The sequence below is a fragment of the Psychrobacter muriicola 2pS genome (assembly GCF_904846535.1).
In the GTDB taxonomy this organism is placed as follows: domain Bacteria; phylum Pseudomonadota; class Gammaproteobacteria; order Pseudomonadales; family Moraxellaceae; genus Psychrobacter; species Psychrobacter aquimaris.
In genome coordinates, this window is the sequence record NZ_CAJHBC010000002.1 from 230,686 (window position 1) to 346,028 (window position 115,343).

Here is a 115,343-nt window from a genome sequence, read left to right on the forward strand (position 1 = left end):
AAGCTGAACAGTAAGGTGCGTTGATAACCTTTAGTGTCTCGCGGGGCTGTTGTTTGCTCTAAGTGCCTATTATGACCGTGATTTTGAGTGGCTTGATGGTCATGAATGTGGCTGCTTTCATCATTTTTATGCAGATGATTAGACACATTAACAGTATCACTCTGATGAGAATGATTGTCTTGTTTAGGGTTTGAATTTTTTTGATTCATAACAACAATACTCAAGCTTGCTTTGATTTAGATTAAGTAACGAATATAATTTTAGGATTTGTGCGAATAGACTTTATAAAAAGTAAATAATAAATTCTTGCAAGATACATCAAGCGATCATTTATGAATCTAACATAGTCCGATATTAGAAACTGTAACGACGAGGTACAATAATGCAGGTCAGATACTATTTATCGAAAACAGCAGGCTGTGATTTGTATAAATGCAAGACGCTGAGGTTACCAACCGACAGGGTCGATATCCAAAGTTAGTTTAAGGTACTTGGCACTGGGCAAAGTTAATACGGGCTGCCACCACTGGCTTAATACATGGTGTAATTGCTGTCGATTTTTGCCTAAAAGTAGCAGTTGTACGTGGTAACGGCTGTTCTTTTTGCTCATTGGTGCATCGATAGGACCCAGTACGACCAGATTATGTCCATTTGGTAGAATAGCAATCGCATCTTTAAGTGCTTGCGTCGTGGCGGTAAGGGTTTTGCCTTCACAGCGTATCAGGGCAGCATGACTGTGTGGCGGTAAACCCATCATTTTACGCTCTTGCAATAGCTCGCGAGCAAAGGATAAATAACCATCTTTTACCAGTTTTAATAGTAACTCATTATCTGGTTGCAGCGTCTGAATGAGCACACGACCAGATTTATCACCGCGACCAGCACGTCCTGCGACCTGAATCATGAGCTGTGCGGTATGTTCCGGCGAGCGAAAGTCAGCGGATAAGAAACCACGATCAGCATTGGGCAAGCAGACGAGCGTAACATTGGGAAAATGATGACCTTTGGCGACCATTTGTGTGCCAACCAAGATGGCAGGATTGCCTTGATTAATACGTTGATAAATATTCTCCCAGCTGTCTTTACGTCTGGTCGTATCGCGATCGATTTGAATAATGGGATAAAGCACTTTACTGGTTTGTGGATTGGCAAAAATCGCATGCAGGTTTTCGCTGAGCCTTGTTGTTCCCATACCTTTGGCATCCAAATTTTGACTGCCACAGTCCGGGCAAACTGTCGGAATATAAGCTTGCCAGTCGCAGTGGTGGCATTTTAAATAGGAGCTACTATAAGCGTTGTGTTGGGATTGGCTATTATAATGAACGGTTAAATGCGCGTCGCAGCGCGGACAATCTGCCTGCCAACCGCAAGCTTCGCATAGCAAAACTGGCGCATAGCCGCGACGATTTAAAAATATTAATACTTGATCGCCCGCTTCTAGCGTTTGCCGTATCGCCCCAATAAGCGCATCGGTCAGCCCAGTATCATAGCGCGCGCCGTCGTCCGTCGTTTGCTGATGAGTACTTTGCAGGCGCGCATCAATCAGCTGCATGGTTGCAGGCTTCGCATTACCTGGACGAGTTTGTAGTAGGCACTCCACCAGCTTACCATCATCGACCAGTTTTAGATGCTCAAGAGAAGGGGTAGCAGTACCCAATACAACGGGAATATTGGCTTGTAGCCCGCGATAAAGCGCCACATCGGCAGCATGATAGCGCAACGTATCTTGCTGCTTATAAGAGCCATCATGCGCTTCATCAACGACAATTAAGCCCAAATCTGCAAAAGGATATAGCACCGCTGAGCGCGTGCCGATGATGATTTGAGCGTGACCAGTACGGCAATCTTGCCAGCCTTGTAAGCGATGAGTATTGTTCATACCTGAATGTAGCAGGACAATGTGAGCGGCAAAGCGACTGGCAAAACGCGCGCGCGTTTGCGGTGTCAATCCAATCTCTGGTACCAAAATCAACACCTGCTTGCCAGCTTCCAATACGGCTTGCATCGCTTGTAGGTAGACTTCTGTCTTGCCACTGCCAGTGATGCCATTTAATAAAAACCCCGTGTAGAGATTGGCTTCATGAGCAGCAATAATAGCGGTAACGGCGAGTTGTTGCTCGTCATTGAGATCAAGGGGCAATTTTGCTAATTTAACAGGAGCAGGTGATTGTTTGGGCTGAATATAGCGCTCGATTAAACCTTTGTCTTCCAGCGCTTTTAAAAAACTCCTCTCCATGCCTTCTAGCAATAAAACATCTTCACTCGCGCCGCGCTCGCCATGCAGCTTAAGCATATCAAATTGTTGTTTTTGTTTTTTGGCATTGGCACGAAAGTCATCGTCGCTTACCTGCGGCAAAATTCGCCAATGGGTAATCAGTAAATCCAGTGGCTTACCTTGACGAACGAGAGTTGGCAACATGACTGCTAAAACGTCACCAAGAGGGTAGTGATAATAATGCGCCAGCCAGTGTGCCAGCTTTAGCATACTGGTCTCTAAAATAGGTTCAGCATCTAAGCATTTATTGATAGGTTTTAGCTTATTGAGTGGCACGCTGCTATTTGCTTCTGGAATATGAGCGACGACGATACCGATTAAAGTTTGACGACCAAAGGATACTTCGACACGGCAGCCAATATGTGGCAAAGAGGGGCTTGATAAGGCGTTTATATCTACTGGTACGCTATAGTCAAATACCCGATAAAGGGGCACGGGTAGAGCAACTTGTACCAACATAGCATGCACCCCAGTTTTAGGTAGATAGTTTTAAAATAAATAGCCGTTAGATAAGCAGCTTGTAGATATCTAGATCGTAATCTTGATGAGAATAATAGCAGTAAGCCCAAATAGTGATATTTGGGCTTACTCTGGCATTACTTTTTAGCAGTGGCTTTTTTGAGGTAACGGTTTGAGAATTAAGTACATTGATGTATTAAGCCTTAGCATTTACATGATGATATAGCTTAAGTTACTCAATATATAAAATTGACTCAATCTCGACCACACCGCCTTTAGGTAGGGCAGCTACTTGGACGGCTGCACGGGCAGGATATGGCTCGCTTAGATTGGCAACGAACACTTCGTTTAGTGCCGCAAAATCATTCAAGTCTGTTAGTGACACGTTAAATTTAACCACGTCATTTAAGCTGCCGCCTGCCGCTTCACAGATGGCTTTGATATTTTCAAAAACCTGCTTTGCTTGTGCTTCAAAGCCTTCTTTTAGCTCCATGGTATCAGGATCAAAACCCAACTGTCCTGAAATATAGACAGTATTACCGACTTTGACGGCTTGCGAATACGTGCCAACGGCAGCAGGGGCTTTATCAGTTTGAATGGTTTGACGAGTCATATTATATCCTTTTTGTCTTTTTCTGGTTTGGTAGGTAAAGGCGTATCATTCATCATTTACATTTTGGTTTTCATCATGCAAATGATGACACGCTCTACGTTTATTTGCTAAAAATCAAAAAATACAGTTTATCATTGTTTCAGGTCTTTCTAAATCCATCATCCAGCGTTTTATTGAGTGAGTGTTGGTGGCAGTTTATTACGCGCACTACAGCCTATTACGCACACTACAGCTGATATAGCCTGATGATGTTTGGGAAACCCAGTAAGGAGCGTAGCTCACGGATGCCTTGTGCTAGATGATTGCGGCTACGAACGATGATATGAATAATGGTATCACTGCTACGCACATCTACTTTTTCTACCCCTATATTTAATTGGCGCAAATGATAGATTACTTCAGTAATTTGTTCGTCGCTGAGGGCAATAGATAGCTTCAAATAAGCCGGAAAGCGAATCTTTCCAGTATTTTTTATGTCATGCTCGCCAGCTTCACCTTGCTTTACCGCATTATCATTGCGCCAGCGCAGTTGAATGACTTGGTAAGGATTGTCTTTACGAATATCATCAAGTGAGAAGCATTTGTGTCGATGAACAACCAGACCATGACGGGACAAATGACCGACGATAGGGTCCCCATAAATAGGGTGGCAACAATTGGCAAAATCAAGCTCAACCCCAGAAGCATTGACTATCAGCTGTTGCGGTTGGGTCATATCATCGCTGTGTTCTTGTGCTTGTAAATCATTGACTTCATCGCTAAACAAGCGAGTCACTACCAGCTGTGGTAGTAACGTGCCAGAGCTTATCTGCTCAAATAGCTCGGATTTTTCGGTCAAGCCACGCCATTCAGTGAGGTTCTTCCAGTCACTATCAGTCAAATCATCGAGACTTTTTTGATAGGTTTTTAGCGCCCGATCTAAGGCCTGCTGACCATGGTGTTGCTTATCAGCAGGGGATAAGTCTTTAAACCAGCGCAAAATTTCTTCACGCGCTTTATTGGTCACGACAAATCCTAGCCATTCTGCTTTTGGTTCTGAGTGGCTATTGACTTCTATCTCAACCAGCTGACCATTCTTAACGACGGTGCCAAGCTTGGCTTTTTTACCATCGATATTGGCTCCGACGGCCACATTGCCGACCATAGGTCCAACAGCGTAAGCAAAGTCTAGTGCAGTTGCGCCTTGCGGTAGCTCATAGGCACGACCCTTTGGACTATAACAGATGATTTTACTGGAGTGTAGGTAATCCATCAGCTCATTAATCGTAGAGACCGCCGCTGAAAAGTCTGGGCTATTTTCATCTAGGTTGTCTTCATCGACTAAGTCTTTCATATTGCGTAATGAGGCTTGGATAACCGATTGGCTAACGTCTGAGGCATGCTCTGCACCGATGACACCAAGACGAGCTGCGCTTTGCATCTGTTTGGTCAAAATAGTCACTTTGACGACATCGTTATCACGCTCATAGATAAGCGTGAGCGATTGATTGCCGCCCGGTAGCGGACGACGAATATTATCAGCGATATGAGTATCATCGATTTGATATTTTTTAATCAGATAATAAGCCAGTTTGTCACACGCTTCGATATTATCTAGGACAATCTCGAAGGCATAATGACGGAGTAGGGCATTGATTTCACCGCGATTGCGGAAAAACTGACGGTAGATAACCACGCGATTGTCTAAAACTTTGACCAGACCATTCAACCCCAAATTATTGAGGACAATACTCAAATAGCGATGAATGGCCTCTCTTTGGAAGTTACGCCCAAGCCCGTGTTGTAGCAGCTTATCAGACAGTTTGTTGTACATGTCAGAATCAAGGTTACGGTAACAGAGCACTTCGATATAATCGGCAATATCGTTAAGACCCATCAGCCGTGCAAACGGTACATAAAAATCCAATGTTTCTTGTGCTGTGGTGCGTTGTTTTTCGGGGCGTACTGCATCCAGTGTGGACATATTATGTAAGCGGTCAGCAAGCTTGATAATTAATACGCGTGGGTCAGCAAGGGTGGCTGTCAAAATTTTATGAAAGGTGGCTGCTTTGTTTTGCTGTTTATTGTGTGAGGACGACTTTAGCTTAGTCACACCGTCGACCAGTCTCGCCACTATTTTGCCATAGCGCTGCTCAATCTGCTCATCGCTCACCTCGGTGTCTTCGACCGTATCATGCAAAATCGCTGCAATAATCGTATCTCGATCCAAACGAAAACCTGCCAGTATCTCAGCGACCGCAATCGGGTGCGTGATATAAGGCTCTCCTGATTTACGCTTATCTTTGATGTGCGCAATATCACCGAACTCACAGGCATCAATAATATCACGGCGTTCAGCAGCAGTGAGATAACCTACTGAGCGCAGCAAATTATATTGAGCTTCATCGACTAGATGATGACTGAGTTTGGGTAAGGTTTGACTCATAAAGTAACGATCCTATTTTCCATTACCTATTTGCCTGACTGTCTATCGAGGTAAATGGTGACTGAATGAATGCTGACCTATGAAAAAATAGGTAGGCCATCCTCTAATTAATCGTAAATCGCATTCAATGTCAACTGCTAAGCGAGCAGGCGCTATAAAAGTTTAGAAATTCTAACTCAATGGTAGGTTTTTAGGTATAAATGGTGACTAAAACAGCCAAAACAATATCACAGCCAACTGCCATTACAACCAAAAAACCACAGCCTATGCTGTGGTCTCTCGTCAATACGTCATCACTGTGTGTATTTATCTTATAAAGCAGTTGTCAGCTTTATAGTTTTCATACGATAAACCTTCAATGCTGTATCTTAATAATACAGTGTCTTAAAAACTATGATCGCCTGACAGTGCCAAATCTAATGAACTGGTGGCAAAGTTGTGCTCTGGCTGATTTAGGATATCGCGAGTGATTTTACCAGCGGCAATTTCACGTAATGCCAATACCGTAGGCTTGTCATTATCAACATCAACCAATGGTTCTGCGATACCTTTGGCCAATTGACGTGCGCGTTTGCTTGCCACTAAAATCAGTTCAAAGCGATTATCAACATTATCCAAACAATCTTCAATCGTCACTCGTGCCATATATAGCTACCTCGGTTGTTTTTATTAGTCACGGAGCTTGCCCGCCACTCAATAAAAATAATATCAAAATATAAAGGGGGATAGCGAGACATTATAGCATTTTTTGCCCAGTCGCGTAGTTGCTTTTTGCGTGTCTATTAATAAGTGCTTATCGATTGAGCTGATAGCGACGTTCTACCCTTGGTTTACTCTTCTACATTATTGCTGAGTAAATTGCTGATGGTGCGATGATAACGCTGCTGTTGACGCTTAAGTGTCTGCCTGTCCGCCACAATAATGGCTTTTAGCTCAGTCAAAGCGACTTCAAAACTATCGTTGATAATGACATAATCAAAATTGACATACTGTGCCATTTCAGTCACTGCGCCGGCTAGGCGTTGTTCTATCACTTCCATAGTATCTTGCCCACGCGTCGATAGGCGTTGACGTAAGGTTGAAAGGCTTGGCGGTAAAATAAAAATCATAATCGCTTCAGTAAAGATTTTTTTGACTTGCAGTGCGCCCTGCCAATCAATCTCTAAGATAACATCGACCCCTGCTTCTAACTGCGTCCGCACGCTTTGCTCTGAGGTGCCATAGTAATTACCAAAGACCTCAGCATGTTCTAAAAACTTGTTTTCACCGATGGCAGTCACAAATTTGTCGACGTCGGTAAAATGATAATGATGACCATCAATCTCGCCAGGACGCGGCTCGCGTGTGGTATGTGACACACTGACGGTTAAGTCATTAGTTGTGGCAAGTAGCTGCTTTACCAATGAGGTTTTGCCCGTACCTGAGGCGGCGGTAATAATAAATAATGAACCTGTCATACAATTTGTCCTAATGGAATGTGTCTTAGTAAAATCTGTGCGAGTAAAAGAGCAAAAGCTGTTTTAGTAAACGGCTAAAAACTGGTAAAAAGAAAAATCGCCATCATGTATGGCGATAGAAGTTGTCATTGATGCACTATTATAAATGCTTTTTTGGCTTTTATTTTAATTAAAGCTGCTATTGGCCAGTCGTTATGATCGAAGCAGCATAAAGGTGGCATAGGACGACTTAGCATAAATCACGTTTTTGGTGCATTAAGTGCAGTTAACGATGCCACTATGGATAAATACTTTGAACGTATGAATATGTGTGTGCTTCTAGTTAAAACAGGCTCTAGTACCGTGCTATTTTCAAAGGCAATAAAAGCAAATTATGCTAAAGTAGCGTAATGAATTCATCCCAATTTTTGAATTAAAGCTTTTGACATTAATGTTGTGTATTTAAGCTTTAATAATAAATTATCTAATGATAGGCCCTCTTATGCAAATTTATCTTGCCAATCCACGTGGATTTTGTGCTGGTGTGGATCGCGCGATTGCGATTGTGAACGAAGCACTGACACGTTTTGAGCCGCCCATTTATGTCCGTCACGAGGTGGTACATAATAAATTTGTCGTCTCTGATTTGGCCAATCGCGGTGCGGTCTTTGTTGAAGAACTTCATGAAGTGCCAGATGGCTCTATCGTTATTTTTTCCGCTCATGGTGTGTCAAAAGCCGTCGAAGATGAGGCTGAGCGCCGCGATTTGACCGTATTTGACGCCACCTGTCCGCTAGTCACTAAAGTACATATCGAAGTTGCTAAATTTGCGCAAGAGGGTATGGACGCAATATTGATTGGGCATGCTGGACATCCTGAAGTGGAAGGGACTATGGGGCGCTTTAACCGTCGCCATGGCGGCCACATTCATTTGGTTGAAAACGAAGCCGATGTTGCAGCATTGAGCGTACAAAATGCTGAACGTTTGGCATTTGTTACCCAAACCACCTTATCTATGGATGACACAGCGCGCGTCATCGATGCGCTGCGTGAAAAATTCCCTAGTATTCAAGGTCCGCGTAAAGACGATATCTGTTATGCCACTCAAAACCGCCAAGATGCGGTGAAAGACTTAGCCAGCCGCTGTGAGGTGGTCTTGGTAGTCGGCTCGCCCAATTCATCAAACTCTAATCGTCTGCGTGAGCTGGCTGAGCGGATGAATTGCCGTGCATATTTAATCGACAATGCCAGTGAGATGGATAAAAGTTGGTTGGATGGTGTGCAGAGTATCGGCGTCACCGCTGGAGCATCAGCACCTGAAGTACTGATTCAAGAAGTGCTACAGCAGCTGCAAGATTGGGGTGGTGATTTACCGAGTGAGCTGTCAGGCATTGAAGAAAATGTCATCTTCAGTCTGCCTAAAGCCTTGCGTATTCCAGTCACCCAAGTGGGTAAATAGATAAGGCTTTGTACAAGGCATCTAATAGGTAACGTAAAATGAAAAAGCAAAAAAAAGGATTTGTATTGGCAGAAGCCACTCTCGCTGAGGTTAACAAACAATTGAAAGTGAATCTGTTTGTCATCGTCGTGGTGGGATTCGTGCTAGGCAGTAATATTGTGCATTTTATGCAAGAAAAGAATGTTTTTTATGCCGTATTAATTGCCGCGATGGTCATTGCATTATTTTTTGTCATTAAGAGTCGTCAGGTTCTTAAATTAAAACAACAAGAGCTTATTAAATAAACCATAGGACAGTCATGTCAGCTTATTATAAATTTATCAAATGCGAACAGCGAGAAGACGGCGTCAATGTTGCACATTATCAGCCTACTAAACATGCCCAAGGCGCTTGGAATGAGCATGAACAGCATATGGCACCAGCGACAGGATTGCTCACAGCTGAGCTCAATGGTTATGAGCCGCAAGAAAACATGCGTATTGCGCGCATTAGTCTTGATATTTTAGGATTGATTCCACTGGATGATTTTACTATTACCACGCGTTGTATTCGTCCGGGCAAGACTATTGAGCTTATTGAAGCAGTCATGAGCAGTCGCGGCCGTGATGCGATTATTGCGCGGGCATGGCGTCTAATGACCCAAGATACCAGCGAGATTGCAGGCATTGAAGACCAAAAAGCGGCACATAAACCTGAAGAGTTGCCCATTTGGGAAGATATGAAAGGCTGGCCAGGCGGTTTTATTGAGAGCGTGCGCTTGGTCGCTGATGATACGCAGCGTCGCCCTGGCCGCGGTATGGTCTGGATCACCAATGATGTGGAGATGATCGAGGGCGAGCCAACTGATGACTTGGTGCATCTATTGGGCATGGTCGATACGGCCAATGGCGTTGTGCCGCGGCTTGGGCTTGGCTTGTCAGAATTAGAATGGATGTTCCCCAATACAGATTTGCAAATTCATATGCATCGCGCGCCGCAAGGTCGCTGGCTTGGCATCGAAGCGGTGCAACAGTATGGCGCTGATGGCATAGGGCTGACCAGTGCTGTGTTGCATGATCTCCATGGCCCTTTTGGTCGTAGTGAGCAAATTTTGACGATTCGTCCGATGCCGCGTTAACTGCTCAGCGGTATTTGATTTGATATCGTTGATTGGCTTCAAAAAAGTGATGGTAAGGCTGATCGAAAGTGCTTGCGCTGTGAATATTTATCGTTCTTAATAACAGCCATCCTAATAACAACCATTCCAAGAAATAAAACATTTGGATGATTCAAAAGCAAATTAGGTTGTTCTGAAAAAAACCAAAGAATTTAATCAATTAATGATACAAATCAATGGTAATGGGTTGTAATCGTATCTAACCACAAAATATGACTGCCATTAGACATTGCTAACCTATTATCGCAATGACGACACCGCCTTAGGAAACTAGGGCGGTGTTTTTGTTGAATTATGCTTTTTAGCTTGAAATATTCTGCTACGCCCCTATTAGTATAAACAGCTCAGCGATATTCGAAACTGAACTGCTTAATTTGCATCTGAGTAGAGACAGTCGAATGATTGCTATTTTATAATAAGTTTTTGACATAAATTAAAGGAGTTTTTTATGAGTGAACAGACCCCAGCAGACAATAAAAATGTTGATGATATTAATGTTAATAAAGACACTGCTCATGACAGTGCCGCTAATGAAAGCACCCCTGAATTAAAAAAACATACCTTTGAAGCAGAAGTGGCGCAACTGCTACACTTAGTCACGCATTCGCTTTACTCTAATTCGGATATCTTTGTGCGTGAGCTAGTCTCAAATGCCTCTGATGCTTGTGATAAATTGCGCTTTGAAGCGACCAATGATGACAGCCTTTATGAAGACGATGGTGAGCTAAAAATTCGCATTGCTGTCGATGAAGATGCTAAAACCATTACCTTTACCGACAACGGTATCGGGATGAATGAAGCCGACGCCATCGAAAACTTAGGCACGATTGCCAAGTCTGGTACTAAAGCATTTTTAGACAACCTATCTGAATCTCAGAAACAAGATGGTCAATTAATCGGACAGTTCGGTGTTGGTTTCTACTCAGGTTTTATCGTTGCCGATACTATCAGTGTTGAATCGCGCAAAGCTGGCGAGCCTGCGGATAAAGGCGTGCGCTGGGTATCAGATGGTACGGGTAGCTTTACGGTTGAGCCGATCAATAAAGCGACACGCGGCACCGCCATTACTTTGCATTTAAAAGAACAATATAGTGAGGGCGAAGACAGCTATTTAGACCGTGGAAAAATTAAGCAGTTGGTTAATAAATACTCAGACCATATCAGTCTGCCGATTCAGATGCGTAAAGAAGTTTGGCAAGAAGATGTCAAGGAAGATGAGAATGACGACGCACCTGCTAGTGGCGAGATGGTATTGACCGATGAGTGGGAAACCATTAATAAAGCCAGCGCGCTATGGACACGTTCAGCTTCTGAGATTGAAGATGAAGAGTATATCGATTTTTATAAAAATATTACCTATGACATGGACGCGCCACTAGCATGGACGCATAACCGTGTCGAAGGACGTGTTCAGTATACGCAGCTATTGTATATTCCTAAAAAAGCCCCTGTAGATTTGTATACTCGTGAGCAGCAGCATGGTCTAAAGCTTTATGTTAAACGCGTATTCATCATGGATGAAGCTGAGCAATTATTGCCGATGTACCTGCGGTTTGTCAAAGGGGTCATTGATTCAGCTGACTTGCCATTGAACGTTAGCCGCGAGCTATTACAAGAGTCGCGTGATGTGAAATCTATCCGTGATGGTAACGCGCGTCGTATTTTGACTTTGCTTGCCAGTCTAGCCAACAGTGAAGACAGTGATAAGCAAGAAAAATTCGCGCAGTTCTACGCTGAATTTGGTGATGTCATTAAAGAAGGTCTGGGCGAAGACATGGGCAATCAAGAACGTATTGCCAAATTGCTGCGTTATGCAACCAGTACTCAAGATAGTGTGACGACCAGCTTTGAAGACTATAAAGCGCGTATGAAAGACGGTCAAAAAGCCATCTATTATCTAACAGCTGACAATTTAGCGGCAGCAAAGAACAGCCCTCAACTTGAGCTGTTCAAAAAGAAAGGCATCGAAGTTATTTTGATGACTAGCCGTGTTGATGAGTGGGCAATGAACTTCTTGACCTCATTTGATGAGACATCGCTACAAAACATCGCCAAAGGTGCGGTTGATTTGGGCGACTTGCAAGACGATGCCGAAAAAGCTGAAGCTGAAAAAGCTCAAGAAACCATGAAGCCTGTCGTTGATAAGCTAAAAACAGCATTAGGTGAACGTGCCAAAGACGTTAAAGTATCGACGCGTTTGGTTGATAGTCCTGCTTGCTTGGTCGTTGGTGAAGGTGAGTTATCACCACAAATGATTCAAATGCTTAAGCAAATGGGTCAAGATGTGCCAGAAAGCAAGCCGACGCTTGAAGTTAATCCTGATCATCCATTGATTAAAAAGCTTGAAAGTAGTGAGCAATCTGATGTCGATTTTGATAAGCTTGCGCAAGTTATTTTTGACCAAGCATTACTAGCAGATGGCGGTCAGTTAGATGATCCAGCCGCTTATTTAAAACGTGTTAACGAGCTTTTAATGAGATAGCATTGGGTCTTTAATATAGTCATTATTGAAGTAAAAGGAGGTCTTGGATTCAAGACCTCTTTTTTATATGTTCTCAACCCAATTTAAGCGAATTTTACAAATCAGCCTTATCCTCTTGACCGACAATCCGTTACAATCTCGTTAGATTAGCGAGCTAAACTATTTAGTCATATTTTTGGTCTGTGCTATTCGTTTCTTATGATCATCTCATTGTGAATTGAATGTCATATTGATGTCCATACGCTATATAAAAAAATGTGAATTAACGACATTTAGTAGCTGCCACACCAAAAGTCATCATCAACTCACTTTCTTTTCTCGGCTGGCTAGAGGTTTAAGTCTTTGTCACTTGCGTCGTTAAAAACCATATCGCTTCAGCGTTTTTCACTCAATTTCGCTGCCAATATTATTGCAACCTTGTGGATGCTAGTAGGGTCGACGCGCGCGTTTTCTTGGGTAAAACCGACCTTTATTCAATTTGCTGTCTTTGCCCTCTTAGCGCTTGGTAGCAACGTGCTTTTTTCGTGGTTGGCCGCGGAAAATGGCAGTATCTTTAATGAGCAAGGGTTGGTCAGCTACTTGATTTGGCCGATGATAATTTTATTGGGCGGCATCATTTTGGCACGGCGCGCTGGCAATCAAACGCTGATGTTTGTGCCCGTGGTATTGTGGTTAGTGGCTGATACCTTATCTGCACTATTACAAAGCTTGGTGCAGTTTGTGGGCAGTTATGGTTGGTTGCCAGATTGGAGCTATGCGCTTTTACCCATACTGTTTTTAGTGCTGTTTTTATGGCAGACATTAGCATTATTATGGATTTTTTTTCGTCGTCTACGTATACCGTGGTGGGAGCGGGTCATTGTATTGGTAGGTGCAGTCGCACTATTGACGATTTGGCAGCGTAATGTCGCAGACCAACCGATATTTAAGCAGATTCCTGTCGAGCCTGTTTTAGCAGAAGCAGCATTATATGAGCAGCCTCGTTTGCTACAGCAAGCATTAAATAGTATCGATCCTAGCATTTTAGGCAAGACCGACTGGTATTTTATGGGAGTGGCAGGATTCTCTGGTCAAGACGTTTTTCGCTCTGAGATTAATAAAGTGCGTGAGCTGTTCGATGTGCGTTTTGGCACCAGTGGACATTCACTCTCGTTGATCAATAATACCTATAGTTGGCTAGATGAGCCCATCGCCACCAAAACCAGCATTTTGCGTGGATTAAAGAAAATTGGTCAGCAGATGAATGCCGATGAGGATGTGTTATTTCTGACTTTGTCTTCACACGGTAACGAAAATATCATTCAATTAGCAAATCCACCATTGGCAATGGAAAATCTAGACGCCGCATGGTTACGGGAGGCGCTGGACGCTTCAGGTATTCGCTGGCGGGTGATTGTGGTATCCGCCTGCTATTCAGGCTCATTTATCGAAGAATTGGCCTCTCCAACCACGGTGGTGATTACCGCGTCAGCGGCGGATAAGGCATCATTTGGCTGTACCAATACTGCTGAGATGACCTATTTTGGGCAAGCATTTTTCGCTGAAAGCCTGCGTGGCAATACCAGTTTTGAATCTGCCTTTAAGGATGCTCGTTTGCGTGTGAATGAGCGCGAGAGTGCGATGGGTTTTGAACCATCAGAGCCACAGATGGTGATAGGTAGTCTGATGGAGACCGCTTTGCCAGCGTTTGAACAAGTATTGTTTGATAAAACCCGACCACCAGTTGCCAGCATTATCAATGATAGCGATTCTATCGCCATTAATATCGCAGAGGATAGTGCTTCTGATCAGCCAGCGGCTAGTACTGCAATCACTGCCAACTAACAGTAAACCCCAAACCCAAAAATTACGATGAGCCGTATTAAACTTATTTAGTCTAGAATCTGTAATACTGATACTCGCTTTCCTTACTACTCTAATTTTTGTGAATGGTATAATGACTGAGTACTAAGTGCTTTTGGAAAAGTACTAATATTACTTTATCAATGCTTTTTATAAGTCATCGTGTACTTTACTTTGGATAAAAAGGATATCGCTCATGAATAATTCTTATAAACACAGTTTATCTACCAACTCAAAGATCACACAGATCAGCGTCAATCGCTGTTTCGATGGTGAGCAGCATTACTATAGCCATGAGTCGTCATCGACTAAAACGCCGATGACCTTTAGCATTTATATGCCAGATGAAGCGCTTGCTGGTCGACGTTGTCCGGCAATTCTATACTTATCAGGTCTCACTTGTAATGCTGATAACGTCACCCATAAAGCACATTTTCAGCAAAAATGTAGTGAGCTTGGCATCATTTTTATTGCACCTGACACCTCTCCTAGAAGTAGTGAAGGCAGTGATAGCAATGAAGTGCCCAATGATGAGCGTTATTTTGTCGGTCAGGGTGCAAGCTATTATGTTGATGCGACGCAATCGCCTTGGTCAAAGCATTTTAATATGCAAAGCTATATCGTTGATGAGTTATACGACTTGTTACGCTCTGAGTTTCCTATCCATAGCATCGGTGTCACAGGTCACTCGATGGGCGGTCACGGAGCATTACTATTGGGCTTTAAGTTTCCAGGAAAATTCGTCAGTGTCTCAGCATTATCGCCTGTCTGTGCGGCCAGTGAGTCGGCATGGGGACAAGCCGCTTATACGGAGTACTTCGGCGATGATAAATCACGATGGGCGCAGGCAGATGCCGCGCAGATGATTGAAAGATCGGGGCAGCAGTATGCAAGTATCTTGGTGGATCAAGGCGCAGCTGATAATTTTTTAGCAGAGGGTCAACTACAAACCGCTAAATTACAACGCGCTTGTGACAAAGCCAATCAGCCCTTAACCTTGCGTTATCAGGCGGGTCACGATCATAGCTACTATTTTATCCAAACGGTGATTAACGATCATATTGAACATCACTGGCGTATGGCACAAATGAGCTAAGCCCATTATTAAACTGACAGTCTGATAGATAAAATTGACAGTCAGTTAAGCTGATTATTTAGTCAAGCTCACTTATTGATATAAAATAGAAGTTGGCTGAATATCTGCTAAGCATCTTTAAAGGTAAGGTTTTATGGTAAATAATCTGACAGCATCAGTGAGTAGTGGTTTAACTCACACATCGCAAACCGTTCAATCATCGCTTGCGATCATGCAAGCCGATATGGCGGCGGCTCTAAAAAATAATCAGCATGTTGATATTCATACTGGCTCAAATGACAGACAGGTAAGTTCAGATGAGCTTATCGCGACAGCGGTCAATGAAGCGGGTGATAAAGTGCTAGATGACGCGCAAGTCTCACGAGTGATAGAAATGGCATGGGAGGACAGAACGCCGTTTGGCGCGATAGAGCATAGCTATGGTCTCAATGAAGCAGGCGTGATTAAGCTGATGCGCCAATCGCTAAAGCCATCATCTTTTCGCTTATGGCGTCAGCGCGTGAGCAACCGAGCCACCAAGCATCAGGCGAAACGAGGCTTTGATGTCAGTCGCGCTTATTGTAAAACCCAGTATAAGCCGCGCTAGTCATTTAAATACTCAGTGTTATTATTATAGATACGTAGCAGTTATGAACACTGCTAGCAACTCTTTTCTATTTTTATCGAACTTTTATACAAACATACATTAGGTAGCTCAATTATGATTATTCCTTCTAAACCTTATCTTATCGCCCCATCAATACTCTCAGCTGATTTTGCACGTTTAGGTGAAGAAGTTGAAAGGGTGTTGGAATCAGGTGCTGATGTGATTCATTTTGATGTGATGGACAACCATTATGTGCCCAATCTGACTTTTGGCAGTATGATTTGTAAGGCGCTGCGTGATTATGGTATTGATGCACCTATCGATGTTCATCTCATGGTATCACCAGTTGACGGCATGATTGAGCAGTTTTTGGAAGCAGGTGCGAGTGTTATCACTTTTCATCCAGAAGCCAGTGGGCATATTGATCGTTCTTTACAGCTGATCAAAGATGGCGGTGCCGAATGTGGTTTAGTATTGAACCCAGCAACGCCATTACATTATTTAGATTACGTCATGGACAAGGTAGATCAAATCTTACTGATGAGCGTCAACCCAGGTTTTGGCGGTCAGTCATTTATCGAAAGCACTTTAGACAAGGTTCGCCAAGTCCGTCAGCGTATCATCACCAGTGGTCGTGATATCAGATTAGAAGTAGATGGCGGTATCAAAGCCAGTAATATCCGAGCCATTGCCGAAGCGGGCGCTGATATGTTTGTTGCAGGCTCTGCAATATTTAACCAAAAAGACTATAAAGCGGCTATTGATGCTATGCGTGAAGAGTTGGCTTTGGCTAATGGTAACGGATAACAACAGTGTTATGTGATCGATAAATGCGTGCATAAGTCATTTTGGTCATAAAATAATAGTAGTAAAATGTGCTGTATAACAGATAACTATGCATAACGGCAAGTTACGTAAAGGTGAAATATGGACACAAAAAACTCAATCAATTCGTCAGAGTTACCTGAGTCAGAGCAAAGCACTCAGCAGCCAATTCAGGGCGAGACACAGCAACGCAGCTTGGTGCCAAAGGGCATTACCATTGGCTTAGCTGTATTTGCCTTGGTTCTAAGTCTGGCGGGTTATGGCTTTCGGCTAATGGTCGGCGATGACATTGGTGAAGTATTACGTCATGCTGCGGTCATTGTGCCGGCATTTATGCTGGGTATTCCCCTGTTTTTTTGGGTAGGTTCGCGGATACTTAACAAAGTTAAAGGCATGCATATAGAGAGCTGGAATGCTATTAGCTTGGGCTATTTGACGTCTTGTATATCGATGCTATGGTTGATGGGTACTTACAGTTAGCGTTTTATTAGTAGAGATAAAGCTGTTTAATAAGTAGTGCATTGCAATATTTATGATAGGCTGTTTTCTACACAATTTTCAATCATTAAGTCACGCGCTACAAGCGTGACTGGAATTTTACATGAGAATCATACCGACCAATATTGCCAATATTATTTATCCAAAAGACTTACCAAATGGTTTATTTACCAGCTTAATTATCGCCTGTTTGCTGTTAGGACTGGCGTCATTGCGTCATGGTACAGATTTACAAGGTTGGCTCAATGTTATCGAAAACTGGCTGCTTATGCTGTTGATATTTCCGACCGCCACCGCTACTGTAGCCTTACCATTTAAATATCGAGATCCGACATTAGAGTTAAAGCTCATGTATTATCTCGGTATGTTTGTCGCCTTCTTATTTACTGTGGCAAAACTACGCTACTGGCGCTAATACTATCAGCGATAGCACGCCTAAAAAGCTTTTATGTAGAAGACTTATGTGACAAGCCTTGAATTTCAGGACCAAAGCGTCCATTGTATGACTAAGATAGTTTTACCCGTATTACTGTAAAACAATAATGTTGCGACGCGCGATTTTTCTTGCCAGTATTAGACGGGACAATGAGGAAGCAATTCATGCCATATGATATCGATAATGATATAGAAGTAGATAACGACAGTACGGATCAATTTGCAGGATTTGCCAAAGAGACTACCCTTGAGTTGGTAGAGGCAGAGGATGGTCGCTTATTGTTACGTGACACCGAGCAAGATGAAGCGCCGCTGATGACCATTGATTTTTCTGTAAAGCTTAAAGAGCTGCTCGGTAGTGACACGCAAGCGATAGGTCAGCATATGATTCATGCAGCGATTCAGGTCATTATGCAAAAGCAGATGAGCCAATGGCATGCGCATGTCTATGACAAAGAGCCGACACACTATAGCTGATTTTAATTTTCCGGATTTAAATAGCTAAAAATTTAGCCATAAAAAAAGGGTTTATCAATTGATAAACCCTTTTTTTGTTCAAATAACACCATTTATAAAAATGGAAGTTATTTGATTTTAGCTTCTTTAAAGATCACATGCTGGCGTACTTTTGGATCAAACTTTTTGATCTCCATTTTGCCAGGCATAGTGCGCTTATTTTTAGTAGTGGTGTAGTAATACCCAGTACCAGCTGTTGATACTAATTTAATTTTATCTCTCATGATAGCTTTCCTGTAAATGAGGGGTCTTCAAACGATAGGTACGGATCTAAAATATTAAGTAGCTACAAATGTAATGATGTAGCAGAAAAGCAGCTTAAATGACGAAAATTATCGAGCTATTAAGCTGCCAGTCTCAACTTATACTTTTTGACCTTGTGCGCGCATATCTGCTAGCACTTTATCGATACCCAGTTTGTCAATGATGCGCATACCTTTGGTAGACACACGTAGACGTACAAAACGATTTTCAGACTCTACCCAAAAACGATGGTTGTGTAGGTTTGGTAGAAAGCGACGACGGGTTTTGTTGTTTGCGTGCGAAACATTATTACCCACCATAGGGCGCTTTCCAGTCACTTGGCAAACTCGAGACATGGCGAACTCCTAATCTATGAGGTATGAGTTTTTCTCATACCAGTCTGGGCAAGTTGCACGTTTTTGCGGCATGGACACAGCAAGCGGCAGCTTTGCACCAAACAAAACTATATGAAGGTTGAGCTGGTAAAACTGCTATCTAAAGGCAAATAACAGGCTGACCAATTCAGAAAATTTTAAAGCCGACATTTATACCATAAAAGAGATGAATACTCAAATATTTTTATGATTATTGTCGATCTAAAGGATGGCTATTATACCCTGAAATTCACTGGCTATGTTGTTGATTATTTAATAGTAAAGATTAATTTTTAGTTGTAAGTTATAACAAAAGTCAGTAAAGTTGCTGTTATATATTTAATACAATCTGTTAATACAACTGGTATTAATGTAAATCTATGTATCATTACCAATCTACTATGATTCTGTGTAATGATTTTCGCTTATTTGCTCGAATAAATTACTGCTGACGCGGAGTCCAAAACATGTCATATAGCTCATTACCTTTTACCTCTAAATTATTTCAGCTTACGGCGTTATCAATATCACTAACTCTAGCTGGATGCGGTGGTGGTGGCGGTGATACTGTAGATTCTATTGCACCCACTCCTGATACAGGCTTAGTGCAGGTAACCCCTGATGGTCAGACTCCAGGTGATTCTGCTACTAAAGCGAGTGAAATATATATATCTTCTAATTATAGTGGGATTAAAATGACTAAGGGAGCTTCTATAGAAGTGACTGCCTTAGTGTTAGATGCAAATAATGGTAACCTAGCAGAGCAACCTGTAACTTTTAAAATTACTGACCCTAAAGCTACAGGTGTGTTTAGTAACTCCCAATCCAAGATTACCACGGATGAAAACGGCAAAGCAGTAATTAGATTAGAGGTGCTGAATCAATTATCTAAAGAGCAAAGTGATTATCTTATAAACAATGGATTGACAGTAGAAGCTAGTATTGGCAATGTCAAAAAATCTATTAAACTATATGGCTCGAATGACAACGCTGATATTGAAAAACAAAATGTATATGATGTTTTTATCTCCTCTGATAAAAATCAGCTATTGACAGGCCAAGATAAGACAACAGTTAGTATTAGAGTAACTGATAAAAAAGGCGGTATTATTGCAGGAGTACCTGTCATCGTCAGTATTGCTGATGCTGCATTATATGGTTTGTCATTGAATGGCACTTCTCGGCAGCTTACAGATAATGAAGGGCTAATCGAAATTGAGTTGATACAAAGTAGAGTAAGTGTTGATGCTCAACTGAACCACGAGAGTGTATTGAACGTTGTCGTTGATGATGGTAAAAACAGTATTGTTGAACAAAACTTACCAATCATAGCTTCAGGTACCCGTGTAAGTAACGTGATATCTTCTAAGAATGCAGTAAATGCAGGAGATAATTTTAGAGTATCTGGTCAACTCTTAGATGGCGCAGCAAAACCAGTTGCGAATGCTGATTTTATTATTTATAGCAACGATACGGAAGCTGGGGTTGGGAAGTCTGACAACAATGGTAACTTTGTAGTTGACTTAAATGCTTCGAGTTTAAAACCAGTAAATGATAACTATTTATTTAGTCTTGAGGTGAAAGGCGTTGAAGTTAGCCAGCGTATTCCTGATATTTTAACGGTAGTATCTACGAGTAGCTCAAATATAGGATTTTCTCCAACTACAGATATTATTGTCGGTGATCGACAGAAAGTCATCTTGAGTGTGCCAGATGCTATCGATGGAGATAGCGTTAATGTCTCAACAAATAAGGGCAAAATATTTGCATCATTGAATGATGTTCAAGGAAGCTCGCGTCGCACATTGACTGTTACAGGTAAAAAGGTTGAGTTTTATGTAGAATCTAATGTACCTGGAACTGCAACTGTAAGAGCAGAGTATGGCAATGATAGTAAAGAGACAGTATTAAGTTTTGTCTCTATCGAGCCGAAAAAATTAATTCTACAAATTGAGCGTGCAGTCTTAAGTGTGGGCGGTTCTACATCTGTAATGGCTAGAGTTTTGGACAAGGATGATGCTCCTGTCAAAAATGCTATCGTACAGTTTACGACGACCAGAGATGCATCTGGTGGAAGTTTAAGCCAAGCGGTGGCGTATACTGATGATAACGGCCGAGCTGTAACGACTTATAATGCAGGCCAAAACTCAACAAGTACAGATGGTGTTGTCATTGAAGCACAGGTTCAGTCAATTAGATTGCCAGACGGTAAGGAAAAAGCAGTAAACACACTCTTAGATAGTTCAGCAATTACAGTCCAAACAAAGTCGACCTATATTAGTTTTGCATTTGCAGACAAAGTTTCTGCAGGTAGCAACCAAGTATATTACTTCCAGAAAGGGTCAATCAGCGTGCTTAATAGTGCTGGTAAGCCAGCTATTAATCAGCCAGTCTCTATTAATTTGATTCCTGATAGTTATTTAAAAGGTGAGTTTAGTATTATTAAAGATATGTTTGGCAGGACTGTCTGGTTCCAAGATTCGGTTTCTTGTGGCAAAGAAGATAAAAATAACAACGGTATTTTAGATCCTAATGAAGATTTCAATAATAACGGTCAATTAGATCCTGTTAACGTAGCGGCAGTTATCAATGAGAATGGTCAAGAAGTAACTTCTAGCCAGAATTTTAATTTTATAACAGATGATACTGGTAGAGTAGATTTCTCTATACGTTACCCTAAAGAGTATGCAAACTGGTACAAAGCTAGCGTTACAGTCAATACCAGTGTAGATGGTAGTGAGTCACAGCAATCTCGCGTGATAGGCTTCCCGACTCTAGTAACTGACGTGAATATTGCCACACCAATTCGACCAAACTGGACAAGTCCATTTGGTACTGATTTAAGTTGCTCTAGCTCTAAATAGAATCAATTATAAATACAAAAACCCCCAACCCTGTGTTGGGGGTTTTTGTATTTATAACCTCAATAACGAAATACAACCAACTCAATCAGCAAAGTTATGTAAAAGCGATTAGAATAGTCGGTTTCCTATGCTAATGACCGTATTGAAAGTCAGTAGCAAGTTTAATTTTTTGATTGGGCGCACTATGTCAGACACTGCAACGATTACTTCACCGAAAACTTCATCTCATAAACTATCTAGTAACCTGTCTAACAAGACGGCAATTGATACTGCCACGCTATTGATTAAATGCCGTGATCAAGCCGGTATCGTGCAAGCGGTATCTGAGTTTATTCATCGCTATGGCGCTAATATCATCACGCTAGATCAGTATTCAACTGCTCATGAGGGCGGTCAATACTTTATGCGTTTAGAATTTGCTTTGGCAGGGTTGAGCGAGATTATTGATAATTTTGAAGCCAGTTTTGCACATACGGTAGCCAAGCGTCATAACATGGCGTGGCGTTTACATGATAATGCGATTAAGACGAAAGTTGGTATTTTAGTATCAAAGTTTGATCATGCATTGTTGGATTTGTTATGGCGGCATCAGCGAGGTTTACTTGATTGCGAGATTACCTCTGTCGTCAGTAACCATGAAGACCTGCGACAATCGGTAGAAAACTTCGGTATTGTTTTCCATCATGTGCCAGTGACCAAAGACAATAAATCAGAGGCAGAAGAGCAGATTCATATGCTGATGGCAGGCAATGATTTGCTAGTGTTGGCGCGTTATATGCAGATATTGTCGTCTGATTTTGTCAAGCGCTGGCCGATGCAAGTCATTAATATTCATCATTCATTTTTGCCTGCGTTTGTGGGGGCAGACCCTTATCGCCAAGCTTATGACAAAGGCGTCAAACTGATCGGAGCGACCGCGCATTATGTCACCGCTGAGCTCGATCAAGGGCCTATCATTGAGCAAGATGTCCACCGTGTGACTCATCGCCAAGGCGTGACAGAATTACGAGCTATTGGCCGTGATATCGAGCGCAACGTATTGGCACGCGCTGTGAACTGGCATGTACAAAACCGCGTGATTGTAGCGGGTAATAAAACCGTGGTTTTTAATTAGCCTTTAATTAGAGCGATTTCAAATTGGGAAGGACTCGTTAAAAGAAGGTTAAAAAAAGCCGCGAGTATTATTCATTAATACTCGCGGCTTTTTTCTAAACCTATTGCAAAGCGGATTTTATAGCAGCATCTCTAACACAAACTTGCTGCCCACAAAGCCAATGGCTAATAGGATAAAAGCATAAATAGTAATGTTGGCGGCACGTTTGCCACGCCATCCAGCACGCCAGTTACCGACTAGAAGTGCCCCAAACAATAACCAAGACAGCAGGCTAAATACGGTTTTATGCACAATATGCTGTGCCATCAAGTCTTCCACATAGATAAAGCCAATGCCCAATGCGATACTCAGCAGGACAAAACCGACCAACAGCATATCGAATAATAGACTTTCCATACTTTGCAGTGACGGTAGTTTGTTGACCCAAAACCGATGAATAGAATGGTGCTTGAGTTCCCGTATTTGTAAGCGCAAAAATAGCGCTTGCACCGCTGCCATCAGCAGCACACAATAGGCGGCAAGTGATAGTAATATATGAGCTTCAAGCCCAATACTGATATTCGTAATGGGTTGATAAGGAGCACGGCCAATATAGCCAACTGTCAACCCTACCAATGCTGTTGGCGCTGCCAGTATGCCTAGACTAACAATAGGGCGATATAAACAAAATAAAAAATAGAAGAACAAAAAGAATAAGCTGATTAAGCTAATGATATTAAAAAGATTGAAATTTAGCCCGTAAAGCGTAACAACATAAGGGTAAAGTAGCGCCGCATGCGCGAGCATGCCGACCATCAGTAATCCCAAACTGACGCCTTTATGGATAGGCTTATCCCGAGTCAGCGCCCAACTGAGGTAAACGCTGACTAAGATATAAGCTAGGCTAGCAAGTAAGAATGCAAGGTGCACAGATATAATGCCTCATCTCATACTGAGCGCAAAATAGCCGCTCAATTTAATGCTAAAGTGGTATTATCGGAATGATTAGAATAATCGTCCAATTTATCATAAAATGGGTGCCAATTGAGCACCATCTTGCTTATTACTTATAAATGCTTGGCTGAGTTTGTTTGAATAAGCGCTAATATGCATAGATCATAAAGCGATTATTTATAAGTCATAAAGCGATGCGTCAAGCTTAGGTAATGCTATATTTGCAAAACCATTATAATTTTGACGTCGTATTGATGCTATAGTATTGATAATATAGTGTTTTTTTATAATTGCTTTTATCAAGATACGATTGGATACTTTGCAGTATTCCCTAATAATATTTATCAGCCATTTGAGCTGAAGCCAGTTTAACTAAGTATTGTTTTAAGTAAGCATTATTTTAAGTAAGTATTGTTTTCACCAAGAATTATTTTAACTGAGAGTTATTTATGTTTGATACCTTAACAGAACGCTTATCGTCGAGCCTGCGCAATATCGTCGGTACTGGGCAGTTGACCGAAGACAACATCAAAGACACCCTGCGTGAAGTGCGTATGGCGCTACTAGAAGCCGACGTCGCGCTACCCGTCACCCGTGACTTTGTAAAGCGCGTCAAAGAGCAAGCGCTTGGTGCAGAAGTACTCAAAGAGTTAGCACCGGGGCAAGCCTTTGTCAAAATCGTCCATGACGAGCTGACTGAAATGATGGGCAGTGCTAATCAGCAGCTTGAGATGACGGGTAAGCCACCAGTTGTTTATCTATTGGCTGGTTTGCAAGGGGCGGGTAAAACCACAACGGCTGGTAAATTGGCGAAGTTTTTACAAGAGCGTCATAAGAAAAAGGTCATGCTAGTATCTGCTGACGTTTACCGTCCAGCGGCGATTGCCCAGCTTGAGCAAGTGGCAGGTCAAGTGAATGCCAAGTTTGTCAACTCAAGCACTGATGAAAACCCGATAGATATCGCGTTGCGTGCTATCGAGGAAGCCAAAATTCAATATCAAGATATTCTGATTATTGATACTGCTGGTCGTTTGCATATTGACGATAGCATGATGGATGAAATTAAGGCGCTAACTGCAGCGGTCAATCCGTCTGAAACGTTGTTTGTCGTCGATGCGATGACGGGTCAGGATGCGGCCAATACCGCCAAAGCCTTTAACGATGCACTGCCATTAACGGGTGTGATTTTAACCAAGACTGACGGTGATGCTCGCGGCGGTGCGGCACTTTCTGTACGTGCGATTACTGGCAAACCGATTAAGTTTTTAGGTCGCGGTGAAAAATTAGATGCATTAGAGCTGTTCCATCCTGAACGTATCGCCCAGCGTATTCTTGGTATGGGTGACGTACTGAGTTTGGTCGAAGAAGTTGAACAAAAAATCGACCGTGATAAAGCCGAAAAAATGGCGAAAAAGATGCAAAAGGGCGGTGATTTCGACCTTGAGGATCTATTGACCCAGTTTCAGCAAATGAAAAGCATGGGCGGCATGGCAGGCTTCTTAGATAAGATGCCAGGTATGGGCGGCTCGGATATGCAAAAAGCGGTCGAAGATGCTAAGCCAGAAGAAAAAGTACGTGAGATGGAAGCGTTGATTAATTCGATGACGCCATTTGAGCGCAAAAACCCTGATAAGATTAATCCGAGCCGTAAGCGCCGTATTGCTGCAGGTTCTGGACGTGAGATTCAAGACGTCAATCGTTTGCTCAAACAACACAAGCAAATGGCAAAAATGATGAAAATGATCTCTAAGCCTGAAGGCATCAGTAAAATGATGAAGTCGATGCAAGGGCTAATGGGTGGTGGCGGTGCTGGCGGCAGCGGTGGCGGTCCTTTATTTGGCGGCGGCGGTCAGCAAGGCGGCGTCAAGGACGTGAACCCACAACAAATGGCCAAGCAGATGGGTCTGGATCCAAACAATATGCCAAGCACTGAAGAGATGCAAAAACAAATGCAGAATCAAGCGCCAAAGAAGTTTAAAACCCGTTTTTAAATGGTCGTTGATTCAATGAGCAGCTAGGGCGTGCCCTCATTTTGAAAATGGTGATAAAAACGAGATAAATTGTAGTCAAACAAGGAAAATAGCGCAGATAATATCGAGATATTACCTAGTTGTTTGACGACATTTGGCAAAATTTAGCCCATTTAGATAACAATCGATTGCATTGAGGACACGCCCTAGTATTAATAAGAAGTTGTTAATAAAAACCCCGAGGCGCAAGTCGCTTTGGGGTTTTTCACGTCTGTCGTGTTCTAATAAATATTGATGGATTAAGTATGAAAATTTAGAAATTAATAAAATTTGCCTATCCTAAATGCTATGATAGGCGCTGTTTTATAATGCTAAGCGAATAGGCCGAGTTTATGATGTTTTTAGCAATGGATACCGTGTTTGATCAGTGTTCGATCGCGATTTTAGATGCTAGTGGTCAAGTGCTATCGAGTCATACGGAGACGGGTAAACGCCAGCAAACCCAGCAAATTCTGCCAATGATTGACGCCGCTTTGTTTGAGGCTAAGCTCAACCTCGCTGATTTACAAGCTTTGATATTTAACCGCGGCCCTGGTGCATTTAGCGGCATAAGGATTAATACGGCAGTGGTACAAGCGTTGTCTGTCGCCCATGATATTCCTTGTGTGGGGGTCTCAAGCCTACAAGCGATTGCGCAAGCAGCGTATCAAAAATATGGTTTGACCGAAGTGTATAGCGCCCTTGATGCGCGTATGCAGCAAGTTTATTTTGGGCAATATGTGCTAATAGATAGCCTTATGCAGGCAGTTAATCAAGAAAATGGCGAAGATACCGAGCAGTTGCTCGATTATGACAGCCAGACGGTGCTTAATATTCCTATCGCTGGTAATGGTGCGCCGCTATTAACATTACATGACGGTCAGATAATTCAGGCATATATTCACCCTGACGCTACTGTGATAGGGCAGCTTGGTGTTGCTCAATTTATGGCGATAGGCGGCACAGAAGCCTCGCAAGCTTTACCAAAGTATCTTCGCAATCAAGCGTGGAAAACACTGAAAGAGCAAGGTAAAGCGTAGCCATCGTCAGCGATATATAAAATAAAAAAATACTCTAAAAACGGTATTAACCAACAGGTTCATATTTAGGAAAGCCATCGTGGATATCATTTTATTAATTCAAGCTGTCATCATGGGTATCGTTGAAGGTATCACTGAATTTTTACCCATCTCTAGCACTGGCTACTTGATTTTATCAGCGGATTTGATGGACTTTTGGACCAAAGAAAAAGTTGATTTGTTTGTGGTGGTGGTGCAGCTTGGTGCTATTTTAGCGGTCATTTATGATTATTGGGGCAGACTATGGCAAGCGCTTATGGGTCTGCTGACAGGCAAAGCTGAAGGCATGAGTAATCCAAGACAGCTTGGACTTAGCTTAATTGTGGCGACTATTCCAGTGATGATCGTTGGTTTTACCTTCGCTGATGAGATTAAATCATATTTATTTAATCCCATCGTCGTGGCAATTATGCTAATTATCGGTGGTTTATTGATATTCTATGTAGAAAATCGCCCTAAAACGATTATTGCGCAAGAAGCTGAGGATGTGGGTCTAAAAACAGCCTTGATGATAGGTCTGTTCCAATGTCTGGCATTGATACCGGGAACATCGCGCTCAGGCGCGACGATTATTGGTGCGCTATGGCTCGGCGTCTCACGTAAAGCTTCCGCTGAATTTTCCTTCTTTTTGGGTATTCCAGTCATCATGGGCGCGGCATTATTGGATTTGCTGAAGCATCATGATGTATTGACCAATAGCGAGGATTGGCTGGTATTAGGTATAGGTACGGTGGTGTCATTTATCGTCGCCTTGCTCTGTATCCGTTTGCTAGTAGAATGGGTCAGTCGTCGTGATTTTAAAATATTTGCGTGGTTACGCATTATTACTGGCGTTATTGTGTTAATAGCGGCTTGGGGCTTTGGTTATCAAATGGCAGGCTAGAGCCGATTGTAGGAATGGGTCTATAAGCCGCGAATAGGAAAGTAGAGATGACCGCTTCACGCCAAGGGTTCAAAGAGAGTAGTAATATGATGCACTGCCAACTACGCTATGTCAGCCAGTCGCAGCATAGTCAGGTTGCAGGTATACAAGCGTTGATAGCTGCCCATCAACTGCCCATCATTTTAGACACTGAGCTGTTTACCGATAAGCTCAGTCAAAAACGTCGCCAGCAATTAAGCCAGACAGCTACCCAACCTATATTGCTGTTGGATGAAAAAAACACGCTATCATGGCTGAGCGATGGGTTAAGCGTTGCACCAGAATGGGATAAGCTGCAACGCCGTGTGGTGAGTGCGGGGCGCAAGTCTGAATTATTATTACAAGCTGCTAAAATCACGTCGGATAGTCATGTTATCGATGCCACAGCAGGCTTTGGTCATGACAGTTTGATATTAGCCAGTACGGGTGCACAGGTCATTATGCTCGAGCAGCAGCCCTTGATGGCATTGTTATTGTTAGTAGAGCAGCAGCGTATGAGTGGGCTAGCAAATTGGCAAAAGCTGATGAGCCGTCTGCATATTATCAATACTGATGCGCTTGGTTATTTTGCAACTCTAGCAGCTGATACAATAGATGACACTAAAGAAGTAGATACGAAAACAATTGATGTGGTGTATCTGGACCCTATGTTTCCGGAAGACAGTTACCAAGATAGCAAAACGGGTAAAGGTGCTAAAGTGGGCAAGCATATGCAAGCATTACACCAATTGGCTAGCCCTCCAACGCTAGAACAAGAAAAACAGTTGCTACAAAGTGCGCAAGCAGTAGTCCGTCAAAACGGACAAAACACACAAACACAGGGGCGTGTGGTCGTTAAGCGTCCGCAATTTGCGCCGTTACTTGCGCATCAACAACCAAGTGAGAGCTGGCATAATGAAGCCGTACGCTTTGATGGTTATTTTGTTTGATGTCTGTTTTTTATACTAATGAGTGCGCTGAGTTAGCATATGCAGTTAGCAAATTTATGTTTGCAAAATTGAGAATGATTGGATTTAGGAGCAGGGAATGTCGACGCTAATTATTTGGATCATGGGTGCAGGGTTATTATTAATAAATATCATTTTGCGCACCCGAATATTAAGGCTGGAAGCCCGTTTAAAAGAGTTCAGTCGTCCTGAAGATTATTTGGCCTTTTTGCGTCAACAAGCCACACAAAAAGACAAAATTCCTGCCATTAAAGCCTTACGCAAGCAATATCCTGAGCTGTCGCTCATCGAAGCAAATAAATTGTGGCAACAAATCCATTAGTTCGTCAATTTATTAATGCAATCTAGTAGTTTTCAGACATTTATGAAAATACGCATACAGAATATTCTATCAGTGATAATTAAAATACCATGACATTCGATGACAAACTACACGCCTACCTGCAGCTGACGCGCTTTGATAAGCCAGTAGGTATTGAGCTATTGCTATGGCCAACGCTATGGGGCGTAATGCTGGCGGCGATGGGTCAAGCGCAGCAGCAAGGTGCAAGTGCAGGTCTACCCAGCCTTAAAGTGTGGGTAATATTTGCCCTTGGCGCGATTTTTATGCGGGCGGCAGGTTGCGCGATCAATGATTTTGCCGATCGTAAGGTCGATGGTCATGTGACTCGCACGAAAGGACGTCCATTAGCTGATGGACGTCTGTCTGCCAAAGAAGCAATCGCTGCTTTTTTAATATTGGTATTACTCAGTGCCAGCTTGCTGTTCTTTTTGCCAATTGCGGTATTTTACTGGTCGCTTGGCGCAGTACTATTGGCGTTCATCTATCCATTTATGAAGCGTTTTACCCATTTGCCGCAAGTGTTTTTAGCCGCCGCTTTTGGTTGGGCAATACCGATGGCGTATGTAGCGATACAAGGCGCGCCTGATATTTGGTGTTGGCTATTATTTGTCGCTTATATGTGTTGGACCGTGGCTTATGATACCCAGTACGCTATGGCTGACCGTGAGGATGATTTAAAAATTGGGGTCAAATCAACGGCGATATTATTTGGTCGCTATGATGTGATTATTATCTCGCTGCTACAAACAGTGTTTTTGCTTATTATGGGTGCGGTCATTTGGCATTACTTTGCACCGACAAGCTTAGGCGTGACGCCAGTATTTGGCTTGGCGTTAGTTGCGATGATGTTTGCTAAACAGAACAGCGCTTGTGCTACTCGTAATGCTAGAGCCTGTTTTCAGGCGTTTTTAGCCAATATATGGGTAGGGCGTTATATCTTTGCTCTCATCGCAATCGCTTGTCTATGGACGACTTTTAATGGATAACTTCAAAAAGCTTTCAAAGTCAAAAGCGAAAAGGAATTCTGATGCCAATGCATCTGTCATAGATTACCAAGCAAAGCTGACTGAGCATGGGCTAACACGCGAACAAGTGATTGCCACCGAGCGTAAATTGGCTAAGTTTGCTAATACGATGGATTCGCTGGTACGTGTGCCTTTTACCAAACAAGGCATGGGTGCTGATGCGGCGCTTTCGACGATTCCGCTGGCAGGAGATTTAGCAGGACTGGCTTTAACCAGCTATGCTTTTATATTAGGGCGTCAGCTTGGTGTGCCAGCGCATAAAATGACGCCTGCTGTCAGACTGGCACTCATTGACATGGTTGTTGGTATCGTACCGGGTATTGGGACGCTGCTCGATATTTTTATTCGCCCCAGTCGTAAGACCTTAGGTATCGTGCATGAGCATCTACACGATGAATATGGCATTACTGAAACGATGCATATGGATCGGCCGTTTTTGCATCAATCGCTAGAAGACAAACAGCAGCAAAGTCGCTTTTGGCGTCACCCTCTCGTTGCGTGGTTGTATTTGCACATTCCTGATCTGTTGGGATTAATCGTTATTGTGGTGATTGGTTGGGGACTATGGGCAGTAATCAGTTGGCTGGTCAGTCTGTTTGGAAAAGTAACTGGTTTTGGCTAGAGATAAGTTAATAGGACCAAAAGGCGGCAAATACCATAAATATTTGCCGCCTTTTTAATGCTTAAGAGATTTCTATTACGTAACTTTTTAAAGGTTCTAAGCTGTATTTTTTAATCAATTACTCAGTGATGACCTCTGCTTCCGCACTGACTGCATCAAAGCTAGTGACTTTATTATTTTTAATAAAATCAATACTGCCACCGCCCGCATGACTGACCAGTTGGATACTGCCATCGATTGATCGATAAGTCGGGTTGTTACCTTGACCTTCTGGTGCGCTTAGTGTCATTTTTGGTTTGTTGGGTAGGGTAACGATCGCATTGAGCACGCCTGCTGCTGAGGTTTCAAAAACGACCGAGAGTGATTCACCAGCCGCATTTTTATAACGGACATCAGTAATTTGCGCGCCTTTAATGGCTTGTTCTGGATTTGGTGTTGGGGCAGTATTGTTTGCTGCCGAGTCTGTCGCATCAAGGTCATTTTCTAGCTCAGTTAAGCTCACATCTTGTTCTGGGCTAGTAGTTTCAGCGGTATTTCCTGCTTCATCAGCAACGTCAGGCGTATTGATGTTAGAGGTCACAGGTGTTGATTGTAGTGTTACTTCTGGAGGTCTCTCATTGTCTGTCTCAGGCTCTGGTGTTTTTTGGCAAGCACTCAATAGTGAGATACTCAAAAAAATAGCAGTAACAACCTGAAAATACGGTTTTGATTTTGCAACTGTAAGAGCATAGACTTTCATAATAATACGGCTATCCATTGGTAGAGCTTTTATTTAAACATAGTAAATCACGTAAAACCATCTACAATTAAGATCAATAATTTCCCATTCAGCGTCAAACGACTCTGACACTGGAAAATCAATTTTTGGTGCGATTTTAGCGAGCAGCAGCTCTAATGTTTGAATGTTCGACAGACCCTAAACCTTTGACTAAAATTTGTTAAGTAAGCGGTGTCTGCAAGCGTGTGCGATTTGGTGACAGGCGCACAAGCATCGCTGTTGATAAGGGGGCAAATGCTCCTAACATCATGTCTGTTAACGCTTCGGCACATATTGGCGCAATGGCATACCCTTTAGCACCCATGGCACTCATCACCCAAATTCGTTTACTGTCTGCTAGTACGCCAACGATGGGATGATAATCAGGCGTTTGAGTGCGAATACCCGCCCGTCCTTGCCACAAACTGAGATCTGATGGAATGACCGAGTCCATCTCGGGAATAGCAGTCACTAGTTTTTCGCGGCTAATCTGATGCTCTTCTTTGCGGATATCTATGTCGGTATCATTACGTATAAAGCTTGCGCCTAGTAAAAACTGAGGTTGCTCTTCTACAACAGTGTTCAATTGTCCATCGCCTGCTTGTGCGGTAAATAATGCACAGTAGCCACTGTATTTAAGCGGTATTTTGGGTAAAATTTTGAGCTGCTCGGTTGTGGGCGTAAACCAAGAAAGCTGACCGCGAATTTTACGACAATCAAAAATACGCTTGTCCAGCTGATGACTCTCAAAAGCCGCACAAATTACCACATTATCAGCGTTAATGGATATCGCCTGCTTATCCTGATTATTGCCTTCAATACAAACACTTGCTTCTGTTTCGCTAATACTCTTAACGTCTACTTGCTGAAAGTAGATGAGCGAATGCGTCAGGATAGTAGCTTTTAATGCTTGTGGATTGACCAAGCCAGACTTTGGTAAATATAAATTCTCTGATAAATCCTGTGTTTTTAACCCGCTGACATTTTGCGCCTGCTCATAGGATAATGTCGTGGCCATCTCATCGGGATAATCAGCAATTTGCTCTGTGCCAATGTTGGCTTTCATAAGCAGATCAAGAGCGCCTGTTGGTTCAAGTATTGGCACTAATCCTGATTTTTCAGCGTCTATATTTAAGCGTCGATATAGCCGACTGCTATAGAGATAGCCTATGGTATGCAAATGTTCGTCGACATGATGAATGGGCGTCATCTTGGGCGCAAGTAGGGCGCGAGGGTTACCTGATGCGCCCGTCAAAGGCGCTGATTTATCTAGCAAAGTGACTTGAATACCACGATTGGCCAGCGACCAAGCGGTTAGCAGTCCTGAAACGCCAGCACCAATGACAATGCTATGGGCATTATGGGCAGGTTGATTGTAAGTGTGGTCAGTAGAGTCGCTATTGCTCTCTTCTAGCTTTGCAGCGTCAGTCATGATCGCCGTTAGCATTTCTCGCTTTCGTCCAAAGCCTTTCACTTTTTTAATCTGAAAGCCGCAATCTTGTAGCGCACGCTTGACGATACCGGCACAGCTATAGGTGGCAGCAGTCGTATTGGGGCATGATAAGCGCTGCATTTGTGCAAAAATACTATCCGCCCACAAGGTACTATTGCAAGAGGGCGCAAAACCATCTAAAAACCAAGCGTCAACATAAGGTGCATGCGAGCTAGAAGGGTTATTTGCCAGTTTGGCTAAGCTCTCAGCAGCATCACCCAACCATATATCAACGGTCAAATTATCATCAAAGAAATTCAAACGATGGCAACCCGCGATAAGAGGCGGATAGGCCTCCAGCAATAGCTCAATCAGTGTTGTCAATTCAGGCGCGCGCTGTCCCCATAATGCGAGTATTTGGGTAAGGTCGGCAAGGGGTATCGGGAACTTTTCAGTGCTAATAAAATGCAGTTTTGCAGTTGCTAACTTTGAATTTTGTGCGCGTAACTGCTGCCATAGCTGCCACGTAGCAAGAAAATTCAGTCCAGTACCGAAGCCCAGTTCAGCAATCGTAAAGCATTGCTTTGGCGCAAGATTGGCCAGTCGTTCAGGCAGTTGGTTATGTGCCAAAAAAACATGACGCGACTCTGCTAAGCCATCAGCGTGCGAGAAATATACATCACCAAACTCTCCAGAGACCGGCACCATATTACCAGTATCATCCATCTGCCAATCAATCTTGGCAGGGGTGATATTTGATGAGTGGGTGCTTAGTAACTGAGTGTTTTTAGAGGGCGTAGAAGAAGATGTATAAATATCTTTTGATTCGAACGTGGATTTAGACATAGACAGTCACATAAGATAAATCAATAAAAAGTGCGTGGTACTAGCTACCAGCGTTCACGGCGGACAAACACCAGCCAAGAAACAAAAATACCGACCAATAAACTGATCAAGACCGTGAATGCACCGTATAAAAAAATCTGACCTTTGCTCTCGTAGACCAAAACATTCACTTGAGTTTGCAAGTCATTCAACTCGCGTTGCAACTGTGCATTACGGCTTAAAAGTTGCTGATTGGCATCAGATAATGCCTTCTCAGATGGTTGTAATTGCGCCGCTAATGTATCGCTGATATTCATCACTGAGCTTTTTGTTGGTTGAGCGTTCGGTATGGGTTGCGCTGGCACGGGTGTCGTGATGGCTGGATCAGCCACATCGATAGTCGTCACTGTTAGCGCAGCCTGTACTGAAACAGCCGCCATAAAAATCACGCTAACAATGCTACGCTGATAAGAGCGACTCTTTAACAAAGATAGGCACTGATTCACGATTTTGCTACTTTAACTGATGCGTTGTCATCAGCTTTCGGCAATGTATGGATAAAGGGTCTAATATCTACGTGACTGTACACGCCATCACGTAAGTAAGGCTCATCGTTTGCCCATGCTTGCGCTGCTTCTGCAGAGTCAAAGTCAGCAATAATCAAGCTGCCTGACATCTCGCCTTTGCCATGCTCGATGGGTGTTGGGCCAGCGATGATCAGTCGATTGTCATGATCTAAAGCTTGCAAGCGTTCGACATGTTCAGCGCGGGTAATATGACGTTGTGCGCTGCTATTAGCCACGTCATGACCAATAATGGCAAATAAGGACATGAGACTTCCTCGGTTAATAAAAATTATGATTAATTTAAAGTTTGTTGCTCAATGCGCCCTAGCTAATTGCGATTAATGATTGTCACTATTGGCATTTAGAAATAGCATTGGCTATATTATAAAATGATGAACTGAGTATTATTTGCTGGTTTTATCTGTTAGCGCAGGGTTGAGGTGCTTTTTTAATACGGCAAACTGGGCGATGACGAATACCAACATAATCGGAATCCAGCCATAAGTTTTAAAGTTAATCCATGCCTCATCTGACATCGTAAACGCTGTGATATAATGAAGTATGCCCATAAAGGCAAAAAACAGTGCCCAAGCGAGAGTGAGTTTTTTCCAGCCACTCATCGTAAGCAAAAAAACATCTTTCATCGCTAGCTGCATCAGTGGCTTATTAATCGCAGCACTCACCAAAAGTGTTAGTGCAAAGATACCGTTGATAATAGGTGACTTCCAACGCAGATAGATATCATCACGCAACAATAAAGTACCACCACAAAACAAAATGGTTAATAGTAAGACAACCCATTGCTGTTTATCAAACGTGCCTTTTTGGCGAATAAAATGAATGGCATAAACGATGATGGTGGCGATGAGCAACGCACCAGCCCCCGCTAGGATACCACTGTAGCGAGCAGCAATAAAAAAGGCAATTAAGGGAATAAAGTCTAATAAAGCTTTCATAGCAAAGGGGATGTCCGACAAAAACGTATGGGGTAGTTTACACGTCTACTGCACCAAAAAAAAGCAATCAACACGATAATCATGCTATATCACGGGCCTGGGTAGCAATACCTGATTATTATGACTCATAATCGTGACGACTACCAAATATAACGGCTCATTACCAATGCGCTCATTTTTTATTTTCTACACTTTGAATTTTTAATGCTAAGGCTTCTCTTATGAAAATCGATTTACATTGTCACAGTACTTGCTCCGATGGTACTTATGCACCAACGGAAGTAGTACAGCGTGCCCATGCGGCTGGCGTCAATGTATTGGCATTGACCGATCACGATACGCTGGCAGGGATTGATGAGGCGCGTGCGGCTGCCATTGCCTGCGATATGCAGCTGATTAATGGGGTTGAGATAAGCTGTGAGCACACGCTCAGTGGTGGTTATGGCAAAAATAAATCAACCAATAAAATCATCCATGTGCTGGGGCTAGATTTCACCGATCGCGAAAAAATGCATGCAACGCTGCAGCAATTGCAGGATAGCCGCGCCACTCGTGGTCAACGAATCACTGAAAAGCTCAGCGAGCTATTAGATATTAACTATGATGAGCTGTGGCAAGCCGTACTTGATAAAGCTGGCGGCAATCCGCAAGCAGTCGGGCGTGCCCATATTGGTCAAGTATTGTTTGAGCGCGGTGAAGTCAAGACGGTACAAAAAGCCTTTGATAAGTATTTGGCAGATAATAAGCCCGCTTATGTAGCAATCGAAGCGCTCACGATGCAGCATGGGATTGAGCTGATTCAGGCTTGTGGTGGCAAGGCAGTGTTGGCGCACCCTACGCGCTATCAGCTTTCAGCCACCCGTGTGCGTAAGCTGATTGAGGAGTTTGCTAATCTTGGTGGTGATGCCTGTGAGCTGCCAGCGACCAGTGAACCAATCAGCACGCGTAGAATGGTTGATCGCAGTATCGCTGAGCACAATCTTGTCACCTCGATCGGCAGTGACTTTCATGGTAGTAATATGCCGTGGCGTCGTTTGGGCGATGTACCGGCATTGAACCCTGAGCAGCAAGGGGTTTGGCAGTCTTTTGCGATATTGTCTTAGTCTAACGTCAATTGCTGGCTAAGGTGTTAAAAGTCGCCTAACCTGAAGTATCAATTGATAGGCTAGTCAAAAACAAGGCGTCATATGTTGACGTACAAAGCCATTAAATAGGTTGATAACTGCGACAAAAATCGCCACACTAGATGTGTGGTATTCATTTTTATAAATAGAGTTGTCGGTGTTAAATCTCACCTAGTTTACAAAGTGTAGTATTGATACTCGCTTTCTTATCTACTCCAGTTTTTGGAAATGGTAATAAGGTAAAAGCTTATACCATTTATTATTATTGTTGATTTAGGCTTTTGATTTTTACTTAATTGTTTTCATTTCGACTTAATAACCTTCACTATTGCGGTAGCCCTATTATGGCTGTATCGATATCCCATCTAGGCTACAACAAGCTTTCTCAAGCAATTTTTGAGTGGCAAGCTGCTGATAGAACCTCATTATTAGCTTCATTTATGGTGATGGAAGTGTCTTTACACTGGCTGTGGTGTTTGTTCGTTTGGTGGCGCCGCGATGTTTATGATACCTATGTCGATATAGGGCTGCTTTATCCACTATGGTTTGGCGTGACACTGGTGGCTTTATTTTTATTATGGATGACAACTCACTTTTCACCTATCAAAAAAAACAATCGTAATTTGTATAAATGGCAAGGCATACTAATCACTGTCTATAGTGTCTATATCGCAATTGTTATTTTAGTGTTAGGGCATAGTAGTTTGGTAGCAGGCGTTTCCTTAGTCGGCGGTGCAATGCTAGGGATGATGCTTATACGTCGGCGCTATGTATGGCGAGCGTTTTTAGGGCACGTAGCCATTATTTTAGCAGTCACATTTATTCCTTATTTTGGCGTCACTTTGCCCAATCTGCGTCAAATGACCCTTACAGTTGTTCCTCTCGATACTTATAGTTATATCAACTATAGTGAAATGACGATGATCGAAAACGCCATCTCTGCCTCTATTTTTAAAAATGGCACGCTACATTGGGACAGTGTTAATCAATTGCGTCGATCTTCCGCTTTTTTTTGGCGTTCGACACATATTTATATGGCGCTACCAAAAGCTATTTTTATCATCTATATGTTTCGTATCTTGTTACTAATACTAGATGACAGTAAAAAAGAAATTTTGCAGCATGCCAATCAAGATGAGTTAACCCAGCTAAAAAGCCGCCGTTATGGTCTGACGCAAATGCAGCAGGTGCTGAAGTCAGTAGAAGATCATCAAGACATCAGTATTATTTTATTGGATTTGGATTGGTTTAAGGATGTCAATGATAGCTACGGTCATGAGGTAGGGGACCGAGTTTTGGTAGAGGTTGCGCAGACGCTCCTGCAGTCTTTAACTGATGAAACAATCGTGAGTCGCTATGGCGGTGAAGAGTTTTTGATTGTATTGCCAGATACGAATCACGACACAGCTATGATAATTGCTGAACAATTACGGCGCGTTATTGCTAAACATATCATCACGGTCGATGATAGTATTATCTTTAGTGTGACCGCCAGCTTGGGACTATATACACTGACCCATGACGAGCGTACTTGCATAAAACAAGCCTGCGAAACTCTGAACAAAAAAGAAGCAGCGCAGTCGCTTGCTAAACCGCAAAGAATTAGATCATACAGCAGTAAACACGGGAGTCGCCAAACGCCTACAGCGCAGCTACCTCACGATATTTGCCAGCGCTTAATTTGTATGGCGGACAAGGCTTTATACGAAGCCAAAGACTGTGGACGTGATCAAGTGGTGAGTGCCAACGAGATGTTGGCAGAAAATAATAATATTGCGGCGCTCTACGGCACATAACTAGCTGCCATAGTTCAAGGATCGAATACGCTTTAGTATATTAATTGTTTTGTTACGCTTGCCAAGACACTCGTCGCAAAACTACCTGTCGTTAAAGTAAAGCTGAGTACCAATGTTTGCGCCTCATCTTTATCCTGCCATTCCCAAGACAGCGCTTCAATAGGTAGGCGCAGCGCGCGTCGCTGTGCTTTTATATCACGCTGCTCTAAGCCATTTGCTAAGCGAGCTAGTAGCGGATTTTGCTGAATCACGTTTTTTTCAATATTTGCCGCCACGCCGCTGACTTTATCATTATCCTTGCCCCATAACGCAGCAGTGGGATGAATATCACCCGTCTCAAGGCGTGTACGTAACGTGTCGTCTATGGCTTCGCTAGTAAATATTGATCCTGAACCCTCTAAGTTAAACACTTCACCTGCCAGCCCAGTATTCCAGCTACCATCACGCACTCGTGTGGCCAAAATCTCATTAAAAATCAAGCTACGTGCGGCAGACAATTCCATCGTGTTTTGCTCACGTGGTGCGTGCTTGCGTTTGCTCTTTTTGGGTTGTGGTCGACTTTGTTGCGGTGGGCGCGCAAACAGTGATAATGCTTCTCTGACATTATTGCCATTTCGTCCAAAGCGCTGAGGACCAAAATAATTGGGTACGCCAGTTGTAGCGATATTTTCTAAATGCCGCTCGACATCTTGCTTTGCCGATAATAGTTGCTCAGGCACTGGCAATGTTGTATCAAAATCAGCAAAGCGGATATCACGCAAGGTGATGATAAATTGATTGGCGCGATGCGTGCCGCGATTGAGCTTTTTATTATGCCATTGCTGGTCGAGGATAGTGACCGATTCATCAGCTCCGATATCGACTGGTGCAAATTCAGATGTTGGTAATTGCTTTTTTGGTATTCTTAAACTAAACCACTGCGTTGTCAATGCATGGCGATCTTTCAGACCTGAATAACCGACATCGCGCAGAGGAATCTCTGCCCACTCTGACAGCAGTTTGGCAAGATAAGCGGTATTCATCCCTGATTTTTGGATATGCAGCCATAAATGCTCACCTTCGCCTGTGAATTCGAGCGGCAATAGCTCGTTAACGATAAAGTCTGTTGCGTGGGCTTTATAGGTTGCTTGCTGTACAGGCGGTTGAATAGGCTGCGGTAACTGCGCAGTATCCGTCGCTGCGGTAATATCGATACTTGCCATATCAAACTGCTCATTATTAAACGACCCATTAGCAGGTAACTCGTTATCAGGTTGAGTGCTTTCAAGAGCAGATTGAGGGCTGGCGTTCATATCGGTCATGTCATCACGAGAAGTCATAAGGTCGTCTTTTATGTTGAGGATAAGAGTTAAAAAGAATGGGTAAGCATAGGGATTAACAGTTAAAGATTACGTTTTGCAACGCAGGAAACATACAAAAAAACAGCGTGTGTGAAAGTGTCTTGCTACTATCAATGCGTAGCGTTTTAAAAAAGCATTTAAATAAACACATCGAGAACAACATTTTTCGTTGAAACTGGCTGATGCGATATGCTTATTTTCAACACGTTTGATTCAGGAAACCATTATAACTGTTAAGGAAGACTTATGACCAATGCAACGATTCACACAGTGACTATTAATAAGGCCGATATTGCCAGTGGCGGCATGAAATCGTACAAGCAAGATGATGATAGTATCCTTTTAATTACCCGTGACGACGATGAGTTTCAGGCGTTTGATGGTAAATGCCCGCACGCAGGCGCAGATTTAGGCACAGGCTTACGTTGTGGCAATCGCGTGGTCTGTCCTTGGCATCATGCGACTTTTGATAGCCGCGATGGGACGCTATTAGAGCCAGTAGCGACAGTAGGCTTGACTCAATACGAAGTGATCGATAATGGCGACAGCTTGACGGTGAATACCTCAGCCAAGATAGATAAACAGATTGCAAATGATAAGCTTATCGATACGCATACGCTCATCGTGGGTGGTGGCGCAGCAGGTTTTATGACGGCGCATCAGCTGCGTAACAATGGCTATGGTGGCAAAATTACCTTGATTAGTGCTGATGACAAGGCTCCTTATAACCGTCCATTATTGTCCAAAGCATTTTTAGCGGGCAATATGCCTGAAGAAAAGCTTCTACTGGGCGGTGCAGATTGGGCGAGCAAACACGATATTCATTTGCGCTTGAATCAAACCGTCAGCGAAGTATTGCCCAATGAACGTACGATTGTCATTAAAGATAAAACTGGTCATAGTGACAGACAAACCGCTGATTTCTTAGTGGTCGCAACAGGCGCTGAGCCAAAGATTCCTCCCTTTAAAGGGGCTGAGCTTGATGGCGTTTATACCTTACGTAGTATGAATGATGCCAAATTGATCAAAGCGGCCAGTCACGATCAGCGTGTGGTGATTGTCGGTACTGGCTTTATCGGTATGGAGGTCGCTTCCGCATTGGCACAAGCAGGCACGACGGCTTCTATTACGGTCATCGGACAAAACCATCGCGTGATGGGAAATATCGTCTCTGAAACCGTCAGTAATGCGCTGATCAAGCTGCATGAAGAAAATGGGATTCAGTTTGTTTTTGATGCCAGCGTGACCGAAATCGTTGAGGTCGAAAAAGCGAATGAGAATAGCGGTAGCAATTTCTCACAAGTTGGTGCTATTAAATTAGCAAATGGTGAGCAAGTCGATGCAGACATCGTCATTTTAGGGACTGGCGTAGCACCACGTACAGAATTGTTCGAGGGAGTAAACGCGCCAGATGGTGTGCAAGTGGATGAGCATTTGCAGCTGCGTGAGGGTGTTCATGCATTGGGCGATATTGCGAAAGCTTCTGGACAAATGGGGCGCATGCGCATTGAACATTGGCGCGTGGCCTTGCAACATGGCTTAGTGACTGCGGCTGCGATATTAAATGATGATAGTATCAACTCGCTCGACGCACGTATCCCTTTCTTTTGGACGATGCAATATGGTAAGAGCCTACGCTATAGTGGACATGCGAAGACACCCGATAATAATATCTTGTTTGGTTCACCAGATACGTTAGATTATATCGAATACTACTTTGATGATGATGGGGAAGACACACGTGCTAGTGCGGCTAGCACTTTAGGGCGTGATAAAGAATTGGTTGCCTTTTCTGAACTACTCCGCCGTGGTCATGCACCAACGCGTGCACAGCTCAATGCAGGATTTAATATTATCGACCAAGCACAGGCGTTATCGCCCTAGTACTCAAGATGGATACATATTACTATTAAGGCTGACCTATCGATTTGGGTCAGTTTTTTTAATATAAACAAGGAAAGGAAAAACTATAATATGAATAAAAACCATATAGATAAAGACCACTTGGATAGAGAGTCGGTATTTTTACGACAAGCGCAAGCCGATGATATTAATGCACTTGAGCAATTGTTAAATCGCTGTTATCGCGAGACATCAGGCTGGACCAATGAGGCGGATTTAATTGGTGGTATTCGAACCACGCCAGCCGAGCTCGCTGCCGTAATCAATGACCCTAATCACTATTACTTCGTTTATCCAAAAACGACAACGGGCGACCGTGATGGAGAGGAAACGGGTGAGATACTCGGTTGTATCGCTGTCGATATCAAAACCGATACTGACTCAAACCACAAAGCCTATATCGGTATGTTTGCGGTGCATCCTGTGTTGCAAGGGAAGGGTGTTGGCAATGTGATTTTACAAGCCGCAGAAACCTTCGCTACTCGTCATCTACAGTCAGATGGGCAAGCAGCTGATAAAAAAACAGCGCATTTGACTATGTCTATTTTAAGCCATCGTCCTGAGTTGTTGGCTTACTATCAGCGCCGTGGTTATCAATTGAATGGCAATAAAATGCCGTTTCCAAACGATGGTAATAATGGCGAGCCAAAGCGTGAAGATTTAGAACTATTAGAACTAGAAAAAATGGTTATTTAATACAGTCGATCTGCTTGAATCAACCCCAAAAATGACCAAAGGTCATAAATAGCCCAACACTGAGCAGTATAAATGCCACGATAATTAAGCGCTTGAACCAGTTAAAAGCAGGCAAGCGCGTGGCATTGTCATCAGACATCAGATACGCAAACAAAAATAACAAGCTTGCTGCCAAGGTCATAATTCCCAGACCAATTGGTAATATAAAAAAGTACACCTGCCACACAGTCATCTCTCAGCGGTCATTGTTAAGCGCATCATAGCAGTATCGTGAATGTGCTGTCAGTATGAGCCGCACTTTAATTCTTTCATCTCACTTGCATTATAAGAGCTATTCATCATAAATCTGAACTTATATTCTAAAATTAAGTTGGGCATTTCGAGGTAGTTCTGTATAGTGAAGTAATATTACAGATACATTGAGATTGACATGACTAATCTAAAGAAACTGGCAGTCATCGCATTACTGACACCGCTATTTGCCGCATGCTCTAATGCACCTTCTGAAAGCACAGTTGAAGGCCTAATCGAAGCACAATACGAGCAAGCCAATAGCATGATGAACGATGCGATGGCGAACGCAGGCAATGATGAGATGGCAAAAGCCATGAGCGGCATGATGGAAGGTATGATGCCAAAGCTTGAACGCGTCGAGAATATCAACTGTGACACTGTCGAGGGTGACAATACTTATATGTGTACCGCTGATATCACCCAGACGATCGCGGGGGAGAGCCGCACTAATAAGACCAATTTTAAGGTCTATCAAGTGAATGATGAATGGGTGTTGGGTAATTAACACTTCGATATACAGGCTGCTTTAATAACTTAAAATAAAAAGGACGCCTAATAAGCATCCTTTTTTTTAATTGCTAAAATTGTGGGTGATCTCGCCCAGTCTGTCCAGCAGCTAATGACTAACGCATTTGACTAACGCATTGTCACAAACTCTTCTGAACCAGTTGGATGAATGGCAACCGTATTGTCAAAGTCGGCTTTAGTCGCGCCCATTTTGATAGCGACCGCAAAGCCTTGAATCATCTCATCGACGCCAAAGCCAAGGCCGTGTAGACCAATGACTTTTTCATCATCGCCCAAGCACACCAGTTTCATCATACATTTCTGACGATGCTGGGTCACCGCGCTATACATAGAGGTAAATGTTGAGTTATAGCATTTGATATTGTCTTTGCCATAGCGCTCAACTGCATCGATTTCAGACAAGCCAATCGTACCAATAGCTGGGTGGGTAAAGATAACCGTCGGTATTAATGTATAGTCTAAATGCTCGTTAGGCTTATTGTTAAACAAGCGCTCTGAAAGCCGTCGACCTGCTGCAATCGCCACTGGTGTCAAATCAACACTATTTTCGATAATATCGCCGACCGCATAGATGTTCTTAACATTGGTATTTTGGAACTTATCGACTTTGATTTTGCCCGTTTCGGTCGTTTCTACCCCTGTCACTTGCAGGTTGATATTGTCTGTCGATGGCGCACGACCAATCGCCCAAATCAAGCAATCTGTCGTGTCTAGGCTACCATTTTCGGTACACAAAGTCAGGCTACCATCTTCGTTTTTATTGACTTCCGTGAGCGTAGTATTGGTATGCAATTGAATACCGTCTTGCTCCATCTCTATGAGCAATGCTTCTACTACACTGTGGTCAAATGAGCGTAGCGGTGAGTGCTGGCGTACGTATAAATGTACTTCAGCGCCCAAACTGTTCAACACACCTGCGATTTCGACAGCGATATATCCAGCTCCCACAATTGCCACGCGTTTTGGCAAATGGTTCAAGGCGAAAAAGCCGTCAGAATCGATACCGTATTCTGCGCCTTTAATATCTGGCTGAATCGGATGACCGCCTGTGGCAATCAAAATATGGTCGGCAGTAATAAGTTCGCCATTCACTTCTACGGTATTGGTATCGACAAACTTAGCAAAGCCTTTGATTACTTCTACGCCATTTTTTGCCAAGTTATTGTCGTAAGAACGATGAATATTTTCGATATATTGTTGACGGCTTTGCACCAGTTTTTGGAAGTCAAAACCTTTAACATCTACATCGAACCCATAGTCTGGCGCATATTTATGAATGGCTTCGGCAATTTGCGCGCCATACCACATCACTTTTTTGGGAACGCAGCCCAAATTCACACAAGTGCCGCCCAGTTTGTTGGCTTCGATAATGGCGCATTTTTTGCCATAACTAGCTGCACGGTTGATTGAAGCAATGCCACCGCTGCCGCCGCCAATGGCGATATAATCATAATGTTTGGTCATAATGAGGTCTCTTTATTAAGTTATTATTGGTACTATTTTGGACTCTACTATAATGGGTCTTACCATCCATCCTACAAGTTTTTTATGGTTAGGGTATGTTGAATGACTTGGGTACAACCAGTATTCAACTAGGCATAGACTCGCATTTAGATATTTCAGCCTGTCTAACTGACCCAAACCCACCTAAACAATGGGACGACGTCTATAAAATAACAGCCCCGGAATGGATAAACCCAGTACCAATCCTGAGGTCACAAACAACGCTTCAAACAAATACACCATCATTTGGCTAAATAATTCGTCCGAATAGCCAAAGTAACCAATCTGTACCATACTCACCATCGCCTTATAAGCGGCGATACCGGGCATCATACAAATGACACTTGGTGAGATTAAGGCTTTGGGTGGCAGGGTATATTTCTTAGAAAAATACACGCCAAAAAAACTGGCGAGCATCGCGCCAAAAAAGCTGGCGATCACAAGATGGACATGCTGATACACCAGTGCAGTTTTTAGCCCAAATCCCAACGCCGTCATTAGCAGACATGGCAAGATATAGCGTTTGGGTACGCTAAACATCAGCGTCCAACCAAGGGTAATGATGCAAGACAGCAAAACGGTCTCAATAAACCACATCTAAAACCCCCAGTGCTGTATGCGTAGTAACACCAGCGCCATCACGATGCCAACACACGCGGACAAAGTGAGCATATAGGTAAAGACTGCACGACCAACGCCAATATTGACATAGCCTTTTAAGATATCGGATAAAGAATTAATCAGCGGAAAGCTGGGAATCAGTAGCAACACGCTAGAGGCCACCGCAATATCGGCATTATTGCCAATATCAAAATAATACGTCGTCGCGCCAATGAGTGAGGCAATAAAAGCCGTCACAATGACGGTGATAAAAGGGTTAAAGTGGTGTTTGGATAGATAAATACGGGTAAACATCGCTACCATACCTGCGATAAATGTCACCGCCGTAATCGACCAGCTGCCGCCATTCAGGTAAGCAAACGCCGCACAAGAAGCGCCGACAAATATACTGACTAGCCATGTCGGATATACCGTTTTATCCAACTCATCAAACGCAAGCGTCGTGCGGTCAATCAACTCATTGCGATCAACAGTTGCTTCCGTCTTATTGACGATTTGCTGGATTTGTACCAATAAATTGACATTAATACTCTGATTGATCGTGTCTCGGGTGGTGGTGATACAGCGTTCATCACAAATGGTGGTCAGGGTAATGGCATTGAAGTTCAGCGAACATTCGACGCTGTTCATTCCCAAGGCAAGCCCCAAGCGTTTGGATAAGTCCACCACCACGGCAGACTCAGCGCCATACTGCATAAGGAGTAAGCCGCAGCGTACGCATAGTCGAGTTATACGCTGCTGCTTGACGTAGCTGATAGAGGTCATGGGTGAGATACGCAGGTTGGTTGGCGATTGATACGCTATTATAAAGGGTATGCATGCTGAAGCGCAGACATTATCGGATATTATATTTGATGCTACTATAAAATATAAAATTTTTGGCAAGGAGAATAAAATGCATATCGCGATTTTGACATTGACGTTTTCATTGCCCGGATGCGGCTCATTAAAAGAAAAGCGCCAACGTATGGGCGGCTTGCACGCACGCTTTGGTAATACACCAAGCGTCGCGGTCTGTGAGAGTGGCGGCCGCGCGCGCCATGATGCTAGCGAGTGGACGTTTGTGATTGTAGGACTGTCTAAACGTGAGATCGAGTCGCAATGTAGTCAAATCGAGGAAAAGATAGAACGTACAGTAGATGCGCGGGTAATGAATGTTGAGCGGGAGTTTGTTTAGGTTGGCTTTATACCTGTAGAGACCTTTTTTTTCTAGGCAACTATTTTAGTCAAAAGCTATAATAGCTATGACTAGAACAGGTTTTTTGTTAAATTATCAGTACTACTTAACCACATTTTGATAGGCGCTTCACTCTCTGGACTTACACTTGTTTTTTCATTCAAAAGCTCTATTATCCACTGTCTTACTTCTTCTCTTTTTCCTTCAATCTCATTTAGTACTGGATGCAAAAGGATTGAGTGAATAAAATGCTTTCGATATTTTTTATCATCAAGATCTGCCCAAACTAGTTCTTTTAAAATGTCCTTATCTATCATTGATATGATATCTTTATCACTAGAATTCCACCCATTACGATTATTGTCATGAAATTTTAAGAATATGGTAGAAATAAGACTAGATTTGATATTTGATATCCTATAATTTTTAATTTCATTTTTGATAAAATCATAGAAGCGGTCTTGGGGCTGCCTGTCGAACCGATACCAGTTATCAATAGAAGGTTTTGATTGTGATGATTTTATTTCATTTTTGATAAACTGCTTAGTGTGACTCTCTAACTGTTGCGCTAAATCTGCCCTATTACAGTTTTCAAGTATGTCGCAATAAAAGCTAATATTATTCATCTCAGATTTTTGAATTTTAGTACAGGCCGAATAATATAGGCGTTCACAGAAATCAGGCTGAAGTTCAAGGCTATGAAATTCACCTATAACTTGTTCATGAGCTAATTCATCTTGAAGTTTTGTCTCTGATAAGACGTCTCTTTTCAGTAAATTTCCTATAGACTCTTCTGAGATATCATGGCTAGTAAGCATACTTATGATATGCGTAGTCCAATTATCAAACAAAAATAAAGGATAAAACGCATCTAGGTAACGCCTAAAAGCCTTGAGCTTATCACTCTGATTTAAAAAATCATCATCCGACATTATGATGAAATTTCTATTACTATCATGAAATAAGTCTAAGGTAGCTTTGAAAGAACTCTTATCGTCATCTAGCGGTATTTCTGGTTGAAATTCATCTATCCATCGGATAATTAGAAGGTTTTTCAGTATATATTCTTTACTGGTTTTGCTAAGGGAGTCTATGTTTTCGATGATTTGTTGATAATTATTGAATACCTTATTATAAAACCTTAAGTTTTTGACCCTTATTGTACGATAGAATAATTGCATGACATCTAACGCAAGCTCATCTGTAATAAAAGTTTCTAGTATGTCTAGGTTATCATCAAGAATAAGAACTTCATCAAGTACCTTTTCCTTGTATTCTTGAAATTGCTCACTCGCTTTAGCTTCATGTAGAATTATAATAACTTGGCAGTTTTTCTCTAGTTTTAGATCGTTGACTAAACCCATAACATCTTTAAGTGATAGACTATCTGAAATTCTTTCAACATCATCAATGCAGATAACAGTATTAGATACTAAGCTAGAAAGAGCACTAGTTATGAGGCTCTTACCTATATTTAGACTTAGGCCTTTTCCTTGTATGCTAGATAGATCCACAGTATCTAAGGCTTTATTAAATAGTGATTTAGCTCCTTGCATTCTGTCTTCTGACTGATCAACTTTATGAGTTTTAACTGCTATTTCATATTTTAAAGACTCTAAAGAGTCAATGCCGAACAGAGATACATAAGCATATTTTCTTAGTTTAAATTGGTCATGATATTTTTTCTTAAAACTATTCCAAAATTGCGTTTTACCAATACCCCATTCGCCAGTCAGTGCAATAACAAATGAGCTTTTTTTATCAAGTAAATCTAAAAGTCGTTTCTCAAGATTTTCTACATTTGCCATCGCCGGTTACCTACACATGTTCTTAAATTGATAATGATATTAACACCAAAATCAAACCTCTACCCAACAAAAAAAGGCCACCCTATAAAGAGTAGCCTTTTATCAATAACTAACCAACTTGTCTTAGCTTACGTCTTTTAACCCTTGCTCAAGCATGGGCTTTAAGAATTCACCCGTATATGAGCCTTTTACTTCTGCCACTTCCTCAGGCGTGCCTTCAGCGATGATGAGTCCGCCACCTTTACCACCTTCAGGGCCAAGATCGATTACCCAATCCGCGGTTTTGATGACATCTAAGTTATGCTCGATGACCACGATGGTATTGCCCTTATCGCGTAGGGTATGCAGGATATGGAGCAGCTTATAGATATCATGGAAATGCAAGCCAGTGGTTGGCTCATCCAAGATATAAAGCGTCTGTCCCGTATCGCGTTTGGCAAGCTCACGTGCCAGTTTGACACGCTGCGCTTCACCGCCAGAGAGCGTTGGTGCAGACTGACCCAAACGAATATAGCCAAGACCGACATCCATCAACGCTTGCAGACGACGATAAATCGCTGGAATCGCTGAGAAGAACTCAACCGCATCTTCAACGGTCATATCGAGTACTTCGGCGATGCTTTTGCCTTTATAGTGAATCTCTAGGGTTTCGCGGTTATAGCGTTTGCCTTCACAGGTATCGCATGGCACGTACATATCCGGCAAGAAATGCATTTCAACTTTGATAAGACCATCACCTTGACACATCTCACAGCGTCCGCCTTTGACATTGAAGCTAAAGCGACCTGGCTTATAACCACGAGCGCGCGCTTCTTGCGTTTGAGCAAACATCTCACGTACAGGGGTAAATACGCCAGTATACGTCGCTGGGTTTGAGCGCGGTGTACGACCGATGGGGCTTTGATCGATATCGACCATTTTGTCCAAATGCTCAAGACCACTAATGCTTTCAAACTTATCGGCAATCAGGGTTGAGGCGTTATTTAACTGTGTCGCTGCCAATGGCATAAGGGTACGGTTAATCAAAGTTGATTTGCCCGAACCAGATACGCCAGTCACACAAGTCATGACGCCAACAGGGATGGTCAAATCCACATCGTGCAAGTTATTGCCTGATGCGCCTTTTAGCTCGATGGTCATCGGTACTTTTTGGGGTTTGGCCTTACCTTTGACTTCGACGTCCATGGTTTTGGCTTTGTGACGAACGGCTGGAATCTCGATGCGCTTTTTGCCAGACATATATTGTCCAGTCAGCGATTCTTTGTTTGCCATGATGTCATCGACCGTACCCTGAGCGATCACATGACCGCCATGTACACCCGCGCCGATACCGATATCGATTACATGATCTGCTTGGCGAATGGCATCTTCATCATGCTCAACGACCAGTACGGTATTGCCCAAATCACGCAAGCGCGTGAGGGTTTTTAGTAGACGATCATTGTCACGCTGATGCAGACCGATTGATGGCTCATCAAGTACATACATGACACCCATCAGACCTGCACCGATTTGGCTAGCCAGACGAATACGCTGTGCTTCACCGCCCGATAGTGTCTCGGCAGAGCGGGCAAGAGTGAGATAATCCAGTCCAACGCTGACGAGGAAGTTTAGACGCTCATTAATCTCTTTAAAGATTTTTTCTGCGACTTCACCTTTGTGACCGCCAATTTTTAGCGTTTTATAATAGTCAGCCGCATCACCAATAGAGAGCTTAACGATGTCGGCGATGGTCTGGTCATCGACACGCACGTTGCGTGAGATTTCGTTCAAACGCGCACCATCACAGACATTACAAGTGGTATCAGCCAGATACTTGGCCAGCTCATCACGGACGAGATTACTTTGCGTCTTAGCATAACGACGCTCTAAGTAAGGAAGCACGCCTTCAAATGGTACGGTCTTATTCGTCTTACGACCGCGTTCATCGGTAAAGTTAAAGGTCAGCTTTTCTTTACCAGAGCCATTCATGATAAGGTTTTGCTGCTCTTTAGACAGATCCTGCCATGGGGCATCCATATCAATTTTGAAATGATTGCAGACCGTGCTAAGCAAGCCAAAATAGTACGCATGACGTTTATCCCAACCATTGATTGCGCCTTGATTGAGCGATTTTTCATGATGGGTAATGAGTTTTTCAGCGGCAAAGTATTGGCGTTTGCCAAGACCATCACAGCTAGGGCATGCGCCATATGGATTGTTAAAACTAAACATACGTGGCTCAAGTTCAGGCACCGCACGATCACAGACAGGGCATGAATGCTTGGCTGACATGACTTGGTTTTCGTCGCCACCTTCTTTTGGATTGCCATCCATAAAGTGTAGCGTCACCAGCCCTTGACCCAAGCGTAGCGCAGTCTCTAAGCTCTCAGCGACGCGGTTGCCCAAGTCGTCACGAACTTTAAAGCGATCGACCACCACTTCGATGGTATGTTTTTTCTTTTTATCCAGAGTCGGTAGCTCATCAGTGTCATAGACGTCGCCATCGACACGCACACGGACAAAACCTTGTCCAATCAGTTGTTCCAGTAGAACAGTATGCTCACCTTTGCGCTCACGAATCACCGGTGCCAAGATCATGAGTTTGGTATCTTCTGGCAATGCCATGACTTGATCGACCATTTCGGTGACCGACTGCGCGACCATTGGCTCGCCATGCTCAGGGCAGTACGGCGTACCGATACGCGCATAGAGCAGACGCAGGTAGTCATAAATCTCGGTAATCGTACCGACGGTTGAGCGCGGGTTATGGTTGGTCGATTTTTGCTCGATAGCAATCGCAGGGGATAGACCTTCGATGCTATCAACTTCCGGTTTTTCCATTTGCGAGAGGAACTGACGAGCGTATGCTGATAAGCTCTCGACATACCGACGTTGCCCTTCAGCATAAAGCGTATCGAATGCTAATGAAGATTTACCAGAGCCAGATAGGCCAGTGATTACCACAAATTTATCTCGTGGAATGTCTAAATCGATGTTTTTTAAATTATGAGTACGTGCGCCGCGTATTGCGATATGGTCATGTGCCATCGTTTATGGGTTTCCTATTTGCTAAAAGAGTATTGGGAAATATCTCAAATGAAAAGGTAAATACAGATCAGTAAAATTATTGGTTAAAAACGCGAATGATTTCTAAATTTATAATGTTGTTATAAAGAGCTCGGCTATAAAAAATAGTTATAAATAGTGCTTTTATAAAGTGTTCACACATTCATAGAGTAAGGGCTATAAATGTTCATTTACTGTTTTCTTATTTTGCAGTCTTTGATGCGATTGATTTCTGTTCGACTAAGCAAATCTAAATCAAATCAGTGTTAAGTAACAGGCATCGTTTGTTATGGTTTTGACCAAAAATGTCATTTTGTAGAGGAGTTTGTCGTTTAAACTGTCGTTCGAGCTAATGAGTAATAATGTTTACAACGCCTTACTTTATTGTTATGGCGACCGCATTATTCAAGGTGTGATTGCGCATCTGACGCAGTTGGTAACAAAATAATCACGTAATATGAATGGCTTGAGCTAAGGGTGCGTTCGATACTGTACGCGTAAGACAAAAGTCTCGGCAACCAAACGGCGAATGTCTTATACTAGGGGGCTTGATTTATAGGCCAGCGCCTTGATAAACCAGTAGTGATAAATCATGGTGCAGCATGAGAGCCAGCAGTGAAAAACAGCAATGATCAACCAGTGAGGCAAGTATGAATAGCGTAGAGAAACGGGCAATCCTCGGAGTGGGTGGCATCTTTGCCTTGCGTATGATTGGCTTGTTTATGATTGTGCCAGTGTTTTCTGTTTATGGTGACAATTATGCACACGCGACGCCGTTTTTGATTGGTCTGGCTGTTGGCGTTTATGGCTTAGGACAGGCAATCTTCCAAATACCGATGAGCCTTGCCGCTGACAAGTTCCCTCGTAAGCCAATTATCTTTTTGGGATTGATACTGTTTGCCATCGGCGGCATGATTGCGGCAAATGCGACGGATATCTATGAAGTGATCATTGGTCGAGCGCTGGCGGGTAGTGGCGCGGTCTCTGCTGTATTGATGGCATTACTGGCTGATGTGACTCGTGAGGAGATGCGTACCAAAGCGATGGCGACGATGGGCTTGACCATTGCGACCTCTATCATGCTTGCCTTTGCTTTTGGTCCATTATTAGTCGGCTCGCTCGGTATCTCTGGGCTATTTTGGTTGACATCAGGATTCGCTATTTTGGCGATGCTGCTGTTGGTTGTTGTACCAACGCCTATGCGCGTGCTCAAACACAACTTAGATAATAAAACCATCGGTCAGCAGTTGGCGACTGTCCTCAAGATTGGCGATCTGAATCGTTTACATATCGGCATCTTTGCGCTGCATCTGACGATGACTGCGATATTTGTGATATTGCCACACCAGCTCAGTGAAGTGTTGGGCTTGTCGGTACGTCAGCAGGGATTGGTTTATCTGCCGCTACTGTTTATCGGCTTTGCAATCGCGATACCATTTATCATCATCGCTGAAAAGAAACGTAAAATGCGCCAAGTATTTTTGGGCGCGATTGCCTTGATGACTGCTGCCTTAGCAATACTTGCGCTGGGTAGTCAGGTCGGCGTTGGTATCATATTTGGCTTGCTGCTGTACTTTATGGGTTTTAATTTACTTGAGGCGACAATTCCCTCGTGGATATCTAAGCGTGCACCAGTTGCCAATAAAGCGACCGCGATGGGGCTTAACTCCTCCAGTCAGTTCTTTGGCGCGTTCGTTGGCGGTGCGATGGGTGGTCTACTATTGAATCAGCCTAATCTGCTAGCATGGGGTATCTTGGCGATTATCATGGGCGCTGCGTTACTGATTATTATTCCAATTGCTCAGCCGCCTTATCTATCAAGCACGACAGTGACGATTCCCAAAAACATTAATATTCAAGATTGGTCAAGGCAGATGCTGGCAGTAGATGGCGTTGATGAACTGGTCGTGATGGCAAAAGAGCAAGTCGCTTATTTGAAACTTGATAAGACACAATTGACGGATGATTCACGACAAACACTATCGCATTTGGCGCAAAGTCCGTTAGACATTTAGTACGCTATATAAGTAATATTTTCAGATTTTTAAAAATAAATAGGCAGAACTGAGTAGACAATAACCGTATAGACAGCCATTATTAATAAGTGACCGCTAAGTATTCATCTCAATTTAAAAGGAATTAATATGAGTAAGTTTAATAAGCTAGCGATAGGTTTTGGACTGTCAGCCACGCTACTGATCTCTGGCTGTGCCACGCAAAATATTCAAGCCTATCAGAACACCACACCGACGCTTGATATGCATGAGTTTTTCTCAGGTCAAATCGAAGGTTGGGGCATGTTTCAAGGGCGTAATGGTGAGGTCAAAAAACGCTTTTATGTCGATATCGATGCGACTCACGAAGGCGATGATGTTATCGTTTTAAACGAAAAATTTTCGTGGGCAGATGGGTCAAAATCGCAGCGCATATGGCGATTAACCAAGCAAGCTGATGGTAGCTGGACAGGCACGGCTGGTGACGTCATTGGTGAGGCAACAGGGGAAGTGGTTGGCAACACATTGCATTGGAATTACTTGCTAGAGTTACCCGTGGACGATAAAACCTACAAAGTAAAATTTGATGATTGGATGTATCTTATCAATGAAAATGTCATGCTCAATCGTTCAGTGATGAAAAAATTTGGCGTAGAGCTGGGCAGTGTCACCTTAAGCATGCACCGCAATAATGAGAGCAATGATTCTAAATAAACTTATAAGAGACAGAGTTAATTTATAAGTCAGTAACTTGTAATAGTATTAATCCGCTTAATAAAATGGCAAAATAGCACTATCATGGTTTTTAAACCCCAAAATTATAATATATATCTAGGCGACATAGATTGTCGTCTCTAATAGATAGTCTGTAGATATTTAAATAAAAATTGATTAAAGTAAAATCATTAATGAATGCGCTTACTTGCACAGTCATTAAAGCGATTCATAAAATTATTCATAAGTAAAAGGACGGTATCATGCGCGGAGTTAATAAAGTTATCATCATCGGTAACCTTGGAGCAGACCCTGAGGCACGTCAATTTAATAACGGCGGTAGCGTGACCAATATCTCGGTTGCAACGTCAGAGCAGTGGACTGACAAGCAAAGTGGCGAAAAAAGAGAAGCGACTGAATGGCATCGCATCTCCCTATTTAATCGTTTGGGTGAAATTGCCGCGCAGTATTTGCGTAAAGGCAGCAAAGTCTATATCGAAGGCAGCTTGCGTACCCGTAAATATCAAGATCCCAATGGTCAAGACCGTTATATTACCGAGATTCGTGCTGAGCAAATGCAAATGCTAGATGGTGCGACTGGTGGTCAAGGTGATAATAGCTTTGGCGGTCAGAATCAAGGTCAAGGTGGTGGCTATGGCAATCAAGGTGGTCAAAGCAATCAAAACAACTTTGGTCAGCAAGCAAACAATCAGTCAGCACAGCAAGGCGGTTATAACCAGCCAGCTGCTCAAGGTGGTCAGAGCAGCTTTACTAATCAAGGTGCACCTGCTCAGCAGAATCAGTTTAATCAACCTGCTCAAAAGCCTGCGCAATCAAAGCCGACAGCAATGCCAGACGGTCCTGTCGATGATGACATTCCTTTTTAATTTATACAATAACAAGATGTTGTATTTATAATCCCGTAGCTCATAGTTATCTGTTAAGAATAATCTATAGAACCCTGCAATTGCAGGGTTTTTTTATGCCTGGTGATAAATGATCTAAAAAAATAAAGCTTCTATAGTGTGCATAAAAGTCATATGAGAGTTAAGGAAGATAGATTTTGCTTATCTCTATGCTGTGCTTTTAAGTAAAACGTTTGTTTGTTTTTATGGTTATGCCATTGCGATTATTTGAAAAATAAAAAATTAATTATTGGTTAGTAAACTATTTAGTAAGAATACAAAGCAAAGAAATATTAGCTTGCTTCATAGAGTTTATAGGTTTTTCTATTCTCATTATTTTATCAAATTTTATATTGAAATTTACGAAAACTACCTTTCATATCCTATATCGACCGTCTGTTCTATTGGATTTAATTAATACTAACGGTCTATTAGACGGGTTGATATAATCCAATCGAATCAACGATTCACACAATATTAAATGTGGGGCTTTTATTTAAAGTGATTTTTATTAATTAATAAAAATTCATCTGGTCGACCGCTTACGATAGGGTTGATGCAATGTAAAAGGTTAAAGCTATCACGCTTTTATAATGAATTGACTATAAGAGTGCCCACCTTACTGCTAGTGCTGAGTACAAACAATGAATAATGGTGATGTGTTTCAAAAAACTGACTTAGGCAGAGAAGAGATTAAATCTCAGAGTCTCGGTATATTGCCGCGTGAAGCGAGAACATTGCTCATTATGATCGATGGCAAGCGCACGTATCAAAGCTATCTCGATACGCTTGACCACAGCAAAATGTTTGCGGATTTTGGCGGCATAGCACCATTGTTTGAGTTGCTGTTAGGGCTTGAGTGTATAGAAATAGCGGGTGCTGCTTCCCAAACATCCACTGCGCCGCAAGCACCAACAGCTTCTCAGCCTCAATCATCGTCACCATCGTTTGAACAAAGTATTGAGACAGAGTTTGATCGTACCTTTAATAATAAAAGTCCCAACAAAATGGCAGCACTAGGCAAGAAATCACTCAGTAGTATTTTCAAGACTAAGCTATCTAGTGCTAGCTACGAAACGATAAAATCGGAGTTGGCCAACTATATTGAAAAAAATGCACCACCAGTAGAAGCCTGGGGTTATTTGTTGAGCCTAGAGCAATGCGGGAATAGCTCGCAATTATTGAGTTTGGTAAAGGAAATACAGAGCACCAGTGGCAGCAATTTATCGCACGGTATGAGTGAATTTATCAAGAAAATTCAACGTTAATATATACACGACTTATTGTACGAAAAAAATGACTTATGCCACAAATAACGGGTTATGAAAGACAATCGCTAGCCTGTTATAGGTGAGAAATTTAGCAAATTAATTGGAGTACTTTGTGGAATTAGCTGAGCTTGCAGAATTAAATCGTCTAAAAATACACCACGGTGAGCATATCATTCTACGCTTAACTTATATTAGCCGTTATAACACCGACAATCCTAAAGGTGAAGTCACTCGCATCCTGACACAAGCTCAGCAAAACAATGAGCGTAACGGTATTACGGGTGCTTTGGTATTTAATCACAATTACTTTTTACAAAGTATCGAAGGGGCGAGGCCAGTCATCAATGAGTTGCTCAGAAAACTGGTTAAAGACGATCGGCATCAAGGCTTGCAAATCATTGAATGCCGTGAAGTTGAGCAGCGTCACTGGAGTAAATGGTCAATGAATTATTTGATTCCGAGTGATGAAAATAAAGGGCTTGCGCTCAAATTTTCGACAGGTACTCAGTTTAATCCTTATTTGATGAATACCAATCAAATCATGATGTTGATTGAGACATTATCAGATCTTCAAGAGCAAGAAGCAGTGCGCGCCGCTACGAAAAAGAAACCATGGTTTTCTATTGGCTAATTGACTGATATTTATAAACGCTAAAAAACCATCACATCCATGATTTTTTATAAGAGATAAGATATGACATCAGCAATGGAAGATGCGCACATTTTGATGAGCATGACATACGCTAGCCGTGCCAACCCAGATGTATCGGCCAAAGACTTCAACGAAATTTTGCATCAAGCACAATTAAACAACGCCGCCAATGGCATCACTGGTATGCTGACATTTAATAAAGATTATTTTTTGCAAACTATCGAAGGGCCAAGAGCACAGATCAATCGTCTGCTATATAGTTTAATTGCTGATCCACGTCATTATGACTTACAGGTTATTGAGACACGTGAATTAAAGCATCGCACATGGTCTAAATGGTCCATGAATTATGCTTCCCCGACTGAAAAAAACGCGGCGATTTATTTAAAGTATTCTACAACGATTGATTTTAATCCGTATTTATTGAGCGCCGAATCAGCCCGCGATTTAATGAGCGAGCTTAGTGATCAGCATGATTAATTAAGGATGTTTTTTATTAATGGGTAGGTAAATATGAAAAAATTGATTGCTATTTTTAATTTTTAGTGGATTTATGTTTATTTAATTATATATTCAGTAGTTTTTATAACATTATTTATAGAGACTGGTTTTATCTTAAAATTAATATCTGTTTATGAATAAGTATTAATAAATTGCCGTTTTTCATTTACCTGATTTTACTATTCGCTGACTTTTGTTATATAAGATATAATAATCTACTGTTGTGATAGCAAGATTTTTTGTTTATATTGTCTACGCCTTCAGGTATTGTGGCTAACAATATTTTATTTGGTTGAAAAAATATCGATTTTTGACATTCATCGTTGTATTTAATGATGAATAAGTCATTCTTAGTTCTTAATAGTGAATAAGATCTATTAAGGTTATATTTTTTATCTTACAGTTGGATTTACTATGAGCAAAAATACCGCCATTGATTTAGAAAACCTAAACGTTGATGAGCTACGCGCCATCACTGAAAATGCCCAGCAGCTTATTGCCAAAAAACAACATCAGCGTTTGTATGATGCTTATATGCAGTTTGAAAAAATTGCAGAAGACAGCAGTGCCTCTATCGAAGAGATTTTGAAAGCTGGTGAAACACTAGAGAAAAAACGCAGCATTAAGTATCGCAATACTGACAACAACGAAGAAACGTGGACTGGCCGTGGTCGTAAGCCAACGTGGTTGGTTGAAGCACTAGCAGCAGGTCGTAGTATCGAAGATTTTGCTATCTAATCGTTTAGTGGTCAACAAGATGATGTCGGTTTAGATTCAGCAAGGTGCAATTTTAATTAAATATTCTTTTAATTAAGCAGCATTTTAACTAAGCAGTGTTTGAACTAAGCACAAAGCAAAATCTACTCTGATTATCGGGCTTATTACGCATAGTTTTTTGTAATTATACCGTTTGATCGTAATAGCCTTTCAGTCTTATAAGCCGATAAAAGCCAGTATCTTTATTGCCATTATTTTGGTAAAAAGATACTGGCTTTTTTTCTGTCATCTGTATGCCATTGTTTGTTATGATAATGACGTTTTTGTCTTATATAAGAGTTATGCAACCGTGCCCCAAGTATCCACGTCGTCTTATAAGCGCCCTCGTAAGCTGTGGTGGCTGGTTGGGTTTGTATTATTTGCATTATTTGCTGTGTTGCAAATGCCAGCGGCGTGGCTGCTTGAAAAGTATGCTCCGGAAACGCCTTATATACAGCATGTGTCGGGTAATTTATGGCAAGGCTCAGTCATTTGGCAAATACCTTTAGCAGCGACACCGCTCACAGGTACGGCAGAATGGTCGTGGCAGCCATGGCATTTGTTATTGGGTAAGATAAGTGCAGAGGTCGATATCACTTCAGCCCAAACTCGCCTCAATGGACAAGTAAAAATAGGCACCAGCTCGTGGCAAGTGGATAATATGAGCGGCAAGATAGCACCTGAAACTTTGGCAAGTGTGGTTGATTGGCAATTGCCCAATACACCGATTCAGGTCAATAACGTCTCGCTCACCCGCCAGTCTGGCTCAAGTGCCAAAGCGGACAATGATTCAACAAAAAATCCATCTGGTTTCAGTCAAGCAGATGGTCAGCTGACATGGGTCGGCGGTGAAATAGGCTATCCTAGCGGCGGCAAGGTTTTTTATCTGACCATGCCTGCCATGCGTGCTGAGCTAAGTGCTGAGCAAAAAAACAATAAAAACCTACTCCATATCAATTTATTAAACAACCAAGATAAGCGCTTGGGCGACTTATATATCGATGGCGATAATATGTTGGATGTCAGTTTGACGCAGCGTTTATTAGAAAGTATGCCTGAATATAAAGGACAAGCACCCCAAGATACACCAGTCGTCAGTGTGCGTCAGCCGCTGCTAAGTGGGCTGGGGACACGCTAGATGATGAATGTTTCTACCACGTTAAAACCTGTGCTCAACACCCTCAATCGATTCTCAGGTTGGGTGTTATTGTTGGCTGTTGTTTGGCTATGCTGGACAGCGGCTCGACTATTATGGTTATTGCTCGCAGCCCCATTGGCACCAACATTGCCACTAGCGCCTTTGCAAAACACATCGGCATCTAGCAAGGACTACAGTGGTTTATTTGCTATTTTTGCAGATCCTGATCCTATTGCAGCAGCAGTGCAGCCACCGCCCAATGTCAATCTAAAAGGGGTTCTGTTAGCAATGCCAGAGAGCATGTCTTCAGCACTATTGGATGTCAATGGTGAGGTAACAAACTATCGCATCGGTGATGCGCTAAAAGCCAGTGGGTATACTCTTGTGGCTGTCGATTGGAACTCAGTCATCATCGCTGATGCCAGTGACAAGCAAACCGTCATTAGTATGCCAGCAGCGATGCCATTAGATCAAAGCGACATGATCGCAGGTGCCGTGAGTAATCAGCGCTTGCCAGACAATAGCATGTTGCCTACCGCCCCTCAGCCTACACAAAATACTGAGGAGGAGTCCACTGCGACAGGCATTGACAGTAGCCCGCAATCCGCTATCGATGAGGCAGTGACAGCATTGCAAGAAAACCCCGCCAGTTATTTGAGCAGAATGGGGGTTATGGCAGCAGGGGAAAGTTATCAAGTGACGCCTGCAATGCCAGCAAAGCTGCGTAATCGCCTAGGACTTGAGCCAGGTGATAAAGTGCTAACGGTCAACGGTCAAAGCGTGGGTAGTAATCCTGCTCAAGATGCTGGTGTGCTGCAACAGGTACAGCAATCAGGTGAGGCGCAAATAGAGGTGCAACGCGGCGATCAAGTCATTACTATTCGTCAGCAGTTTTGAGCACAATAAATGGGTGAGAACTCTTACTTTAAATAAATGAACATTTAGATAGTGCCACTTAAATGATGTTATTGTCAGAAGAAATTAAGTGAGAAAGGCGCTAACTGAGCACTCTCAGTACACAATAAATCCAGTACATACTAAGCGACATCACTGTAGGTAATCATCAATATGGTAAGTTTTTATAATTTTTCAGTCACGCCTCTGTACCATGTTTTACAGCGTCTGATGCGTCTGATGCGACTGTGTCGTCCTCTTTGCCTAGCCGTACCATTATGGGCTGCCAGTACGGGTTTCGCGAGTGCTGAGAGCTGGAAAGTCAACTTACAAGATGCCGATATCAAAGCCTTTATTAATGAAGTGGCAACCATCACTGACCAAAACTTTGTCCTTGATCCGCGTATCAATGGCAATGTGACGGTGATTTCCAACAAAGCCTTGTCCCGTGACGAAATCTATCAGCTGTTTTTGAGTGTGATGCAAGTCAATGGTATTGCCGCGATTGACTCGGGAACGACCATTAAACTGGTGCCAGATAATGTCGCCAAACAATCTGGCGTGGCCGTTGATTTACGTGGTGACAGTGTTGGTGAAGCGTTAGCTACTCGTGTTATTTATTTGACCAATACCCAAGCTGCAGAAGTATTGGGTGTCATCCGTCCGCTCATGCCCCAGTCGGCTCATGCTGCCGCTGTGCCTGGTGTCAACGCCTTGGTATTGTCCGATCGTGCAGATAGCCTTAATCAGCTGACGTCACTTATCCGTGATTTAGATAGCAACGTCAATGACAGTTTGCAAGTGATACCACTACGTCACGTCGATGCTGAACGTATGATGGAGTTGATTAGCGCCTTGGTTGCAAGCGCTGGTAGCGGGCAAGCACAAGGTGGTAACAACCAGCTTAAAGTCATTGCCGACACCTCTAGCGATAGATTGTTGGTGAAAGGCAGTCCGGAGATGATTGCTAAAGTCAAAGAGATGGTCAATCAATTGGACACCACGCCTACAAGGCGTTTGAGTGGTCTGCGTGTTTTTCGATTAAAATACGCCAGTGCGGGTCATATTGCAGACATGCTACGTGGATTGCTCGCCAATCAATCTATTAATAGCTCTGGAGCAACGTCCTCATTAGAGTCGGCATCATTGAACGATTCTAGTAGCACGGGCGCTACCTTGACTAATGAGTCTGGTGGTAGTACTAATACTAATAACAACGCGACGACCTCAGCGACTTCTGGTACCAATTCGAGTAGTACAGGTGTTGGCGGTCGACCTTTTAGTATTATCGCTGATGAAACCCAAAATGCCGTTATCGTCAATGCGGCACCTGAGCTGATGTTTGAGATTGAAGATGCGGTCAATCAGTTGGATAATCGCCGCGCGCAAGTATTGATTCAAGCGGCTATTGTAGAAGTATCAGGTGATGATGCTACCCAGCTAGGTGTGCAATGGGCGCTCGGCAATGCCAATAGCGGCTACGGAGTCGTCAACTTCAATAACGTAGGCGCGAGTGCTGCATCACTTGCCGCAGCGGCATTGTCAGGTGGCGGTGCCGCCAGTATCAGTGCCGCAGCAGGCTCGATAGCTGGTGCTTTGATTGGCATTGGTGATAGTAGCAAAGACAGTCAGGGAAACACCCAGTTTTATGGAGCTATCTTGCAAGCGCTTGATTCTTCTACCAGTGCCAATCTGCTGTCTATGCCATCAATTTTGACGTTAGACAACGAAAAAGCCAGCATTTTAGTGGGTCAAAACGTGCCTTTTGTTACTGGCTCCTTTACCACCAGTGGCAACGATTCTAGCAACCCCTTTCAAACCATTGATCGTCAGGACATTGGTATCAACCTAAATGTCATTCCACACATTGGTGACAATGGCACCGTACGCTTGGAGGTCTCGCAAGAAGTCTCATCGGTGGTACCGGGCAGTACGGGTAACGCCAGTGGTTTGATCACCAATAAAAGCCTAATCAACACGACGATTCTAGCCGATGATCAGCAGACCATTGCTCTTGGTGGCTTGATGCGTGACAACAGCACCACACGTCAACAAAAAGTCCCAGGTCTAGGAAATGTCCCAGTGATTGGTAGGCTATTTCGCTCTGATAATGACAGCACCCAAAAAAGCAACCTAATCATATTTTTACAGCCCACTATCCTACGTGATGGCGGGGCAGTCGCCAGCGTCACCGAGCGTAAATTCAACCAAATGCGCGTTCTGCAACTGGTCATTGATAAAAACGGTACCATTAAACAGCTGCCATTGAGTGGTACGGAAGGTTGGAATGGCAACGTTAGCGCAGATTATGAATTGATGCCGCTCAATCCCCTTATTCCTAAGCGCGATCAGGCAGCAAAGTCTGAGTCTCAAGGTTTCACCAAAGTAGACAGTCCCAATAATGGTATGACAACTTATCCTTTAAATCGTTAAGAACTCAAAAAAGCACTTTATCAATGACGCATTAATAAAGTGCTCACCTTCTATTCTTATAGCATATAGAAGTACGGTGTAATAAATAAGCGTCGCACCGTACATTAGCTTGCGTATTCATAACACAGATAAACATAGCAGTTTTTATATCGCAGTATACTAATGAATAATCAGTAGTAAATGTGAACACTTGCTGATAAATATCGCAGATGATGATATAAATGTAGAGGCGAAAGCAGTGACGAATCATACAAATACTAAAAAGTGGTTTTTGTTGGCAGTGGCTGCTACCGCCTTATTGGTGATTCCTCGGCGCAGCAGTAGAAAAGCTGATACCAAACCGTTAGATAAGCAAAATGTAAAAGACAGTCATGATATCAAGACTGAACACACCGTTATAAGTAGTGACGATATTAATAAAGAATAGGGCGTGTTCAATAAAAGTGCTTTGAATAATTGAAGGTCTTTTTGCTTTTTAAAGGCTCTTTTATTAACTGGATTTTTTAATTGTCTAAACTACCTCAAATAAAGTAGCTATACGAAAAAGGTAGCCACACTAAAGTAATCGTTAATATGATTATTTATAAAAATGACAAACCACGGAATGCCTCGTTTAAAAACATTAATTTTGGAGTCTATCAATGACCCCTATCGATTCATCTAAGATGACCAAACAGCCATTACCTACTATTTATCCTCTCATTGACACGCATACTCATTTTGATGCCCCGATATTTGATGATGATAGAGAAATACTGGCGCAGCAAGCCCATAAGCAAGGTATACGCCATCTCGTATTAGTGGGTTATCTATATCAGCATTTCGAGCGGATGTATGAGACTGAGCGCTTGTTAAATAAGCTGTCATTACCTACGACAGTTAATATCGATCGTCAAAAGGTGTCACATTTTAGTAGCCATGTTGCGGTTGGTTTGCATCCTTTTTATATTACACAGCATACTGACAACCATTTAATGGCTATGGCAAAAAGGATTGCTGATCAACGCCCATTAGCAATCGGTGAGATTGGCTTAGATACCTTTACTGAGGCAATGAAAACGCCTGACATATTTGCTAAGCAAGTACGATTTTTTAAGGCACAATTGGACATGGCGGTGACTCATCAGCTACCAGTGATGCTACATATTCGTAAAGCACATGCAGAAGCATTAGCCATGCTAAAAGCGCATGATTACGATGCGCACAAGCTTGGTGGTATTGCCCATAGCTTTAGCGGTGGTACGCAAGAAGCCAAAGCATTTGTTAAATTAGGCTTTAAGCTTGGGGTTACCGGTCAAATCACTAATCCCAATGCTAAGAAACTGCGCCGCGCTATTCAAGCAGCGGTTGATAGCTATGGGGTTGAATGTTTGGTGATAGAAACAGATTGCCCTGATATGACGCCTATTATGTGCCAAATATCAGACCATAAGTCATCAGTGCCAAATCAAAGCTCAGACCAGGAAAGTGGTAATGCGCCGGTACATAATAGAAATGTACCTGCCAATCTGCCATGGGTGTTGCTAAGCTTAAGTGAATTGCTCAATGTATCACCCGCCAGTCTTGCTAAGCAATTGTGGCACAACAGTTGCAGTGCTTTGCAAACAAAATGGGTTTATCCGTTGTAGTAGAGTCGTACATTATGGTTTATTGTATTGCTAGCCATTGATATGATAGTGAATGAAATAGCCGTGAATAAAGAAATTGAAGTAATATAAGAGCCATCAAAATAATTTAAAAGAGCATTTAATCTGTTATGAGTGAAACACAACCATTTGAGCAAACAATGACAGAGTCAGTTGGCACCGAAGACTTTACAAAAGCAGAGCTGAGCGAAGAAAGTGTACAATATGAGCGCCGTTTTCAAGGTACGCGCACTCTTTATGGTACGACAGCTGTCACTACTTTTGCTGATGCGCATGTATACGTTATCGGAGTAGGAGGCGTTGGTTCTTGGGCAGCTGAAGCTTTGGCGAGAACGGCAGTGGGTACCATTACCTTGATTGATTTGGACGTACTGGTGGCCTCCAATGTCAATCGGCAGTTGCCTGCACTAGATAGCACCTTTGGTGAGAGTAAAATTGCAGCGATGGCTACCCGTATTCGTGAGATAAATCCCAAAGTAACGCTAAATTTGATCGATGATTTTTTAACCGTAGAAAACGTAGCCACTTTATTGCCAAGTCGCGATGAAGCAAAAGCCGCTATTGCCCAAGGCAAACCTATGGTGATTTTGGACTGCGTAGATGATATGAATGCCAAGCTTGCCATCGCGCTACATTGTCGTTTTAATAAACTAAAACTGGTCTGTGCAGGCGGGGCAGGTGGTAAGATAGACCCTAGTCAGATTCGGGTGAGCGATTTGCGTGACAGCTACCAAGATCCTTTGCTTGCCAAATTACGCAATAAGCTGCGTCACGAAAAAGGCATTAATAGTACATTAAAAGAGAAGTTCGGTATCAAATGTGTCTACTCTACAGAGCCACCGCGTGTAGATAAGACTTGTCAGGCAGGCGGTTTGCAGTGTGGTGGTTACGGCTCAGCAGTAGTGGTCACATCGGTGGTTGCGATGATTATGGTGAGTGAAGCATTACAGTTATTAATAAAACAGGCGGGTCTTAAGCCACGCGTCTGATCTTATTTAATGGAGTCTATCTTGTCTATATTTAACGCACCTAAACCCGGCTATCCAGTAGCGGTAGATGAAGCAGAACGCATCAATAAGCTTAGGAAGTATCAGGTGCTCAACGACAATGATGAGCCTGCATTTAAGCGCCTGATAGATCTGGCTAAGCTGTTTTTTGATGTACCAGTCGTGGCCATTACTTTCATGGATGAAGAAACACAGTATCTAAAATCTGTCCAAGGACTGGGCGGTGTTTGTCGAACGACGCGTGAAGTGGCTATTTGCAATTATACTGTACTCTCTAACGAGGTCTTTGTGGTGCCGGACTTGATCGAAGACAGTCGTTTTAGCCAAAACTTATTAGTGACAGAATCTCCTTACCTACGGTTTTATGCTGGTGCGCCAATTATCTTGCATGAGGATAATAAAAGCTATCGTTTGGGCGCGCTGTGTGTGATGGATATGAAGCCCAATCATGACTTTAATGAGCAGCAAGCAAAAGTATTGGCACAATTTGCGATGATGGCGGCAGATGCCTTGCAGCTACAGGACAAGCAGCGTGATGCCAAACATGCCAATGAGATGAAGTCAGACTTTTTGGCTAATATGAGTCATGAAATCCGCACACCGATGAATGGTATTATTGGTATGGTCGAGATGCTTGGTGAAACCAAACTTAGCAGTGAACAACAAGAATACGTGGACAATATCAAAGTTTCCAATGAGCATTTGATGGCGATTATTAACGGGATTTTAGACTTATCGAAAGTAGAGTCTGGAAAAATGACCATTGATTCTATTCCTGTTAACTTATCCGCATTATGTAATGAGGTGGTCAGCCTCTTTGCTATCAAAGCACGTCAGCGTGGGCTCATTTTAGATTATCATTATACCGAGTCGTTATCGCCTTATGTACAAGGCGATCCTGTACGCCTCAAACAAATTTTAGCGAACCTCGTCAATAATGCGATTAAATTCACTCGTGAAGGCGGGCGAGTCAGTCTTGATGTCAAACACGTACCCAATTGTCATTGTGATGATTTTGACGATGATAACGACAGCATTAATAGATATCGCGCTCAAGGTATTTCAGAAAGCGATCTGAATAAAATAACGGCTCAAGAAGCTATCAATAATGCAATCTATCATGACGTCATGACTCTATGCATCGAAGTCACAGATACGGGTGTTGGTATTAAAGCTGAGTCATTAGATGCAATATTTGATGCATATGACCAAGCAAACAAATTCACACACCGTCTTTATGGTGGCACTGGTCTTGGACTCTCTGTTTGTAAGTCTTTGGTTAATTTGATGGGTGGTTATATCGATGTGGATAGTGAAGTGGGTGTCGGAACCACTTTTAGTGTTTTCTTGCCTCTAACGACTATTGATGAAAACCAATATGAGATGTGGCAAAATTCAAACGACTTTACTATGATTGAGCCGACCCATGAGCGTGCCGGTCATATATTGTTGGTTGAAGACGATACCGTCAATGCCATTATCGCTAAAAAAGCCTTGAATAATAGTGGTCATACGGTCACGCATGTCACTGATGGACAGCAGGCTATTGAGATTTTTGCACTCTCACCTGAGCGCTATGATGTCATTTTAATGGATCATCACATGCCTATTTTAGATGGCGTACAAGCCACTATTAAATTGCATGAACTCTACGATCCTCAATCATTGCCACCTATTATCGCTTTGACTGCCAATGCAATGGATGGTGAGCGCGAAAAGTATTTAAAAGTTGGGATGCAAGATTATTGTACTAAGCCTTTTAAACAAGAGCAGTTGAATGCATTGGTGCAATATTGGCTGATACAGAAACATTCATCAGCAGAAGAGTAGGGGTTTGGCAGAAGACATTGATAGAAGTTTATCTATCATCGCTTTCATCAATAGTACATCCACTATAAAAAATAACAGCGTGAACCTTGCTTGAAATACGCCATATAGACTTTTACTCGGTCGTTTTGGAATATTTTTCAATCAAATCAACTATAGAGACAATATTTATAAACACAAAAAAAGCTGAACCGCTTTATCCGTGGTTCAGCTTTTTTATGAAATCACAGCTAGAGGCTAGCTGTTAAGTCCTATTATATCGAGCGCTATGACGTTTACATGCTATTGGCTAACGCGAGTTTGATAGTCACCCGTGCGAGTATCAACACGCACGACTTCGTCTTGTTGTACAAACAATGGCACACGGACAACAGCACCCGTCTCTAGCTTGGCAGGTTTGCCGCCACCACCTGAAGTATCACCACGCACACCGGGATCTGTTTCTGTGATTTGCAACTCAACAAAGTTAGGCGGTGTTACTGAAAGAGGAGTACCGTTGAATAAAGTGATGGTACATAGTGCATTGCTGTTTTCTTTTAGCCACTTTATTGAATCACCCATCGCTGTTTTGTCCGCTTGAATCTGCTCAAAACTTTCAGGGTGCATGAAATGCCAAAACTCACCATCGTTATATAGATAGTTCATTTCAGTGTCCATTACATCAGCAGCTTCTAAGCTATCGCCTGACTTAAAGGTTTGTTCCAATACTTTACCACTACGAAGATTGCGCAATTTGACACGGTTAAAGGCTTGGCCTTTACCTGGTTTGACAAACTCGTTTTCAAGAATGGCACAAGGGTTGCCATCGAGCATGACTTTTAGACCAGCTTTAAATTCATTAGTAGAAAAACTTGCCACAAGAGACTCCTAGGGATTGTAAATATGGTGGTAGATAAGGGAATGAATAGCTTGCTGCGTTAAAATCGCTTATTACGCTAAGTGTTTAAAGGATAGGTCGTATGCTTTGATAGGCTACGCACTAAGAGCGTATAATATCGACTTTTGGGCACAGGTATTAGGTTGTCATGATAAACCATTTAATCACACAAAAAAACTGGCAAACGCAATTATCCGAGGCCATTACGTCTATTGATGAGCTGTTAAGCATTTTAAAGCTCGAATCATTGCGTGCAGAGGTTTATGTACCTAAGCATTTTGAGCTGCGCGTGCCGCGTGGTTTTGTGGCAAAAATGAGTGTCGGCGATAGTAATGATCCCTTGCTAAAGCAAGTATTGCCTGATCAACGCGAGCAGACCAAAGTAACAGGCTATGTGGCGGATCCCTTGAGCGAGAATACGCAAAACCCAGTCAAGGGTATGCTGCATAAGTACCAATCTAGAGTATTATTGACCGTTACAGGTGCTTGTGCCATTCATTGCCGCTACTGTTTTCGTCAGCATTTTGACTATAGTGCAAATATGCCGACGGCTGATGCCAAAGAAAATATCATTGATTACATTACCGCACACCCTGAGATTAATGAGGTGATTTTGAGTGGCGGTGATCCACTGAATGTGACAAATAGGCGGTTGTTTGCTTGGTTAGATACTTTAGAGTCTATTCCACAATTGACCACTATTCGATTACATACGCGCTTGCCACTGGTCATACCAGCACGTTTGGACAATGCGTTATTGACCAGACTGTCTCAAAGTCGCTGTCATATTGTGATGGTAATCCACTGTAATCATGCCAATGAAATCGATGCCTTAACAGCAGAGTATCTGCAACGTGCTCGAGCGGCTGGGATAACTTTGTTAAATCAAGCAGTTTTATTGAAAGGGATCAATGATAGCGTTGCTGTTCAAACACAATTAAGTCAGCGTTTGTTCTCTTGTGGCGTATTGCCTTATTATCTGCATGTATTAGACAAAGTTGCTGGTGCCGCACATTTTGATAATGATGAGCGGTTATCGATTGAGCTGTATTGGTCACTGTTGGCGGCACTCCCCGGTTACTTGGTGCCCAAGCTGGTGAGAGAGCTACCAAATAAACCTTTCAAAGTACCGATTGATATTTACAATGATCATTAATATAGGCACTATGGTATATTGAAAAATTAGTGAACAAAGAGTAGTTTTTAGAAGATGGGCATGCAGTTATATGGCGCTGTATACCTTAATCATTACTAAAAACAGGTGCTGTCGATTCTGATGATTGCTGCTTCTTTGTATCTTTTATCTTGTGTGGTTATAGACGGCATGGTTGAATATTTGTCCTCTGCCAAGTTACTCAAGGTTACTAGGAATACTGATGATAACTTTATCGACGTTTCAAGAGCACCTATCCTCTACAGAAGAGTCATTGCCACTAGCCTCTAAGCGATCCGCTAATGGTCAAGAAGAATATTTGTTACAACTGTTAGCAACGTTACCCTCGAAAACGCAAGCACAGCAAGCTGAACAACTAGCAAAAATACTCAAAGTATTACGTGTGGCTAATATAGATGAGTCGCAACGCCTGACACTCATGGCGACGGTGATAGACGCCTCAGATCAGTTAATTGCCACTTTGCGACAGTATTATATTTATGAGACAGGGCCGCTTAGCGACATTCAAATGGGTTATGTGGCTCAAATAAAGTCGCTATATTATTCAATGATTATGGTTTATGACAGAGTGATACGCCATAAAACCTCATTACTAAATAATCAGCGAAAATACGCTGCAAGCAATGGCTGGCAGCGTTATTTTAATGGTGATAAGTCTTCATCGACGACACTCGCCAGCGCCATTTACCAGACGCTGCTGATGTACCAAAAGCTATTGGGTGAAGAAGCACTGTGCTATCAAAAACCATCATCTTATTTATGGTGCAAAATCAATCAGCTGTATTATCTTGCCTATCAGTACCATGCGGCTGAGATTAATGTGAGTGTGACGGCAGGCGCACAGCGTGCCAAGACGGTCCATCAGCTGTACTGCCAAATTTGTTTATACAGTTTATTAAATGTACGTGCCATGCGTCGTCCCAATATTCTACTGGTCCAACGTTTGTTACCGGAATGGGCTAAGCATATTGTTGCAACGGTTGAGCCAATCACCGAGACACGCGTTTTCGTTGATTTACAAAGTGACAATCCACCAACCTATCTGACGGCTAGCTCTACGATCAACCCATACGACGATCGCTATCACTGTTTATTTATAGAAATTGCCCCGCTGGTTGAGTATCTTAAATTACGCAAACAGGCCTTAGTCAAGGAAGGGGGTGAAGGGGTTGAAAGTCACTTGCTTAATAAGATAGCGATGACGCTCAATTACCGCTATCTACAGCCGCCACTCACATTAGCGACTAAACATAGTGCGAAAGAAGACGCTGTGTTGATTACGGGCTTTAATAACATTCATTATCGGGTTAGCCATTCACATAGCTTTACCAGTTTGATAGCGATGAAAGAGCTACCAGATGAGCAGCGGCCTCGTTATGATACTGTGAATAAAAAACAAGACAGCAGCCACGTATTAACCAGCGAAACCTTTGATAGTAATGATGATTTGTCACTATTTCGTACCTTGCGATTATCACCGAAAATAGATGCTTTAAATGAAGACAGCTTTCATAAAGACAATGTTGATAAAGATAATCTTAACGTAGTGGCTGATAATGATGATTCTGCGACGACTGCACCGCCAGCATTACAGATGATGAGCCTCTTTTTAGTCTGTCGATCTGATACAATCTCGCCGCCTGATTGGTCGATGGGCGTGGCGCGCTGGCTTAATTATGATAGCAAAAATCCAGAGATCGAGTGGCAAGTGCTCGGACATCAGCTAGTGGCTTGTGGATTGCGTTTAGAAGGTGGAGAAACGCGCAGTCGCCATTTTGTGCCAGCATTTATCCTTGGTAGAGATGAGCGGCTACAAACCACTGGTACTCTGATTGTCCCGACTTCTTACTTTCAGACCGATGATAGAGTGATTATGCGTATTAATAGCAAACAAACCCCTTTGCGTTTGGGACAGAGATTGCTGATTACGGATGAATTCAGCCAGTATGAAGTGGTACAGCTGTAGTTTATTTGAGTGGTTATAAAAAAGTCGCCAGATAGTAACGCTAATAAATACTGGCTTAAATGTTACTTCATCAATTTTTTTTATTCAATAATGACAGTGAATAACTGTACCGAATAATGATGATAAGTTAGTCTGCAACCAGTCATATTATTGTCTATAATAATGGATATTATTACTCTCGTTTAGACAATGCTTTTGGTTTACCAAGATGTCACCTTGATTCGGAAAATGATGCCAATCTAATAAAAATTGCTAAGCCTATTCCTGATAGTATTTTCCTTGCTAGGTTAATGCTTAGAAAAGGTGTAGGGTATCAAAACTAAAACACAAAAATAAGATCACAAGATTCAAAAGGCTTCTTATGCGTACTCAGTCCGTCTTAAACCTATTAGTCATTGATGACGATCAGCTCTACGCTGAGCGCCTTGTGCACTTACTAGGTTGCTATTATGACACCATCAATTTAGGGTTTTTGGACGATAAAGAAGAGCTATTAAAGTCACTCCGACAACCGTGGGATGTCTTGGTGTTTGGCAATGCTTATGATATGAGTTTTACCGATGTAGTGGGCGTCGTTCAAGAACAAAGTATTGATCTGCCTATGATCTGCCTATTCAATGAAGAGATGGCAGCATCCGCCAATAATGATGAGGGGCTACCTGATATTATTAGCGGCACGATGGTCAAATCGCTCAAAGTAGATCAAGAGATGGCAGTAGTGATGTCTATTTGCCTACAGCATGATAATTTACGCAGCCGCCGTGAGCTTAAAACGTTGCGACATGTACTCTCTGAAGCAGAACAACGCGCCAACGTCTTGATTAAAAACTCTAAAAGTGCCGTCGCCTATATTGATCAGGGTATCCATATCTTTGCCAATGATCCTTATCTTCAGCTTTTTGGTTTTGAGTCGATGAATGATGCCATAGGCGTGCCTGTCGTTGACCTAATTGCAGGCGGTGATAACGTTAAGGGTTTCAAACAGTTCTTACGTCAATTTGATAAAGGTAGCCGCCAAGAAGTTGAATTCAATTTTGAAAGTAAGCGGATGGATGGCAGTACTTTTGAAGCAAAGCTACAATTGGCAGCAGCGACCTTGGATGGCGAGCCGGTTACGCAGGTTATTATCCAACAAAACCATAGTAACAGTGCGGAAGTTGCCAAGCGTTTGGCAGCCGCTGAATGCAAAGACAACCTGACAGGAATCAATAATCGCCGTGGCTTTGAAGAACAAATGGCAATCGTGTACCAGCAAGCACGTCAAGGTGTACTAACGGCTGGGCTTTTGTATATTCAACTCGATAATGTTGGTAAAATAAGAAGCAGTCTAGGTTTGCAAGGGGTAGATGCGACCGTCAAGCAAGTCGCCTATGCATTAGATGAGCTGATATCAGACGGACATGTGAGTCGTTTTAGTGATACCGCCTTTACCATACTGGTCGAGGATAAGACCACCACAGAGCTTGAAAAACTGGCTGAGCATATTGGTTCACGTATTGGTGATATGCTCATTGAAGTAGATAAGCGTACGACCAGCACTACTGTCAGTATTGGTATTGTCAAAATCGAGACCAATACCGCAGAGCCAAGTATACTGCTTGAACGTGCGATGGATGCCATTAATCAAATTATGATAGAAACCTCTAATCATGGCGGCACCTATCATTTATATGACCCAAGCGAGCATGCCAATAGTGATGATCATGCGCTTGCCGAATCTTTAATCGATGCCATTGCCAATAGCCGTTTTGAGTTATCGTTCCAGCCAATATATGATATTAACAATGATCGAAGCGACTTTTTTGAAGTATATCTGCAGTTACCATTGGCGGATGCGAACAATACGATATTGACGCCAGATCAATTTATGGCAGTCGCCAAGACGCATAAATTGCTCGAAAAAATAGATCGTTGGGTGCTCATCAATGCCTGTAAAAAAGTCAATGAGGTACGTAAAACACATCCTGAAGCCAGATTGCTAGTGCAATTGACTAGTGCCTCATTGATAGACAAAAAACTGCCTAGCGTCGCCAGTCAGCTTATAAAAGCGGTGGGCGGTGCAGCTGGTGTGCTAACCTTGCAGTTCAACGAAAAGGACGTCGCAGACCATCTCACAGTGGCGAAAACTCAGTTTGCCGCCCTTCATCAAGTCAGCTGTCAGATGGGTATCAATAACTTCGGTTCTTCTGCCAAATCCATAGAGATTGTCAGTTTTGTGCAGCCAGATATGGTGCGTTTAGCACGTAGCTATGTGGATGGTATTGATTCGGCAGACAATTTAGAAACTGTCAAATCACTTATCATGCGTACTAATGAAGTCAGTGTAGACGTATTGATGCCTTATATTGAAGATGCAGCGACCATGTCCGTTGCTTGGAGCGTGGGCGCGCGCTATTTACAAGGCTATTATTTAGAAGAACCCAGCAGTACGATAAAGGTTGCGACCTAAAGACATTTAGAGTGCGTTTGATATGTAACTATCAACAGTACCTATTTATGGAATATTCTACACGGCTGAATACTTCATAAGTTATTTATAGTCATACATTACAACAGCATTACTCAAACTGTCCTATAAGCGTTGTTTATTGGCTCGATATGTCCCAATAAATAACGTTATGTTTTTACAAGCAGCTATTTAGACGTGAAAAGGGTTCCACTTTGCATGTGTTTGACCCTGACCTCATTATTTGTACTGTTCACCTATAGCTGACATTCCCCAACCAAAGATTGCCGAAAATGCCTATCATTAATAAATATCAAATAAGCAGTATATTTGCTGCTATTTTATTGCTCAGTGCTTGCGGGGAACGTACTCCACCTGATCATCGTGCTCCTGTGACATTGCCGCTCTATACGGAAGGTGATGCTGATAATGGCGCGATCATCTATCAAGATGCTTGTGGTCAATGTCATCAACTGAATGCGGGTCTCAATAAAAAAGGTCCGCAGCTGATGAATATATACGGTGCGCCAGCCGCTGAGCTAGAAGATTACACCTATAGTGACGGGTTAAAAACATCAGGTTGGGTATGGGATGCGCAAACGCTCGACCCTTATATTGCGGATGCGGAAAAAGCCATGCTAGATTCAAAAATGCTGTCAAACCCGATGCCCGATGCCCAAGAACGCGCGGATGTAATCGCTTATCTGTCAACGCTTCGTGCCGCCGCACCGATAGCTGAAGATGACTCAAAATAATAGCCAATCTATGGCGTGTCCTCAATCTAAACGAAAGCGACTAAATGGGCTAAAAACGGTTAAATTTTGCCAAACCACGTCAAACAGTTGGTTAATATCTTGATATTATCTGCGCTAGTTTTTTGTTTGGCTGCCATTTATCTCATTTTTATCACCATTTTCAAAATAAGAACACGCCTTAGAAACATTAATCCCATAAAAAATGAGCCACTAATTGACTATGACCCACGCAGCTATCGATAGAGCCATTACAACACCACATCAATCAGCAGCAGAGGTGATTAATACGTCGACCTTTAACGCTGCTGACTATCGTCACAATCAGCAAAAAATTGCCCAGCTCATAGCGCAGTTAAATCAAATTGTGCTAGATAAGCCGCAAGTGGTTAAGCTTGCGCTTAGTGGGGTTTTGGCAGGTGGGCATCTGTTGCTGCAAGATCTACCGGGTATGGGAAAGACGACATTAGCGCAAGGCTTGGCGCAATTATTAGGCTTGAGCTTTAGCCGTGTACAGTTCACCAATGATATGCTGCCAGCAGATATCTTAGGTATGAGTATTTATGATCAAAGTAAACAGCAGTTTGAGTTTCGCCCGGGGCCTATTTTTACTCAGCTGCTACTCGCTGATGAAATTAATCGCTCTAGCCCAAAGACGCAAAGCGCGTTACTAGAAGCGATGGAAGAGCGGCAAGTCACCCAAGATGGGCAAACATATCCTTTGCCGCAGCCATTTTTTGTCATTGCGACCCAAAATCCTCTACAGCAAGCAGGTGTCTATCCGCTCCCTGAATCGCAGCTAGATAGATTCTTATTATGCTTGTCGCTCGGCTATCCGTCGCCTACCGCAGAGCGCGAGCTATTAAAAGGTCAGGATCGCCGCGAGCTACTAAAAAAATTAGATACGGTGCTTGATACCGAGGCGGTCTTATTAGCGCAACAAGGTGTTAAACAAGTTTATGTTGCGGATGTGGTCTTAGACTATCTGCAGAGATTGGTCGCAAAGACACGAGCAAGCTCCGAGTATCATGGCTTATCACCGCGTGGTGTGTTGTCGCTACAGCGTGCCGCACAGGCTTATGCGTACGTATCGGGGCATATGGAAGTGACACCTGAGGATATCCAAGCGGTGTTTGCTGCGGTCACGGATCATCGTCTCGGTCAGCGTTTTGTCCCAGCTCATGTGACTGGTGGGCAAGCGACGCAGACCATCGCACAACGTATATTGGCAGAAGTGGCTGTTGTCATTTAAATGATGGTTATTTAAATAATTGTTATCTAAGTATTTATTTTTCAGTTGCTTGTTGTTTCATGGCGCACATTTATTTTTAAAACTATCGCCAATTATGGATGAGAGTATCAATTTTATGGTAAGGATAGGGTAGTCATGAGCTTTTTACCAAAAGCCTTAACCGTACCAGCCACTTTAGCATTAAGCCGTTGGTTTGCCTCGCGTGCGCCCAAAAGTGATAGTGCCACCCTCAATTTGCGTAACGTTTATATCTTTTTTAGCCGTGAAGGGATGCTATATGCGGTGTTGTTAATCATCACCTTTATCGCTGGCATCAACTATGGCAATAACTTGGTATTAGGTTTATGTTTTTATTTGGTCAGCGTCTGGCTTATCAGCTTTCATGTAACCTTTGCGCACATTTCAGGTCTGCAAGTACGTTTGCTAGAAGTGACTATGGCAGAAGCGGGCGCGCCTGTTTGGGTGACTTTGCAGTTGCGCAGTGAGAGCCGCCAACCAAGACGGCAGTTGTTATTTAGCTTTGAGCAGACTAGTGGCACGGCTAATAGCGAGAAAGATAAAAAAGCCCATAAAAAAATCAAACATAGCGCTAATAATCAACAGTCGATACTGGTGACACGACTGCAAGGCGAGCAAATTATTCGCTTGCCAGTACCGACGCATAATCGTGGGCAGTTTGAATTACCACGCTTAAAAATAAAAACAGTTTATCCTTTGGGCATTATGCGGGCGTGGTCCTATGTCTATTTTGCCCGTACTGCTTGGGTCTATCCAAAACCTGAAGTGTTTGATTGGCAAGCGCAGTATGCAGTTGCCAGTCAGGAGGATTTGCCAACAGGCGGGCAATATCGGCAAGGTCAAGATGATTTTGAGCGGCTAGATAACTACGTTGAAGGCGAGTCGCTGGCACGGGTGTCGTGGGGACATGTAGCACGTGGTCAAGGCATGTTGACCAAGCACTTTGCTGATCCAGTCGGTCATGAGCAAACGTTAGATTATGCGGATATGCCAGCAGCACATCATGAACAAAAACTCGCACAACTGGCGTATGGGGCGATGAAATTAGGTGAACTGGGCGTGATATTTCATATGCGCTTACCCAATGACACGCATTTAGCTGCACCAATGGGTGAAGGTGATAGTTTTGCACAAGCGTGCTTGTTAAGGTTGGCGAAAGCACAATGACTAATAGGACCAACTCTAAACGACTCCCTACAAATGAAACTGAAAACACATTTATAGGTTTTCCTGAAACAAGTCCCACAAGCTTTGAACAGCTAGCATTGGGTAAAAACGCCACTGATCGTGCTCTACAGTATAGCGCTGCCAAATGGTATCGTAAGCTATTCGCCTTGCCTGCTTATTATTGGGTACTAATTGCTCAAATTACCGTTATTTTACCTCATGCCGCGCATCTGCCGTTTTGGCTGATAGGTTTTGCGGTGGTCAGCATCGCCGCACAGCTGCCGCCTATAAAAGCTAAGTTTAAAAAAATAGCGCATCTAAAACGTGTTTATCAAGGCATGCAAATGCTCGGCTTTTTATTGGGTTTGGCAGGTCTATGGCTGACTTACAATACGGCGTTTGGACTGGATATGGGCGTGGCATTTTTAGTGCTCTGTCTCATCAGCAAGCTGTGGGAGATGTATAAGCGGCGTGATGCTTATGTGGTCTTAAATTTATCACTGTTTGTCCTTGCCGCGCTGTTTTTGATGGATCAAGGTCTGGTTACGACTTTAGAAGTGATTGTGGGTGCGGTTATCATATTATTGGCATTTATTGCGCTCAATGATGACGGCAACACTCGCGGTGATGGTCGCTTGCGTACTTTAGGTGTGCTGGCTATTGGGGCGTTACCATTATTAGTCGTGCTATTTGTGTTCTTCCCGCGTTTGCCACCATTATGGTCAGTGCAGCTATCAGGTCAGCAAGCAACCACTGGCGTTTCCGACAGTATGTCGCCCGGTGATTTTGCCAATTTGGGACAATCGACTGAGCTGGCGTTTCGGGTAGAGTTTGCAGAGAATCGCCCGCCGCAACAGCAGTTGTATTGGCGCGGTTTGGTGTTTAGCGACTTTGATGGAATTACTTGGCGTCCTAGCCCTCAGCAGCGACAATGGCGGCCTGCACCGCAAATGCCATCTTGGATTGAGAATGCCTTTGCAACTGTCCCTGATGAAGTAAAAGTTGCCCCTACCAGCTATGAAATTATCCTAGAGCCGACGCAGCAAAACTGGCTATTTGGACTTGATTATCCTTTTGCCCAGCGCCAAGATGTCAGTATTACTTCAAACTTTACCTTATTAAAAGATCAGCCCGTCACTCAGCAGTTACGCTATGAAGTATTTCAATTTGCACCGATGCGTATTGACCCTATTCTTTCGGATGAGTTGCGGCGTCTGAATCTTGCCTTACCAGCTGACGGAAATCCACAAGCGCGAACACTGGCGCAGCAGTTATTTGCGCAATCAGGCTCAGATCCTGTACGCTATATGGCGGCTATTGAACGCTGGATTAATCAAACGGAATTTCGTTATACACTATCACCGCCACGGCTGAATAATAACCGTATTGACGAGTTTTTATTTGAGACTAAAGCGGGGTTTTGTGAGCATTATTCTTCCAGTTTTACCTTTATGCTGCGCGCTGCTGGCATACCCGCACGTGTCGTCGCCGGCTATCAAGGTGGTGAGCTGAGCCGCGGTGGCAATGTGTGGGAAGTGCGGCAAAAGGATGCGCACGCTTGGACGGAGGTTTGGCTTGAGGGTCAAGGCTGGGTACGTGTCGATCCGACTGCCTTTGTTGCGCCTGAGCGTGTCGAGCAAGGGATGGATGCGCTGACGCAGGCACGAGGAGCGGCAATGTTCGGCGATGGAGCTGGCGCGCAAATCAGCTATCAGCAGTATCAAATGCTACAAACCTTACGCCGCCTCTCAGATCAAGCCAGTTATTATTGGCAAAAAGACGTCGTCGGTTACGATCAGGACAAACAAGCTGACTCGCTGCTCAAATGGTTTAACATCCGCTCAGTAATGCAGCAAATTATTTGGTTGACAGCAAGTGCTATTACCGTCATGGCTATTTTAGTCTTTGTCATTTGGCAACGCCGCCGCAAGCGCTGGCATCCAGCAGACCTGCCGCTTGCACAGCTATCAAAACGTATTGGTAAAGTGGATAAAGCGCTTGCTCGTGATGAAAGTGAAGGACAGTTGGCTTGGCTTGAGCGCTTGGCTAAGGTTGTCGATGATCGAGCCAATGATATCAATAGCGATGTAAATAGCGATGTAAATAGCGATGTAAATAGCGATGTAAATGTTTCACGTAGCACTGATAGCAGTAAAGCTAGTAAGCTAACAGATAGTGGTCACTCAAACATTGTCCAAGCAAAAATCATGCAGATGAGGCAGGACTATCGTCAACTGCGTTATGGACGTCTAAGCACACTTGAAGTCAGTAATAGCGAATATCAAACTGTACTCAAACAGCTAAAGAAAGATGCGAGTGAATTATTTTGATGGCTGTTTTGTGAAAGCGTTGTTTAGCACATGGTAAGAGATTAAAGATAATAAAGGAGGCGGCTCTATGGCGATATACGTAGATTTTATGCAGATAGAATTTAAAGGCTATAAATGGTGCCATATGCTGGCTGATACATTGCAAGAGCTGCATGATTTTGCCGCACTAATTGAAGTGGATAAGCGCTTATTTCACCGTAATGCCAGTTATCCGCACTATGATGTCACGGTACAAATGCGAGAAACGGCGATTGAATATGGCGCTATACCTGCTGGTCGAAAAAAGATTATCGAGTGTGCGAAGAAGTTAAAAATAGAGCTACATGATCAAAACAGAGTTATATGAGCAAGTAGCATTTTCTGAGGATTGTTAATAAGTTAATCTTTTAAGGATATAAAAAAGGTGGATTATGCTTTTGCTATTCACCTTTTCGTTTATTCAGGTTTGCACCTAAAGATTATTTCGCAACTGCTGCTTTACTAACGCCATTAAGGGCTTTTGCGATATTATCTATCTCAGTATCGCAACCTTTTATATTATGACGCTCTTTTAGATATTCAGGATTGTTGTAAGACAACCAGACCTTTTTATCGGCGTCTTCACTGATGAGGATTTTTTGTGGTAAGTCGATGGCGACGCTTTGCTCGCAATTCATCAATGGCGTACCTGCTTTTGGGTTGCCAAACATAATTACCTGCGTCGGTCTTAATGTTAAATTGACACCTTGTGCATTCTTCTGATGATCGACGCGCGCAAATACTTTCATGCCTTTGCTTTCGATAATCGCCGCCAGCTTATCAGCGGTATCTTGCACGGAATGATTGCTTTGCATCGTAACCAAGCCTTTTTCGGCATCGATAGCAGTCATCGTTTCTGGCATTGATGGCATTTTATCAGGCGCGTTTAAAATATTTTCAACACTGGCGCAAGATGAGACGGCCAAAGCTATGGCAGCGATAGAGATAATCTTAAGCATAAAAAGTCCTTTTATTATCATTGTTTATTCAGCGAATGATGGCTGGCAACATCGAATATTCATTGTGAACCATAACATGGTGATTCATAAACCACGCATAGTAAAAAGTCGTATTGCCACGCGATTTAACGGATCACTAAGCCAAGCGCTCTGCTAGATAATCTACCAGCAATCTAATCTTTGGCGATAAATGACGATTGTGCGGATATATGGCCCAGATACTTTCTTCAGGCTCTCTGTAGTTATCTAATAAGCTAACCAGCGCACCTGATGCTAAGTATTTTTGCACATAATAATCAGGTAGCTGCACAATACCTAAACCTTTTAGAGCGGCATCAACTAGGCTGTGACCGCTGTTATATTGCACAGTGCCAGACACGCGCATATTTTTTTCTTTATCAGCATCTGTTTTTTCAGAATCTATAAAATGCCAATAATCACGCGTACCAAGTAAGCAGTTATGTTGACTCAACTCGCTCAAAGAATGGGGTGTGCCATGTTTTTTGAGATAAGCAGGCGCGGCACAGACGAAATTGGTACGGTGGCTGAGCTTTTTTGCCATCATGGTTGAGTCGCTTAATTTACCAATACGAATCGCCAAATCATAACCGCCATCAATGAGGTCGATTTTCTGATTGCTCAAAAAAGCCGTCACTTCGATATCATTATATTTCACCATGAAATCATTGATCAGTGGCAACAATTGCTGCTCGCCATAGGTGACAGGAGCGGTCAGTTTGATCCTGCCTTGGGGCTTTGATTGTAAGTTACTTACTGCTTGTTCAGCCGCATCCAAGCCATCGAGCACACCGCGGCAGTGCTGATAAAACACGCGACCTTCTTCAGTCAGTGATACCTTACGAGTCGTGCGATATAGCAGTTTAATATTGAGTCGCTTCTCTAATGCGCTGATCTGGCGGCTGACTTGCGCAGTCGAGATACCAAGCGCTTTTGCACCGCGCGTAAAACTCTCGTACTCTGCCACATAAACAAACTCGCTAATGCCATCCCAGCGCATAATTATTACCACTGTGTAAAAGATATTTGCAAATATAGCACATTGTTATCATTTCAGAAATGACTATAATGGTAAGCATCAAACCTTTTATAGATTGCGACAATGGTGGCTTGCCTCTATTCAGTAAGCACTATAAGCTAAATTGGTCTGCGTTTAATCAATGATAAAACTAATTAAAAGAGAGAGAATGTTATGTCAGATAAATTTATTAAATCGAAAGCTGCCATTGCTTGGGGGCCAAACCAGCCACTATCTATCGAAGAAGTGGACGTGATGCTGCCGCGTAAAGGCGAAGTATTAGTAAAAATCGTGGCAAGCGGCGTTTGCCATACCGATGCATTTACCTTGTCTGGTGAAGATCCAGAAGGCGTTTTTCCAGCGATTTTGGGTCATGAAGGTGGTGGTATCGTTGAGCAAGTCGGCGAAGGCGTGACCAGTGTGCAAGTCGGTGATCATGTTATCCCGTTATACACTGCAGAGTGCGGCGTCTGTAAAATGTGTACGTCAGGTAAAACCAATCTTTGCTCGGCAGTACGTGAGACCCAAGGTAAAGGCTTAATGCCAGACGGCACCACGCGTTTTTATAAAGATGGTGAGCCGATCTACCATTATATGGGCTGCTCAACCTTTTCTGAATATACGGTTTTGCCAGAAATTTCTTTGGCAAAAGTAAATAAAGAAGCGCCATTAGAAGAAGTTTGCTTACTTGGTTGCGGCGTGACTACCGGCATGGGCGCGGTCATGAATACCGCTAAGGTTGAAGAGGGCGCAACGGTTGCTATCTTTGGTCTAGGCGGCATTGGACTGTCAGCGGTCATCGGTGCGGCGATGGCAAAAGCCAGCCGCATCATTGCCATTGATATTAACGAAAGCAAGTTTGAATTGGCTAAGAAACTTGGCGCAACTGACTGCATTAATCCAAAAGATTATGACAAACCGATTCAAGAGGTCATCGTTGAGTTGACCGATGGCGGCGTGGATTATTCATTTGAATGTATCGGTAATGTTGATGTCATGCGTTCAGCGCTTGAATGTTGCCATAAAGGGTGGGGCGAGTCAGTTATCATCGGTGTCGCAGGTGCTGGACAAGAAATCTCTACCCGCCCATTCCAGTTAGTGACTGGTCGCGTCTGGCGCGGTTCAGCATTTGGCGGCGTAAAAGGTCGCAGCGAATTGCCGGGCTACGTTGAGCGTTATTTGGCTGGTGACATCCCATTACAAGATTTCATTACCCATACCATGCCATTAGAAGACATCAACGAAGCATTTGACTTGATGCATAAAGGTGAAAGTATTCGTACGGTGATTCATTTTTAAACATCAGTCGCAACAAAATTGGTTATAAATTTAGCGCTATCAAATAACAATGCTATAAAACAAAGATGCCGTCCTTATATAGGGCGGCATTTTTTTGGCATTGGCAATTATTTTTTGGCGGAAAAAATTATCTGTTCGGCAAGCGTGGTTAGATCTGCTGCTACAAAGTCCGGCGCTGGAACGTTTGGCGCTGATAATAAAGCATTGTGCGGTCGTGTGAGAAACGCCCCTCGGCAGCCAGCTGCTTGAGCGCCAATCGTATCCCAAAGATGACAAGCGACTAAGCACAAATCTGACAGTTCAACAGACAGCTCCTTAGCGACCATTTGATAAGTCTCAGGCGCAGGCTTGAATTTACTGACAGTTTCAACACTAAAATGCTGTTCAAAGAAATGGCTGATGCCTGTCTTTTCAAGCGAGGTCGGGGAAGCGCTACTTGCTGAGTTGGTCAACGTCACCAGTCGAAACCCTGCCTCACGCAGCTTGGTTAATGCTGGTACTACATCAGGGTGGGCAGGCATTTCGCTCATGCGTTCCTTTAACTCATCGATATCGCTATCTATCAGCCTGACGTTATGAATATCAGCGGTCATCTGTAAGGCACTGACGCCAAGCTCACCAAAAGGCGTATAAAGTCCTGACAACGTCATGGTTTGCGAATATAGCACCAATTGCGCAAACCATTCTCTTAGTAGCATTTTATTGCCAAATAGGCGAGCGAATAATGGTTCAAGAGTAGTAATATCGAGTAGCGTCTCATTGACATCAAACACGATAATAGGGACAGATGTATCAGAGGACATAAGGAATCCTTTTATGAATAGCTAACGAAACCTTGTCAGAAAGTCTAGTCTGGCATGTCAGCCAACTGCTGCAAGATATTCTTAAAATTCTCCACGCCTTGCGCACCACTAACCAGATGGCGCTTATTAAAAATCACCGCTGGCACGCTTTGAATGCCTTGTTGTTGCCAATGTTGCTCAGCAGCGCGAACCTCTTTAGCAAAACGCTGATCTTCTAACACGGCTAGCGCCTCATCACGATCTAGTCCAATCTCTGCTGCAATATCGGCAAGCACGGCATTGTCGGAAATATTGCGACCATTGGTAAAATGAGCGACGAATAACGCCTGCTTTAATTCATGCATGCGACCTTGCTGATCTGCCCAGTGCAGCAGTTGATGCAAGTTGAACGTGTTGTGCATACGCGTGTCATCGTTAAAGTTAAACGTAAAGCCAACCTCATTACCGGCTTCCATTAATCGAGCACGGCTAGCATCAGACTCTTGCTTGCTCGAACCATACTTCTCCATGATATGTTCACGCATATTTTGTCCTTCGCTTGGCATATTTGCATTAAGCTCAAACGGATGCCAGTGAATCTCATGTTCGGTGTTGGTTTGCTTAAGGGCTTCAGCAAGCTGGCGGTAACCGATGACGCACCAAGGACAAACAACGTCTGAGACGATATCTATGCGTAGTGGTTGCTTTGAGGATAACTGCTCTGAGGGTAACTGTTTTGAATGTTCCATATTTATCTGCCTAGTTCATGATTTGTTTTTTATATAAGCTGTCTGTGGTCGACCGCCTTATAAATCAATGCTAAGAGAATAAGGGAACGATTACAATATCGTCTAAGTGACTGTTTAATAAGCGTCTGTCTAATGAGTAGCTGCTTAAATGACTGTTCAAATGACCCAGCGATGCATTGAATCATAAGCGACTTATTAACAAAATAGGTAATTACTTAACCAATCTGTAACGGTCATAAAACTGGTTTTTGCTTAAGGTTACGATATAAAAATCTTGGAGTAGTAAATGAAAAATATCACTGAAGCCATGAATTGGCGTTATAGCACCAAAGAGTTTGATGCCAATAAAAAGATATCAGCAGCAGACTTTCAAAGCTTAAAGGGTATCCTACGATTGAGCCCATCAAGCACTAATATTCAGCCTTGGCACTTTGTGATCGCTGATGATGAGGCTGGCAAGGCACGTATCGCAAAGGGTACGGAAGGGATGTTTGAGTTCAATACAGCAAAGGTGAAAGATGCCTCCCACGTCATCATTTTCTGTAGCCGTATCTATGCTGATGATGAATTTTTGCATGAAGTATTGGATAAAGAAGAGGTGGATGGTCGCTTCGCAGAACCAAAACTCAAAGAGCAAATGCATCAAGTGCGCAAGATGTTTTTGGACATTCGCCGTTATGAGCAAAAAGACGAGCCGCATTGGCTGGTCGAGCAAGTGTATCTAAATATGGGTGCATTATTGCTGGGTGCTGCTACTTTAGGGATTGATGCCGTACCGATGGAAGGCGCTGATCTAAAGGCACTCGATGAAGAGTTTGACCTACGTAGCAAAGGCTACACAGCCGTTGCCGTCATTGCGCTTGGTTATCGTAGTGAAGATGACTTTAATGCAAACTTACCAAAGTCTCGATTGAGTGAAGCGAGCATTATTACTAAAGCCTAACGTGTTACGTATATCCGATCCGTTTAGCCAAGCATAGATGTCGAATAGCCCTGTAAACATTGAGTTTATGGGGTTTTTTACACTAAAAAACGGCCGTATCAAGTGTGGTTTATTGAACCAGTCCCACATAAAGTAGATTGACTGTTAAAAGTCTCATAGATTAAAAACTACACTGCAATAACTACAAAGTAAAAACAAAACAACGTTTTTGATAAGCCATAATAAATCGATTGGCGCTACTTTTAAGAAGCGTTTACTACCATTCTTTTATGTTTATTTGCCAGCGGGAAGCCAGCATGTCTACTTTGACCTTAACCATCAATAAGCAAAATTATCAGCTCGATAATCTTGATCTGCGTACGACGTTGCTAGATGTCTGTCGTCAACACCTCAAAATTACAGGTCCTAAAAAAGGCTGTGACCATGGTCAGTGCGGTGCTTGTACCATACTTATCAATGGGCGACGGGTTAACGCTTGTTTGACCCTAGCGATCATGCACGATGGCGATGACATTACCACGATTGAAGGTATTGGCATGCCCGAATCATTATCAGCATTGCAACAGGCTTTTGAGGACAATGACGCGTTTCAATGTGGATATTGTACGCCTGGGCAAATTTGTTCAGCGACCGCGCTCATCGATGAAATTAAACAAAACTGGCCCAGTCATGTCACTACAGATTTACAAAATCCTGATGGGTTGTTGGTACAAGAAATCGCTGAGCGTATGAGTGGCAATATTTGCCGCTGTTCTGCTTATCCCAACATTATCAAAGCCATTTCACAAGTTTTAGAAAATGAAATGAATGATTTATCTAAAAATGACGCAGTACAAAAATCAGAGGTGACGGGTATTTGGTCGCCACCACCTAGTGAAGCGCAGCTAAGTAGCCAAACGACGAACCATAACAATACGTCAGGAGGTCGCTCATGAAACGCTTTGAATACAGTCGTGCTACCACGCCAGAGCAAGCCGCCACTTCTGCCAGCCCTATAGATGCCTCATTTATCGCAGGGGGTACCAACCTTTTAGACTTAATGAAACTAGAGATTGAGATGCCAATCAAGCTGGTAGATATCACTCGCTTAGAATTAGCACAAATCGAGAAGACTACAGATGGTGGCCTACGTATCGGTACGCTAGTGACCAATAGTGATTTGGCCGCGCATCCTGAGGTTATTGCCAATTATCCAGTTTTATCACGGGCGATTTTGGCAGGTGCGACGGGACAATTGCGCAATAGAGCGACGACGGGTGGTAATCTATTACAACGTACTCGTTGCTACTATTTTTATCAGACAGACAGTGCCTGTAACAAGCGCAATCCAGGTTCTGGTTGTCCAGCCATAAATGGTGAAAATCGTACGCTGGCAATTTTAGGTACTAGCGATGCCTGTATTGCTCAGCACCCCTCCGATATGGCTGTAGCGATGCGTTTGCTCGATGCTACTGTTGAGACGCTAAAAGCGGATGGTTCAACGCGTAAAATCGCGATTAAAGACTTTTATTGTTTGCCAAAAGACACGCCACATATCGAAAACATTTTAGAATCTGGTGAGCTTATCACTCATGTTGTGTGGCCAGCGCCTGTCAACGGTATGCACACTTATGACAAAGTGCGTGATCGCGCATCCTATGCTTTTGCCTTAGTCTCCTGTGCAGCGGTAATAGACGTTACTGATAATGGGCGTTTGGACACAGTGCGCCTAGCATTCGGCGGTATTGGTACTGAGCCATGGCGCAACGAAGCCGTTGAGGCATTGCTGACGGGTACTGATGGCAATGAAAATGTCATTAAACAAGCAGCGGATTTATTGCTAAAGGATGCTAAAGGTAGCGGTCAAAATGATTTTAAAATACCGCTGACCCGCCGTCTACTCAAACAAGTTATTCAACGCGCATTAGTGGGCAAGGGAGCATAATCATGTCGTTATTGGATTCAATATTGCCAGCAGAACCGACCAAAAAAATGATGATGAATGGGCCAGTTGAGTCGCTTTTTGATAAAACAGCGAGCAAATTGGTGGGTAAGCCAATCAACCGTGTTGAAGGATCACTGAAGGTTAGTGGTCAAGCGCCTTATAGCGCAGAAGTTCATTTAGACAATCAAGCATATGGTGTTTTGGTGAGTGCAACGATTGCCAAAGGGTGGGTCAAGCAAATCGATAGCCGCTCTTTGGATGGTATGCCTGACATTATTAAAGTGGTGACCGATCCTGAGCATTTTTTACGTAATGCCCAACAGGGTGGCGCAAAAAAATCTCCTGTGCAAGGCGCTAGTGAGATTTTTTATCATGGTCAGCCGATAGCAGTTGTCATCGCTGAGACGTTTGAGGCGGCGACCGAAGGTGCAAAAGCTCTCAAAGTGACTTATGAAGATGAGACCGCTCAGGCGGCATTGAACTTTGCGACAGAGCTATCACATGCTCATGACGTCAATGAAAAAAAGGGCTCAGATAAAAATTCAGAACAAGGACATCCAGAACAAAGCCTTGCTGATGCTGCGGTAACCCTTGACCGCTTTTATCATACGCCAAGTCAAAACAGCGCGGCGATGGAGCCACATGCAACGCTTGCACATTGGGAGGACGATAAGCTGATTATGTATTCCTCTAATCAGATGCTTGCCTCGTGCAAAAAACAAATTGTTGATGCTTTAGATTTGGACGAAGACAAAGTGCAATTGATCGCTCGCTATGTCGGTGGTGGTTTTGGTAGCAAGCTTGGGATTTCTCCAGAATCAATAGCCGCCGCACTCGCCGCAAAGGACTTGGGTCGTCCAGTGTTAATCACTATGACACGTCCGCAAGTGATGGAGGCGACGATTAGACGCTCAAACACGCGTCAACGCATCGCAATTGGCTGTAGTGAAGACGGTATTATCGATACCATGATCCATGAGACGGTTTCTAGCAACTTGCCAGGAGAAGCCTTCTTTGAGCCAGCAGCGCTCTCTACTCATTATTTGTATCGCGGTGATAATCGCCGAGTCAATTACAAACAAGTAGATATGAACCAAGTATTGTCAGGCTCAATGCGTGCCCCTGGCGAAGCAGTCGGACAGATTGCCCTTGAATGTGCGATGGATGAATTGGCCGAGCAACTCAACCTAGATCCTGTCGAGCTGCGCCGTCGTAATGAGCCTGAACAAGATCCCAGTAAAGACATCCCGTTTTCCACGCGCCAGCTTATCGCTTGTATCGATCAAGCGGCTGAACAGTTTGGCTGGAATCAACGTCATGCTAAACCTGCCAGCCGCTTAGAAGGTGATTGGTGGGTGGGCATGGGTATGGCAGCGGCAGCTCGCGGCAACAGTTTAGCACCATCAGAAGCACGGGCGACCCTGCAAGTAGATGGCTCAAAAACGCTGGGTGTAAAGGCGGTAATCGAGACGGACATGACCGATATCGGTACAGGTTCTTATACCGTATTTACTCAGGTCGCCGCTGATTTATTAGGGCTGCCGATAGATCATATTGAAATGAAGCTTGGCGATACCAACCTGCCGCCTGCGGTTGGCTCAGGGGGGAGCATGGGCGCTGCCAGTTCAGGCAGTAGTATTTATCTTGCTTGTCAGCAGCTACGTGAAACCATCGCAGAAAAAGTCGGTCTATATGCCGATACCATTCAGCTGGATAACGGTCAAATTAAGCAGATAGGTGAGCATGATGCTAACTTTGTAGAAACCGCTATAGACGTAGGAAAAGAAAAAGTAGCAGGTTTGAGCGCTAATATCGCAGATAAAGTGGCTGGTTTAACAGATAAAGCGACCAATAAAGTAGCAGGCACGACTGGCAATTCACAGCCTCAATCAGAAAAATATGATTTTAGTAATTTTCAGACATATGCCTTAGCCGATCTCGTTGCTCAGTATGACGATCAAAAACTCAGTGCAAAAGGTCAAATTACACCGGGTAAAAATGCCAAAAGCCATCGCCAAGCGTCATTTGGTGCTAATTTTGCAGAAGTTGCGGTGCACAGAGTCACAGGTGAAATACGCGTCAAACGTATGACAGGGGCATTTGCAGCAGGGCGTATCCTCAATCATAAAACCGCGACCTCGCAGTGTTATGGCGGTATGATATTTGGTATTGGTTCTGCATTGATGGAGCAGGTGATTCACGATAAGCGTGACGGTCGGCTATGTAATCATAACCTTGCAGAATACCATGTCCCAGTCAATGCTGACGTTCCTCAGCTCGATGTTATCTTGGTAGAAGAAGACGATCCGTATACCAATCCAATGCACATAAAAGGTATTGGTGAAACGGCAATTGCAGGTGCTGCTGCTGCTATTGCTAATGCCGTTTACAATGCCGTGGGTGTACGAGTTTATAATTTTCCAATCACCCTTGATAAGCTGCTTTATGAGCTACCAGAGTAGGTTTTTATTCAAATAAATAGACAATATGAACCCGCTAATTGTAGTCGTTAGCGGGTTTTATAAATTGGCCATGATGGATATAGACCGTATATAGACATCAATGATAGATAGTATATAAGAGATAGTATGAATCAAATTGCTGATATTCTTAAGCTGGCACGCGAGGCTCAGCAACAACAGGTTGACGCGGTATTGGCAACCGTTGTAAATACCCAAGGGTCAGCCTATCGTCGCGCAGGCGCGATGATGCTCATCTGTGAGGATGGTCGTTCGGTTGGGATGATTAGCGGCGGTTGCTTGGAGCCACATATTATTAAACGCGCCTTTTGGCTCACTCGTAACGGTGCGAACGTGCAAGTTTACCAGACGGGTGATGACATTGAATATGCTGAAAATGGTAATGTGCGAGCGAGTGTATCAGTAGATAATCCTGACTTTGATAGAGGCAGTGATGATAAAGGCACGGATAATAAATATGATGAACAAGATGTTGATTTGGACGAGTTAAATTTTGGATTAGGCTGTAATGGGCGAGTACACGTGTTGTTTGAACGGTTGGCGACGGCAATGCCTTTATTAAATGTCATCAGTCAGGTTCGACAGTCTCAGCAGCCTTTAACGATTGCAACGCTCATTCGCTCTACCACTCATTTTGATAAGCGCAATCTTTCAAACTCTCAACTTCAAATCGGTATGCGGTTTAACCTAGATGCTGATGCCAGCTCAGCGAATATCGCTGCTATGGGCGCGAATAATGTAAACGAAATAGTGTCTAAGGCTTCAAGCACACTTATTAATATAGTTAAAAATTTATCAGAAGATAAGCTTCTCCATAAAAATGCTGAGTACGTCGTCGTAAAAGATGACCATGATGATCTAGCCACAGAATGGCTAATCCAGCGTCTACAACCACAAATCCGCTTGCTGATTTGCGGTGCTGGCAATGATGTGATGCCGTTGGTTACGATGGCAAAACTGCAAGATTGGCATGTAACAGTGGTAGACAGTCGAGCGCAATATGCCAAGCGACGGCGTTTCCCTCAAGCAGATAGGGTGATGGTACTGGCGTTAGATGATAGCGCCACTTTACTAAAACTTAGCGAAAATGCTGCTGTTGCTTTGATGTCGCATAGTCTCAGCCAAGACCGTGCTCGCCTTGGCGTATTATTAAAGCACGCTAATCACTATAAATATCTTGGACAATTAGGACCACGCTACCGTACCGAGCGTTTAATCGAAGAAATTAGTACAAGGCTTACAAATCCTGCCATCTTAAACCTAGGTATTAATAAACTGCATTATCCGATTGGCTATAAGCTTGGCGGAGATGGCCCTGAAGCCTTAGCACTTGGTATCATGGCACAAGTCAATGCGGTCGTGCATAATCAGAAGTCGCCAGCAGAGTTTTCAGACACGCCTCTTTCAAATACTAACTTTGCAACGCAATTTTCTACTCATATTGACTCTACAGAGACGACTGCTACAAGTGCTCGTGCAGCGATAAGTTTGTTATGACCTGTGACTCTTTTAAGCTAGCATCTACGCAACTAAAGCCGACGAGTCCATTAAGGCTATCAAATCATGCGGTCATTATTTTAGCCAGTGGGCTGAGCCAGCGCTTAGGTCAAGCAAAGCAGTTACTGTGCAAAGCTGGCGAACCGTTAATTTGCTTCATGACCAAACTCGCACTTTCTACAAAGCCGCAAGCGATTATTATCGTTATTCCTGATAATCAACCATTGATAGCCAGTGCGATGAATGAATTGGCTTTTCAGTATTCCATTATTCAAATGGTCGTCAATCCTACACCTAAAACAGGTATGGCGTATAGTTTAACCTTGGCTATCGAGGCAGTCACTCAGTTGACAAGCTCATCAATCGAGCGTGTCGTCATTATGGGTGTTGATCAAGTTTTACTCGATGAGCAGCATTTAGCAAAATTGCTAGCAGATAAGCGGTCTGTAGTGGCAAGTAATTATAGTAGCTGGCAGCATTCAAATAATAGGAATTTAAATGAAACGACTGCTGCCAATGCATCGACGCAAAATATTATCGGTTTACCTTTAACGATTGATTATGGTTTACTCAAACAATGGCAGGCAGCGCTATCAGGAGATAGCGGGCTACGATATTTCATTAGAGAGTTGCCACCCAGTCAGGTAAGTACAGTCAGCAATAAGCGCCTGAGCTATGATATTGACACGCCTGAGCAACTGATACATGCTAAGCAACAAGGCTGGCTTGATGAGCAGTATTAGCCCTATTGGCACTATCGATTCATAAGTGATAAAAATGATAGAAACAGAACGTCTTTACCTTAGGCAATGGCAAGCAAGTGACTTTGCTGTTTTTGCTGAAATAAATGCTGATCCTGAAGTAATGAAGTATTTCCCCAAGTTATTGTCCACAGCAGTGAGTAATGCCATTGCCCATAAGTGCCAGCAGCTTATCATCGATAAAGGCTGGGGGCTTTGGGCCGTCAGTTTAAAAGACCGATCAAAAGAGAATGGGGCTTTTATTGGGTTTGTCGGCTTGAATGATACCCATGCAGATATGTCTTTTGCCCCTGCTGTCGAGATTGCATGGCGACTACATAAAGATTGCTGGGGACAGGGTTATGCTACCGAGGCGGCAAGTGCGGCGTTGAATTTTGCTTTTAATGAGCTGTCGCTCGATAAAGTTGTGTCATTTACGGCGGTTATCAATAAGCGCTCGCAGCGAGTGATGGAGCGCATTGGCATGATTAATACCCGAGCCAACTTCTATCATCCCGCTCTTGACGCTAACCATCAGTTGGCTGAGCATGTGCTCTATAACATTACGCGGCAGCAGTGGAACAATCAATTATCAGGCTTGTGACGATAAATCAACGCCCACACCCTGTTATTAACAGTACTACTCGAATATATTACTACCGTCATACAACGTAAAGTAAGGTTTGCGATATAATTTATTTTCTACTAAATGTAAAATAAGGTCATCTTATGAATCGTACATTATGGTTAATAATTGGCATCATCAGTATTGTTGGCGGTATCTTTGCATTTTTTAATCCTCTTAGCGCCACTTTGGCCGCTGAGCAGTTAGCAGGTTTTATCTTTCTTTTAGTGGGTGTCTTACAGTTTATTGCCTTATTTCGAGCACATAGTACCACTGGAAAAGTGTTGGCTGCCATCGGCGGTGTGCTGGGTGTATTGATTGGTATTGAGTTACTACAAGATCCGTTACAAGGCATACTAACGTTGACCATGGTGATTGCTATTTTATTTATGGCAACGGGTATAGTCAGAGTCGTTGTTGCTTTCGGTCTACGTCGGACAGTGGCTTTTGTCCCAATATTATTATCAGGGCTGCTCGCGATTATATTGGCTATCATGATATTTACCAGCTATCCGCAGTCAGCGACTTATATTCTTGGGATACTATTAGCCGTCGAGCTGATATCTAATGGCATATCATTAATCATGTATTCACGTATACAACCATTTTCAGTTGGACGGATATAAATTACCTTAGAAAAATAAAAAAGACGCTGCAAAAGGGCGTCTTTTTTATTTTATGATTCATTGGAATATCACAGCCTGACAATACGAAAAGCCTACGTACAATTTATAACGTCTCACGCGAAAACGTCAAAATATGCCCTTTAAAGGGTAACTCAAGATAGGTGGTGTCTTCAGGTTTGATATGTTTGCTGCTAAAACCAAACTCAAGCATTTTATGGGTCAGCTTGTTTTTGCGTCCGCGACCAGGGTCAACCACGATGACCTCACATGTTGGCAAGGCATGGCGTCCTATAAAATCCGCTAAGATATCAATATGCTGATCTTCATAAAGCAAATCACTACCGATAATGATATCGAATTTGCCAAGGTGACTATTGTCTTCCGCCCAATCTAAGCGCTCAAAGTTAATCTCTTTATTATTATTTAGCGTGGTGTTTCTATCCAAAAAATACTCAACGGTCGGGTGATAATCGGTCGCCGTGATGTCTGCATGTCGGTGATTTAATAGTAAACTTGATAATGCCATGCCGCAGCCAACCTCCAAGATACGCTTACCAGCAATGTCGTAGTTAAGCATATGATTGGCCAGTACCAAGCTTGACGGCCAGATCACCCCAAACATGGGCCAAGAAGCAGAGCAGATACCCAGATTTAATGCCTCATTGTCAGGGTCGCTGAATTGTTGGTTGTCACGCAAGGTACAGATGTGAATGTCGGTGTTGCCAATTTCAATCGTTTGATAACGCACGCGCACAGTGGTCAGCGAAGTCATAAACTTTCCTAAAAAATAAGCAAGAATGCAAGGTCTGGCAGAGGTTGCCACTTTCAATAGGAGACGTTATTAAAGGAGTGATTTAAATTTTGGAGAGGGGATAAAAAGGTTAATAGAAGGAAAAATCCTTCATTGATTGCAGGTAGTATGACCTAACATTTGACAAGTTATTGTTACTTATTATGATTTTCTTATTACTGCATAAAATTAGCCAGTACAGTCAATCCTATCCAAATTGGATGCTGCATTAGGCTTGCTTATTTTGCTATTTGTAGTACTTTTTCTTTTATCCAAATCGTATTAAATCGATCATAGCAGAAGATGAAACCAAGCAAGGTATTGAAAAGAAAGGTATTAAAAAGAAAGGTATTGAAAAGAGAACGGACGTGGGTGGGAGAGTAAAGTGCGCTTGGTTTGATATAAGCGCACTGGTCAGTAAGGTAGCGTATAGTATTGATGGTTAACGATATATCGATCGGTTTGGTTAAATTAGCTAAGAAATCTTAAGCCAGACGTTTTCAATGCCCATACCATCTCAACAAAGGCGCGGCTATTAGTCAGAGGCTCACCATCGATGATGAGGGCATAACCTGAACCATCAATCCATAAGAATACAAAGCTGGTCTCAGGGATCAGTAAGTCGACTTGTTGAAAAAACGAGATGGCTTGGCTTTCGACCGCCCAGCCGCGTTGTTTTTGGCGTATCATAAAACCTGAAAAATCAGCAGCTGCGACACTGAGCATGTCCGCTTCTTCTTGGCTGTAACCGATTCGTGCTAGGCAAAACCCTTCATCAGAACCAATGGCGGCACGGCGTTTGCCTGATAAGCTGGCAACCACATACGGTAAAAACTGATCCAACGGTAGATTGGGTGCAGGTAATAACAAAGACAGCTTTTCAATCCAGCCGTGTTCTATAAAGCTCTGTAGCCATTCGTCAGAATGGCGCTTAAGCCAATCAGCGGCAAGCAATGTCTGCTCATAGGATAGTAAGTCCTGTAATGACAGCTGTTCATCAGTGGGCTCACTTTGTGAAAATGCCTCAAAAATACCGGCTGGAGTGAGGGTTAGATACGTTTTATCAGCATTTAAGTAAGAGGACATAGCGGCTACCATTGTGATGAAAGTGTTAAATCGGCGATAAATTAGGTCTTAATGGTCTGATCAAGGTGTTGTTGACAGTTGTTCCAGCGCTCATCGAACTGCCAGTCGCTTTTACCCAAGCGAAACCATACTAACGAGAAGGCAAGTCGATCATTGCGAGCGATACAGTGAGCAAAGAACTCGTTTTCGATTTGCTCAATCGTGCCCCAATCCTTATCCTCACGCGCCTGCATGAGCTCAGCGGTGATGTCTTTAGCAATTTCTTTGGCATCGTCGCTACTGATTAGCAATCGCTGTTTTTGCTCATTGAGAGACGGTGATATCAGAACACTCCAGCGGGTCGCCAGCATGCTATTGCGTTGAATGTATCTTTTCTTACTAATACAATCGCGAAACCCTTGCTGGACATGGGGATACAAGCGATCTTTAATACGCGTAAACAGGTTATTTACATCGTAAGGAATATCATACCAGCAGCCATAAAAAAAGTCTGCGACAGCACCTTGCAGCGGCTCTTTTTCAGTTAAAAGTAATGCGGCATTGATACGTTGTTCATGAAAATGACGGTTATTGGGTGCCAAAAAAACTTTACGCGAGTATAAACGAAATACTCGGCGCGCCTCCATCTCATTTTCTTTGATAAGGTCTAAATCAGACATAATAGTGTCCTTTAAGTCATAGTGTCTATTGTATGACTAATAGCGTATGGTCAAAATGATACAGCCACTATGGCGTGACAATAGGCTATGACCTCACTAAGCAAAACGATGCAACGTGCCAATTAATCACTAATCAAGCAAGGTCTGCATCAAATCTATCATAAACTCAGCATCTTCTTCATCCATGGCTTCAAATCCTTGAGGCATGCCAAGTTCAGCCAATGCTTCTTTACCATCGTCATCATTATGCAAATTTAGAATTGCATTCATGAATATTTCTGTATCAGGAAAGTCATCTTTAATCAGTAATACATGGCTGATATCCGCTAAATCACTTTCGATCAGCACCGACAGCTGAGTTTTGGTCAGGCGTGAAAAGCTATGAAAAATCTCTGCCAAGAAGAAAGCCGCTTGAGCATCACCTTTGATGACTTTACGGGCGGCTGCCTGATAAGTCTCAGTGATATCCCAGTTGAGATCAGACTCTTCTATATCCACAGCTTCTAGTAAGCGTAAACCAATCAGCTTAACATCACGGTTGTCCGCCATTGCTATGGTCGCACCTGCTTTAATGTCTTCTAAGTGCTTGATTTCACTGTTTGCCGCAGCAGCAATGACCATCTCATCTGATTTGCCAATAGGACGGGCAACGGCACGGTAGCCTTGCTCACGGATCAAAGTGGCTGCATCAAAAGGATTGGCGTAAATGACCTGAATGTCACCTGCCTCAATAATCTGCTCTTGCTCAGCATGTGAGGCAGGTATGTTTAGGTGCATGTTTAGGTTGGCACGTTTTTGGATCAAAGTATTAAACATGTGCCAGCCTGCAAAACGCTCAGGCGAAAAATCAGGGGCGATTAACATATTGTGTGTCGTCATGATTTAGCCTTCCTCATTTTGATTCATTTGGGCATACTGAGCCGTCGCAGCTTCGATTTTGCTGCGTGATGGCTTACGGCGTACCGAGGTATAACCTACTGTTTCGCCGCGACGAATGTTCGGAACAACGGTCGCATAGACCCAATAGTGACTACCATCTTTGCATAAGTTCTTAACGTAGCCATGCCATTTTTGCCCAGCTTCTGCGGTATCCCACAAATCTTTATAAGCAGCTTTTGGCATATCAGGGTGGCGCAAAATCGATTGTGGCTGACCAATAAGCTCATCAACGCTGTAGCCACTGATTTCGACAAAAGCATCGTTGACGTGAGTCAGGACACCGTTCAAATCGGTGCGCGATACAATCAGTTTGCCATCAGGATAAGGGCGTTCAATACCAGTATCATAGACAGTGCGCGATGTACCATCATAGTAAGTCAGAGTAATCTGCTCAGCGGGCATATCAGGCTTGTGTGCATCAGGGATTGGAGAACCCATCGTAATCTCCTTCATTTATCGTTATATTCATAATGATTAAAAAGCCAATCTGGTGTGGTACTTGTCGATAACATTATATTGCGTTTTAGCTCAGTAGCAGCCCCAATATTTATTGGGCAATTATCCCATACAAATAATGTGCGCCCTCTTAAATATTTTTTATGAGACAGTCACTAAATTTTGATTTAAAGTGATTTTTATCAGTCACTTTATGTGTTATGTGACGTTAAATAATAAAACAATGTGCTATCGACAAAAATCCAAAGTCACCAATTAGATAAGTTTTGCAAGGGCTTCTGAAGCACGTTTGATATCTAAGAATATCAAACCAAGTTTCGCATTCGGTTTTGCCATAATGGTAAGTACTGCTTCGTCTCCAGATGAGGTCATAATCACGTAGCCTTTTTCACCTTGAATCATAATACGATCGATACCACCACGTGCCAATTCACGACCTGCGCGGTCACCCAATGACAATAAAGCCGCTGACATAGCGCCAACACGGTCTTCATCAACGCCCGTTGGTAGTGCTGATGCAATCATAAGACCATCGTTAGAAATGAGGGCAGATGCTTCAACATCGGCTGATGAGCTGTTTAGGTCTTCCAAAATCTGCTGGAATGAATCTGTACGCATATCGCTTTCTCTGTGACAGGTTATTCAATGGATAAAATAACGGTTAGTAATGATGGGAAATAAATGTCGACTAAGTCAATCATTATAAACCCTTGCTATCAATATTGATATACGTGGACTTAAGTGAAAAGCTAAATTTTTGGGTTTTTATACCGTTTAATGCTCATTATTGACCTTTCGTCTCTGAAACGGAGAGCAACATATAAATATCTATTGATATTGGATGTACTCAGGCATTAGGAAAAAAAGACGCTTTAGTAATACATGGCTATTTTTAGCACAATTAAGTGTATCTTTAGGCTACTCAGTCGATGCCTCAAGGTTCTATAAAAAGGCACACTTTAGACTGGGCCAATAAAAATCGCTTATAACTTTCCATGATGGCGATATTCACTAGACTTATACGCCTCAAAAATGATATATATTATGAGATAAAAAATGTTCTTGTCTCTGAATTTGGCCTCTAAGCATAAATTCAGTCAGCTTTTTTAATCCCATTTGTCTCTACACAAGTCAGCGTGTAGGGGCAATTTCAGTTTTACATCAGTGTCCACAATCCCCTCGTTTGTTATCAATACAATACGACGTGACGTCGGTGTAAATAATCACGATCACCATTTTTACCTTAAGGAAAAGATATGAGTATCAGTCAGGCCATCGAAAAAGTTGAAGCACGTTATGCCCATCAACCTGAATTCGTTCAAGCGGTAAAAGAAGTTGCAATCACGATTGCCCCGCTATACGACGCCCATCCAGAGTATGATACTTTTAAAATATTTGAGCGCCTCGTTGAGCCTGACCGTATTATTGCTTTTCGTATTAATTGGGAAAATGACCAAGGTGAAGTTCAGGTTAACCGCGGCTGGCGCGTCCAGTTCAGCAATGCCTTGGGTCCTTATAAAGGGGGTGTGAGATTTCATCCGACTGTCAACCAATCTGTTTTGAAGTTCTTAGGCTTTGAGCAAATATTCAAAAATGCCTTGACTGGATTGCCGATGGGTGGCGGTAAAGGCGGCTCTGATTTTGATCCCAAAGGCAAAACAGACAGTGAAATCCGTCGTTTTTGCTATGCTTTTATGCGTGAGCTACATCACTATGTGAATAAAGACATCGATGTGCCAGCTGGTGACATTGGTGTGGGTGGGCGTGAAGTCAGCTATATGTTTGCTATGTATAAGAATTTAACGCACGAACACGGCGGCGTTTTGACTGGTAAAGGCGTTGGCTTCGGTGGTAGTTTGATGCGTACTGAGGCGACAGGTTACGGCGCTGTATATTTCTTAGAGAACATGCTTACCGCGCAAAATGACGATATTAAAGGTAAAAGAGTGCTGGTTTCGGGTGCTGGTAATGTCTCATTACATGCTGCTGAAAAAGCCCATATGTTGGGCGGCATCGTCGTCACGGTGTCAGACTCACAAGGAACTTTGTATGATGAAGCGGGTCTGAATCAAGAAAAAATTGATTGGCTTAAGGCGCAAAAAGCAAAAAGCAAACCGCTGGCTGAGTACGTTGACGTTTATGGTGGTGAATGGTTTGCGAAGCAAAAACCATGGCAGTTTAAAGGTGACATCGCGATTCCATCAGCGACGCAAAATGAAGTCAGTGAAGAAGATGCCAAGCTCATGGTTGAAAATGGCATTACATACGTTGTCGAAGGTGCCAACATGCCATTGACTGCCGAAGCCATCGATTATATTCGTTTGCACCGTGTGCATTATGCCCCAGGTAAGGCGGCCAATGCAGGCGGTGTGGCCGTTTCTGCGCTTGAGATGTCACAAAACTCAGTACGTCAGTATAAGAGCTTTGAGCAAATAGACTTGCGCCTCAAAAACATCATGAGAAACATTCATGACAGTGCAGCCGATGCCTCAGAACAGTATGGTCAAACGGATAATGGCTATATCAATTATATGGCTGGTGCAAATATCGTTGGTTTTAAACGGGTTGCCGATGCATTGGTTGCTTATGGTATTTTAAACTAAGTACTTTTATTATAGTCGCTTACTAACGAATAGTTGTCTCTAAATCATTATCTACTATAAGTATTTATTAAACTTAATTGATACTACTATTTGCCAGCACCAAAGAATAACGCGTCTATTTTAACGATAGGCGCGTTTTTTATAGATCAACGATGACATGGAATGTCAAAGCATTCTCTATGAAGTGATACGATTGTCCTATTGATAATGTGCATTTTTTGAAAGATAATTAATTTAGAACAGTCAATAAAAATAATTTTGTGGAGACCGTTATGAGCAAGATTTTTAAGTCATTTTCGCTAACGACCTTAGGTACTCGTGCTGCAGTAGTAGTGGGTGCGGCTATGTTAAGTACAACAATCTATGCATCTGCAAGTCCGCCATTAGCAAGTGAAGTGCAAGCCGCTAAAGCCAGTAAAATAAGCTTACAACAAGCCATTAATATTGCTGCCAAAAAGTCATCCGGTCTATTGATGAGCGCCAGCTTTGACCACGATGATGATAAAGCGCAAGGTGGTTTGTATGAGATAGAATTTATAACCAGTAGCCGAAACTATGAAATCAAAGTCGATGCCACAACTGGTAAGGTGATCAGTACGGATATGGATCGATTAGACCGTGATGATATGGCAGATTATAAGGCGCTTAAACAAGCGAAGATTGATGTTACACAGGCAATGAACATTGCTGAAAAACAAACCGGCGGCCGTGTTATAGAGATTGAGTTTAAAAACGACCGAGATTATAGTGATCATGCGTACTATTACGAGGCTGATATCCTCAAAGGTAATAGTATCGTTTGGTTGAATATCGATGCCAATACCGGCAGTGTATTTAAAAATAAGTTTAAGAAATAACGAAGTTAGATAGATATCGCCAATAGTCATTTTTCTTGCTACTCAGTTTTTCGAAAATGGGATAGCAAAGCCGCGCGTTTATTATTAAAAAAGCCCCAGTTATTAAATGACTGGGGCTTTTGTGATTACGATAAATAAAGGTGTATTAACTATACTGTCTCGCGCCATTTACCCTGAATCATGATGCCTTGGATAGGGTTTAGCCCCATCTGATAGGCCAAGTCAGCAGGGCGGGCAATATCCCATAGCGCTAAATCAGCATCACAACCCACTTCTATTTTGCCTTTACTCGCTAACCCCAAAGCCTGCGCTGCATAAACGGTTGACCCTGCCAAGACTTCTTCAGGAGTTAAATAAAATAGCGTACAGCCCATATTCATTGTCAATAACAGTGACGTTAAGGGTGAGGTGCCAGGGTTGCAATCGGTTGAAATCGCTATGGGGACGCGATGCTTACGCAGTGCCTCAATCGGTGGCAGCTTGGTGTCACGTAACGTATAAAACGCTCCGGGTAATATCACCGCAATCGTATTGCTAGCAGCCATCTTCGCTATGTCAGTTTCTGATAAGTGTTCTAAATGGTCGCTAGATAATCCTTTGTATTCGGCAACTAAAGCGCTACCGCCGATGTCAGACAACTGCTCAGAGTGTAGTTTGACTGGCAGGTCTAATGAGCGTGCGACTTCAAAAACGCGTCTGATTTGATCGCTACTAAACGCAATGTTTTCACAGAAGCCATCGACCGCATCAACTAAGCCTTCGGAGTGTAAAATGGGTAGCCACTCACAGACTTGCTCTATATAGTCGTCCGCACGGTCCTGCATGTGAGACTTGTATTCAGGTGGTAGAGCATGTGCTGCAAGGTAAGTAGTGCTCACATGAATGCCGTGTTTTTCGCCAAGCTGGCGTGCGACCGTGAGCATTTTGCGCTCAGTGTCTAAGTCGAGACCATAACCGGATTTGATTTCGATACTGGTGACGCCTTCTTTAATGAGGGCGACTAGGCGTTTTTCACTTTGGGAAAATAGCGATTCAATACTGGCCTCGCGGGTGGCACTAACAGTCGCGACAATACCGCCGCCTTGTGCAGCGATGTCTTGATAACTGGCACCTTGCAAACGAGCTTCAAATTCATTGCTGCGGTTACCACCATAGACAATGTGTGTATGACAGTCGATAAGCCCCGGGGTCAGCCATTTACCATCGACGTTTGTGATTTGGTTCTCGTGATAATGAGGCAGATGAGAAGTGATTTGGTCATGTGCCCCAAGCCAAGCAATTTTGCCGTCTTTAATACCGATCGCCGCGTTCTCTAACTGACCGTATGGGATGCTATCAGCATCTTCGTTTTCATAAATATTAAAACCATAGTGCGCTGAAAACGTCGCAATGTTGGCATTGATAATGAGATGATCAAACGATGTCATAGTAGATTCGTCGAACGTCTGCTCTGTAGAGTTTTTTGATGCATTCATAGTATGCTCCTAATTATTGGGAGGCGAGTGACCTTTGTTCTTAAGATCTTTGTTTGTAAGACCTAGGTGACAAGTAAGTGCTGCTCTACAATTGTTGCCAGCAGTCGAGCAGCGACCTTGCAGCTACGACTATCAACATCAAAGGCGGGGTTGATTTCAGCAATATCGGCCATTTTTACTTTACCTGATGACATCATCAGCTTGACCATACGCTCAAGAAAACCCAGCTCAATACCAAAGGCCGCAGGCGCACTGACACCCGGAACGACACTAGATGGCAAGCAATCCATATCGATGGTGAGATAAATAATATCAACCTGATCTATGAAGCTTTTGACCTGCTCAGTAAGTGTGTCCCAAGGCTGATAGTGACAGTCTTCATCGCTAATGACCTGTACGCCCAGTTGCTCAGCGCGATCGAAGAGCGCGGCGGTATTAGAAAAGCGACTGACGCCTATACAGCAATAATGGAAGGGCTGATCGTGTGCATCAAGATGCTCAGCAATTTGGCGAAAAGGTGTTCCAGAAGTCGCTACATCAGACTGACGAATATCTAAATGCGCGTCAAAATTAATAATCCCGATAGTAGGTGCTGTGTGTGTGCTGATAGTCGTATCATTTGTTTCTTTCAACGCCTGCCACAATCCCAAAAAGCTACCGTAAGCGATGGCATGACCACCGCCAAGTCCGATGGGTAGACCACCTTGCTTGACGACAGTGCTGACTGCATCAGCGTATTTAATCTGAGTTTGCTCAAGGGTACGCTCGGTAAAGCTGTCGTTGTCATGACAATGAATGTCACCCGCATCACCGAGTAAGGATGGTAGTTGATCATTAAAGCGTTGTTGCAACTCGGCAATGACTGGCAATGCAGCGAACGCGCGACGAATCAAAGGCGGTGCAGCTCGTGCGCCCACACGCCCTTGATTGCGTCTGACACCTTGGTCACACGCAAAACCAACCAGCCCAATATTTTGATTCTCATAAGGCTGGGCGAGCTGATACCAATAGCGGGCACGTGCAGTTTCAAACGGCTCAGCACGGCCTGTCCACTGGGTCATATCAGCGCCTGTATGGCTAATGGGTTTGGTAATGTTTGCGACTGCCATTGCTGCTCTCCTTTTACCAATTAACCGTTACTTAGACTCGTACCAGTCGCGACGTAGTTCTTGCCAATGCTGTGCAAGTGTACCGTCTAGTACTAGCTGCTTGGTTGCCTCGATATCTGGGGCTAGGTAGCGATCTTTATCATAGAACGTGACTTTCTCGCGTAGTCTCTGATGCGCCACTGTCAATGGCTCTGACGTCTCTAATCCACGATGGAAGTCGATACCTTGACCAGCAGCTAGCAGTTCAATACCGATGATGGTGGCGGTGTTGTGAGCCATTTCATAAAGACGGCGTGCACAATAGGTGGCCATGGATACATGGTCTTCTTGGTTAGCAGAGGTCGGAATACTATCGACACTGCCTGGATGGGCGATAGATTTGTTTTCTGAAGCCAGTGCTGCTGCGGTCACATGCGCAATCATAAAGCCTGAGTTGACCCCAGCATTATCGACTAGGAATGGTGGTAAGCCACCTGACAGCGTCGCATCGATCAGCAAGGCAACACGGCGCTCAGACATCGAACCAATCTCGGCGATTGCCAAGGCTAAAATATCCGCGGCAAAAGCCACAGGCTCGGCATGGAAGTTACCACCTGAAATAGCCACTGGGCCATCTTCGTTATTAAAGATAAGTGGGTTGTCTGTCACCGCATTGGATTCGATTAGTAACGTTTTACCTGCTTGGTTGATGATATCAAGACAGGCGCCCATGACTTGCGGCTGACAACGTAGGCAGTAAGGGTCTTGAACTCGATCATCTTGCTCGCCGTCATGTGAGGCACGGATAGCGCTACCTTTGATTAGTTGACGATGTGCTTTGGCGATTTCGATTTGACCATGATGACCACGCACGTCATGAATACGCGCATCAAATGGTGAATCCGAGCCTTTGGCCGCATCAATGGATAGTGAGCCGACGATGGTAGCTGTCTCAAGCAAGTCACGCGCTAAGAAATAACCACGTAATGCCAGCGCCGTTGATACTTGTGTACCGTTAATGAGTGCAAGGCCTTCCTTGGCGGCCAATGTAATCGGCTCAAGTCCGTGCTGTGCTAATGCATCAGCGGCAAGGACTTTTTTGCCATCGACATAGACGTGACCTTCACCCATCATGGCTAGTGTCATATGTGATAAAGGGGCTAAATCACCAGAGGCACCGACTGAGCCTTTGGCTGGAATGTTTGGCGTTATTTGATTGTTGATTAAAGCCAGTAAGCTATCAACCACCTCGCGGCGTACGCCAGAGACGCCTTGAGCTAAACTGGCAACTTTCATCAACATAATCAATCGAACCACGCCATCTGGTAGCGCGTCACCAGTACCGACCGAGTGAGAAACAATTAGGTTACGCTGAAGGAGCTCAAGCTGGTCATCACTGATACGTGTTTTGGCAAGTAGACCAAAACCAGTATTGATACCATAAGCGCTTTTATCACGGGCAATGATCGTACGTACATCTTCGTGCGAGGCATCTATCGCCTCATAAGCACTCTCAGGTAACGTCAATACAACTGGCTGATCGTAGATGTCACGTAGCATCTCAAAGCTAAGCTGGCGTGGGTGTAGGGTTAATTGTTTGATGTTGCTCATAAGGGTAATCCTAGTGTTGTAAGCAGTGTTAATTATATTATTTTTAAGGCATATCGTTGTGAGGTTAAGCTGTTTGGGCGCTTTTAGATCATTTAATGTATCTTCTTTGATGTCATTTTTATTAACCAATCCAGTTCATATACAGCGCCAATTGTCCAAACGCTGCGGCTAGCAAAATACTAAGAACCACGCGCTCAAACCAAATAATCACCATTTTACCAACAGAGACTGGGATTTCGGTCGCCAGTACACAAGGTATCATGGCTGAGAAGAACAGTACGCTGCTAATAGAGATGACCCCTGCCACATAGCGCGTCAGTATATCTGCGTCACTTAGCAACAGGGCTGGCAAGAACATTTCAGCCAATCCTGCTGACATTCCTTTGGCAGCGACCAGAGGCTCTGGTAGGCCGCCAAGCCATGTAAATGGATAAAGAAGCAAGCCTAACGCATCGAACACTGGCGTATATTTTGCTAATAGTAATCCGGTTAAGCCAACAGCTATGATAGAAGGCACAATAGCAGCGGCCATCGTCAGACCATCACGAAAATTAGACCATAAAATTTGTTTGAGGTCAGTTGCTTGACGAGAAGTAGACAAACCCAAATCAAATGCTGCGGCTAGTCGTTTACCTCTTGCGTGATCGAGGGTTGGACGGTCAACCTTATCATCAAAAAGACTAATAGGCGGAATTCGAGCGGTGATCGCAGTGACAATAAAGGTAATCACTAGCGTAGACCAAAAAAACACATTCCAAAATTCCATTATCCCAAGCGTTTTGGCCACAATCACCATAAACGCTGCTGATACCGTCGAAAATCCAGTCGCGATGATAATGGCTTCACGCGCTGAATATTGCTTTTGTAAGTACACGCGATTGGTAATGAGTAGACCGATAGAGTAGCTACCGACAAAGGAAGCGACGGCATCAATCGCCGATGATCCGGGAGTTTTCCAAATAGGTTTCATAATGGGCTGCATGAGCACACCAACCATCTCGAGCAAACCAAAACCAACCAAAAATGCTAATATCAATGCCCCGATTGGTACAATCATACCGACTGGTAATGCCAGTTTTTCAAACAAAAATGGCAGCATGTCGGCTTCCATCATGAAGGCAGGCGCAGCGCCAGCAACATACATCACCGCCAATATCAGACCGATGACTTTAAAAGTGGTCATAATCATATGAGTGATATTCTTATTCCACGAGCCGTCGATAAATGGTTTACTCACGCCATAGAGCATAAGCAAAAACAATAACGTCACCGACAGAGTATGCTGCTGAGTAACCAAATAGGTCGCGCCATGATCGAACAAAATCGTGCTTTTTTCACCAATGGTAAACGGCACAAAAAACATCACCAGACCGATAGCGCTAAAGGCAATGAGCTGTATCAGTGCCACAGGGGTCGAGAGCAGTTTTTTCGACGATGTCTTCGCATTGTCATCGTGCAGACTAGATGTTGTATTTTGCTCAATCATATTATCCTCCTTGATAAATTGGCGGTTATGTCCTTATGTCAATTCATCGCTCATAAGGGCAAGGAACAAACTATTTAATCATTGGCAGGTTTAGACCGTAATCCTTCGCAGTCTTAATCGCTAACTCATAGCCTGCATCGGCATGACGCATAACGCCTGAACCGCAGTCATTGACGAGCACTCGTGACAAGCGTTTGGCTGCGGCATCTGTACCGTCTGCAACGATGACCATGCCTGAATGCTGCGAGTAGCCCATGCCGACACCGCCGCCATGATGTAGTGATACCCAAGTGGCACCGCCTGCGACATTGAGCATACCGTTCAATAGCGCCCAATCAGATACCGCATCTGAGCCATCTTTCATACTTTCTGTTTCGCGGTTTGGACTGGCGACAGAACCTGTATCCAAATGGTCACGGCCAATTACGATGGGGCCTTTTAGCTCGCCGTTTTTGACCATTTCATTAAATGCCAAACCTGCTTTGTCACGCTCACCAAGCCCTAACCAGCAGATACGCGCAGGCAAGCCTTGGAACTGAATATGCTCTTTTGCCATATCGAGCCAGCGATGGATATGCTGATTTTCAGGGAACAGCTCTTTGATTTTTTGATCGGTCTTGTAGATGTCTTCTGGATCACCTGAGAGCGCGACCCAGCGGAATGGACCTTTACCTTGGCAAAATAGCGGACGAATATAGGCGGGGACAAAACCTGGAAAATTAAAGGCATCTTTTACGCCTTCATCAAACGCCACCTGACGGATATTATTACCGTAATCGGTCGCTGGGATATCCATCGCTTGCAGATCCAAAATCGCTTGGACGTGTACCGCACAAGATTGAGCAGCGGCTTTGGTGAGGGCTGCGTGTTGCTCTGGATCTTCTTGAGCAGCCTTCCATTCTTCAACCGTCCAGCCGCTTGGTAGATAGCCATTGATCAAATCATGCGCTGAGGTTTGATCGGTGACCAAATCAGGCTTCATGCCACCAGCGTTAGCGCGTTTAACCATTTCAGGCAAGATATCTGCGGCATTGCCAAGTAGGGCAATAGAGACGGCTTCGCCCGCGGCCGTATGTTGTTTGATTAACTCATAAGCATGGTCAAGATCGTCTGCTTGCTTGTCGACATAACCGGTACGCAAGCGGAAATCGATACTTGACTGCTGACATTCGATGTTCAATGACGTTGCGCCTGCAAAGGTAGCCGCTAGTGGCTGCGCGCCGCCCATACCCCCAAGTCCCGCAGTCAAAATCCAGCGACCTGCCCAGCTACCGTCATAATGCTGACGACCCGCTTCGACAAAGGTCTCATATGTCCCTTGCACGATGCCTTGCGTACCGATATAAATCCAGCTACCTGCCGTCATCTGACCGTACATAAACAAGTCTTTACGATCGAGCTCATTGAAGTGCTCCCACGTCGCCCAGCGCGGTACAAGGTTTGAGTTGGCAATCAAGACACGTGGTGCATTTTCATGAGTCTGGAAGACACCAACAGGTTTGCCAGATTGTACCAATAACGTCTCATCGTCTTCTAACTCTTTGAGTGATTCTAGGATTTGATCATAACTTTCCCAGTTACGGGCAGCGCGTCCGATACCACCGTACACAACGAGGCTTTTTGGATTTTCTGCCACATCAGGATGTAGATTGTTTTGTAGCATGCGATAAGGCGCTTCGGTCAGCCAGCTTTTACAATGCAACGTGCTGCCTGTAGGCGAAGCGATATTTCTGCTTTCATCACGGCGGGTAAGCTTATTGTTGGTTCCATTTTCAGTAGTCATGGTCATATCCTTGTGATAGGCAATAGGGCAATAAATTAATCAAAGTCAGTGTTTTACAGTCAGTCTATACATTCAGCGAAATATAGATTAAACGAAGCAGATTTTTTAGTACCGCTGTAAAGTTGTATATACAAATTATCAAAGTTTATTTTTTCATGCAAGCAATTTTTTATAAATGACTTAATTATTTTTGTGAGGGTTTTGGTATATAGACAGAAGTCAGGGTGTTTTGCCAAGGTTCATGACGTTATCTCGTGATATTATGGCGCTACTCTTATTGGTGAAATTAACGGTTAAAAACGGACATGACAAAGACAATTCCGGCATATCAGCGGATTAAAAATGCGATATTGGACAATATTCACTCTGGTAAATGGCAAGCGGGCAATGCAATTTCTACAGAAATGGCGTTGGCAAAAGAATTTGGCGTATCTCGCATGACGGTCAATCGCGCCCTGAAAGAACTAAGCGAAGAGCGAGTATTGGAGCGCCGGCAAGGATCGGGAACGTTTGTCGCGCAGCAGCAGTTCAATCATACCTTTGTAGAAGTGCGTAATATCGCGCAGGATCTAAAATCTGCCAATCGTGATTATCAGGCACAAGTGGTGAGTAAGCGTGTACTTACTGCTGCGATGTTGAACGATGAATTACGGCGTAAATTTGATATTGATGAAGTAGCTGTGTCTTCTAATACAAGCGCTAACACAAACGCTCATACAACCATAATGGATGACAGTACGGGCGCAGATAGTAGCAGCGATACTCCTGTTTTATACGAGGTAAAAATCATTCATTTTGCGGATGGTCAGCCCATACAGTATGAAGAGCGCTGGGTGGATGCGAAGAAGGTGCCAGAATTTATTGAGCAGGATTTCAGTGTGGTCAATACCAGTGATTACCTCATTGCCAAAATTCCACTGGAGCGCGGTAGTTATACCATTCGTGCACTAGCGGCACCAGATGAGATTGCCGCGCTACTGCAAATCGCACCGCAGTCGCCGACATTGGTATTGCGTCGTCAGACTTATTCAGCAGGTCGAGTGTTGACCTTTGTGACGATGTGGCATGCCGGTGATCGCTATCAATTCTCAGGTGAACTATAATAGTCTTACGCATGCTCACTGTTTTTGTACGTTTATTCTTTCTGAAGTGCGCTAGTATATGAATGAATAGCTATTTAATCGGCAATCATAATATTAAGACCTGCCTAAAAAATGTCCAAAAATTCAAAGATAATATAAAAACAGTATTGAAAAATATGCTGAGCATCCTCAAATCGAGCAGCCAAAGCTAAATAATGCGGCGCAAATACTTTATTATAGTATTTGCCTGTGCTGGTCTTATCCTTATTTGTTGCTATGGTTTTATTGGCACGACACCTTTTTTGCATTATTCATTCACTCTTATAAGGACGTCTTATGAAACGTCGTACTCTTTTAGCCCTTGCCGCCAGTACTATGCTACTTGCCGCTTGTGGTCAGTCTACTACCAATGAAGCAGAAACCAATGCGACGGACAGTGCCGCGACGGGTGGCTCTGATTTGCTGCAACGTATCAATAATGGTGGCACCATCAACGTCGGTACAGAGGGTACTTATCCACCATTCACCTATCATGATGAGAGTGGCAAGCTGACGGGCTATGATGTCGAAGTGACACGTGCGGTTGCGGATAAACTAGGCGTAGACGTCGAATTTAAAGAGACCCAGTGGGATGCTATGCTGGCTGGTTTAGACTCAAAACGCTTCGATATGGTGGCCAATCAAGTAAGCTTGACCACGCCTGAACGTTTGGCAAAGTATGACAAAGCCATGCCGTATAGCTGGTCAGGTGCTGTTGTTTTAGCACCGACTGATGACAATCGTTATAGCTCGTGGGAAGGTTTAAAAGGTCTGCGTACTGCACAGTCGCTCAGCAGTAACTATGGTGAGCTTGCAGAACGCTACGGCGCAGAAATCGTCCCTGTCGATGGTATGGCGCAAGCGATTCAACTGGTTAAGCAAGATCGAGCTGACTTCACGATGAATGACAATTTGGCAGTGTTGGATTATCTAAAAAAATTCCCAGATGCAGCACTTGAGATCAAACTGACAGCGCCTGCTAGTGAGCAGACTGGGTCAGGTCTAGTGCTCATAAAAGGTGATGATGAAGTCGTGGCAAAACTGAATGAAGCAATGGCCGCATTAGCAGCTGATGGGACGCTGACCAAGCTTAGCGAAGAGTTCTTTGGTGCTGATATAAGTCAACAGAAATAATGCTAGCGTCTATTACGTCAATGTTCACTGATTTATTGGCATTATTGCCATTTATGGATCCTGCGCGGGCGCAAATTGTCATTGATTCGTTTTGGCCAATGCTCAAAGGCGGTATCTATTATTCGATACCGCTGGCATTGATCTCATTTGCGATTGGGATGATGATTGCATTGACAGTGGCATTGATTCGTATCGTTCCGCGTGCCAGTTGGTTTCATGAGGTTATTTACAGACTTGCCCGTATTTATGTGTCCGCCATTCGCGGTACGCCAATGCTTGTTCAGTTATTTATTATTTTCTACGGCTTGCCGAGTATTGGCGTAAAGCTTGATCCCTTTCCTTCAGCAATTATAGCCTTTTCGCTCAATATTGGCGCTTATGCATCGGAGACGGTGCGTGCCTCGATTTTGTCCATTCCGAAAGGACAGTGGGAAGCAGGCTCAACCGTTGGCTTGACGTATCTACAGACATTTCGTCATGTGATTTTGCCACAAGCGCTGCGCGTGTCGGTGCCGCCGTTATCCAATACCTTTATTAGCCTAGTAAAAGACACGTCTTTGGCGTCATTGGTATTGGTAACCGAGCTATTTAAGCAGGCGCAAATTATCACGGCACGTAACTATGAGTTTATGTTGGTTTATACCGAAGCGGCCATTATTTATTGGGGTATTTGTCTGTTCTTGACCTTTATTCAAGGTAAGCTTGAAACCAGGCTTGATCGTTATGTGGCAAAATAAACCCTTGATAATTGAGGCAGTATAGGATGGTAATACCGCGTCGATAAGCGTGTGTTATTAGCAAATAGATATCAGTACAACAGGAAGCTTTATGATTCAAGTCACTAATATTCACAAAGCTTTTGGTGGCAATCAAGTGCTTAAAGGCATCGACTTGACCATCGAAAAAGGCAAGGTAGTGGTGATATTAGGGCCGTCAGGGTCTGGTAAAACCACTTTTTTACGCTGCTTGAATGCGCTGGAAATTCCTGATCAAGGCATCATTGCTTTTGATGATGGCAGCTTAACGGTTGATTTTGCTACCAAGCCTAAGAAGAAAACGTTGCTGGCGTTGCAGCGTAAATCAGGCATGGTATTTCAATCTTATAACTTGTTTCCACACAAGACCGCGATTGAAAACCTAATGCTTGGGCCGACGGTGGTACAAGGGCAAACTAAGGCGCAAGCCCGTGAACAGGCACTGGCATTACTTGATAAAGTAGGGTTATCAGATAAGGCAGATCTGTATCCGTTCCAATTGTCTGGTGGTCAGCAGCAGCGTATCGGCATTGCTCGTGCACTGGCGATCGAACCGTCACTATTGCTGTTTGATGAGCCGACTTCTGCCCTCGATCCTGAATTGGTACAAGATGTACTGGGAACAATGAAGCAACTGGCATCTGAAGGCTGGACGATGGTCGTTGTCACTCATGAGATTAAATTTGCTCGTGATGTGGCAGATCATGTGGTGCTCATTGAGGATGGCCACGTGGTCGAAGAAGGCAGTCCTAAGCAGATGTTCGAATTGTCTACGCATCCACGTACGCAGGCCTTTTTGCAGCGTATTGAACAGTAATGAGGTAAAAAATTACCGTCTTCATTGAGTTTCTATCGTCGTAAATCCTTTACTTTAATCAATTTTAAAGCACTTGGTTAAGTTTTTAAACATTTCGAAAGATACTCAACAAAAAGCCCCAATGATAATGTCATCGTTGGGGCTTTTTTCGTTTGATAACAATGGCAACAGGGCTATTCAAAATTTTTGAAGAGTGCAGACTAAATTCTTTGTCGTCTTTTTAGCCAGCGTGGTACGCGAGTGGCGGTACCGTTTAATATTGCATTAAATAAAGCTGCCAGTAAGATTAACACCACGCCCACATATTGAATCCAAGATAAGGATTGATGCAGTAATAATATCGCAAGGGCAATGGCGGTCAATGGTTCAAAAATCGTAAATACCGATGCACGAGTGGCAGGTAATTTCTCTAACGCTTTCATATAAAGCGCAAAAGGGACGACGGTTCCAATCAAAGACAATCCCAAAGCATAGCCCCAAGTATGTAAAGGTAAGCTCATTAACTGCCCATAGGTTTGATAAGTTTCAGGTAATAATAGCAGTACACCGGCACTGATGATAATAGAGGTAAAAAACACCAAAGGCGCAGGGTGTGCATCGTGCATCGCACGCTTGCCGAGCACCCCGTATAAGGAATAACACACGCCTGCTAGCAGTCCCAGTAAAATACCCCAGTTGACTTGCGCCTGCTCGCCTAGCATCGTCAAGCCGACACCAAATACTGCCATGAGCGCCAATAATGCCGACTTTCGAGTAATGGATTCATCAAGCAAGAATGCCGAAAACAATAAGCTAAAAACAGGCGCAGTATAAAGCAAGGCAACCGCAGGCCCAGCACCGACATAAATCACAGCAAAAAAGTAGCATACCGACATACCAAGTACGCCAATCAAAGACTGCAATGCCAGTCCAAGCCACTGCTTTCGACGAAGCTTGATAAGACGCGGCCATAATTTCGGTAGCATAACAAGAATAAGAAAAGCAGCGGTCACGATACGTAAGATCGTAATCTGCCAACCACTAAAGCCAATTTGATTGAGGTAGGTTGAAAATATCCCTAACGTACCCCAGCAGACCGCCGCCGTGATGATTTGAATGGTGCCTATCCATGACTGCCGCGCTGACATTACGCCATCGGTGTTTGCCATATCGCTCTCTATTTTTATGTGATATCAAAACCCATGCCCAAACTCAAAACCTCAAACTGTCCAAGCCTTTTAGCTAATGGCATCATACAATACTGACATAAGAAAAAGACAACCCGAGTAAGGGCTGTCTTTTGTTTGTTTTTTTAGTCTATCATTAAAGCGTTAATTAAGTACTAACACAAGTCAGTTCGGCATAAAAATCAATTTATTTAAATTAGAGGCACGCTTGTCTTTAGCTTACTATCCTTTGGGGTCATATCCCCAAACTTAAGCATCATGACTTACAACTGTAGCAAAAAATTCGTCAGCAAGCGTTTGGCACCTTCAGTTGCAAATGACTCTGGATGAAACTGTACGCCTTGAATGGGATAGTCTTTATGCTGTAGTCCCATAATCTCATCACCTGCTAGCGCTGATTCGGTCAGGTTTAACTGAGCATGAGCGTCATTGGCGACGACGGCTGTGACAGCCAAGCAATCTGGTAGGCTGTCTGCTTTTACCATTAATGAGTGGTAGCGCATGATTTCTATCTCTTGTGGCAAGCCTTGATAGACACCCGCGCCATCATGGCGAATCGATGAGACCTTACCATGCATCGGTACACCAGCACGTACTACGTCACCGCCAAATACATGGGCAATTCCTTGCATACCTAAGCAAACACCCAGTAGCGGTGTCGTCTTACCCATGACCTCAATTACTTCAGCACAAATACCGAAGTAGGCAGGATCATCAGGTGCGCCAGGGCCAGGTGAGATAATGATTCTATCAAGATTCATTGCCTGCACATCTGCTAACGTTATCTCATTATTACGTTTAACCATGACGTTTGCGGCTTTATCATTGTCCACCGTCTGTAAGATCTCACCGATATATTGGTAAAGATTAAAAGTAAAGGAGTCGTAGTTATCTATAATTAAAACATTCATTGGTTATCAACTCTTTGGCAAAATATAAGCAATTTACGGGTTCATAAAACTGTCTAATACCACTTTCATGGCAGACAATTTACGCTGAATTTCTAGATATTCATCAGCAGGATTGGAGTCATAAACATTACCGCCGCAGGTTTGCGCATAGGCAGACTCGCCGTTGATGAATAGGCTACGAATAGGAATGGCAAAAATACAATCACCATTGAAATTAAACGATCCAAGCGCACCACCATAAGCACCGCGTCCATCTGGTTCTAGCTCGTTGATGACTTTAATCGCTTCAACTTTTGGCGCGCCTGACAAAGTACCCGCGGGGAAGTTGCTGGCAAGGGCGCTAAACATATCTTCATTAGGATGCAAAATCCCGACGATCTCAGACGAGATATGTTGCACGTGTGAGAAGCGTTTGATATCCATAAGGCTACGTACTTTTACAGTACCAAATTGTGCCACACGGCCAATGTCATTGCGGTGCAGGTCGACCAACATATTGTGCTCGGCAATCTCTTTAGCATCATTTAATAAGGCGCGGGCAAGCTTACGATCTTCGACAACATTGATTCCGCGTTTGGCTGTGCCTGCCAGTGGATAAGTTTCCATCTCACCTTGACGCAAGCGAAATAGCAGCTCTGGTGACGCTCCAATGATGCATTGCTGAGCAAATTTCATAAAATACATATGCGGCGACGGATTGACCGACCGCAATTTTTCATAAATGGGCATCTTGTCGCCGGCAATGTGATACTTAGATTTAAAGCCAACCTCACATTGAAAGATACGCCCTGAGATGATGTCTTCTTTGACTTGCATAACGACTTTGGCATGCTCTTCTTGACTCATGCCATCACCCAAAAACTCAACCGTAGGCGGCTCATAGCTTGGAATTGGTTCATCAAGTAGGGCTTTGATTTGCTCGATGCGATTGTCTTGCTGCGCGGTAGGATAATAAAAATAGAAAATCTCACCGGTCATCTTATCGAGCGTTAGACCATCCAAATAGACACCAAATTTAAACGGTTCAAAGTCGTCGCTCGGCTTAGCATTGAGACTGTGTTCAAAGAAATTGACACTGTCGTAACCCAAATAACCGACGAGCCCACCGCTTTGGTCGCGAGCAATGACGTGCTGCGGCGTAATTTTACGCAGTAGCTCGTAAGGGTTATCAGTCTGATAGTGGCTAGTCTCAGCGGTTTTATTATCAGTAATCGCGAGGGTTGTACGATCAAGGGCAGCAATAGTCATCACTGGATCAAAACCAATGGCATGATGACGCGCCATATGTCCATCTTCGCCCAGTGATTCGAGTAAATAACAAGTCTCAAAAGCGTGCTCAATACGTTTAAACAACGCAAAGAAATCAATATCCTGCGTGAGTTTAATACGCTGTGGTTTACTAGGAATATCAATATCAGCAGGTTGGCTAGGTTTTGAGTTAGGAGAGGTCATAACAATATCCAAATTGGTTCAATGATTGATCAAATAAGAAGAGAGTAGATTAATATAATATTTTTCAATAAGTTAAGCATCTTGTATAGGTGTGCTTTCTCTATGAGTCGTTAATAAGGCACTCACATCGTGAACTTGCATGGCTTTAGCGCCGCGCGAGACGGTAGCAATACCGACACCTAGCTGTTCAGATATCTCGCGCTGGGTGACACCGCGCTCAAGTAAGTCAAAAATGCGGATACGATTGGCAATTTCCTGCTGCTCTTTTTCTGTCAATAGCGCACTGAATAGCAGGTCGATAGCGGCGCTGTCATGACAACTGGCTAAATGGCTTAATAAGCTTTGATAAGGGTCTGTGCTCATAACATTCATCTTAATAGAAAAGAAAAAGGATGCTTACTTCGTTTCAGTATTCTAGTATGATAGTACATAAAAGGCAAGTAGCCTAGGTAGATGTTTTGCTGTCGCTGCTAAATGGTTACTGTTTTTTGGAGGATGATTATTTATATAGGGTTGACCCTACATTCACAATAAAGCCAGCTAATCTTTATTAACTGGCTTTATGAATGGTTAATAGCTCGTTTGCAGATCCTAATTAAACGGCAGATTGCTCACTGGCAAGCTCAATTTGCACCTGCCAATCTTCTATCTCCAGCTCATAACAGTTTTTGCCTTCGCCATTGATACGATCTATCACCAAAAAATCAGAGTCACAACCGAGGGCAAGTAGCGGATGATGCCAGACATTGGCATCGTATTGCACACCTTGATGAGATTGGACATAAAACACGGTCAAATCATCCGC

Annotated in this window: 105 protein-coding genes (2 of these 105 only partly in view); 63 read left to right on the forward strand and 42 right to left on the reverse strand. The window is 43.3% G+C overall.

Annotation, left to right across the window (positions count from 1 at the left end; translation table 11 throughout):
- The 6 genes from JMX93_RS03380 to gmk all read right to left on the reverse strand — a co-directional run.
- Positions 1-209, reverse strand: the 5' portion of a protein-coding gene (locus tag JMX93_RS03380) for a cation diffusion facilitator family transporter (RefSeq protein WP_499203853.1). The gene continues 976 nt to the left of window position 1, outside the view; 209 of the gene's 1,185 nt are visible here — the first part of the coding sequence; it begins with the start codon at positions 207-209; its stop codon lies off the left edge, out of view.
- A gap of 239 nt (positions 210-448) precedes the next feature.
- On the reverse strand, positions 449-2,734 hold the full coding sequence (locus JMX93_RS03385) for a primosomal protein N' (protein ID WP_499203854.1): 2,286 nt from the start codon (positions 2,732-2,734) through the stop codon (positions 449-451).
- 232 nt (positions 2,735-2,966) lie between these two features.
- The gene (locus JMX93_RS03390) at positions 2,967-3,347 is read right to left on the reverse strand and encodes a RidA family protein (protein WP_193012524.1); all 381 of its coding nucleotides are present in this window, start codon (positions 3,345-3,347) and stop codon (positions 2,967-2,969) included.
- 226 nt (positions 3,348-3,573) lie between these two features.
- Complete coding sequence (locus JMX93_RS03395; RefSeq protein WP_499203855.1) at positions 3,574-5,772, reverse strand: RelA/SpoT family protein; 2,199 nt, start codon at positions 5,770-5,772, stop codon at positions 3,574-3,576.
- Positions 5,773-6,156: 384 nt separating this feature from the next.
- Positions 6,157-6,417 (reverse strand): DNA-directed RNA polymerase subunit omega, encoded by a 261-nt coding sequence (rpoZ, locus tag JMX93_RS03400; RefSeq protein ID WP_057761396.1) that lies wholly within the window; start codon positions 6,415-6,417, stop codon positions 6,157-6,159.
- A 185-nt stretch (positions 6,418-6,602) separates the two neighbouring features.
- A complete protein-coding gene (gene gmk, locus JMX93_RS03405; protein ID WP_193012526.1) occupies positions 6,603-7,229 on the reverse strand; it encodes a guanylate kinase in 627 nt (208 codons plus the stop codon).
- 481 nt (positions 7,230-7,710) lie between these two features.
- Here gmk and ispH point away from each other — a divergent pair, with 481 nt between their 5' ends.
- The 11 genes from ispH (at position 7,711) to JMX93_RS03460 (ending at position 18,064) form a co-directional block, all read left to right on the forward strand.
- On the forward strand, positions 7,711-8,667 hold the full coding sequence (ispH, locus tag JMX93_RS03410; RefSeq protein WP_193012527.1) for a 4-hydroxy-3-methylbut-2-enyl diphosphate reductase: 957 nt from the start codon (positions 7,711-7,713) through the stop codon (positions 8,665-8,667).
- A 38-nt stretch (positions 8,668-8,705) separates the two neighbouring features.
- Positions 8,706-8,951, forward strand: coding sequence for a hypothetical protein (locus JMX93_RS03415; protein ID WP_193012528.1), 246 nt, complete (start codon positions 8,706-8,708; stop codon positions 8,949-8,951).
- A gap of 14 nt (positions 8,952-8,965) precedes the next feature.
- A complete protein-coding gene (locus tag JMX93_RS03420; RefSeq protein WP_443215555.1) occupies positions 8,966-9,784 on the forward strand; it encodes a thioesterase family protein in 819 nt (272 codons plus the stop codon).
- A 487-nt stretch (positions 9,785-10,271) separates the two neighbouring features.
- Positions 10,272-12,305 (forward strand): molecular chaperone HtpG, encoded by a 2,034-nt coding sequence (htpG, locus tag JMX93_RS03425; RefSeq protein ID WP_499203856.1) that lies wholly within the window; start codon positions 10,272-10,274, stop codon positions 12,303-12,305.
- 342 nt (positions 12,306-12,647) lie between these two features.
- The gene (locus tag JMX93_RS03430) at positions 12,648-14,129 is read left to right on the forward strand and encodes a C13 family peptidase (protein WP_499203857.1); all 1,482 of its coding nucleotides are present in this window, start codon (positions 12,648-12,650) and stop codon (positions 14,127-14,129) included.
- A gap of 214 nt (positions 14,130-14,343) precedes the next feature.
- The gene (gene fghA, locus JMX93_RS03435; RefSeq protein WP_499203858.1) at positions 14,344-15,243 is read left to right on the forward strand and encodes an S-formylglutathione hydrolase; all 900 of its coding nucleotides are present in this window, start codon (positions 14,344-14,346) and stop codon (positions 15,241-15,243) included.
- Positions 15,244-15,547: 304 nt separating this feature from the next.
- Complete coding sequence (locus JMX93_RS03440; protein WP_499204014.1) at positions 15,548-15,829, forward strand: TIGR03643 family protein; 282 nt, start codon at positions 15,548-15,550, stop codon at positions 15,827-15,829.
- A gap of 114 nt (positions 15,830-15,943) precedes the next feature.
- Positions 15,944-16,636: a ribulose-phosphate 3-epimerase gene (rpe, locus tag JMX93_RS03445; protein WP_193011812.1), complete on the forward strand. Its 693-nt coding sequence runs from the start codon at positions 15,944-15,946 to the stop codon at positions 16,634-16,636.
- Positions 16,637-16,756: 120 nt separating this feature from the next.
- Complete coding sequence (locus tag JMX93_RS03450) at positions 16,757-17,134, forward strand: hypothetical protein (RefSeq protein ID WP_499203859.1); 378 nt, start codon at positions 16,757-16,759, stop codon at positions 17,132-17,134.
- A 121-nt stretch (positions 17,135-17,255) separates the two neighbouring features.
- The gene (locus JMX93_RS03455; RefSeq protein WP_193011811.1) at positions 17,256-17,567 is read left to right on the forward strand and encodes a hypothetical protein; all 312 of its coding nucleotides are present in this window, start codon (positions 17,256-17,258) and stop codon (positions 17,565-17,567) included.
- Between the two features lie 185 nt (positions 17,568-17,752).
- Positions 17,753-18,064: a hypothetical protein gene (locus tag JMX93_RS03460; RefSeq protein ID WP_193011809.1), complete on the forward strand. Its 312-nt coding sequence runs from the start codon at positions 17,753-17,755 to the stop codon at positions 18,062-18,064.
- A gap of 107 nt (positions 18,065-18,171) precedes the next feature.
- Here JMX93_RS03460 and rpmG read toward each other — a convergent pair whose 3' ends face one another.
- Entirely contained in the window at positions 18,172-18,327 is a 156-nt protein-coding gene (rpmG, locus tag JMX93_RS03465; protein ID WP_010201403.1) for a 50S ribosomal protein L33, read from the reverse strand.
- 138 nt (positions 18,328-18,465) lie between these two features.
- A complete protein-coding gene (gene rpmB, locus JMX93_RS03470) occupies positions 18,466-18,702 on the reverse strand; it encodes a 50S ribosomal protein L28 (protein ID WP_193011807.1) in 237 nt (78 codons plus the stop codon).
- Positions 18,703-19,187: 485 nt separating this feature from the next.
- Between rpmB and JMX93_RS03475 the strand changes: the two genes are divergently transcribed.
- Together JMX93_RS03475 and purU are read left to right on the forward strand one after the other, a co-directional pair.
- A complete protein-coding gene (locus tag JMX93_RS03475) occupies positions 19,188-21,584 on the forward strand; it encodes a hypothetical protein (protein WP_499203860.1) in 2,397 nt (798 codons plus the stop codon).
- 184 nt (positions 21,585-21,768) lie between these two features.
- On the forward strand, positions 21,769-22,698 hold the full coding sequence (gene purU, locus JMX93_RS03480; protein WP_499203861.1) for a formyltetrahydrofolate deformylase: 930 nt from the start codon (positions 21,769-21,771) through the stop codon (positions 22,696-22,698).
- Positions 22,699-22,815: 117 nt separating this feature from the next.
- On the opposite strand, the gene JMX93_RS03485 is transcribed toward purU, so the two are convergent.
- Positions 22,816-23,607 carry a cytochrome C assembly family protein gene (locus tag JMX93_RS03485; RefSeq protein WP_443215549.1) on the reverse strand — a complete coding sequence of 264 codons (792 nt, stop codon included), beginning with the start codon at positions 23,605-23,607 and terminating at the stop codon, positions 22,816-22,818.
- Positions 23,608-24,080: 473 nt separating this feature from the next.
- Between JMX93_RS03485 and ffh the strand changes: the two genes are divergently transcribed.
- From ffh to JMX93_RS03520, 7 genes are all read left to right on the forward strand, one after another.
- Complete coding sequence (gene ffh / locus JMX93_RS03490; protein WP_499203862.1) at positions 24,081-25,622, forward strand: signal recognition particle protein; 1,542 nt, start codon at positions 24,081-24,083, stop codon at positions 25,620-25,622.
- Positions 25,623-25,996: 374 nt separating this feature from the next.
- On the forward strand, positions 25,997-26,680 hold the full coding sequence (gene tsaB / locus JMX93_RS03495; RefSeq protein WP_499204015.1) for a tRNA (adenosine(37)-N6)-threonylcarbamoyltransferase complex dimerization subunit type 1 TsaB: 684 nt from the start codon (positions 25,997-25,999) through the stop codon (positions 26,678-26,680).
- 79 nt (positions 26,681-26,759) lie between these two features.
- Complete coding sequence (locus tag JMX93_RS03500; RefSeq protein WP_193011799.1) at positions 26,760-27,602, forward strand: undecaprenyl-diphosphate phosphatase; 843 nt, start codon at positions 26,760-26,762, stop codon at positions 27,600-27,602.
- 47 nt (positions 27,603-27,649) lie between these two features.
- Positions 27,650-28,570 carry a class I SAM-dependent methyltransferase gene (locus JMX93_RS03505; RefSeq protein ID WP_499203863.1) on the forward strand — a complete coding sequence of 307 codons (921 nt, stop codon included), beginning with the start codon at positions 27,650-27,652 and terminating at the stop codon, positions 28,568-28,570.
- 97 nt (positions 28,571-28,667) lie between these two features.
- The gene (locus JMX93_RS03510) at positions 28,668-28,910 is read left to right on the forward strand and encodes a hypothetical protein (protein WP_499203864.1); all 243 of its coding nucleotides are present in this window, start codon (positions 28,668-28,670) and stop codon (positions 28,908-28,910) included.
- Positions 28,911-28,999: 89 nt separating this feature from the next.
- On the forward strand, positions 29,000-29,917 hold the full coding sequence (gene ubiA / locus JMX93_RS03515) for a 4-hydroxybenzoate octaprenyltransferase (RefSeq protein WP_499203865.1): 918 nt from the start codon (positions 29,000-29,002) through the stop codon (positions 29,915-29,917).
- Positions 29,910-30,578, forward strand: a complete 669-nt coding sequence (locus tag JMX93_RS03520) for a DUF4112 domain-containing protein (RefSeq protein WP_499203866.1) — start codon at positions 29,910-29,912, stop codon at positions 30,576-30,578. The genes ubiA and JMX93_RS03520 overlap by 8 nt, the downstream gene beginning before the upstream one ends.
- Positions 30,579-30,696: 118 nt before the next feature.
- Here the strand turns inward: JMX93_RS03520 and JMX93_RS03525 are convergent, their stop codons facing one another.
- The 5 genes from JMX93_RS03525 to ispZ all read right to left on the reverse strand — a co-directional run bounded on the left by JMX93_RS03525 (position 30,697) and on the right by ispZ (position 35,114).
- On the reverse strand, positions 30,697-31,335 hold the full coding sequence (locus JMX93_RS03525; protein ID WP_499203867.1) for a hypothetical protein: 639 nt from the start codon (positions 31,333-31,335) through the stop codon (positions 30,697-30,699).
- 181 nt (positions 31,336-31,516) lie between these two features.
- Positions 31,517-33,613, reverse strand: a complete 2,097-nt coding sequence (mnmC2, locus tag JMX93_RS03530; RefSeq protein WP_499203868.1) for a tRNA (5-methylaminomethyl-2-thiouridine)(34)-methyltransferase MnmC2 — start codon at positions 33,611-33,613, stop codon at positions 31,517-31,519.
- 44 nt (positions 33,614-33,657) lie between these two features.
- Positions 33,658-34,032 carry a hypothetical protein gene (locus JMX93_RS03535; protein ID WP_499203869.1) on the reverse strand — a complete coding sequence of 125 codons (375 nt, stop codon included), beginning with the start codon at positions 34,030-34,032 and terminating at the stop codon, positions 33,658-33,660.
- Positions 34,033-34,094: 62 nt separating this feature from the next.
- Entirely contained in the window at positions 34,095-34,424 is a 330-nt protein-coding gene (locus tag JMX93_RS03540; RefSeq protein WP_499203870.1) for a YciI family protein, read from the reverse strand.
- A 138-nt stretch (positions 34,425-34,562) separates the two neighbouring features.
- Positions 34,563-35,114, reverse strand: coding sequence for a septation protein IspZ (ispZ, locus tag JMX93_RS03545; RefSeq protein ID WP_193011785.1), 552 nt, complete (start codon positions 35,112-35,114; stop codon positions 34,563-34,565).
- A gap of 221 nt (positions 35,115-35,335) precedes the next feature.
- On the opposite strand from ispZ, the gene JMX93_RS03550 reads away from it, so the two are divergent.
- Complete coding sequence (locus tag JMX93_RS03550; protein ID WP_198331832.1) at positions 35,336-36,217, forward strand: PHP domain-containing protein; 882 nt, start codon at positions 35,336-35,338, stop codon at positions 36,215-36,217.
- Positions 36,218-36,582: 365 nt separating this feature from the next.
- Positions 36,583-38,034 carry a GGDEF domain-containing protein gene (locus JMX93_RS03555; RefSeq protein ID WP_499203871.1) on the forward strand — a complete coding sequence of 484 codons (1,452 nt, stop codon included), beginning with the start codon at positions 36,583-36,585 and terminating at the stop codon, positions 38,032-38,034.
- 32 nt (positions 38,035-38,066) lie between these two features.
- Here the strand turns inward: JMX93_RS03555 and truD are convergent, their stop codons facing one another.
- Complete coding sequence (gene truD, locus JMX93_RS03560; protein ID WP_499204016.1) at positions 38,067-39,236, reverse strand: tRNA pseudouridine(13) synthase TruD; 1,170 nt, start codon at positions 39,234-39,236, stop codon at positions 38,067-38,069.
- Positions 39,237-39,620: 384 nt separating this feature from the next.
- On the opposite strand from truD, the gene JMX93_RS03565 reads away from it, so the two are divergent.
- Both JMX93_RS03565 and JMX93_RS03570 read left to right on the forward strand, forming a co-directional pair.
- The gene (locus JMX93_RS03565; RefSeq protein WP_499203872.1) at positions 39,621-41,258 is read left to right on the forward strand and encodes an FAD-dependent oxidoreductase; all 1,638 of its coding nucleotides are present in this window, start codon (positions 39,621-39,623) and stop codon (positions 41,256-41,258) included.
- A gap of 90 nt (positions 41,259-41,348) precedes the next feature.
- Positions 41,349-41,972, forward strand: a complete 624-nt coding sequence (locus JMX93_RS03570) for a GNAT family N-acetyltransferase (protein WP_499203873.1) — start codon at positions 41,349-41,351, stop codon at positions 41,970-41,972.
- Between the two features lie 19 nt (positions 41,973-41,991).
- Here the strand turns inward: JMX93_RS03570 and JMX93_RS03575 are convergent, their stop codons facing one another.
- On the reverse strand, positions 41,992-42,153 hold the full coding sequence (locus JMX93_RS03575) for a hypothetical protein (protein ID WP_227676031.1): 162 nt from the start codon (positions 42,151-42,153) through the stop codon (positions 41,992-41,994).
- Positions 42,154-42,402: 249 nt separating this feature from the next.
- On the opposite strand from JMX93_RS03575, the gene JMX93_RS03580 reads away from it, so the two are divergent.
- The gene (locus JMX93_RS03580; RefSeq protein ID WP_193011779.1) at positions 42,403-42,771 is read left to right on the forward strand and encodes a hypothetical protein; all 369 of its coding nucleotides are present in this window, start codon (positions 42,403-42,405) and stop codon (positions 42,769-42,771) included.
- A gap of 131 nt (positions 42,772-42,902) precedes the next feature.
- Here the strand turns inward: JMX93_RS03580 and gorA are convergent, their stop codons facing one another.
- The 3 genes from gorA to JMX93_RS03595 all read right to left on the reverse strand — a co-directional run bounded on the left by gorA (position 42,903) and on the right by JMX93_RS03595 (position 45,683).
- Positions 42,903-44,258, reverse strand: coding sequence for a glutathione-disulfide reductase (gene gorA, locus JMX93_RS03585; protein WP_443558200.1), 1,356 nt, complete (start codon positions 44,256-44,258; stop codon positions 42,903-42,905).
- 183 nt (positions 44,259-44,441) lie between these two features.
- A complete protein-coding gene (locus tag JMX93_RS03590; protein WP_499203874.1) occupies positions 44,442-44,894 on the reverse strand; it encodes a threonine/serine exporter family protein in 453 nt (150 codons plus the stop codon).
- Positions 44,895-45,683 (reverse strand): threonine/serine exporter family protein, encoded by a 789-nt coding sequence (locus tag JMX93_RS03595; RefSeq protein WP_198331872.1) that lies wholly within the window; start codon positions 45,681-45,683, stop codon positions 44,895-44,897.
- Positions 45,684-45,813: 130 nt separating this feature from the next.
- Here JMX93_RS03595 and JMX93_RS03600 point away from each other — a divergent pair, with 130 nt between their 5' ends.
- On the forward strand, positions 45,814-46,095 hold the full coding sequence (locus JMX93_RS03600) for a DUF503 domain-containing protein (RefSeq protein WP_499203875.1): 282 nt from the start codon (positions 45,814-45,816) through the stop codon (positions 46,093-46,095).
- A 71-nt stretch (positions 46,096-46,166) separates the two neighbouring features.
- Here the strand turns inward: JMX93_RS03600 and JMX93_RS03605 are convergent, their stop codons facing one another.
- Together JMX93_RS03605 and uvrA are read right to left on the reverse strand one after the other, a co-directional pair.
- Positions 46,167-47,903 (reverse strand): P-loop NTPase fold protein, encoded by a 1,737-nt coding sequence (locus JMX93_RS03605; protein ID WP_499203876.1) that lies wholly within the window; start codon positions 47,901-47,903, stop codon positions 46,167-46,169.
- 123 nt (positions 47,904-48,026) lie between these two features.
- Positions 48,027-50,933, reverse strand: a complete 2,907-nt coding sequence (gene uvrA, locus JMX93_RS03610; RefSeq protein WP_499203877.1) for an excinuclease ABC subunit UvrA — start codon at positions 50,931-50,933, stop codon at positions 48,027-48,029.
- 668 nt (positions 50,934-51,601) lie between these two features.
- Between uvrA and JMX93_RS03615 the strand changes: the two genes are divergently transcribed.
- The 14 genes from JMX93_RS03615 to JMX93_RS03680 all read left to right on the forward strand — a co-directional run bounded on the left by JMX93_RS03615 (position 51,602) and on the right by JMX93_RS03680 (position 66,692).
- Positions 51,602-52,966, forward strand: coding sequence for an MFS transporter (locus tag JMX93_RS03615; RefSeq protein WP_499203878.1), 1,365 nt, complete (start codon positions 51,602-51,604; stop codon positions 52,964-52,966).
- 129 nt (positions 52,967-53,095) lie between these two features.
- Positions 53,096-53,659: a DUF3833 domain-containing protein gene (locus tag JMX93_RS03620; RefSeq protein ID WP_499203879.1), complete on the forward strand. Its 564-nt coding sequence runs from the start codon at positions 53,096-53,098 to the stop codon at positions 53,657-53,659.
- Positions 53,660-53,922: 263 nt separating this feature from the next.
- A complete protein-coding gene (gene ssb / locus JMX93_RS03625) occupies positions 53,923-54,546 on the forward strand; it encodes a single-stranded DNA-binding protein (protein WP_499203880.1) in 624 nt (207 codons plus the stop codon).
- Between the two features lie 662 nt (positions 54,547-55,208).
- Positions 55,209-55,832: a hypothetical protein gene (locus tag JMX93_RS03630; protein ID WP_499203881.1), complete on the forward strand. Its 624-nt coding sequence runs from the start codon at positions 55,209-55,211 to the stop codon at positions 55,830-55,832.
- Positions 55,833-55,947: 115 nt separating this feature from the next.
- Entirely contained in the window at positions 55,948-56,466 is a 519-nt protein-coding gene (locus JMX93_RS03635) for a BLUF domain-containing protein (protein WP_499203882.1), read from the forward strand.
- A 63-nt stretch (positions 56,467-56,529) separates the two neighbouring features.
- Positions 56,530-56,967: a BLUF domain-containing protein gene (locus tag JMX93_RS03640; protein ID WP_443558228.1), complete on the forward strand. Its 438-nt coding sequence runs from the start codon at positions 56,530-56,532 to the stop codon at positions 56,965-56,967.
- 435 nt (positions 56,968-57,402) lie between these two features.
- Complete coding sequence (locus JMX93_RS03645) at positions 57,403-57,726, forward strand: H-NS histone family protein (RefSeq protein WP_193012356.1); 324 nt, start codon at positions 57,403-57,405, stop codon at positions 57,724-57,726.
- A 328-nt stretch (positions 57,727-58,054) separates the two neighbouring features.
- Positions 58,055-58,882 (forward strand): type II secretion system protein N, encoded by an 828-nt coding sequence (gene gspN, locus JMX93_RS03650; RefSeq protein ID WP_499203883.1) that lies wholly within the window; start codon positions 58,055-58,057, stop codon positions 58,880-58,882.
- Positions 58,883-59,779, forward strand: coding sequence for a type II secretion system protein N (locus JMX93_RS03655; protein WP_499203884.1), 897 nt, complete (start codon positions 58,883-58,885; stop codon positions 59,777-59,779).
- A 171-nt stretch (positions 59,780-59,950) separates the two neighbouring features.
- Positions 59,951-62,209 carry a type II secretion system secretin GspD gene (gene gspD, locus JMX93_RS03660; protein ID WP_499203885.1) on the forward strand — a complete coding sequence of 753 codons (2,259 nt, stop codon included), beginning with the start codon at positions 59,951-59,953 and terminating at the stop codon, positions 62,207-62,209.
- Between the two features lie 238 nt (positions 62,210-62,447).
- Positions 62,448-62,636 carry a hypothetical protein gene (locus JMX93_RS03665; protein WP_499203886.1) on the forward strand — a complete coding sequence of 63 codons (189 nt, stop codon included), beginning with the start codon at positions 62,448-62,450 and terminating at the stop codon, positions 62,634-62,636.
- A gap of 214 nt (positions 62,637-62,850) precedes the next feature.
- A complete protein-coding gene (locus JMX93_RS03670) occupies positions 62,851-63,837 on the forward strand; it encodes a TatD family hydrolase (RefSeq protein WP_499203887.1) in 987 nt (328 codons plus the stop codon).
- A 158-nt stretch (positions 63,838-63,995) separates the two neighbouring features.
- Positions 63,996-64,844, forward strand: coding sequence for a tRNA threonylcarbamoyladenosine dehydratase (locus tag JMX93_RS03675; protein ID WP_499204017.1), 849 nt, complete (start codon positions 63,996-63,998; stop codon positions 64,842-64,844).
- Between the two features lie 21 nt (positions 64,845-64,865).
- Complete coding sequence (locus tag JMX93_RS03680) at positions 64,866-66,692, forward strand: GAF domain-containing hybrid sensor histidine kinase/response regulator (RefSeq protein ID WP_499203888.1); 1,827 nt, start codon at positions 64,866-64,868, stop codon at positions 66,690-66,692.
- A 279-nt stretch (positions 66,693-66,971) separates the two neighbouring features.
- On the opposite strand, the gene efp is transcribed toward JMX93_RS03680, so the two are convergent.
- On the reverse strand, positions 66,972-67,547 hold the full coding sequence (efp, locus tag JMX93_RS03685; RefSeq protein ID WP_193012364.1) for an elongation factor P: 576 nt from the start codon (positions 67,545-67,547) through the stop codon (positions 66,972-66,974).
- Between the two features lie 167 nt (positions 67,548-67,714).
- Between efp and epmB the strand changes: the two genes are divergently transcribed.
- The 8 genes from epmB to JMX93_RS03725 all read left to right on the forward strand — a co-directional run bounded on the left by epmB (position 67,715) and on the right by JMX93_RS03725 (position 79,017).
- Entirely contained in the window at positions 67,715-68,722 is a 1,008-nt protein-coding gene (gene epmB / locus JMX93_RS03690) for an EF-P beta-lysylation protein EpmB (protein ID WP_499203889.1), read from the forward strand.
- Between the two features lie 220 nt (positions 68,723-68,942).
- On the forward strand, positions 68,943-70,706 hold the full coding sequence (locus JMX93_RS03695) for a cyclic-di-GMP receptor FimW-related protein (protein WP_499203890.1): 1,764 nt from the start codon (positions 68,943-68,945) through the stop codon (positions 70,704-70,706).
- 361 nt (positions 70,707-71,067) lie between these two features.
- Complete coding sequence (locus JMX93_RS03700) at positions 71,068-73,155, forward strand: EAL domain-containing protein (RefSeq protein ID WP_499203891.1); 2,088 nt, start codon at positions 71,068-71,070, stop codon at positions 73,153-73,155.
- A gap of 290 nt (positions 73,156-73,445) precedes the next feature.
- A complete protein-coding gene (locus JMX93_RS03705; RefSeq protein WP_443518327.1) occupies positions 73,446-73,907 on the forward strand; it encodes a c-type cytochrome in 462 nt (153 codons plus the stop codon).
- Between the two features lie 220 nt (positions 73,908-74,127).
- The gene (locus JMX93_RS03710; protein ID WP_499204018.1) at positions 74,128-75,156 is read left to right on the forward strand and encodes an AAA family ATPase; all 1,029 of its coding nucleotides are present in this window, start codon (positions 74,128-74,130) and stop codon (positions 75,154-75,156) included.
- Positions 75,157-75,291: 135 nt separating this feature from the next.
- A complete protein-coding gene (locus JMX93_RS03715) occupies positions 75,292-76,341 on the forward strand; it encodes a hypothetical protein (protein ID WP_499203892.1) in 1,050 nt (349 codons plus the stop codon).
- The gene (locus JMX93_RS03720) at positions 76,338-78,671 is read left to right on the forward strand and encodes a transglutaminase TgpA family protein (RefSeq protein WP_499203893.1); all 2,334 of its coding nucleotides are present in this window, start codon (positions 76,338-76,340) and stop codon (positions 78,669-78,671) included. The genes JMX93_RS03715 and JMX93_RS03720 overlap by 4 nt, the downstream gene beginning before the upstream one ends.
- 67 nt (positions 78,672-78,738) lie before the next feature.
- Positions 78,739-79,017, forward strand: coding sequence for a DUF4031 domain-containing protein (locus tag JMX93_RS03725; RefSeq protein ID WP_198331795.1), 279 nt, complete (start codon positions 78,739-78,741; stop codon positions 79,015-79,017).
- Positions 79,018-79,129: 112 nt separating this feature from the next.
- On the opposite strand, the gene JMX93_RS03730 is transcribed toward JMX93_RS03725, so the two are convergent.
- Both JMX93_RS03730 and JMX93_RS03735 read right to left on the reverse strand, forming a co-directional pair.
- A complete protein-coding gene (locus JMX93_RS03730; protein ID WP_443509976.1) occupies positions 79,130-79,648 on the reverse strand; it encodes a DUF302 domain-containing protein in 519 nt (172 codons plus the stop codon).
- Between the two features lie 136 nt (positions 79,649-79,784).
- A complete protein-coding gene (locus JMX93_RS03735) occupies positions 79,785-80,666 on the reverse strand; it encodes a LysR family transcriptional regulator (RefSeq protein ID WP_499203894.1) in 882 nt (293 codons plus the stop codon).
- Positions 80,667-80,873: 207 nt separating this feature from the next.
- Between JMX93_RS03735 and JMX93_RS03740 the strand changes: the two genes are divergently transcribed.
- Positions 80,874-81,983, forward strand: coding sequence for an S-(hydroxymethyl)glutathione dehydrogenase/class III alcohol dehydrogenase (locus JMX93_RS03740; protein WP_499204019.1), 1,110 nt, complete (start codon positions 80,874-80,876; stop codon positions 81,981-81,983).
- A 107-nt stretch (positions 81,984-82,090) separates the two neighbouring features.
- Here the strand turns inward: JMX93_RS03740 and JMX93_RS03745 are convergent, their stop codons facing one another.
- On the reverse strand, positions 82,091-82,786 hold the full coding sequence (locus JMX93_RS03745) for a haloacid dehalogenase type II (protein WP_496191196.1): 696 nt from the start codon (positions 82,784-82,786) through the stop codon (positions 82,091-82,093).
- Positions 82,787-82,830: 44 nt separating this feature from the next.
- Positions 82,831-83,514, reverse strand: coding sequence for a DsbA family oxidoreductase (locus JMX93_RS03750; protein ID WP_499203895.1), 684 nt, complete (start codon positions 83,512-83,514; stop codon positions 82,831-82,833).
- Positions 83,515-83,800: 286 nt separating this feature from the next.
- On the opposite strand from JMX93_RS03750, the gene nfsB reads away from it, so the two are divergent.
- The 8 genes from nfsB (at position 83,801) to JMX93_RS03790 (ending at position 92,349) form a co-directional block, all read left to right on the forward strand.
- The gene (gene nfsB / locus JMX93_RS03755; protein ID WP_499203896.1) at positions 83,801-84,457 is read left to right on the forward strand and encodes an oxygen-insensitive NAD(P)H nitroreductase; all 657 of its coding nucleotides are present in this window, start codon (positions 83,801-83,803) and stop codon (positions 84,455-84,457) included.
- 296 nt (positions 84,458-84,753) lie between these two features.
- Positions 84,754-85,392 (forward strand): 2Fe-2S iron-sulfur cluster-binding protein, encoded by a 639-nt coding sequence (locus tag JMX93_RS03760; RefSeq protein WP_499203897.1) that lies wholly within the window; start codon positions 84,754-84,756, stop codon positions 85,390-85,392.
- Entirely contained in the window at positions 85,389-86,381 is a 993-nt protein-coding gene (locus tag JMX93_RS03765) for an FAD binding domain-containing protein (protein WP_499203898.1), read from the forward strand. The genes JMX93_RS03760 and JMX93_RS03765 overlap by 4 nt, the downstream gene beginning before the upstream one ends.
- 2 nt (positions 86,382-86,383) lie before the next feature.
- On the forward strand, positions 86,384-88,843 hold the full coding sequence (locus JMX93_RS03770) for a molybdopterin cofactor-binding domain-containing protein (protein ID WP_499203899.1): 2,460 nt from the start codon (positions 86,384-86,386) through the stop codon (positions 88,841-88,843).
- Positions 88,844-88,969: 126 nt separating this feature from the next.
- On the forward strand, positions 88,970-90,358 hold the full coding sequence (locus JMX93_RS03775; RefSeq protein WP_499203900.1) for an XdhC family protein: 1,389 nt from the start codon (positions 88,970-88,972) through the stop codon (positions 90,356-90,358).
- Entirely contained in the window at positions 90,355-91,101 is a 747-nt protein-coding gene (locus JMX93_RS03780; protein WP_499203901.1) for a nucleotidyltransferase family protein, read from the forward strand. Before JMX93_RS03775 ends, JMX93_RS03780 begins: the two co-directional genes overlap by 4 nt.
- Positions 91,102-91,135: 34 nt before the next feature.
- The gene (locus JMX93_RS03785; protein ID WP_499203902.1) at positions 91,136-91,702 is read left to right on the forward strand and encodes a GNAT family N-acetyltransferase; all 567 of its coding nucleotides are present in this window, start codon (positions 91,136-91,138) and stop codon (positions 91,700-91,702) included.
- Between the two features lie 125 nt (positions 91,703-91,827).
- Positions 91,828-92,349 (forward strand): HdeD family acid-resistance protein, encoded by a 522-nt coding sequence (locus tag JMX93_RS03790; protein WP_193012384.1) that lies wholly within the window; start codon positions 91,828-91,830, stop codon positions 92,347-92,349.
- A gap of 103 nt (positions 92,350-92,452) precedes the next feature.
- Here JMX93_RS03790 and JMX93_RS03795 read toward each other — a convergent pair whose 3' ends face one another.
- From JMX93_RS03795 to JMX93_RS03820, 6 genes are all read right to left on the reverse strand, one after another.
- Entirely contained in the window at positions 92,453-93,121 is a 669-nt protein-coding gene (locus JMX93_RS03795) for a class I SAM-dependent methyltransferase (protein WP_193012385.1), read from the reverse strand.
- 489 nt (positions 93,122-93,610) lie between these two features.
- The gene (locus tag JMX93_RS03800) at positions 93,611-94,225 is read right to left on the reverse strand and encodes a hypothetical protein (protein ID WP_193012386.1); all 615 of its coding nucleotides are present in this window, start codon (positions 94,223-94,225) and stop codon (positions 93,611-93,613) included.
- 41 nt (positions 94,226-94,266) lie between these two features.
- Entirely contained in the window at positions 94,267-94,884 is a 618-nt protein-coding gene (locus JMX93_RS03805; RefSeq protein ID WP_193012387.1) for a hypothetical protein, read from the reverse strand.
- Between the two features lie 129 nt (positions 94,885-95,013).
- A complete protein-coding gene (locus tag JMX93_RS03810) occupies positions 95,014-95,763 on the reverse strand; it encodes a PhnD/SsuA/transferrin family substrate-binding protein (RefSeq protein WP_198331776.1) in 750 nt (249 codons plus the stop codon).
- A gap of 3 nt (positions 95,764-95,766) precedes the next feature.
- Complete coding sequence (locus tag JMX93_RS03815) at positions 95,767-96,261, reverse strand: PAS domain-containing protein (RefSeq protein WP_426138297.1); 495 nt, start codon at positions 96,259-96,261, stop codon at positions 95,767-95,769.
- A gap of 273 nt (positions 96,262-96,534) precedes the next feature.
- Positions 96,535-96,897: a roadblock/LC7 domain-containing protein gene (locus JMX93_RS03820; RefSeq protein WP_179797756.1), complete on the reverse strand. Its 363-nt coding sequence runs from the start codon at positions 96,895-96,897 to the stop codon at positions 96,535-96,537.
- Between the two features lie 638 nt (positions 96,898-97,535).
- Between JMX93_RS03820 and gdhA the strand changes: the two genes are divergently transcribed.
- Both gdhA and JMX93_RS03830 read left to right on the forward strand, forming a co-directional pair.
- Positions 97,536-98,882 carry an NADP-specific glutamate dehydrogenase gene (gene gdhA, locus JMX93_RS03825; RefSeq protein WP_499203903.1) on the forward strand — a complete coding sequence of 449 codons (1,347 nt, stop codon included), beginning with the start codon at positions 97,536-97,538 and terminating at the stop codon, positions 98,880-98,882.
- A gap of 272 nt (positions 98,883-99,154) precedes the next feature.
- Entirely contained in the window at positions 99,155-99,739 is a 585-nt protein-coding gene (locus tag JMX93_RS03830; protein ID WP_499203904.1) for a PepSY domain-containing protein, read from the forward strand.
- 149 nt (positions 99,740-99,888) lie between these two features.
- On the opposite strand, the gene hutI is transcribed toward JMX93_RS03830, so the two are convergent.
- The 5 genes from hutI to hutU form a co-directional block, all read right to left on the reverse strand.
- Positions 99,889-101,214: an imidazolonepropionase gene (gene hutI / locus JMX93_RS03835; protein ID WP_499203905.1), complete on the reverse strand. Its 1,326-nt coding sequence runs from the start codon at positions 101,212-101,214 to the stop codon at positions 99,889-99,891.
- Positions 101,215-101,276: 62 nt separating this feature from the next.
- Entirely contained in the window at positions 101,277-102,323 is a 1,047-nt protein-coding gene (gene hutG, locus JMX93_RS03840) for a formimidoylglutamase (protein ID WP_499203906.1), read from the reverse strand.
- A 27-nt stretch (positions 102,324-102,350) separates the two neighbouring features.
- On the reverse strand, positions 102,351-103,913 hold the full coding sequence (gene hutH, locus JMX93_RS03845) for a histidine ammonia-lyase (protein WP_499203907.1): 1,563 nt from the start codon (positions 103,911-103,913) through the stop codon (positions 102,351-102,353).
- A gap of 121 nt (positions 103,914-104,034) precedes the next feature.
- Positions 104,035-105,399 carry a YjiH family protein gene (locus JMX93_RS03850; RefSeq protein ID WP_499203908.1) on the reverse strand — a complete coding sequence of 455 codons (1,365 nt, stop codon included), beginning with the start codon at positions 105,397-105,399 and terminating at the stop codon, positions 104,035-104,037.
- Between the two features lie 70 nt (positions 105,400-105,469).
- A complete protein-coding gene (hutU, locus tag JMX93_RS03855; protein WP_499203909.1) occupies positions 105,470-107,182 on the reverse strand; it encodes a urocanate hydratase in 1,713 nt (570 codons plus the stop codon).
- 305 nt (positions 107,183-107,487) lie between these two features.
- Here hutU and JMX93_RS03860 point away from each other — a divergent pair, with 305 nt between their 5' ends.
- The 4 genes from JMX93_RS03860 to JMX93_RS03875 all read left to right on the forward strand — a co-directional run bounded on the left by JMX93_RS03860 (position 107,488) and on the right by JMX93_RS03875 (position 111,009).
- Positions 107,488-108,285, forward strand: coding sequence for a UTRA domain-containing protein (locus JMX93_RS03860; protein ID WP_499203910.1), 798 nt, complete (start codon positions 107,488-107,490; stop codon positions 108,283-108,285).
- Positions 108,286-108,600: 315 nt separating this feature from the next.
- A complete protein-coding gene (locus JMX93_RS03865) occupies positions 108,601-109,437 on the forward strand; it encodes an amino acid ABC transporter substrate-binding protein (RefSeq protein WP_193011739.1) in 837 nt (278 codons plus the stop codon).
- A complete protein-coding gene (locus JMX93_RS03870; protein WP_287045581.1) occupies positions 109,437-110,174 on the forward strand; it encodes an amino acid ABC transporter permease in 738 nt (245 codons plus the stop codon). Before JMX93_RS03865 ends, JMX93_RS03870 begins: the two co-directional genes overlap by 1 nt.
- Before the next feature lie 91 nt (positions 110,175-110,265).
- On the forward strand, positions 110,266-111,009 hold the full coding sequence (locus tag JMX93_RS03875) for an amino acid ABC transporter ATP-binding protein (protein WP_193011738.1): 744 nt from the start codon (positions 110,266-110,268) through the stop codon (positions 111,007-111,009).
- Positions 111,010-111,209: 200 nt separating this feature from the next.
- Here the strand turns inward: JMX93_RS03875 and JMX93_RS03880 are convergent, their stop codons facing one another.
- From JMX93_RS03880 to JMX93_RS03900, 5 genes are all read right to left on the reverse strand, one after another.
- Positions 111,210-112,157, reverse strand: a complete 948-nt coding sequence (locus JMX93_RS03880; protein ID WP_443509993.1) for a DMT family transporter — start codon at positions 112,155-112,157, stop codon at positions 111,210-111,212.
- A 281-nt stretch (positions 112,158-112,438) separates the two neighbouring features.
- A complete protein-coding gene (locus JMX93_RS03885) occupies positions 112,439-113,086 on the reverse strand; it encodes an anthranilate synthase component II (RefSeq protein WP_443509994.1) in 648 nt (215 codons plus the stop codon).
- Positions 113,087-113,119: 33 nt separating this feature from the next.
- Positions 113,120-114,538 (reverse strand): anthranilate synthase component I family protein, encoded by a 1,419-nt coding sequence (locus JMX93_RS03890; protein ID WP_443518347.1) that lies wholly within the window; start codon positions 114,536-114,538, stop codon positions 113,120-113,122.
- 72 nt (positions 114,539-114,610) lie between these two features.
- Entirely contained in the window at positions 114,611-114,901 is a 291-nt protein-coding gene (locus JMX93_RS03895) for a Trp family transcriptional regulator (RefSeq protein WP_443215706.1), read from the reverse strand.
- A 232-nt stretch (positions 114,902-115,133) separates the two neighbouring features.
- Positions 115,134-115,343, reverse strand: the 3' end of a protein-coding gene (locus JMX93_RS03900; protein ID WP_499203911.1) for an ureidoglycolate lyase. It continues 339 nt past the right edge of the window; the window shows 210 of its 549 coding nt (coding positions 340-549); its start codon lies beyond the right edge, outside the window — the gene reads right to left on this strand; its stop codon occupies positions 115,134-115,136.

Excerpts from the sequence above, each read along its gene's own strand:
- JMX93_RS03555 (WP_499203871.1), top strand. The coding sequence starts at position 36,583 with ATGGCTGTATCGATATCCCATCTAGGCTACAACAAGCTTTCTCAAGCA.
- JMX93_RS03800 (WP_193012386.1), bottom strand. The coding sequence starts at position 94,225 with ATGTCCTCTTACTTAAATGCTGATAAAACGTATCTAACCCTCACTCCA.
- JMX93_RS03460 (WP_193011809.1), top strand. The coding sequence starts at position 17,753 with ATGCCATATGATATCGATAATGATATAGAAGTAGATAACGACAGTACG.
- hutG (WP_499203906.1), bottom strand. The coding sequence starts at position 102,323 with ATGGCAGTCGCAAACATTACCAAACCCATTAGCCATACAGGCGCTGAT.
- JMX93_RS03505 (WP_499203863.1), top strand. The coding sequence starts at position 27,650 with ATGACCGCTTCACGCCAAGGGTTCAAAGAGAGTAGTAATATGATGCAC.
- JMX93_RS03675 (WP_499204017.1), top strand. The coding sequence starts at position 63,996 with ATGACAGAGTCAGTTGGCACCGAAGACTTTACAAAAGCAGAGCTGAGC.
- JMX93_RS03810 (WP_198331776.1), bottom strand. The coding sequence starts at position 95,763 with ATGACGACACACAATATGTTAATCGCCCCTGATTTTTCGCCTGAGCGT.
- JMX93_RS03535 (WP_499203869.1), bottom strand. The coding sequence starts at position 34,032 with ATGGCGGCTGTTTCAGTACAGGCTGCGCTAACAGTGACGACTATCGAT.
- JMX93_RS03645 (WP_193012356.1), top strand. The coding sequence starts at position 57,403 with ATGAGCAAAAATACCGCCATTGATTTAGAAAACCTAAACGTTGATGAG.
- JMX93_RS03765 (WP_499203898.1), top strand. The coding sequence starts at position 85,389 with ATGAAACGCTTTGAATACAGTCGTGCTACCACGCCAGAGCAAGCCGCC.
- gmk (WP_193012526.1), bottom strand. The coding sequence starts at position 7,229 with ATGACAGGTTCATTATTTATTATTACCGCCGCCTCAGGTACGGGCAAA.
- ssb (WP_499203880.1), top strand. The coding sequence starts at position 53,923 with ATGCGCGGAGTTAATAAAGTTATCATCATCGGTAACCTTGGAGCAGAC.
- JMX93_RS03710 (WP_499204018.1), top strand. The coding sequence starts at position 74,128 with ATGACCCACGCAGCTATCGATAGAGCCATTACAACACCACATCAATCA.
- hutH (WP_499203907.1), bottom strand. The coding sequence starts at position 103,913 with ATGAGCAACATCAAACAATTAACCCTACACCCACGCCAGCTTAGCTTT.
- JMX93_RS03820 (WP_179797756.1), bottom strand. The coding sequence starts at position 96,897 with ATGCGTACAGATTCATTCCAGCAGATTTTGGAAGACCTAAACAGCTCA.
- JMX93_RS03575 (WP_227676031.1), bottom strand. The coding sequence starts at position 42,153 with ATGACCTTGGCAGCAAGCTTGTTATTTTTGTTTGCGTATCTGATGTCT.
- JMX93_RS03450 (WP_499203859.1), top strand. The coding sequence starts at position 16,757 with ATGGACACAAAAAACTCAATCAATTCGTCAGAGTTACCTGAGTCAGAG.
- JMX93_RS03640 (WP_443558228.1), top strand. The coding sequence starts at position 56,530 with ATGACATCAGCAATGGAAGATGCGCACATTTTGATGAGCATGACATAC.
- JMX93_RS03570 (WP_499203873.1), top strand. The coding sequence starts at position 41,349 with ATGAATAAAAACCATATAGATAAAGACCACTTGGATAGAGAGTCGGTA.
- JMX93_RS03550 (WP_198331832.1), top strand. The coding sequence starts at position 35,336 with ATGAAAATCGATTTACATTGTCACAGTACTTGCTCCGATGGTACTTAT.
- truD (WP_499204016.1), bottom strand. The coding sequence starts at position 39,236 with ATGGCAAGTATCGATATTACCGCAGCGACGGATACTGCGCAGTTACCG.
- rpoZ (WP_057761396.1), bottom strand. The coding sequence starts at position 6,417 with ATGGCACGAGTGACGATTGAAGATTGTTTGGATAATGTTGATAATCGC.
- JMX93_RS03605 (WP_499203876.1), bottom strand. The coding sequence starts at position 47,903 with ATGGCAAATGTAGAAAATCTTGAGAAACGACTTTTAGATTTACTTGAT.
- ispH (WP_193012527.1), top strand. The coding sequence starts at position 7,711 with ATGCAAATTTATCTTGCCAATCCACGTGGATTTTGTGCTGGTGTGGAT.
- JMX93_RS03770 (WP_499203899.1), top strand. The coding sequence starts at position 86,384 with ATGTCGTTATTGGATTCAATATTGCCAGCAGAACCGACCAAAAAAATG.
- JMX93_RS03745 (WP_496191196.1), bottom strand. The coding sequence starts at position 82,786 with ATGTCCTCTGATACATCTGTCCCTATTATCGTGTTTGATGTCAATGAG.
- JMX93_RS03620 (WP_499203879.1), top strand. The coding sequence starts at position 53,096 with ATGAGTAAGTTTAATAAGCTAGCGATAGGTTTTGGACTGTCAGCCACG.
- JMX93_RS03580 (WP_193011779.1), top strand. The coding sequence starts at position 42,403 with ATGACTAATCTAAAGAAACTGGCAGTCATCGCATTACTGACACCGCTA.
- gorA (WP_443558200.1), bottom strand. The coding sequence starts at position 44,258 with ATGACCAAACATTATGATTATATCGCCATTGGCGGCGGCAGCGGTGGC.
- JMX93_RS03870 (WP_287045581.1), top strand. The coding sequence starts at position 109,437 with ATGCTAGCGTCTATTACGTCAATGTTCACTGATTTATTGGCATTATTG.
- ffh (WP_499203862.1), top strand. The coding sequence starts at position 24,081 with ATGTTTGATACCTTAACAGAACGCTTATCGTCGAGCCTGCGCAATATC.
- rpmG (WP_010201403.1), bottom strand. The coding sequence starts at position 18,327 with ATGAGAGATAAAATTAAATTAGTATCAACAGCTGGTACTGGGTATTAC.
- JMX93_RS03805 (WP_193012387.1), bottom strand. The coding sequence starts at position 94,884 with ATGTCTGATTTAGACCTTATCAAAGAAAATGAGATGGAGGCGCGCCGA.
- JMX93_RS03735 (WP_499203894.1), bottom strand. The coding sequence starts at position 80,666 with ATGCGCTGGGATGGCATTAGCGAGTTTGTTTATGTGGCAGAGTACGAG.
- JMX93_RS03615 (WP_499203878.1), top strand. The coding sequence starts at position 51,602 with ATGAATAGCGTAGAGAAACGGGCAATCCTCGGAGTGGGTGGCATCTTT.
- JMX93_RS03775 (WP_499203900.1), top strand. The coding sequence starts at position 88,970 with ATGAATCAAATTGCTGATATTCTTAAGCTGGCACGCGAGGCTCAGCAA.
- JMX93_RS03695 (WP_499203890.1), top strand. The coding sequence starts at position 68,943 with ATGATAACTTTATCGACGTTTCAAGAGCACCTATCCTCTACAGAAGAG.
- JMX93_RS03655 (WP_499203884.1), top strand. The coding sequence starts at position 58,883 with ATGATGAATGTTTCTACCACGTTAAAACCTGTGCTCAACACCCTCAAT.
- JMX93_RS03720 (WP_499203893.1), top strand. The coding sequence starts at position 76,338 with ATGACTAATAGGACCAACTCTAAACGACTCCCTACAAATGAAACTGAA.
- JMX93_RS03705 (WP_443518327.1), top strand. The coding sequence starts at position 73,446 with ATGCCTATCATTAATAAATATCAAATAAGCAGTATATTTGCTGCTATT.
- tsaB (WP_499204015.1), top strand. The coding sequence starts at position 25,997 with ATGTTTTTAGCAATGGATACCGTGTTTGATCAGTGTTCGATCGCGATT.
- nfsB (WP_499203896.1), top strand. The coding sequence starts at position 83,801 with ATGAAAAATATCACTGAAGCCATGAATTGGCGTTATAGCACCAAAGAG.
- JMX93_RS03890 (WP_443518347.1), bottom strand. The coding sequence starts at position 114,538 with ATGACCTCTCCTAACTCAAAACCTAGCCAACCTGCTGATATTGATATT.
- gdhA (WP_499203903.1), top strand. The coding sequence starts at position 97,536 with ATGAGTATCAGTCAGGCCATCGAAAAAGTTGAAGCACGTTATGCCCAT.
- JMX93_RS03630 (WP_499203881.1), top strand. The coding sequence starts at position 55,209 with ATGAATAATGGTGATGTGTTTCAAAAAACTGACTTAGGCAGAGAAGAG.
- JMX93_RS03785 (WP_499203902.1), top strand. The coding sequence starts at position 91,136 with ATGATAGAAACAGAACGTCTTTACCTTAGGCAATGGCAAGCAAGTGAC.
- JMX93_RS03595 (WP_198331872.1), bottom strand. The coding sequence starts at position 45,683 with ATGACCTCTATCAGCTACGTCAAGCAGCAGCGTATAACTCGACTATGC.
- fghA (WP_499203858.1), top strand. The coding sequence starts at position 14,344 with ATGAATAATTCTTATAAACACAGTTTATCTACCAACTCAAAGATCACA.
- rpmB (WP_193011807.1), bottom strand. The coding sequence starts at position 18,702 with ATGTCTCGAGTTTGCCAAGTGACTGGAAAGCGCCCTATGGTGGGTAAT.
- hutI (WP_499203905.1), bottom strand. The coding sequence starts at position 101,214 with ATGAATGCATCAAAAAACTCTACAGAGCAGACGTTCGACGAATCTACT.
- JMX93_RS03590 (WP_499203874.1), bottom strand. The coding sequence starts at position 44,894 with ATGTGGTTTATTGAGACCGTTTTGCTGTCTTGCATCATTACCCTTGGT.
- JMX93_RS03880 (WP_443509993.1), bottom strand. The coding sequence starts at position 112,157 with ATGGCAAACACCGATGGCGTAATGTCAGCGCGGCAGTCATGGATAGGC.
- JMX93_RS03455 (WP_193011811.1), top strand. The coding sequence starts at position 17,256 with ATGAGAATCATACCGACCAATATTGCCAATATTATTTATCCAAAAGAC.
- JMX93_RS03795 (WP_193012385.1), bottom strand. The coding sequence starts at position 93,121 with ATGACTTCGCTGACCACTGTGCGCGTGCGTTATCAAACGATTGAAATT.
- JMX93_RS03475 (WP_499203860.1), top strand. The coding sequence starts at position 19,188 with ATGTCATATAGCTCATTACCTTTTACCTCTAAATTATTTCAGCTTACG.
- JMX93_RS03420 (WP_443215555.1), top strand. The coding sequence starts at position 8,966 with ATGTCAGCTTATTATAAATTTATCAAATGCGAACAGCGAGAAGACGGC.
- JMX93_RS03865 (WP_193011739.1), top strand. The coding sequence starts at position 108,601 with ATGAAACGTCGTACTCTTTTAGCCCTTGCCGCCAGTACTATGCTACTT.
- JMX93_RS03885 (WP_443509994.1), bottom strand. The coding sequence starts at position 113,086 with ATGAATGTTTTAATTATAGATAACTACGACTCCTTTACTTTTAATCTT.
- JMX93_RS03395 (WP_499203855.1), bottom strand. The coding sequence starts at position 5,772 with ATGAGTCAAACCTTACCCAAACTCAGTCATCATCTAGTCGATGAAGCT.
- htpG (WP_499203856.1), top strand. The coding sequence starts at position 10,272 with ATGAGTGAACAGACCCCAGCAGACAATAAAAATGTTGATGATATTAAT.
- JMX93_RS03565 (WP_499203872.1), top strand. The coding sequence starts at position 39,621 with ATGACCAATGCAACGATTCACACAGTGACTATTAATAAGGCCGATATT.
- JMX93_RS03385 (WP_499203854.1), bottom strand. The coding sequence starts at position 2,734 with ATGTTGGTACAAGTTGCTCTACCCGTGCCCCTTTATCGGGTATTTGAC.
- purU (WP_499203861.1), top strand. The coding sequence starts at position 21,769 with ATGTCAGACACTGCAACGATTACTTCACCGAAAACTTCATCTCATAAA.
- hutU (WP_499203909.1), bottom strand. The coding sequence starts at position 107,182 with ATGACTACTGAAAATGGAACCAACAATAAGCTTACCCGCCGTGATGAA.
- JMX93_RS03860 (WP_499203910.1), top strand. The coding sequence starts at position 107,488 with ATGACAAAGACAATTCCGGCATATCAGCGGATTAAAAATGCGATATTG.
- JMX93_RS03730 (WP_443509976.1), bottom strand. The coding sequence starts at position 79,648 with ATGCTTAAGATTATCTCTATCGCTGCCATAGCTTTGGCCGTCTCATCT.
- JMX93_RS03600 (WP_499203875.1), top strand. The coding sequence starts at position 45,814 with ATGCATATCGCGATTTTGACATTGACGTTTTCATTGCCCGGATGCGGC.
- JMX93_RS03540 (WP_499203870.1), bottom strand. The coding sequence starts at position 34,424 with ATGTCCTTATTTGCCATTATTGGTCATGACGTGGCTAATAGCAGCGCA.
- JMX93_RS03390 (WP_193012524.1), bottom strand. The coding sequence starts at position 3,347 with ATGACTCGTCAAACCATTCAAACTGATAAAGCCCCTGCTGCCGTTGGC.
- JMX93_RS03895 (WP_443215706.1), bottom strand. The coding sequence starts at position 114,901 with ATGAGCACAGACCCTTATCAAAGCTTATTAAGCCATTTAGCCAGTTGT.
- JMX93_RS03525 (WP_499203867.1), bottom strand. The coding sequence starts at position 31,335 with ATGGATAGCCGTATTATTATGAAAGTCTATGCTCTTACAGTTGCAAAA.
- JMX93_RS03415 (WP_193012528.1), top strand. The coding sequence starts at position 8,706 with ATGAAAAAGCAAAAAAAAGGATTTGTATTGGCAGAAGCCACTCTCGCT.
- JMX93_RS03875 (WP_193011738.1), top strand. The coding sequence starts at position 110,266 with ATGATTCAAGTCACTAATATTCACAAAGCTTTTGGTGGCAATCAAGTG.
- gspD (WP_499203885.1), top strand. The coding sequence starts at position 59,951 with ATGGTAAGTTTTTATAATTTTTCAGTCACGCCTCTGTACCATGTTTTA.
- JMX93_RS03700 (WP_499203891.1), top strand. The coding sequence starts at position 71,068 with ATGCGTACTCAGTCCGTCTTAAACCTATTAGTCATTGATGACGATCAG.
- JMX93_RS03510 (WP_499203864.1), top strand. The coding sequence starts at position 28,668 with ATGTCGACGCTAATTATTTGGATCATGGGTGCAGGGTTATTATTAATA.
- JMX93_RS03725 (WP_198331795.1), top strand. The coding sequence starts at position 78,739 with ATGGCGATATACGTAGATTTTATGCAGATAGAATTTAAAGGCTATAAA.
- ubiA (WP_499203865.1), top strand. The coding sequence starts at position 29,000 with ATGACATTCGATGACAAACTACACGCCTACCTGCAGCTGACGCGCTTT.
- epmB (WP_499203889.1), top strand. The coding sequence starts at position 67,715 with ATGATAAACCATTTAATCACACAAAAAAACTGGCAAACGCAATTATCC.
- mnmC2 (WP_499203868.1), bottom strand. The coding sequence starts at position 33,613 with ATGTCTAAATCCACGTTCGAATCAAAAGATATTTATACATCTTCTTCT.
- ispZ (WP_193011785.1), bottom strand. The coding sequence starts at position 35,114 with ATGAAAGCTTTATTAGACTTTATTCCCTTAATTGCCTTTTTTATTGCT.
- JMX93_RS03850 (WP_499203908.1), bottom strand. The coding sequence starts at position 105,399 with ATGATTGAGCAAAATACAACATCTAGTCTGCACGATGACAATGCGAAG.
- JMX93_RS03670 (WP_499203887.1), top strand. The coding sequence starts at position 62,851 with ATGACCCCTATCGATTCATCTAAGATGACCAAACAGCCATTACCTACT.
- JMX93_RS03780 (WP_499203901.1), top strand. The coding sequence starts at position 90,355 with ATGACCTGTGACTCTTTTAAGCTAGCATCTACGCAACTAAAGCCGACG.
- JMX93_RS03750 (WP_499203895.1), bottom strand. The coding sequence starts at position 83,514 with ATGGAACATTCAAAACAGTTACCCTCAGAGCAGTTATCCTCAAAGCAA.
- JMX93_RS03760 (WP_499203897.1), top strand. The coding sequence starts at position 84,754 with ATGTCTACTTTGACCTTAACCATCAATAAGCAAAATTATCAGCTCGAT.
- JMX93_RS03830 (WP_499203904.1), top strand. The coding sequence starts at position 99,155 with ATGAGCAAGATTTTTAAGTCATTTTCGCTAACGACCTTAGGTACTCGT.
- JMX93_RS03815 (WP_426138297.1), bottom strand. The coding sequence starts at position 96,261 with ATGGGTTCTCCAATCCCTGATGCACACAAGCCTGATATGCCCGCTGAG.
- rpe (WP_193011812.1), top strand. The coding sequence starts at position 15,944 with ATGATTATTCCTTCTAAACCTTATCTTATCGCCCCATCAATACTCTCA.
- JMX93_RS03790 (WP_193012384.1), top strand. The coding sequence starts at position 91,828 with ATGAATCGTACATTATGGTTAATAATTGGCATCATCAGTATTGTTGGC.
- JMX93_RS03715 (WP_499203892.1), top strand. The coding sequence starts at position 75,292 with ATGAGCTTTTTACCAAAAGCCTTAACCGTACCAGCCACTTTAGCATTA.
- uvrA (WP_499203877.1), bottom strand. The coding sequence starts at position 50,933 with ATGGCACATGACCATATCGCAATACGCGGCGCACGTACTCATAATTTA.
- JMX93_RS03520 (WP_499203866.1), top strand. The coding sequence starts at position 29,910 with ATGGATAACTTCAAAAAGCTTTCAAAGTCAAAAGCGAAAAGGAATTCT.